Source organism: Halopelagius longus, from assembly GCF_900100875.1.
GTDB classification, from domain to species: domain Archaea; phylum Halobacteriota; class Halobacteria; order Halobacteriales; family Haloferacaceae; genus Halopelagius; species Halopelagius longus.
This window is the reverse complement of the sequence record NZ_FNKQ01000001.1, coordinates 887,464-995,713: the sequence shown is the minus strand read 5'-3', so window position 1 is coordinate 995,713 and position 108,250 is coordinate 887,464. Positions and strand designations below refer to the sequence as shown.

The following is a 108,250-nucleotide window of genomic DNA, read 5'->3' as shown; positions in this document are numbered from 1 at the left end:
GCTCTTTATCGGCCCCGCACCGATTTCAGCAGCCAGCGACGTGTCGATGCTCGTCCGGGTCGCGCCGGTGTCGGACTTCGCCATCGTCTGCTTCGAACCGCTCGTCCCCGAGACGATCACCTCCTCGATGTAGCCTATCGTCGGCGTCTCCTCGTCGGTGGAGGGGTCCACCCGGGGCATGCTGGCGGGGCGCGAGTCGTCGAGGGTGGCGGTGAGTTCCTCGACGCGTTCGTCGTCGACTTCGCCGCCCACCCGTTCGATCGCGGTCTTTGCGATGTACGGGGCGGGACTCCTCCCGGTCGCCTTGTGGAGTCCCTTGAATCCGGCCGTCGGGTTCACTTCGAGGACGAACCACCCCTCCTCGCCCTCGACGAGGTCGACGCCCACGTAGTCGAGGTCCATCACCTCCGCGGCGTACAGGGCGGTGTCGCGGGCCTCCTTCGGCATCTCGTCGGTCGCGTCGAGGACGTCGCCGCCGAGGGCGACGTTCGTCCGCCAGTCGCCGTCGGGGGCGTAGCGGTACATCGCGCCGATTATCCGCCCGTCGACGATGTAGACGCGCAGGTCGCGGTGCTTGTCCGCGTCGCGTTCGATGAGGTCCTGCAGGAACGCCTGCCTGTTGCCCACCTTCGGGTTGACCGTCTCGGTGAGGTCCACCTTCCACGTGCCGCCGCCGTGGGTGCCGATTGCGCTCTTGTAGACGCCGACGTCGCCGAACCGTTCGCGGCCGGCGTTCAACCTCTCGTTCGAGAGCGCCAGCAAGGCGTCGGGCACCTTGATGTTCCAGTTCGCCAGCGTCGCCGCCGTCGCGAACTTGTGAATCGCCGTCAGCACGTTCGCCGGTTCGTTCAGCATCGGACGGATCCGCTCGAACGTCGTCGCGAGGCCGAGAAGTTCCGCGGGTTCCTCCGTGTTCGAGAGGAGGAGGCGGTTCGCGATGATGTCCACGTCGGGCTCGATAGTCACCTCGCCGTCCTCGATGCTTATCGCCGTGTTCTCCTGCCTGAGCCACAACCCCTCGTGGCCGAGGTCGTCGACCGCGTTGAGTATCGCCTTCGTCTCCTTGCTGTTGTGCAGAGAGAGTACACCCACTCGGACTTCGTCGCCGTCCGTAGACATACTCGCCAGTAACATTCCGCTGTTTCAAAGGCATGCCGGCTGGGTGGACCGTCGGCGAGAGAGACGCACGTCGTCGGACCGCGAACTCGGAGGGGCGCGACGCCGACGCTCGGTGCGGGAGCGTTATGTACCGTCCACCCGGAGACCGGGTATGAGCGACGATGTGACCTTCACGTACAACGGCGGGAAGGTCGCGCCGGGCGAAACTCAGAACATCCGGTACGGTATCAGCGAGACGTATCTCGGTGACCCCGTCCGCATCCCGGTTACAATCATCAACGGCGAACGGCCCGGACCCACGGTGTTCCTCTCGGCCGCCGCCCACGGCGACGAACTGAACGGCATCGAAGTGGTCCGCGAAGTCGCCTTCGAGTGGGACCTCTCGGACCTCGCGGGGACGCTCGTCTGCCTCCCCGTGATGAACGTTCCCGGCTTCCTCGCACAGCAACGGTACCTCCCCATCTACGACCGCGACCTGAACCGGTCGTTCCCCGGGAAGTACGACTCCACCAGCGCGAAGCGCATGGCCGCCAGAATCTTCGACAACTTCATCGCGCCCTGCGACTTCGGCCTCGACTTCCACACCTCGACGCGGGGCCGGACGAACATGCTCCACGTCCGCGCCGACATGTCCGACGCCGGCGTCGAACGACTCGCGCGGGCGTTCGGGTCGAACGTCATCATCGACAGCACCGGAAGCGACGGCGTCCTCCGGACGGAGGCGACGCGCGTCGGCATCCCCACCATCACCATCGAGATGGGCGAGGCCCACCGGTTCCAACGCGAACTCATCGACGACGCCCTCGCGGGCGTCGAGTCGGTGTTCTCGGAGTACGGCCTGCGAGACACCACCGTCGTCCGGTGGCCGGGGTGGCAGACGGTCATCAACGACGACAACGAGAAGACGTGGATTCGCGCCGACGCGGGCGGCATCGTGGACATGCACCACGACCGGGGCTCTCTCGTCCACGAGGGCGACCGCATCTGCACCATCACCAACCCGTTCAAGGACGACAACGTCACCATCGACGCGCCCTTCACGGGACTTCTCGTCGGCGTCCTCGAGAACCCGGTCGTCTACCCGGGGAACCCGCTCTGTCACCTCGTGGAACTCGAAGAACCGGTTCGTCGCGTCGTCGAACGAGAGCAGTCCCCGCACGGGGCCGACGCCCGGTCGTGACGGCGGTTCGGCGTCGCCGTCGGCGCGCGTCGAGTACTTAAACGACGGTGCGGGGCGGGGCGAGGTGGACGGCCCCGTCCACCGATTCGCGCTCGCTTCCGTGCGTCCGTACACGTAAGTTCTATACGATACCGGTACCCAGACTCACGAGAGCATGAGTCAGTCTTACAATCGGGGCCTCATCGAGGACTTCGGCCGGTGGCGGGAGTTCTCCGCTGGCATGTGGGCCTGGGTTTTCCACAAGTTCACGGGCTGGGTGTTAGTGGGCTACCTGTTCACCCACATCGCCGTCCTCTCGACGGCGCTTCAGAGTCCGGATGCGTACACGACCACCATCCGGACGCTGGAGAGCCTGTTGGTGGTCCGCATCATGGAAGTGGGACTCCTCGCAGTGGCGGTGTTCCACATCCTCAACGGGCTTCGTCTCCTGTTCGTGGACCTCGGAGTCGGGCTGGAATCGCAGGACAAGAGCTTCTACGCGTCGCTGATGCTGACGGGGGCGATAGTCGTCGCCAGCGTCCCGACGTTCGTCGCGGGGGTGTTCTGAGATGGCGGAACGCTACTCCTCGTTCGAACGCGGCGGACGCCGGTGGCTCTGGCAGCGAATCACGGCCGCGTTCCTCGTGGTCGTCCTCGCGTTCCACTTCTTCCTGCTTCACTTCGTCCACCACGCGGACGAGGTGACGTTCGCCATGTCGGCGGCGCGGATGGAGACGTGGACGTACTACTCGCTTATGGTGCTGTTCCTCGTGACGGCGACGTTCCACGGGGTCAACGGCGTCTTCAACGCCCTCGTCAATCAGGGGCTCACCGGGTCGCGCAAGACGGCGGTCAAGTGGACGCTCGTCGCGGCGAGTCTCGTCCTGATAGTGCAGGGCATCCGAACCGCGAACGCATGGGCCGGTATCACCATCCTTCCGTTCTAACATGAGCACGCAAGTTCCCGAACAGTCCGAGCAAGAATCGTCCGCGGCGGAGTCGGAGACTCCCGTCGCGCAAGAAGAGCGCATGCGGCAGAAGCGCGACCGGGCTCAAGCCCGGGAGCGTCAGCGGCAGAAAGAGGAGTCCGAGATATCCCCGGACGACGAGGACACCTACCAGCTGAAGGTGTTCCGGTACGACCCCGAAGTCGCCGGGAAGCAGGAGCCTCGCTTCGACGACTTCTACGTCCCCTACCACAAGGGGATGACCGTCCTCGACGCGCTGATGTACGCGCGGGACAACTACGACTCCAGTCTCACCTTCCGACACTCCTGTCGGCAGGCCATCTGCGGGTCCGACGCCCTGTTCATCAACGGGTCGCAGCGACTCGGCTGTAAGACTCAGCTGTCGGAACTCGAAGAGCCGGTTCGCGTCGAACCGCTCCCCCACGCCGAAGTCGTGAAGGACCTCGTCGTGGACATGGAGCACTTCTACGACCAGATGGAAGCCGTCGAGCCGTACTTCCAGACGAACGAACTTCCGGAGGGCGAACTCGAAGAGCAGACCCAATCGCGGGCGAACCGCGAGAAGATCAAGATGTCCACGCGGTGCATCTGGTGCGGCGCCTGCATGTCCTCGTGTAACATCGCCGCGGGCGACAACGAGTACCTCGGCCCGGCGGCCATCAACAAGGCGTACCGCTTCACGATGGACGAACGCGAGGGCGAGGACATCAAGCAGCACCGGATGGAGATTCTCGAACAGGAACACGGCGTCTGGCGCTGTCAGACCCAGTTCTCCTGCAGCAACGTCTGTCCGAAGGACATCCCGCTGACGGAGCACATCCAGGAGCTGAAGCGTGAAGCCGTCAAGAGCAACCTGAAGTTCTGGTGAGATAGTCGAGTCGAACCAGCCTCAACAACGAAACACAAACTCACACCATGTACGAACACGACGTTATCGTGGTCGGCGCGGGCGGCGCGGGCCTCCGCGCGGCCATCGCGGCGCAGGAAGCAGGAGCGGACGTGGCCATCGTCTCGAAGCTCCACCCGGTCCGAAGCCACACCGGTGCCGCCGAGGGCGGCATCAACGCGGCCATCCGGGACGGCGACTCGTGGGAGGACCACGCGTACGACACGATGAAAGGCTCGGACTACCTCGGAGACGCCCCCGCGGTGGAGGCGCTCTGTAAGGAGAGTCCGAAGGAGACGATGCAGCTCGAACACTGGGGGATGGCGTTCTCCCGCGAGGAGGACGGAACCGTCTCTCAGCGGCCGTTCGGCGGTCTCTCGTTCCCGCGGACGACGTACGCGGGCGCGGAGACGGGCCACCAGCTGCTCCACACGATGTACGAACAGCTGGTCAAACGGGGCATTCAGGTGTACGACGAGTGGTACGTCACGCGACTCGCCGTCACCGACGAGGCAGAACCCGAAGAGCGGACGTGTCACGGCGTCGTCGCCTACGACATCCAGTCCGGCGAAGTGTCGGGCTTCCACGCCCGCGACGGGGTCATCCTCGCGACGGGCGGCCTCGGGCAGGTGTACGACCACACGACGAACGCCGTCTCCAACACCGGCGACGGCGTCGCCATGGCGTACCGCGCCGGCGTCCCCATCGAGGACATGGAGTTCATCCAGTTCCACCCGACGACGCTCCCCTCGACGGGCGTTCTCATCTCCGAGGGCGTCCGCGGCGAAGGCGGCATCCTCTACAACGAGGACGGCGAGCGGTTCATGTTCGAGTACGGGTACGCGAACAACGCCGGCGAACTCGCCTCCCGCGACGTGGTGTCGCGCGCCGAACTGACGGAGGTCAACGAGGGCCGCGGCATCGAGGACGAGTACGTCCACCTCGACATGCGCCACCTCGGCGAGGAGCGCATCCTCGACCGTCTGGAGAACATCCTCCACCTCGCGGAGGACTTCGAGGGCGTCGACGGCCTCGAAGAACCGATGCCGGTCAAGCCCGGCCAGCACTACGCGATGGGCGGCATCGAGACGGACGAGAACGGGAAGACGTGCATCGACGGCCTGTACGCCGCGGGCGAGTGCGCCTGCGCGTCCGTCCACGGGTCGAACCGACTGGGCGGCAACGCCCTCCCCGAACTCATCGTCTTCGGCAAGCGCGCCGGCTACCACGCCGCGGGCCGAGAGATGGAAGAGCCGGAGATACAGACCGGTCAGCGCGGCGAGTGGGAACGCGGCGACGTCGACACGCCCGTCGAACCGGGCGCGATCGCGTCGTCCGGCGACGCGGCCGTCACCGACGGCGGCGCGACGGCGTCCGGCGGGTCCTCCTCGCTCACGCCCGAGGGCTACGTCGAACGCGCACTCGAAGCCGAGAAGGAGCGCATCGACTACCTCCTCGGAAAGGACGACGGCGTCCAACAGGCGGAGATTCGCGCGGACGTCCAGAAGTCGATGACGGAGAACGTCAACGTCTTCCGCGAGGAGGAGGGCCTCAAGCAGGCGCTCCGCGACATCCGCGAGGCGCGCGAACGCTACGAGGACGTGTACGTCGCCGACAAGTCCCGGACGTTCAACACCGACCTCGTCCAGACCATCGAGATGCAGAACATCCTCGACGTCGCCGAGGCCATCACGCTCGGCGCACTCGCCCGCAAGGAGTTCCGCGGCGCGCACTGGCGCAAGGAGGCCCAAGAGCGACGCGACGAGGAGTGGCTGAAGCACACGATGCTCTCGTGGAACGACGGGACGCCGGAACTGTGGTACCGTCCGGTCCTCCTCGAAGGCGAGAGCAAGACGTACGAGCCGAAGGTCCGGAGCTACTGAACTCCGTTTTTCCCATCCGGGGGCCGTTTCGCCCTTCGACCGACCGAACGTCGAACACCCCGCGCGACCCACCGAGGATATTTGTGCCGTTCTCTCCTACCCCGAGACAGGAAGGGTAGCTCAGTGGTAGAGCGTCTCCGACGGCGACCGCTCCGCGGCCGCCCGGAGTACGGCTTCGCGTGGTTCGACTCCCGCCCCTTCCACTTCCGCCGATTCGGTTCGGACGCGCTCCGTCTGCCCCCGAACGACTTCCCACTCGTAGCGCTCGCGGCCCCCGTCGAACCGACTCTCGTCGGTAGTCGAAAATTCGACGGGGAAACGACGGCGGTACGGCCGTGAATATCCCTGACAGTTTCCGAGTTCCCCTCCGAGACGGACGCTCCCTCCCGTTCCCCGATCCCACCACTTCGACAATCGTCGTGGATTGGTTTTATTATCGTCGAACCCAATCGGTCGGTAACAACTATGCAACGGTCCATGTCCAACTCGTCCTCCGGCACAGGTCTTCCGACGGTCCCCGCGGAACTGGAGTCGCCCCGAGCGAAACTCGTCTACCTCTATCTCTCCACGCAGGGCGACGCCTCGATAACGGACTTACAGAATGGATTGGAGATGAAGAAGCTCTCCCTGTACAGCATTCTCAGCACCCTATGCGAGCGAGGACTCGTCGATCAGGACGCCGAGCGGTACAGAATCGCCTGACGCGGTACGTCAGGAGTTTCGCGGAGAACGGGCCTTTCTCACGTCCGCACCGTCTCTAACCATATCTTCGCAGTACGGACAGACGCGGGGGTCGTCCATGTTCGTCGGGGCAAAAACGCGCGCGTAAGCGGGCGTCACGAACGAACCGCAGTTCTGACACTCGGGCATGGGGCGTCTAATCTCTTATACCTGTTTGCTATAAACCTTCGCCCCAGTTTCAGCAGCCGACGGCGAGTATCAGCCGAGAGCGCCGCTGGACGGTTCTGCGGGCGCGTCAGACGGACGCGAGACGGCGCAGACGCCCGTTCGATTCGTCGGACGTCCTGTGAACCGAATGACACCATCGGCGCGGTGCGTCCGCCAGTCGCTCCGTTGCGGAAGTGGTTTGTGCCCCCCCGTTCGATTTCCGCCGAAATGACTCGTCTCGAATCACGAACGACGCGCGCTCTCGTCGTTCTCCTCGCCGTCGCACTCGTCTTCGGCGGCGTCCCGAACCCCGCGTCCGCCCAATCGACGGCGACCATCGCGGGGACGCAGATCGCCCCCGACGACGTCTCCCTCCGCGTCGCCCTCCAACCCGACGGCACCGCGGAGTGGGAAGTCGAGTACCGCGTCCGACTGGACGAGGAGAACAAGACGGAGGCGTTCGAGTCGGTCCGAAGCGACATCGAGGCCAACGAGTCGTCCTACGTCTCCGACTTCCGGTCGCGGATGAACGCGACGGCGTCGACGGCCGAGAACGCCACCGGGCGGTCGATGACCGTCCAGAACGTCAGCGTCTCCACCTCCCGACAGCAACTGCCGCAGGAGTACGGCATCATCACGTACTCGTTCACGTGGACGAACTTCGCCGCGGTGGAGGACGGACGGATTCGGGCGGGCGACGCCCTCGCGGGCTTCTTCCTCGACGGCGAAACCTCGCTCCTCATGACGTGGCCCGAGGGGTACGAAGTCGAGTCGGTGTCGCCCGGCCCGGACGACCGACGGGCGCGAAGCGTCGTCTGGAACGGCCCCCTCGACTTCGGCCCGGGCGAACCGACGCTTCTCCTCGCGGAGTCGTCGCCGGCCGGTTCACCGTCGCCGTCCGAGACGCCGACGACCGGCGGCGACGGCGCGTCCTCCCAGAACGACTTCGCCCTCCTCGGCGCACTCGGACTTCTCGTCGTCGGCGTCGTCTCCGGGGGCGGGTGGATGCTGTACCGCCGGTACGACGACGGAGACGAGGCGGGTCCGAACACGCGCGCGGCGGAGGCGGCCGGCGGCGGAAGGGACGACGGGGCCGTCGGCGGCGGTGCACCCGCCGACGCCACCGACGTATCCCCCTCGACGGACGGTTCGGCCGCCGAGGACGACGCGGACGGCGACGAGAGCGGTGGCGACGACGCCGGCGGCGAGAGCGGAGACGGCGCCTCCGAGGCCGAAGACGGAACCGACGAGGACCAGATGCCCTGGGAGGACGAACTGCTGAGCAACGAGGAGTGCGTGTTGGCCCTCATCGAACACGAGGGCGGCCGGTTGAAACAACAGGAGGTCGCCGGGACGTTGGACTGGACCGACGCCAAGACGAGCCAGGTCGTCCGGAGGATGCGGGACGAAGGGACGCTCGACGCGTTCCGACTCGGCCGCGAGAACGTCCTCGTGTTGCCCGACGACGACGAGGACGGGGAGGGCGACGAGGACGACGGACTCGACTCCGAATAAGAACCTTTCGACCGTTTACGTCAGCTATCTGATTTTAATAGCCACTAACCGCACGACGGCGGCGACCTTCAAATCCGATTGATTGGGGCTAAACCCGGACGAAGATAGTCGGTGTATATGTCCGTCCGGCTAGTACGGAGAGACGAGATGAGGCGACTGACTGCGCTCCTCGTGGCCGTACTCGTCGTCGTCGCAACCGTTCCGGCCGGCGTCGCCGCCGGAACCCAAGCGACTTCGACGCAGACGAGTGCGACGACGACGGAGACGACGGAGACGGGGAACGCGACGACAGACACCGGGGCGAACGAGACGACGGCGAACGACTCGACGGGCGAAAACGGGTCCGACGGCATCGCACCGGGCGAGCAACTCGCCGGCGTCGTGGCCGTTCAACAGGCCGAAATCGACGGCGAACTCGACTCCCGGTCGTTCGAGCAGCGCGTGTCGAACGCGGCGAGCAACGACTCGAAGGCGCGCGTCGTCGCCGACCAACTGAACGAGAGCAGAGAGCGACTCGAAACGCTCCGGGAACGCCGGAGCGAACTCCGTAACGCCCACGAGGCGGGGAACCTCTCCCGAGGGCGGTATCAGGCGCAGGCGGCCCGACTGACGGCGGAGATACGGTCGCTCCAACGGCTCCTGAACCGGTCGTCCGACGTGGCGCGTGAACTGCCCGCCGACGCAAAGCGAGCGAACGGCATCGACTCCGAGGAGGTCGAACGACTGCGAAGCGACGCGCGCAACCTCTCCGGCGACGAGGTGTCCGACATCGCGCGGCGCATCGCCGGACCGAACGTCGGGAACGGACTCGCGGACGACGACGAGGACGACAAGAAGGGACGAGGGAACGGCCGAGAACGCGCCCCGGGCCAGACGGGCGAACGCGGTCCGCCCTCGGCGAACGACTCCGAGCGCGGCCCACCCTCGGCGAAGCACCCCGAACGCGGTCCGAACGCCGGGGACGCCCCCGGCCGGAGCGACGCCGACTGGAACGTCACCGGCACCCTCACCGGGAACCTCACGGTGAGGGACCTCCCCGGTCGGTCCGCTGACGCTCCGGGTCACCGCGGCGCGAACGGCACCGGCCCCGGAGAGAAGGACGTCGCCCGAGGGAACGAGACGACCACTACCGAAGGCGACGAGGCCGACGACGGGAACGGCGAGAACGGGCGAGGAAACGGCCCCGCCGAACCGAACGGACCGGCGGCCGGAGACGCCGACCGGTAGCCCGTACGCGTGGGAATCAGTTCTGATAGCAGAAGGGAAATACTATATCCTGTCGGATAGTCCGACACTGTGAGAATGGAGTACGTGTATCCAATCGTAGGCCTCGTCGCCGGCGCTTGTCTCGTAGGGCTCAGCGTCGCGACGGCGTTCGTCTACACCCCGTACACGACTTCACTCGTCGATAGCACGGTGACCGCCTTCACCGGCGTCAGCCTCCAAATCGGCGACTTCATCGCCGTCTCCTCGGTCACCGCGATACTGTTCGACGTGCTGGCCATCCACCTCGGCGTACGCTACCCCATCATCGTCCCGTGCGTCTTCGCGTACGTCATCACGCACGTGGTCGTCTACTACTCGTGTCTCCGCATCACGGACCTACAGAGCGAACCGCTCGACCCGGACTTCGACATCCGACAGAACCCGATGAAGCTGATGGCGCTTTCGATTCCGGGTGCGCTCATCCTGCTCGCTCCCCGCGACAGGGACCACTCGAACCGCTGACCCGCAAGAGGGCGGCGTCGCCGCGTTTCCGTCGCGTTCTGAGTGCCGTGGGGGCCACGGAGGAAGTAGACGGCGTCTATCGCTCGGACAGGAGAGCCAGGGCGGGGATTTGAACCCCGGAAGTCTCGATTACAAGTCGAGTGCATGAACCGCCCATGCTCCCCTGGCGCGATTCGGAGTAGTCAGTCCTCCTTTGAGTGTGTATCGCTTTCGACCCGTTTCTCGATTTCGACGCGGTGCGGGCTGTATCCGTGTCGTTCGTAGAAGCGTCGCGCCGCCTCGTTTCCGGCCATCACGTCGAGCGTTATCACCTCAGCGTCGGCGTCGCGGAGTTCGCGCTCGGCGGTCGAGAGCAGTTCCGACCCGATGCCGCGGTTCCGCGCCGCCGGTTCGACGTAGATGTTGCGGACGACGCCGCGGGTCACGTCCTGGACGTACTCGCCGCGTTCGAGGCCGAACATGACGAACCCGACGATCTCGTCGTCCATCCGGGCGACCCGCAGGCCGTCGGTGACGACGTGCCGCGCCAACGCGTCCCGAATCGTCTCCCTGTTCTCCGGGCCGCGGATGTGCGATCGGTACGTCCGTTGACTCGCGGCCAGATCCACCCACATGTCGGCGACGGCGTCTACCTCGTCCATCGACGGCCGGTCGACGACTGCGGTGTTCGGCGCGGACCCCTCGTCGGCTTCCCTCATCGGTCCCCGTTTCGGACGCGGGTGCGATAGAACTACTCCTCGGCGACGTTCGAAACCGACCGATTTCCCGGTTCCTCGCACGGTACTGTCACATTTTACCGCGAATTCCCAACGTGTGAAGAAAGACTTATCACTCAATCACGTTCGCACATAGCGTGAGGATAGTTATCAATGGGGATTGCTGAAACATACTCGCGCGGACGCCGGTTCGCGGTGGACCGTCCGTTCGCCCTCGCAGTGGGGTTCATCGCCGTCCTGTTGGCGGTGGATCTACTCGTCGGGTTGGCGACCGGCCGAACCGCGTTCAGCGACGTGGGGTCTCTCGTCTGGGACGGGGTCATGCGCGGGCTGGTTATCGGTCTGGCGAGTATCGGACTGTCGATGACGTACAGCATCCTGAACTTCGCGAACTTCGCTCACGGCGACTACATCACCGCCGGGGCGTTCTCCGGGTGGGCGACGACGTACCTCGTCGCCGGACTCGGGCGGGCCGACATCGGCGCACTCCTCCTCGTCGGGGCCGGAGGGTCGGTGTACGGCGGGACGCTCGATATCGGCATCACGTCGACGCCGCTCGCTATCGTCCTCGGTCTGTTCGCGGCGGGCGTCTGCACCGTCGCGCTCTCGTTGGTCGTCGACCGAACCGTCTTCCGTCCGATTCGGGACGAGGACGGAATCACCCTTCTCATCACCAGCATCGGCATCGCCTTCGCGCTCCGGTACCTGATGCAGTTCGTCTTCGGGTCCGACGTGCGAGGGACGACCGCGCAACCGCCGTCGTTCTCGCTGTACTTCGTCGACGGCGCGGTCCGAATCAACATGCACGACCTGACGCTGGCCGTCGTCGCGGGCGGCCTGATGCTCGGCGTCCACCTGCTCCTTCAGCGGACGAAACTCGGGAAGGCGATGCGGGCGATGTCCGACAACGAGGACCTCGCGCGCGTCACCGGCATCCCGACGGAACGGGTCGTCCGGTCGGTGTGGATCATCGGCGGCGGCCTCACCGGCGTCGCGGGCTACACGTTCATCCTCTGGAAGGGGACGCTCGGCTTCAACGACGGATGGCTCCTGTTGCTTCTCATCTTCGCGGCGGTCATCCTCGGCGGCATCGGCTCCGTCTACGGAGCCATCGCGGGCGGACTCGTCATCGGTCTCACGGCGTCGCTGTCCGTCATCTGGATACCTTCTGCGTTCGCCCGCGCGGCGGCGTTCGTCGTGATGATACTCATCCTGCTCGTGAAACCTGAAGGGCTCTTCAGCGGGAGGTCGACGGCATGAGCGTCGCAGAAGACTTCACGGACCGAGTGCCCGGCGGCGACGCGGGACTCATCCTCGCGTCACTCGCCGTCGTCTACGCCGCGTACGTCGCGGTAGGCCTCGCCCTCGGCTACTCGCTCCGCGGCCAACTCAACACCATCGCGGTGCTGACGTTCTACATCGGCGTCTTCGCGATGCTCAGTCTCGCGTTGAACCTCCACTGGGGGTACACCGGGCTGTTCAACATCGGCATCGTCGGCTTCATGGCCGTCGGCGTCTACGTGATGGCGCTCGTCTCGAAACCGGTGTACGAGGCCGGCGGCGCGGCGCAGGTGGGCGGACTCGGCCTCCCCCTCGTCGTCGGCATCGTCGCCGGCATGCTCGCCGCCGCCCTCCTCGGGTTGGTGGTCGCCTTACCGGCGCTTCGGTTGCGCGCGGACTACCTCGCCATCGTCACCATCGCGATGTCGGAAATCGTCCGCTTCTCGTTCCTCTCGAGCGAGTTCCAGCAGTTCCAGTTGTTCGGCAACCGCGTCGGCTTCGGCGGCGGGTCGGGACTCATCCTGAACTACACCGGGCCGATTCGGGCGTTTTTCTCGCTGTTCGGCCTCTGGGACGCCTACCTCGGCTTCGTCGGCGCGTTCGGGAGCTCCTTGGAGATGAACAATCCGAAACCCGTCGTCGACGGCCTCGTCTACGGCGCGGTGCTTCTGGTGATGGTCGCGGGCTACTACTGGCTCCTGAAGCGGACCGGCGAGTCGCCGTTCGGACGCGTCCTCAAGGCGATTCGTGAGGACGAGGACGTGGCGAACTCCCTCGGGAAGGACACGAACGAGTTCAAGATAAAGTCGTTCATGCTCGGGTGCGCCCTGATGGGGCTGGCCGGCATCTTCTGGCTGATGACGCAGGGCGCGGTGACGCCGAACTTCTTCCGCCCGCGCGTGACGTTCTTCGTCTGGATAGCGCTCATCATCGGCGGCGCGGGGTCGAACACCGGCAGCGTCCTCGGCGGCGCGATATTCGCGGCCGTCCTCTATCAGGGGCCGCGCTACTTCAAGAACCTCGTCGATACGGTCCTCCCGAACGCGAACGCGCCGAACGGATTCGGACCGGCGGTGGCACCGCTCGTCTCGAATTTGGACCCGCTTCCGTTCGTCCTCTACACCATCGACAGCATCCGACAGCTCCAACTCGTCATCATGGGACTCGTCCTCATCTGGCTTATGCACAACCGGCCCGAAGGCCTGCTGGGCCACCGCAAGGAGACGGCCGCGAGCATCTCGCTGTCCCGGCCGGAGACGTCTCGAACGGCCGTATCAGACGGAGGTGTCGCCGACGAGGGGACAGCACGCCGAACGGAGTTCGACGGAGGTGAGAGCGATGAGTGAGACCGAACGCGGGCGCGGACCCGACGCCGACGACGCCGCGGAGGCGGCCGGTTCGCCGTCCCTCGACTTGGGAACCGGCCCGAACGTTACCGCCGAGTACCCGCTGAAAGTCGAGGGTCTGCACAAGTCCTTCGGCGGCATCACCGCCGTCGACGGCGCGTCCTTCGAAGTCGAACGCGGCAGCCTCACCGGCCTCATCGGCCCGAACGGCGCGGGCAAGTCCACGACGTTCAACCTCATCACGGGCATGCTGAAACCCGACTCGGGGACGGTGACGTTCAACGGCGAGGACGTGACGGGGATGAAACCGCACCGGATAGCGAACCGCGGGATGGTCCGGACGTTCCAAATCGCCCGCGAACTCGGCGATATGACCGTCTTGGAGAACATGATGCTCGCGCCGCAGGCCCAACAGGGCGAAGCGCTCTGGCGGTCGGTGACGCCCGGCGTGCGCGACGACGTAATCCGACAGGAGGAGGAACTCCTCGAACGCGTCTGGGAGGTGCTGGACTTCTTCGACATCGACCACATCGCCGAGGAGTACGCGGGCAACCTCTCGGGCGGACAGCGAAAACTGCTGGAGATGGCGCGCGCCCTCCTCACGGACCCGGACATGCTCCTGTTGGACGAACCGTTCGCGGGGGTGAACCCGACGCTGGAGAAGCGACTCCTCGACCACATCCACGAACTCCGCGGACAGGGCTACACGTTCCTCTTAGTCGAACACGACATGGACCTCATCATGGAGAACTGCGAGCACGTCATCGTCCTCCATCAGGGGCGCGTCCTCACGGAGGGCGCCCCCGAGGAGGTCAAAGCGAACGAAGACGTCATCGAGGCGTACCTCGGAGGGAACGTATGAGTACCGACGACGCCGCCGTGGAGACGGAGGCGACGCCGCGGGAGGAGGAGTCGCTCCTGGAAGTGCGGAACTTGGACGCCGGCTACGGCGACTTACAGATTCTCACCGACGTGGACATGGACGTCTACGACGGCGAGTACGTCACCATCGTCGGCCCGAACGGGGCGGGCAAATCGACCCTGATGAAGTCCGTCTTCGGACTCACCGCCCACATGGGCGGGACGGTGACGTTCGACGGCGAGGACGTGACGGGCCTCGCGCCGGAGGACATCATCCACAAAGGAATCGGCTACGTCCCGCAGAACGACAACGTGTTCGCCTCCCTGACCGTCGAGGAGAACTTGGAGATGGGCGCGTACATCCTCGACGAGGTGCCGCAGGACGCCATGCGGGCGGTGTACGACCGCTTCCCCATCCTCGAAGAACGGAGCGAGCAGAAGGCCGGCACGATGTCCGGGGGGCAACAGCAGATGCTGGCGATGGGTCGGGCGCTGATGTTGCAACCGGACCTGCTCCTGTTGGACGAACCCTCCGCGGGCCTCGCACCCGACTTGGTGGACGACATGTTCGACCGCATCGACGCCATCAACGACGACGGCACGGCCGTCCTGATGGTCGAACAGAACGCCAAGGAGGCGCTTCGACGCTGTGACCGCGGCTACGTCCTCGCGAACGGGAAGAACCGCTACGTCGACACCGGCGACGCGTTGCTCGGCGACGAACAGGTCCGAAGGGACTTCCTCGGCGGGTAAGGGCGTCCGCCGTCCTCGATTCTCGCCTCGCCTCCCCGCTCCGCCACTGTTGTCATCTCGAAATCATTTTCACGACAGCGATCGACCGTCGGAGTCGTGAGCGAACGGACGACGGTACGACTGGCGGAACGAACGTGGCCGGAGGTCGAATCGGCGCTCGAATCCGGGACGCGAACGGCGGTCGTCGCCGTCGGGTCGGTCGAGCAACACGGTCCGCACCTCCCGCTTCTGATGGACACGCTCGCGGGCGACGAACTCTCCCGGCGCATCGCCGAGAAACTCGGGGACGCGCTGGCCGCGCCGACGATTCGACCGGGGTGCTCGGGTCACCACATGGAGTTCCCCGGGACCATCACGGTGCCGCCGGAGACGCTCATGGACCTCGTCCGGTCGTACTGCGAGTCGCTGGACGAACACGGCTTCGAGTTCGTCGTCCTCGTGCCGACCCACGGCGGCAACTTCGCGCCCGTCAACACGGTCGCTCCGGAGGTGGCCAGAGATATCGACGCGAACGTAATCGCCCTCGCCGACCTCGACGAGAACATGCGCCTGATGAACGAGGGACTGCGCTCGGCGGGCGTCGAGTACGAGGAGCCGGTGATTCACGCGGGGGCCGCGGAGACGGCAATCGTCCTCGCGGTGAACGAAGGACTCGTCGATACGGACGAACTCGCCGTCGGGACGGAGGGGGAGATATCCGTGGCGCGACTGCTCAGTGAGGGGTTCAAGTCCATCACGGAGAACGGCGTCCTCGGCGACCCGCGGGAGGCGACGGTCGAGGCGGGCGAGGAGATTCTGGAGACGATAGCGACGGCGTACGCCGATCGAATCGAGGCCGAACGCGACGCGGCGTGACTCGACGCCCCACGTCCGTCCGCCCCCGTCGGCGTTCCACGGCGGCGTCGCTCGCCGGTCGGCGTCGAAAGAAAAACCGGATTCGGTTCGCCGCTCAGTTGTCCGGCGGCGACAGGGCGGACTCGATGACCGACGAGTAGGAGGACTCGCCCTTGTTGAACGCGACTTGGTGGTAGACGTCGCCGTCGAACTCGTCTTGGAAGACTTCGGCGAAGCGCTCCGACAGTTGCTGGCCGTAGTCGTTGTTGACGAACAGCGTCGAGACGGAACTCGCTCCGAGGCGTTCGGACATGACCTGCGCCATGACGCGGCCCTGCAGGAAGTCGGACGGCGCCGTCCGGAAGATGTAGTCGTTGTCTTCGAGGTTCGACACCGACAGCGCCGTCGAGGACGGCGAACAGCCGACGACTTCGTTCGGGATGAACGCCTGCTGGGAGACGGGGACGTTCACGCCGGAGGACGCCGACCCGCAGACGGCGGGGACGCCAGCGCTGACGAGCGACTGCGCCGCCGAGACGCCGGCGTCGGGCGACGTTTGGGTGTCCTCGATTTGGGCGTTCACGGTGAGGCCCGCCGGGTTCGCGTCGTTGACCTGCTTGACCGGCAACTGCGCGGCCTGAATCATCGGCTGGCCGACGGACGCGAGGTCACCCGTCTCCGGCAGGAGGATGCCGACGGAGAGTTCGCGGTCCGACCCGCCGGGTGCGCTGTCCGCGGCGGGGCCCGCACCTTCGGGGTTCTCCCCCTTGAAGTTCTGCGTCTCCACCTCGGTGGTCGTCTCCTCGTCGGGCGCGAACTCCCAGATGGAGTACGCCGCGGAGGCCGGGTCGCCGTTCTTGTCGAAGTTGGTCGCCGAGGACGCGCCCTGATAGTTGATGTCGTCGCCGTTCGCGGCCGCCTCCATCCCCTCGACGAAGTTGTCCGGGCTGACCTCCATCCCGCCGGGGTTGGCGATGCGCCGCATCTGCTCTTTCAGCGCCGACCCGCTGTTCTCGCCCGCGGCGGCGTTCGCCAGCAACAGGAGCGCGACCGAGTCGTACGACTGCGCGGTGAAGACGCCCGGCGAACTGCTGTACTCCGATTCGAACATCGAGGTGAACGCCTCCTGATTCGGACCGCCCGCGGCGGGTGCGGTGCCGGTGACGTTCTCCATGTCGTTTCCGACCTGTCCGGGCATCGCGCCGTCGCGCAGGCCGTCGGGGACCAGAATCTTCTCCTCCCCGTCGCTCGCGCTGTAGTAGTCGCGGAACAACTGGATACCGCTCTCGGGGTAGCCGATGACGACGAGTCCCTCCGGCCCGTCTCCGCCGCCACCGCCACCGCCGGTGCCAGTGCCTGTGCCCCCTTCTCCCGGGCTTCCGATACAGCCCGATAGCCCCGCTGCTCCGACGGCGCCCGCGGCGCCGATGCGTTTCAGGAAGTCCCGACGTACGATATCACGTGCCATATGGCAGGCAAAGGCATACCCATTTATAAAATTATCTCTTGGTACATCTCCATCGGACGATTCCGCCCTTCTCGGGCGAATTGAGGACCGTCGGCCAAAATGACTATACGCCGTCACTTTCCCTGCGGGTCGCGTGTCCGCACGCCTCGGACGGGCGGCGAACCACCACGTTCAAACCGCTCGCCGCGCGTTCTCCACCGATGACCATCCCCTCGTTCGTCATCGGTATCGCCGGCGGGACCGGTGCGGGGAAGACGACGGTGGCGCGACTCATCACCGAGAACGTCGGTGAGTCGGTCACGCGGATACCGCTCGACAACTACTACGAGGACCAGAGCCACCTCGACGTGCACGAACGGGAGTCGGTCAACTACGACCACCCCTCGGCGTTCGAGTGGGACCTGCTCCGCGAGCAACTGTCGACGCTCCTCGAAGGCAGACCGATAGAGATGCCGCAGTACGACTTCGAGGTCCACAACCGGAAAGACGAGACGGTCCACGTCGAACCGACGGACGTCGTCATCCTCGAAGGCATCCTCTCGCTGTACGACGAGGAGATAAACGAGATGCTCGACCTGCGCCTCTACGTCGAGACGGACGCCGACGTCCGCATCCTCCGGCGCATCCAACGCGACGTCATCGACAGGGGCCGCGACTTGGAGGGCGTCATCGACCAGTACCTCTCGACGGTCAAACCGATGCACGAACAGTTCATCGAACCTTCGAAGAAACACGCCGACCTCATCATCCCCGAGGGGGCAAACAGCGTCGCGGTCAACATCTTAGAGGAGAAGGTGCAGGCCGAAGTCGGCGGCGACGCCCCCCGGAACTGGGAGCGCACGTCGCCGGAGACGGAAATCGCGGACCGAGTCTCCCTCGACGAAGAGTAATCGCTCGCACGCGCAGGCGCGAACGCCGTCCGCCGACACCCGTCGCTCGCGGCGATTTGTGAGAAAACCGACGGCCGCCCGTCGCGCCTCAGACGAACGCCTCGGACCCTTCGTAGAACCAGTACCCCTCGCGCCGCATCGCGCGGCCGAGGGCCTGATGGAACTCCACGAAGTCGTCGAACTCCTCTTCCTCGACGTGGTCGAAGATTTCGCGCATCGGGACGACTCGTTCGTAGTCGATGCGAATCGGGTCGTCGCCGTACTCGGCGACGAATTCGTCACGCGAGAGGGGGAAGTCCTCCTCTTCGTCTATCTTCTTCGCGATTATCGCGTGGCCGAACTTCCGCATTCCCTCTGACCCCGCTTCGCCGTCCGGGTCGTGTGGCCAGTCCATATCTCCCTGTTGGAAGGCCAACTCAAAGCCGTTACGCATCTGCGGGAGACTGTCACGCGAGGCGCGTCTCGCCTGCTTGTGGTCGATTTCTCCCCGTAACGCCGGTCAGACGCTCACGAGAAGGCGAGCACACGAGGTGCTCGCCGGGTAGTTCGCCTCAGAATGCGGTGGGACTGGGATTTGAACCTCACTCGCTCCGCTCGCGTCGCTCCCTGCTTCAAATCCCCCTCGTACACGCGGCACCTCGCTCTCGGTTCGAGACAGACGGGACTGTCTCGAACGGAATCGCTCGGAGAATGCGGTGGGACTGGGATTTGAACCCAGGAGGCCAAAGGCCACCTGCTTTCAAGGCAGGCGCGTTAGTCCACTCCGCCATCCCACCCAGAGGGTGTCAACCCCGACGAAGCCATGCGATTTCGCGGTCCAAGCCGCGGAAACCGACGACGACCGCTTAGACCATCGAGGTGTGTACTCACGTCAAACCCCGAAAAAGTTGAAGGTGTCGTTCTTACTCCCGGTCCGACGCGGGACTACCGTCTTCACCGACTGCGAGCATCACGGCGGTGGAGGGGGAGGTCACAGATGGCAGAGCGACCGAATCACCGCGGGCACCGTTCCGACGGTCTCCCACTCGTCGCCGCGTTCTCCGATAACCCGTCCTTCGTTCGTCCCGGCGATGAGCCGACCGTCTGCGGTCGTCCAAGCGACTATCACCTCCTGTGGCGCGCCCGGGTAGGACACCGACGCGAACGTCTCACCGCCGTCCTCGGAGACGAACAACCCCCCGGCCGCGCCGGACTCCCCCTCCCACGTTCCCGGCGGCGACCGGGCCGCAGCGGTGTAGAGTCGCCCGTCGTGAATCGTCGCCTCGCGGAAGTACCGATGCGAGAGCTCTTCGTCCAACCGCGTCCAAGAGCGACCGGCGTCCGTCGTCCGATAGAGTCCGTCACCGCACGAGGCGATGTACTCCTTGGAGTCGCGGATCAACACGTGGTGAACGTCGTCCTGAACGCCGTCACGCCGTTCGGTCCACGTTTCACCGCGGTCTCCGCTGACGTGGACGCCGCCGACCTCGACGCCCGCGATGACCCGGTCCGGCACGTCGGGGTGGGCACCGAGACTGCGGATGTGAGCCTCGTTGCGGTGCCGAGGGGTGTACCACTCCTCTCGCGAGGGCAACGCTTGGAACCCTTCGAGCTCGTTCCACGAATCACCACCGTCCTCGCTGACGTAGAGGTGGGCGGGGTGCGTTCCCGCGTAGATACGCTCGCCGTCCGGACCGACGAGCACCGAATAAACCTCTGTCTCCGGTACGCCCTGTTGAGACCACGTTTCGCCTCCGTCCGTCGAGTGATACAGCCCCGTGTTCGAGCACGCGAAGACGCCGTCGGCCCACTCGAACCGTCGAACTCGCATCACTCGACCGGCATCTAGCACCCGGTTCGCATCGTCACGGTGAGCGTCCGATGCGCGATAGACCCCATCCTCCGTTCCGAGTAAGAGAGTCATAGACTGACGTAGGATACGCCTTCCTGTCAACCTATTGGTGGATGCTCCCTCGGGAGGGCTCGTGCCGGTCGGCGATTCTCAGTCGTCGGCGGGCGCGGGCGTTCGCTCCCGGTCCGACCCGTCTGCCGGACTCCGCCAACGGAACGCGACGGACCACTCCTCCTCGTCGCCGTCGCGCTTCGACTGTTCTATCACCGTCACCTCGCCGCGGGGGCGCGGGCGCCTCTCGTCTCCGTCTTCGCCGATCATCGGACGCATCTCCTCGTAGCGGCCGGTGACGTCCTCCCGGAGTTCGGAGAGGTACCGGGCGAACTCGTCGGCGTCGAGTTCCTCTTCGCGGCGCGTCTCGTACCCGGACGCGCCCATGCCGACGCCGCCCGCGCGCCCCGACGACTCCCCCGCGAGGACGGAGTTTATCACCGCGCCGAGGAGCAGGACCATCCCGGAGAAGTACAGCCACGTCACGACGACGATGACGCCGCCGAAGAAGCCCTCCGACCCGCCGCCCTTAAAGGAGAGGTACACCTGAAACAGCGCCTGCAACGCCGCCCATCCGACCGCCGCGAACGCCGCGCCGGGGAGGGCGTCCTTCCACCCGAGGTCCGCGTCCGGAAAGCGGACGTACATCGGGAGAAAGGCGATGAGCAGTCCGCCGACGAGGACGAGCGGCGTCAGGACGCCGATGTACGGAATCTGGTCCGAGAGCCACGCGAAGACGATGCTGGCTCCGGCCGTCGCGACGACTGCGACGACGAGGGCGAGGAGGACGACCAGCCCGTCTTTCACTTGGTCGACGAGGGAGTTCTGCCCCACCGTCTCGTATATCTCCGAGAAGGCGGTGTCGAGGCCGCGGAATATCTTCAGCGTCCCCCACACGAGCACGACGAGTCCGACCGCCGACGCGCCGGCGGCGCTCTCACCGCCGAATATGCTGGTGACGACGTCCGCGATAGGCCCCGGGAGGGACCCCTCCGCGAGCGTGACGAGTCGGGCCTCCAGGCCGCCGCCGAACGTCGAGACGACCAAAAGCAGGAGGAGCAGCATCGGGACGAGCGAGACGAACGCGTTGTAGGCGATGCCCGCCGCCATGAACGTCACGTTCTTGTTCGAGAAGTCCGACGCGATGTGTTTCCCCGTCCGTTTTGCGCCGCCGAAGCTGACCATACGGGTCGTTCGGGAGCGGCGCGGAAAGTCGATATGGCCCGTAAACGGACGCGTTACTCGGACTAGAGGATTGACCGACGCTCTCGGCGCGCGGCGTCGCGCCCCGAATCAGTCCGCGACGAGCGTCGGGGTTCCGTCCTCGCTGACGACGCGGAGGCCCCGTTCGACGACGAACTCCGCGGTGTGGGCGGGGACGATGCGACTCGCCTGCCACCGGGCGCGGACCATCGGGACGACCGACTGGAGGTCCTCGCCGCGTTCGACCGACGGTTGCATCTCCATGAACCCGGTATCCAAGCCGGCGTCGTTCGCGCGGGTGACCAACGTCTCCAGTTCGGGCGTCCGGAACGCCTCGGCGTAGTCCACGGGCTCGGAGAACCCCGCGTAGTACGTCCGACCCCGCGACGACGGGCCGAGGACGACCGAGTTGCTCCGCAGTTTCATCGCCGCGGAGTCGACGGTCGAACGGAAGAGGAACGGGGCGGTGCCGCGGACGACGGCGACGGACTGGACGCCCTCCTCGCGGAGGAGGTGCGTCGCCGTGTTGCCCGCACGCGCCGAGAAGGACGAGCCGACCTGCACCTCGTACCGGACGGAACTGGGGTCTTCGAGCGCGTCGGCGGCGAGGGCGCGAACCTCCGCCTCGGCGGCCGACTCGCCCGTCTCCGCGTGCTCTTCGGGAAGGAGGTCCTCGGGTCGGTAGTTGACGAGGAGTTCGCCGCCGGAGCGTTCGACGGCGCTCATCGTGTCTTTCAGCAGCGCGGCGTAGAGTTCGGCGGCCTCGTCCTCGGTCAGCGGGCTCGTCTCGGCGAGTTCCGGCAGGACGAGACCCGGTCGCGGGGGGTCCGCGAGAACGGCGACGACTGTCATACCCCATCTCGGTGTGGCGCGCCCTTCAAGCCGCCGCTTCAAGTTTCCCCGGAGCCAAGGACCCGTATGCCCGAACGCGTCGCCGTCGACGGACTCGCCCTGCGACTCGTCGCCGTCGTCTCCGTGGCGGTAGTCGCCCTCCTCGGCGTCGGGGCCGTCGCCACGCTACTCGTCGGTGCGCCCGACCGTTCGACGCTCGCCGTCGCCGCCGTCGTCCTCGGGAGCGTCTGCGCTCTCGGACTGTACGCGGCGCGAACGGTCCGGCGGACGGAGACGCCGTACTGGCGGTCGTAGTCGGATGGGTGACCGCGCCGGAGGCCCGCCCGCCTGCCGAGAGGAATTTGGCGCGTCGGCCGGTACTTTCGAGCAGACACCAGCATGGACGACCATCCCGAACGCCGACGATACTATCCCGACGACGAGGATATCGCGCTCAGCGAAGTCGTACTCGAGGCCGTCCAAGCACACGAGAACGCGTCGTTCGAGGACGACGAGTTCCCCCTCTACGACCACATCCACCCCGACGCCATCGACATGCTGTTCAAAGACACGTCCGGCGTCGACGTGAGCGTCCGGATTCACCTCACGAACGTTACCGTGAGTCTCTGGAGCGACGGCGGCGTCGACATCCGCGTCACCGACAACATCGATTAGCGCCGACGGGCCTCTGTCGTGCGACCGTGCGGTGCGAGAGCGGTCGGTGCTACAGACAGTAGACTTCAGGCGGCAAACAGCCTCTTGCGTCCCACGGACGAAGCGTGAGTCATGCTCGGCGCGTACACGATAGGTAAGAAGGCGATCAAGTTCGGGTACAAACGGTACGGCATCCCCGGGGCCGTGGCGTCCGGCGGGGCGGCACTCGCCGGCTACGTCGCCGTACGGCGGGCGTTGAAGTCCTCCACGAACTCGAAGAACGAGAACGTCGCGTCGGCCATCGACGCGGAGAAGATAAAGAGCGCGGTAAACGAGAAGGGCCTCGGTGCGGTGACGGATAAAGGAACGCTCGACGACGCGATAGACCGAGAGCAGTTGGACGCCCCCGTCGACATGGACGAGGTCCAGTCGTCGGCGACGGAGGAGTCCGAGGAGATGACCGGTTCGTCGGGTGAGACGACCGATTCGTCTGGCGAGACGACCGATTCGTCGGGTGAGACGACCGACTCGCAGGACGAGGCGGGCGGCGAAAAGTAAGCGACGCTCGCGACTTACCGACCGCGGCGGCCCTTCGTCTGCCGGTAGTCCCGCGAGAAGACGTTCTCCACGAGGTGTTCGACGAACGCCTCCGTCTGGTCGTCGGTCTGTCTGTCGAGTCCGACCATCGGCACGAGTTCGAAGCCCCGGCCCCGGATGGTCGTCGCGTGTTCAGCCTCGACGTCGAAACTGTCCGGGCGGCGCGTCGTATAGTCGATAGCGAGTGCTTCGAGGGCGCGTTGCCCGACGGGGACGATAATCTCGGGGTTTATCATCCGCACCTCGGCGTTGAGGTACGGTTCACAGGTCCGTATCTCGTCGTCGGTCGGCGGGCGTTCGGGATGCCGACACCGAGTGAGATAGGTCAGAAAGACGTTCTGGAGGTCGGGTTCCTCGGCGTCGGGGTCGGAACGCGAGAAGCCCAACTCCCCGAGGATTCGCTGAAGCCTCTCGCCTTCCTCGTCGCCGGTGAAGGGGACGCCCGTGCGGTCCGCCCCTTCGCTCGGGTGTTCCCCGACGAAGAGGAACTCCGCGCCCACGTCGCCGTACCCGTGGGCGATAGACGTTCGCGTCTCGCAGAGTTCCGGGCAGTTCGTGCACTCGGCGTCCATGTTGAACGGATTTTCGAGCGTGTCCTGTTCTGCGTCCACGTTCGACCCTCGGGCGCGAGCGTGAAAAGGAGTCCCTTCTGCGCCGTCTCGTCGGCGGCCGGGGGCGTCATTCGAACGCCGCGAGCGTCGCGTCCCGGCCCGGCCGGAGGTAGCGCCGTATCCGCCCGCGGTCCCACCCGAACGGCGAGAGGACGCTCTCGGCGGCGCGGAGGAGGGCGTCGTCGTAGAACGCCGCGTCGTAGTCGCTCGGCGCCTCGAAGTCGAGACGCACCCGGTCGATACCGTCCCCGTCGGCGTCGGTGACGACGTAGCGGACGTCCTGTCCGGGCGCCCGCGACAGGCCGCGTCGTTCGGCGCGACGGACGGCCGCGGCGACGAGCGTATCCCGACGGTACTCCCCGGCGGGGCGCGAGACGCGCGCGGTGCGGGCGAGTTCCTCCGCGGAGACGTCGCCGCGGCGGAGGCGGGCGCGGTGGCGCGCCAGCCTGTCGCAGACGGGTTCGGGCGCGCGGTGCCGCCCAACGGCCTCTATCAGTTCTCGCTGGACCTCTTCGACGAACGCGGGGGTGCTCCGCTGGCGCGCCTCGATGCCGCGGACCTTGTACTCGTCTCTGTCCGCCACCTTCCCGAAGTAGCGCGTGAGTGCGCCGCGATTCGACCCGCGCTTGGGGACGAAACAGACCCACTCGTAGGCGTCTTCGACCTCCAAGGGAACGTCGGCCGCCTCGCTGACGCGCGCGGCAATCTCCTCCGGCGGGTCGGCGTCGGCGGCGTCGCGCGTCACCCACAGGCTGTCCACGATTCCGTGGACGACCCGCCACCCCGCCTCCTCGGCCGTCTCCTTCGCCCGCAGGAGGAGGTCGCGGGCGACGGCGTTGATGGCCTCGTGGCACTCGATTCGGCCGAACTTCGCGTTCCGGTAGCCCTGATAGCCGAAACAGGAGACGAGGACCCACTTGATGGCGCCCGCGCGGTGACGGGCCGCCGCCGCGCGTTCCTCGTCACCCGCCGCCTCCGCCGCGCGCGCCTCGTCTTTCAGGTCGCGCCGGTCTTCGAGCAACGGTTCGAGGACGTCCGCGAGGAATCCGCGCTCGTCGCAGACGTTGTACCCCAGTTCGGGTACGTCCGACCGACCGGCGTGGCAGTCGCAGAGGACCGTATCCGGGCTGACGTTGTACTCGCAGATGATGCGGGGGTACAGCGAGGCGAAGTCCACTTCGACGACGTTCTCGTGCAGGCCAACCTCGGGGTCGAAGGTGAACCCGCCGCGGTCGGCGGCGTGGAGCGTCTCGACAGACTTGAACGACTCCGGGCGGCGCTTGTTCCACGGGACGAGGACGTCTCGGGCGCGCGCCTCCCGCGTCTGCATCGACGTGAGGACGGTACCGATGCTGGCCCACGCCGCCTCGGAGAGCGGACGCCACGAACGCTCGACCAGATAGAGCAGGCCGTCGAGGCGGGACTCCGCCCAGAGGAAACTGCTCCCGACGTCGACGACGGCGCGCCCCGGAACCGCGTACCGCGCGGGCGAGTGGAGGACGCGCCCGTAACTCTCGACGGTGTTCTCCCCGGCGAGGCGTTCGAGGCCGGGTCGGCGGCCGAGGGGGACGTCGGCGCCGAAATCGACGGCGCGTTCGGCGAGGAGCGAAAGGACGCCGGCGTCGCTGACCACGAGGACGTCCGGGTCGCGTTCGTCGAGTCGCGCCGCGGCGACGTCGAGGGCGTCGCGCTCCGTCGCCGCCTCGGACCCGTCGACCGAGAGCGCCGAGAGGTCGCCGTCGGCGAGGGCCTTCTCGGGCAGGTCGAACCGGACGGTTTCGAGCGGTTCGGCGGGCGCGGGGGACGCTCCCGTGTCGAGGCAGTACCGGAATCCGGGCGCGAGGTCCACGTCGTACGCGCGCACTCGGCCCGGCGGTAGGTCGGCGAGGAGCGATTCTCGGACGCCGCCGGCGAGTGCGGGGACGCCGCGGGGGTCCTTCGCCTCGATTCGGAGGACGAGGGCGCGTTCGTCGGCGTCGAGGCCGGTGAACTTCCGGTCCCACGAGACGGCCGCCACGTCGCCGCGGGCGGCGACGGGCGATTCGAGCGATTCGAGCGCCTCCTCCGGACCGGCGAGGTACATCGCCGGCGCGTAGTCGGTCACCCGGCGGGACTCGACGCCGTCGGGCGTCTTCGACCACTCCACCACCGCCCCGTCGTCGAAGTCGAACGCGAACGGCACCGGCGGTCACCCCTCGTCGCCGCGGGCCGCCCCGCCCTCGTCTCGATCTCCGCTTTCCTCTCCGTTCGCCCGTTCGAGGGCGTCGACCCGTTCACGGAGGCGGCGGAGTTCGCGTTCCTGCGAGAGCAACACCGACAGGACGACGGTTCGGTGGGGGTCGGCGGGGTTCTGCTGGCCGGACGGGCCGGCGAACTCGTGCGCCCGGTCGAACAGGCGGTCGAAGTCGGCCGTCCGGTCGCGCCGAAGGGCGCGGCGGAAGGGTTCCCACGACGACTCGTATCGCTCCAAGGCGTCGCGGTACGTCGGGTTCGTCCGGCCCATCAGACGGGACCTCCCACCCACGCCGCGAGGGGGTCGGTCGCCGATTCGGCCGCGTCAGCGTCCGGACGGAACGTTCCCTCCGGCGCGACGCCGAGGAGGTCGACCCAGTAGGGGACCGTCGTCTGCCACCACCCGTCGCGCCAGTAGGCGTCCGTCGAGAACGTCTCGCTCTCGAAGGCGAGGCCCATTCGGGTCCGGCGGCACGTCACCTCGTCGGCGGCGACGTCGCGGACGCGGGCCGCGAGTGCGTCGTCCGGCCCGTCGGCCGTGACGAGGACGGACAGGTCGAGGGCGTCCGCGAGTTCAGCGAGGACGGCGAGCGTCGAGTCGAGGAGGCGCCGGGCTTCGGCGTCGGGCACGTCCGGGTCGCGGTAGAGTGAGGGAAGACGCGGGAGGACGACGATCGACGCCTCCGGGGAGACGCGTCCGGGAAGCGAGCGGACGAGTTCGTGGTGTTGGTGCGCCGTGAAGGCGCGGGCGATGCGAAGCGCCGACAGGACGCCGGCCGACCCGCCGCCGGCCGCCTCGTAGAGGACGCGCGTCGCCGCCTCGTTTCGGGCATCGACCCAGTAGGCCGCGCCGTCGGTCCGACGCAGTTCCGCGACGACGAGGCGGTGCAGGCCCGCGTCCCGCGGTTCCGGCCGGCGGAGGAGTGTCACCCCCGGGTCGAGCGTCGGAAGCGTGTCCGCCGTTCTCTCTGGCATAAAAGAGAGTTAGACCGGTTGTCAGGTAAACGCGAGCCATGGGTGCGCGGTGAAAGTGAAAGTGGTCCGTTCAGTCGCCGAGGACGGATATTCTGCGTCGAGAGGCGGAGATACGTCCGGCGGCGAACGTGCGACGAAGTGAAAGTGGACGGCGGCGGCGGGGGCGACGGGGCGGGGTTACTCCTTCCGGAGGCCGCCCTGTTCCTTGATGTCCATGATGTGGCGGACGTTGAGGTATATCTCCTCGGGCGAGGTGTCCTCGTCGGGGTCGTACAGGTCGCTGACGCGGTAGAGGATGGCCGCCACCTGCCTGCTCTCGGAACTGTCGCCGCGGACGTCCTCGGCCACCTCGCGGAGGAGTTCGCGGCGTTCGGCGTCCGGTTCGAACTCGGCGTCCGAGTCGGGGGCCATCTCCCAGTCGGGTTCCTCCTCGGCCACCTCGTCGGGGAGGGAAGCGTCCTCTTCTTCCATCGATTCGCCCGTCTCGCTCATCGTCGCATCGCCTCGCGCCGGCGGACGACGCCGGTCATGTCCGCGACGTTCTCGGTCATCCGGCGGAAGGCGTCCGCCGTGTCGCTGTTCTCGTCTAAGACGACGGGTTCGCCGCCGTCGCCGCCGGTTCGGACCGCCGGGTCGAGGGGCAGAGAGCCGAGGAACGGCATCTCGTTCTCGGCGGCGAACGCCTCGCCGCCGCCCGTCCCGAAGATGTCGTGTTCGCCCCCGCAGTCGGGGCAGACGAACGTGGACATGTTCTCGACGATGCCGAGGACGTTGGTGTCGTGTTTGCCGAACATGCGGAGTCCCTTCCGGGCGTCGTCCACCGCCACGTCCTGCGGCGTCGTGACGATGACCGCGCCGGTAAGCGGGAGCGTCTGGAGGATGGTCAACTGCGTGTCGCCCGTCCCCGGCGGTAAGTCGAGCACCATGTAGTCGAGTTCGCCCCATTCTACGTCCTCGACGAGTTGGGTCAGGATCTTGTGGACCATCGGGCCGCGCCAGATGACCGGGTCGTCCTCGCCGACGAGGAAGGCCATCGACATGAGTTTCACCCCGTACCGCTCCGGGGGGATGATGCTCTCCGATTCGGTGGCCTGCGGCGCCTCGTCGGCGGCGACCATCCGAGGGACGTTCGGTCCGTACACGTCGGCGTCGAACAGGCCGACCTTCGCGCCCAACTGCGAGAGTCCGGCCGCGAGGTTGACGGCGACGGTGGACTTGCCGACGCCGCCCTTCCCCGAGGCGACGGCGATGATGTTCTTCACGCCCGGCAACACCGTCTCGTCCGCCGAGAGGTCCGACGGGACGGCGGCCGTGAGTTCGACGTCGAGGCCGGTGTCCGCGAGGGCCTCCCGAACGTCCGCGGCGATGTCGCTCTCGGTCGGCGAGTACGGCGCGCCGAGGGCGAGGGAGATGCGGGCGACGCCCGCCTCCTCGTCCACCTCGACGGCGTTGACGAGTCCGAGCGAGACGATATCGTCGCCGAGGTCCGGGTCCTCGACGCCCCTGAGACGGTCGCGTACCGCTTCGTCGTCCATGCTCTTACGTCCGGGTGAAATCCCGATAAGGGTTTTGAAGGGGGAGGGTCGGACGCTCTCAGTTCAGCTCAGCCACCGTGAGGTACCCCTGTCGAACGAAAGTACGGGAGACTGCTCTCAGTGCTCCCAGTCGTGTTGCTCCACCCAGAGGCTCAAACACCTGAACGTCGGCTTGAGGGCAATCGATCTCTCGGTTGCACTGTATTCGACACGCGGCGGGATCTCGTCGTAGGACCGACGGTTCACGAGACCCGCGGCCGTCAACTCTCGGAGTCTGTCCGTCAGCGTCGTCGGCGGTACGTCGAGATGCTTGCGCAGTTCGTTGAACCGCCACGGCCCGGGGTCGACTGCGAAGAAGTGAAGAATCGATATCATATGTGCCCTCCCGAGGAAGTTGAAAAAATCGGCCTTCGCATCGACATCGACCGCTGGTGCTGGGAGTTCCTCGAATAGCGTTCTGAAGAACTCCGCTCGTTCGGTGTCGGTACGGTCCATGGGGGAGTATAGTGAGGATAGCCCATACAGATGTCGGCAGTGAGGATAGCCCGTACAGGTGCCGGTACGATTACCAGAGTAACACCGAACGTTCGGCCTTAATTTCCTGTTCCGGTCTTGACACCCCATATACACGGCGCCCCTTTGATCAACCGTGAGATCCGATTCAAACAACTCGGAACGATACGAGCGCGGGTGGCAGAAACTCCGGGAAATCGACGGGGAGGCGGGCGAACGGGTCATCGAGAGCCTCGACGAGATCGCTCCCGACTTGGGGCGGTATACGATCGAGTTCCCGTTCGGCGACATCTATTCGCGGTCCGGTCTCGACCTCCGTTCGCGCGAAATCGCGACGGTGGCATCCCTGACGACGCTCGGAAACGCGCAGAATCAGCTCAAGGTCCACATCCACGGGGCGCTGAACGTCGGATGCACGCGCGAGGAAATCGTCGAGGTCATCATCCAGATGGCAGTCTACGCGGGGTTCCCTGCGGCGCTCAACGGGATGGCTGCTGCGAAGGACGTTTTCGAGGAACGGGACGAAGGCGGCGTTGAGTGAGTCCGCGGTACAGCTTTCACGATTGCCGAGCGGTCGCCGATTCGGGGAGGTTCGTAACCGCGACCGGTTACGAACCCACCCGGAGCGACGGCGAATTTATCAACGACGCCGGCCAGACTCCGCATATGCTCGTGGACGACTTCGGACGAGAGGTTACGGGCGTCCGCATCTCCCTCACCGACCGGTGTAACTTCGACTGCGTCTACTGCCACAACGAGGGACTGGGGGACACGCGGGGACCGATGGAACCGAGCGACGACGAGATGGGGACCGACGACGTGGTTCGCTTTCTCGAAGTCGCCGAGGAGTTCGGCGTCGAGAAGGTGAAGTTCACCGGCGGGGAACCGATGCTCCGACAGGACCTCGAAGAGATCATCGAACGCACCCCCGACTCGATGGAGACGTCTTTGACGACGAACGGGACGTTCCTCCCCGGCCGCGCGGAGTCGTTGAAGGAGGCGGGCCTCTCGCGGGTGAACGTCTCCCAAGACGCACTCGACCCCGACGAGTTCGCGGAGATAACCAAATCCGGCGCGTACGACAAGGTCATCGAAGGCGTCGAGACGGCACTCGACGCCGGCCTCGACCCGGTGAAACTGAACATGGTCGTCTTCGAACACACCGCCGGCTACGTCGAGGGGATGGTCGACCACGTCGCCGAGAACTCCGGCCTCCAACTGCAACTCATCGAGTACATGCCCGAACTGACGGGCAAGCCGGAGTGGAACATCGACATCCAACGCGTCCACGACTGGTTGGAGGAGAAAGCCGACAGGGTCGAACGGCGGGAGATGCACCACCGACGCCGCTACTTCGTGGGAAGCGGGATGGTCGAAATCGTAGACCCCGTCGGTAACGCCGACTTCTGCGCGAACTGCCACCGCGTGCGCGTCACCCACGAGGGCTACCTGAAGGGCTGTCTGAACCGAAACGACGACCTGCGGGCGATGGGCGAGATGACGAAACCCGAGATTCGAGAGGCGTTCCGCGAGGTGGTGGCCAACCGCGTCCCGTACTACGGCGAGTACCTCGTCGAAGACGAGGAAGACGGGTGGGTCGTAAACGAGGAGTACATCGGCGCGTGAATCGTCTCTCCGTCCCCGTTACCGGTAGCTAGGCCGGTCGTCCGAATCCGTCCGCAAAAATCACGGCGGGTACGAGCGCAGAGGGCTCAATCCTCCACCCAGTAGAACAACTCCTCCTTCGCGGAGTCACACCCCGGACACCGTTCCGGGAGGGCGTCTCGAATCTTGCCCATCTCCCCGCACTCGGCGCACCGCCACATCGCGTCGTTCCGTGCCTCGATGCCCTGTACGTCGCCTATCGGGACCTCGGTCTCGTCCTTGTTACCGTCCGTCAGGTTGTCCAGATAGGACTGGTCGTTTTCGTAGCTCATCACGCTCTCTCTACGAACTGTGGCATGTTAAATCATGACATTAGTGGGGCGGCAGACCGACGTATCGGCGGACTTTCCGGACGTAGACGTCGAACGCTCCGACTCGCGCTGTCTCGAACGAAGAAACCGTATCGACTACCGCTCCGAGCGAGCGTCCTCGACGAAGTCCACGACGGCCTGCGCGCCTTGGAACCCCTCCGCGAGTCGTCCGACTTCCTCGCCCTCTTCGAACAGAACCAGCGTCGGGACGCTCCGAATCGAGAATCGCTCGACCAGCGACAGGTCCTCGCGGGGGTTGCACAACGCGACGACCAACTCCTCCTTCGCGCGCGCGACGTTCCCGAGGACGGGTTCGATGCTCTGACAGAGCGTACACCCCTTCGTGTAGAAGTCCACGAGGACGAGTTCGTGCTCCGAAACGAGGGCGTCCAGTTCGGCTTCGCTCTCGACGTGGACGGGTTTCGTCGGCGTCTCGGCGTTCGAGGGGGCGGTGTCCGTGCTCATCACGTTCACCTACGCCGACGGGCGGTAAAGCGGTTCTGCGGTCCGTCCGACTCGGCGCACGCCCGCCGCGAGGTAACGCGGCGCACGGCGGGGGCGATGAAGTCGGGCGGGCACCGCCGTCGCGTCGAACTCCGTGGCTCGCTGTCACCCCGGCGGGCTATCGTGATTCTTAAGTAGTCACCACGTTTTGTTCCGACTGCGATAGATACACTGTAGGGGCGGACGCCCCGAGTCCGTACGGGCGAAAGTGAATGACCGTGTTGCGGTAGCCAAGCCTGGCCCAAGGCGCTGGGTTGCTAACTCAGTGGCGTTATGCCTCCGGGGTTCGAATCCCCGCCGCAACGCTCATCGCGACTTTCCAGTCATGAGTGCAGAAGAACCACAGGACGACGCTCCCGACGAGGAGGAAGACCTCCGATACTTCGTCCGAATAGGTCAGACCGACCTTGACGGAACGAAATCGGTAGAGCGGAGTCTGACAGACATGAAGGGTATCGGCAAGCGCACGGCGCGTATCATTGTCGACGCCGCGGGTGTGGACCGAACGGCGACCTTCGGTCTTCTCGACGAAGAGGATATCGACTCGGTAGTCGATGCCGTCGAGAACTTCGATAACCACGCCCCCGAGTGGATGGTCAACCGCCGCGACGACTTCTACAGCGGAGAGACCAGCCACGAAACCGGGTCGGACCTCGAACAGGCACGCCGCCACGACATCAACCGCATGAAGATGATAAGCTCCTACAAGGGCGTCCGTCACAAGCGCGGACAGAAGGTCCGCGGACAGCGGACGAAGTCCACCGGACGCTCCGAGGGGACCATCGGCGTGAACGTCGAGGCTATCAAAGAAGAACAGGCAGAGGAAGCAGCGGGTGACGAGGAATAATGGCGACTGGTAACAACACCAAGTTCTACGAGACGCCGAACCATCCGTGGCAGGGCGAGCGTATCGCCCAGGAGTCGGACCTTCTCGGCCGCTACGGTCTCAAGAACAAAGAGGAACTCTGGCGCGCGCAGTCCGAACTGCGCGACTACCGCCGCGAGGCGCGACGCCTCATCGGCGACGCCCAGGGTGACTTAGACGCCGCCGAGGAGGAGGGTGAGGACTTCCTCAACCGCCTCCGCCGCCTCGGCATCCTCTCGGAGGACGACAACATCAACCGCGTCCTCCGACTGGACGTGACCGACATCCTCGAACGTCGCCTCCAGACCGTCGCGTACCGCAAGGGCCTCGCACAGACGCCCCAGCAGGCGCGACAGTTCATCACCCACGGTCACGTGGTCGTCGGCGACGCCCGGGTCACCGCGCCCTCGAAGAAGATCGAGGCCGTCGAGGAGGACCGAGTGGCGTTCGACGAGACGAGTCCGCTCTCGGACGACCTTCACCCCGCACGCGCGGAGGGACAGGAGTAACACATGAGCGATTCTGAGAACACCCAAGACAAGTGGGGCATCGCCCACGTCCACGCATCGTTCAACAACACGCTCATCACCATCACCGACCAGACGGGCGCCGAAACCATCGCGAAGTCGTCCGGCGGTACCGTGGTGAAGCAGAACCGAGACGAGGCGTCCCCGTACGCCGCGATGCAGATGGCCGAGACGGTGGCCGAGGAAGTCAAAGCCGCCGGCATCGAGGGCCTCCACGTTCGCGTGCGCGGCCCCGGCGGAAACGGTAACAAGAGCCCCGGCCCCGGCGCGCAGGCGACGATTCGCGCGCTGGCCCGCGCCGGACTCGAAATCGGCCGCATCGAGGACGTGACGCCCATCCCGCACGACGGGACTCGAGCGCCGAAAAACAGCCGACTCTAAGATAATCCATGGCAAACGACTTCGAGGTCGAGTTCATCGAACGCGACGAGCGAGCGGCCCGCTTCCTCGTTCGGGGTCTCACCCCGGCGGTCGCAAACGGCATCCGCCGAGCGATGATCGCGGACGTGCCGACGTTCAGCGTCGACACCGTCCGGTTCGTCGAGAACTCGTCGGTGATGTTCGACGAGATGATCGGGCTTCGACTCGGCCTTGTTCCGCTCACGACCCCCCTCGACGACTTCGAGGAGGGCGACACCGTGACGCTGTCCCTCGACGTCGAGGGGCCCGCCACGGCGTACTCCGGGGACATCCAGTCCTCGGACCCGATGGTGGTACCCGCGGACGACAACGTCCCCATCATCGAACTGAAGGAGGGCCAACGCCTCGAGCTCGAGGCCGACGCAGTCCTCGGGCGCGGCAAGGAACACGCCAAACACCAGGGCGGAGTCGCCGTCGGCTACCGACACCTCCAACGCGTGGAGGTCGTCGGCGACGCCGGCGAGTTCGAAGAACAGGAACCGAACATCCTCCGTGGCGTCATCGAGGAGCAGGCGGCGGAACACGCCGCAGACGACACCGCCGAAAACGGTGACCTCGTCGCCACGTCGGAGTTCGACAACGACCTCACGAAGCGGTACCCCGGCAAGGACGTCGAGGTACACGACGTAGACGGCGCGTTCGTCTTCCACGTGGAGACGGACGGGTCGTTCACGGTCGAGGAACTCGTCCGCCGCGCCGCCGAGAGTCTCGGCGCGCGCGCGGCCGAACTCGAAGAGAAGGTCGCAATTTAAGTATCGATGACTGTCCCTTCACCAACCCACCGCTCGTTCGCTTCGATTCGCGGAGCGAGAGCGCCGTCCAACGCGGACGTAGCCTGCGGACACCGTGGCCAGACCGAAACAGGTTTGAAGGGGCACGCAGTAACTCGGAGTGCGAGCAGGGATAGCCAAGTCTGGCCAACGGCGCAGCGTTCAGGGCGCTGTCTCGTAGGAGTCCGCAGGTTCAAATCCTGCTCCCTGCACTCCATTTTCTCTCAGGAGGTAGACAATGAGTAAGACCAACCCGAGACTCAACAGTCTCATCGCCGAGCTGAAGGCGGTCTCTCGTGAGTCCGGCGCCAACGTGTGGCAGGACGTCGCGGACCGTCTGGAAAAGCCCCGGCGCACCCACGCGGAGGTCAACCTTGGGCGCATCGAACGGTACGCCAAGGAAGACGAGACCGTCGTCGTTCCCGGCAAAGTGCTGGGTAGCGGTGTGCTGGAGAAGAACGTCACCGTCGCTGCGGTGGACTTCTCTTCGTCCGCGCGCAAGAAGATCGAACAGGTCGGAGACGCCGTGGCGCTGGAACAGATCGCGGAGAACAACCCGGAAGGGTCCAACGTGCGGGTGATTCGATGAATCTTGCCGAATTCGACGCGGACGTCGTCGTCGACGCCCGCAACTGCATCGTCGGTCGCGTCGCCAGCGAAGTCGCACAACGTGCGCTCGCGGGCGAGAAAGTGGCCGTCGTCAACGCGGAGGACGCCGTCATCACGGGGTCGGAAGACGACGTGATGGGCGTCTACCGCAAGCGCGTCGAAGTCGGGTCGGACCGAGGGCCGTACTACCCGAAGCGTCCGGACCGCATCTTCAAGCGCGCCATCCGCGGGATGCTCCCGTACAAGACGACTCGCGGACGCGAGGCGTTCGAGAACGTGCGCGTCTACGTCGACAACCCGTTCGACGAGGACGGCGACGTCCTCGAGGACACCTCGCTGGACCGCCTCTCGAACATCAAGTTCCTCTCGCTCGGAGAGATTTCCGAGAAGCTGGGTGCTAACGTCACATGGTAACGAACACGTCCGGTAAGAAGAAGACCGCCATCGCCCGCGCCACCGTGCGCGAGGGCGAAGGGCGCGTCCGAATCAACTCCCAACCCGTCGAGCTCGTCGAGCCGGAGATGGCCCGCCTGAAGATGCTGGAACCGTTCCGCATCGCCGGCGAGGACCTCCGCTCGCAGGTCGACATCGACGTCAGCATCTCCGGCGGCGGTTTCGCCGGACAGGCTGACGCCGCTCGCACGGCCATCGCCCGCGGGCTGGTGCAGTATCTCAACGACGCGGAGCTCCGCGACGCCTACATGGAGTTCGACCGGTCGCTCCTCGTCAACGACGTCCGGCAGTCCGAGCCCAAGAAGTGGGGCGGACCCGGCGCTCGCGCTCGCTACCAGAAATCCTACCGTTGAGGTGATCTACCCATGATGATACCTGTCCGGTGTTTCACCTGTGGAAACGTCGTGGGCGAACACTGGGAGGAGTTCAAAGCTCGCGCCCGCGAGGGCGACGAAAACCCGGCCGAGGTCCTCGACGAACTGGGCGTCGAGCGGCACTGCTGCCGCCGGATGCTCGTCTCGCACAAGGACCTCGTCGACGTCGTCGCACCGTACCAATAATGCAACAGCGCTACAATCGGTACGAGAAGGCACGCATCCTCGGCGCGAGAGCGCTGCAGGTGTCGTACGGGGCGCCGGTCCTCATCGAGACGGACCAGAGCGAACCCATCCTCATCGCGGCCGAGGAGTACGACGCCGGCGTCCTTCCGTTCACGGTACAACGAGAGGGTAAGTGAAATGACACTAATCTCCAACGTTTCGCTCCGACGCGTCCTCGACTCCCGCGGCAATCCGACGGTCGAGGCCGACGTGCTCACCGAATCCGGCGGCTTCGGCCGCGCGGCAGCGCCGAGCGGCGCGAGTACGGGCGAGTACGAAGCGATAGAACTGCCGCCCTCGGAGGCCATCGCATCGGCGCGGCGCCACGCGATTCCGCGCCTCGTCGGCGAGGTCCACGCGGGCAACCAACGAGAGGTAGACGCCGCACTCCGCGCCGCCGACGGCACGGACGACTTCTCGGAAATCGGCGCGAACAGCGCCGTCGCCATCTCGATGGCCGCCGCGAAGGCCGGCGCAGACGTGCTCGGTGCGCCCCTGTACCAGCACCTCGGCGGCACGTTCCGCGGCGAGAACTTCCCGATTCCGCTCGGGAACGTCGTCGGCGGCGGCGAACACGCGAAGGAGGCGACCCACATCCAGGAGTTCCTCGCCGCGCCGGTCGGCGCGCCGAGCGTCTCCGAAGCCGTCTTCGCCAACGCGGCCGTCCACGCCCGCGCCTCGGAGATTCTGGACGAACGCGGCACGCCCGCGGCGAAGGGCGACGAAGGCGCGTGGGCCCCGCCCATCTCGGACGCGGAAGCGTTCGAGGTGATGGACCAAGCGGTCTCCGACACCGAAGACGAACTCGGGTTCGAGATTCGCTTCGGCCTCGACATGGCCGCGGCGGAACTGTACGACGAGGAGGAGGACGGCTACGTCTACGGCGACGAGGTCAAATCGACCGACGAGCAGATCGAGTACGTCGCCGACTTGGTCGACGAGTACGAACTCGTCTACGTCGAGGACCCCCTCGACGAGAACGACTACGAAGGGTTCGCGGAACTCACCGACCGCGTCGGTGACCGCACCCTCATCTGCGGCGACGACCTGTTCGTCACGAACGTCGAACGGTTGCAGGACGGCATCGACGCCGACGCCGCAAACTCCATCCTCATCAAGCCGAACCAGATCGGGACGCTCTCGGACGCGTTCGACGCGATCGAACTCGCGAACCGGAACGGCTACGAGACGATCATCTCGCACCGCTCCGGCGAGACCGAGGACACGACCATCGCACACCTCGCCGTCGCAACCGACGCCGCGTTCATCAAGACCGGTACGGTGCAGGGCGAGCGAACCGCCAAACTCAACGAACTCATCCGCATCGCGGACGACGCAGTATGACAGACAACGATAACGACGCGGTCGAAGTCGTCGACGAAGACGCCCCGGAGGCCGAAGAAACGGCCGCCGAGGAGTCCGAAACGACCGAGACCGAAGCCGAGACGACGGAAGAAGTCGCCGAGGCCGCCGAGGACGAGGCCGCCGCCGACGAGGGCGCGGCCGAGGACGAGGCCGCCGAGGCCGAAGAAGAGGAGGCCGAACCGGTCTTCGACGAGGACGTCATGCCGGACGAGGAGGCGGACCTCCTCATCCCGGTCGAGGACTACCTCGGTGCCGGTGTCCACATCGGTACCCAACAGAAGACCAAGGACATGGAGCGGTTCATCCACCGCGTCCGTGACGACGGTCTGTACGTCCTCGACGTGAGTCAGACCGACTCGCGCATCCGGACGGCCGCGAACTTCCTGTCGGGGTACGACCCCGAGCAGATTCTGGTCACCAGTTCGCGCCAGTACGGCCGGTTCCCGGCCAAGAAGTTCGCCGACGCCGTCGGCGCACGCGCCCGCACGGGTCGCTTCATCCCGGGGACGCTGACGAACCCCGACTACGCCGGCTACATCGAACCCGACGTGGTCGTCGTCACCGACCCCATCGGCGACGCGCAGGCGGTCAAGGAGGCCATCACGGTCGGCATCCCCGTCATCGCCATGTGCGACTCGAACAACCAGACGAGCAACGTCGACCTCGTCGTTCCGACGAACAACAAGGGTCGACGAGCGCTGTCGGTCGTCTACTGGCTACTCGCCAACGAGACGCTCGACCGCCGCGGTTCCGAACCGACCTACGCCCTCGAAGACTTCGAGGCCGAGGTCTAACCCCGCCGGCAGTTTCGTTTCTTCCTTTCTCACCCCCGTGAGCGGCCGCGCTACCGGACGGTCGCGGGCGGCAAGAACGATTATGCGCGTCGTTCGCCTACCTCGGGGTATGTGCGCTCTCCTCCACCAGACGACAGTCGCGGAACTGGCCGACTCGATCGATTCGGGGGAGTCGGCCGCCGTCGTCGACACGCGCCAACCCGACAGTTTCGAGGCGTGGCACGTCGGCGGCGCGGTGAACGTTCCCTACAGTCCGGAAGACGGACTCGGCGACGAGTGGGACTGGGACCGGGTGGACGAACGGTTCGGCGAGGGGCCGGTCGTCGCGATATGCGGGAAGGGAATCTCCTCCACGTCGTTCGGACTCGAACTCGGAAAGCGAGGGTACGAGGACGTCAGCGTCGTCAAGGGCGGCATGCAGGAGTGGAGCAAGCTGTACGAGGTGGTCGAGGTGCCCACCGAGAACGACGACCTGTTTCTCGCGCAGGTGCAACGGCGGGCGAAGGGGTGTCTCGGCTACGTCGTCGGGTCGCGGTCGGCGGGCGAGGCGTTCGTCGTGGACGCGGCGCGACAGCACCACGAGTTCGAACTCGTCGCCGCGGACGAGGGGATGGCAGTTTCGCGCGTCTTCGACACGCACGTCCACGCCGACCACATCTCCGGCGGCCCGGAACTGGCCGAGAGACTGGGCGTCTCCTATCACCTCGGCGAACGCGCCGCCGAACGCGATGTCGAGTACGACTACCGGCCCCTCTCCGACGGGGAGACGTTCTCCGTCGGCGACGTCGAGATGGAGGTGCTCGCCGCCCCCGGCCACACGACGGAGATGGTGAACTACCTCGTGGACGGCGAGTACCTCCTCTCGGGGGACACCCTGTTCGTCGAGTCCGTCGGCCGGACGGAACTGCAGTTCGGCGACGAAGATTCGGCGACGGGCGCGGAACTCCTCTACGAGACGCTCCACGAGACGGTTCTCGAACTCCCCGAGGAGACGCGCGTCCTCCCCGGCCACGTCACCGTCGCCGCCGACGGCGAGTACGCAGTCGCCTCGCCGGGCGAACTCGTCTCGGCGACCCTCGGGGAGTTGCGCGACGAACTGGACCTCTTGGACCTCGACGAAGAGGAGTTCGTAGCGCGTCTCACCGACGACACACCGGAGAAACCCGCGAACTACGAGACGGTCATCGCCGTCAACACTGGCCGCGAGACGCCCGAGGACGAGGAGTCGGCGACGGAACTCGAAACCGGGCCGAACAACTGCGCGGCCTGACCCTCACCGCGAGACGACGCCGAGTCGCCCGCGGAACGCGTCGTCGTCGAACCACGCGAACGACCCCTCTCCGTCGGGGCCGAACGCCCCGGCGTCGGTCAACTCGAACCTGTCCGCGGCGGCGTCGAACTCGTCGGTTCCGAGGAGGAAGGCGCAGGGGCCCTCGCCGACGCGGCGGATTCGTTCCGCGAGTCGGTCGGCCGACCCCGATTCGTCCGCCTCCGCGAGTGCGACGGGAGACCCCGGCAGGACGGCGAATTCCTCGAACGGTCCCGCCGCCTCGACGGGCGTCGGGAGGCGGTGGCGGCGGGTCAGGAGGTCCGCCGTCTCCGCGCGGTCCGAGACGGCGAGGACGACGCACTCGACGCCGGTGAGAGGAGAATCGAGGAGTTCGGGGTGCGGGCGGACGCGGTACTCCCGCGGCGTCCGGTCCGCGATGACGAACGGGAGGCGTTCGTCCTCGCCTCGAAGCACATGTCCCACTCGACGAGGGTGCCGTCGGGGCGCGTCCGCGACGTCTGGTGCGGGCCGTCCACCGGAACCCCGGCGTCTATCGCTCGTTTCGCCTCCTCTGCGACGCGCGGAACGTCGAGACACCACCCCGCGGGGCCGGCGTCCGCCGCGAGGCGCGTCGGCCAGAATCCGGCGTCTTCGGGGTCGGTTCCGGGCGTCGGCGCGACCAGTTCGAGGTACGCGCCGTCGGGGAGACCGACGACGGCCATCTGCGTCGTGCCGGTGCCGTGTTCGCCGCCGTACTTCGTCGGAAGGCCGACGTTCGCCGCGGCGTCCCGGAGTGCGTCGAGACTGCGCCCGCCGAACGCGACGTGGTCGATGTCGAGCATCACCCGCCCGAACGCGCGCCCGGCGTATAAACGCCGACGCGCCGCCGCGGACGGTCCACGACCGCACGCGTCCGGGCCTGCGACGCGGAGCGAAGCGGCCCGCCCGTGCGAGACATCCGCTCCCTTGCGGCCGGAACAAGGGTTTTGTCCCCGCATCCCCCACGGATTCACATGAATATCTTCCGTAGCGTCCGCGCGGTCGCGGGCGCGGAAGGCGACGGCGACGGCACCGGGAGCATCGACTGGGCCGCCGTGGCCGACGCAGCGAAGAACGCGACGGACCCGGGTCCCCTCGACCTGACCGCCGAGGAACGCGACGGCTACGCGGCGGACGTACGAGACGCCCGGCGACGCCTCCGAGAGGTCGGCGAAGTGGAGTTCGAGGTGCCGGCGACGATAGAGGTGCAGAACCGCCACCACTGGATAGACGCGAACATCCGCACGTTCGAACGGGTGATGCGGCCCGTCGAGATGCGCGGGCAGGTCCCCCTCCCGGGCCTCACCCGCGTCGTCAACACCGGGACGATGGCGTTCATGCTCTCCTTTCTCGGGAAGAACGTCCTCGGGCAGTACGACCCCTTACTGTTGGCCGAACCGCCGATAGAGGGGGAGGAGGCGGAACACGGCCTCTACTTCGTCCACCCGAACATCGTCCGCGTCGCCGACATGCTCGACGTGGACTACCCCCGGTTCCGCCGGTGGATAGCGTTCCACGAGGTGTCGCACGCCGCCGAGTTCGGCGCGGCACCGTGGCTCTCTGACCACCTCGAACGTCGCATGGAGGACGGTCTGGAGGGCCTCGCCGAGGGGCAGTTCGACCGCGACGCGTTCAAGGACCTCGACACCGCGATGACGGCGGTGGAGGGGTACGCGGAACTGCTGATGGACCGCGCCTTCGACGACGACTACGAGGACCTGCGCGAGAAGTTAGACGAGAAGCGAAAGAGCGGCGGCCCCGTCGGCACCCTCGTGCGCCGACTCCTCGGGTTAGGTCTCAAGCGCCGGCAGTACGAACGCGGCGCGGCGTTCTTCGAGGCGGTCGCAGACGAACGCGGCGTCGCCGCCGCCTCCGCCGTCTGGGACGGCCCGGAGAACCTCCCGACGGACGAGGAACTCGACAACCCGTGGATGTGGATATCGCGCGTCGACCCCTGACCGGCGGCGACGCCGGACGCGACAGAACCGGACGTTCAGCGCGGCGGACGGCGGTTCACGTCGGGTTTGAACTCCCGAAGCCAGCGCATGAGAAACCACAGAAGGGCGAGGCCGGCGACCAGACCGCCGACGAACCCCGCCGCGACGAAGGTGAGGCCGCCGTCCGACTGGAAGGCGACGAGTGCGCCGGAGGCGGCGACGAGGAGGACGAACCCCACCTGCAGGCGTCGGTTGGCCTCGTCGCGTTCCTCGTCGGTCATGCTCGGTCCGACCATCCGTCAGTTCCCGACCTCCTCTGCGCGTTCGGCGGCATCACCGGAACGCTCTGCGTTCCGGTTGGCGGACGAGGCGCGACGCGTCTCGTCCACGTCGTCGTCGGTCCCTTCGGTCATACGAATCTCCACGGAGCGGAGGGATTTGAAAGCCCTGTTCGCCGGTTCCGGCGACTCACCCTCGCGTCTCGCGGTCGGAGTCGCGCCGGGCGACGAAGGCGCCGTAGCCCGCCGCGAGGAGGCCGACGGCGACCCAGACGGCCGCCCACGCGTCATCCACCCGGAGATACCGGACGACGCTGAACGCGGCTATTACTCCGCCGCCGACGAAGAGGTACGCCCACGAACGGACGAACCCCTCTACGAACGCTCCGATGGTAAACAGGACGAGTATCGAGACGGCGAACGCCGTTTCGAGCGCCGTCGGCGGGTTCCCGCGGACGAGAGCGTGGTACGCGTAGATGAAGAGGATGGTCAGCACCCCGATTACATCGCCGCCGTCCGGGCGTTTGAACTCGACCACGCGCACACTACCCCGCATCGGACGATAAAACGCCCTTTGCTGTCGAGTTACGTACCACGCCGGGCCGAAGAAAGAGACGCTCCTCGACTCTACTGGAACCCGCGGCCGACGCCGTCTTCCTCCACCAAGTCGTCTAAGTCCTCCGTCAGCAGTTCGTCGGCGTCGGCGAACTCGTCGGTCAACTCGTCTAAGGAGTCGGGTCGGCCGTCGAACTCGTACTCCATCGGGCCGAACGCCGGACTCTCCAAGGCGTCCATCACGTCCTCGAAGAAGTCGTCCGGCGTCGTCGGCGCCTCGGCGTGGACTTTGACCGTCTCTTCGAGTCGCTTCGCCATCTCGGAGGCGTGTTCTTCGTCCTCCGGGCCGTTTCGGACGGCGAACAGGCCCGACGGTTCCGCCTCGCGGCCGGGGAGAAGCGGTTCGATGTCCTCGTCGATGCGCCGGGCGACGCGCCCCCCGACGCCGCGAACCTCGTAGGGGTTCTTCGTGTACGTCTTCAGTTCGTAGACGCCGACGTCGGGGTGTCCGAGGAAGAGGTCCTCGCCGACTCCGCGGCGGCGGTCACCGGCGACGGCCCGCCACCCCTCCGGGTCGGCGTCCGACTCCACGACGTCTTCGAGGATGTCCTGCCAGTCCCTGACGCGCATGTTCGTCGTTCTCGTGCGAGAGAGAAAGAGCGTGACGGTCCCTCGTCGGCGTCGGCGGCGGTGGAGATGGAGGGGGGTCCCGGACCGACAGCGTTTTTCGCGCCGACCCGCACCGTTCTGTCGTGAACGTCCGCGGCCGCATCGTCGAGGTGGGCGAAGAGCGAGAAGTGGAGACGTCGTACGGGTCGCGCTCTCTCGCCGAGTTGTCGGTGGTCCGAACCGACGACACCGACGGAGACGGAGATGGAGACGCGGCCGGGGACACGGACGGAGACGCGGACCCGATACGGGTGACGCTCTGGGGGAAGTGGACGCAGAGCGCCGAACTCGCCGAACCGGGGATGGACGTGCTGGTGACCGACGTCGAGGAGTCGGAGTACCGCGGCGAGACGACGTACGGCACCTCGAAGGAGTCGTACGTCGTCCTCGAACCGGGCTTTCTCGTTGACGTGACGAACATCCGGTCGTGGGTGCAGTGCCCGCGGATGTACTACCTGAACAAACTGTCGGGCATCCCGCTGAACTACCCGGTGGTGAAGGGGACCATCGTCCACGAGGTGTTCGGCGACTTGCTCCGCGGGCGGGAGTTAGACGAGTCCATCGACGAACGCGTCCGCGAGGCGGGCCTCCAACTCGGTCTGTTGGGCTACGAGGCCGACGAGGTGCGCGACGAGGTGCGGCGCAACGCCGCCGCGATCGAGGGGTGGTTGGCGCAGGGCACCCTCACCGAGGAGGACGGGTGGCGCTCGGAGTACACGCTCATCTCGCCGACGTTCGGCGTGAAGGGCCGCGCCGACGCCCTCCGCCGCGGGATGCCGGTCGAACTGAAGACGGGGAAGAACACGAACCGCGAACCCCGGTTCCAGGACAAGATTCAGGCCGCGGCGTACGCCCTCATGCTCGACGAACGCGGCGTCCCCGCGAACACGGGCACCCTGCTGTACACGAAGAACACCGCCCTCGAACGGAACGAGGAGACGGGCGACCTCTCGCCCGCAAAGGAGTTCTCCATCGGGAAGGGACTGCTCGATTTCGTCGTCCGCACGCGCAACCAAATCGCGGCCATGGAGTTCGACATGTCCGTCCCGACGGGGTTCGAGGCCGACGCGAAGTGCGAGTACTGCTTCGAGAAGGACACCTGCATGGTCGTCTCCGGCCGCCTCGACCAGGAGTCGAAGGCGGGACAGATAGGCAAACCGCTCCCCGAGGCGGAACGGGAGTACTTCGACCGGCTCTACCGCGCGATAGAGGAGGAACGCCGCGAGACCCACGCGGAGTACCGGAAACTGTGGGAACAAACCGCCGAGGAACGCGCCGACGACGACAGGGCGCTCATCGACTTGGAACCGTACCCCGAACCCGACGACCGGCGTGAAATCGAAGGCGGCCGCTGGGAACTCCGCGCGCGGAAACCGGACGACGCGGTGTCGAAACTCCGCGAGGGCGACGTCGCACTCGCAAGCGACGGCGACCCGGTGTCCGGCCACGCGGAACTCGTCCGCATCGAACGACTCGACGACGAGGTGGTCGTCACCGCCGACGAACCAGTGACGCTCCGCCGCCTCGACGTCTACCCCTCGGAACTCTCCGTCGACCGGATGCTCACCGCCGTCCACGACGCCCTGCTAAAGGGCGACCCTGACCGCAAGGACGTGCTGTTCGGCCGACGCGACCCCGAATTCTCGAATCGGAGCGAGGAGACGTACATCGACAACAACGACGCGCAGGACGAGGCGGTGAAACTCGCGGTGGACGCCGACGACTTCGCCCTCGTCCACGGACCGCCGGGGACGGGCAAGACGTACACCATCGCCCAAATCATCCGCGCCCTCGTCGCCGACGGCAACCGCGTCCTCCTGTCCGCGTTCACCAACCGCGCGGTGGACAACGCCTTGGAAGCCCTCCGCGAGCAGGGGTTCCCGACCGACGAAATCGTCCGCGTCGGCACCGAAAACGGCGTCCGCGAGGACATGCTCGACGTGCGTCTCGAACGCTCCGGCGACCCGAACGACCGCGCGGCGGCGTTGCGGGACGCGTCCGTCGTCGCGGCGACGACGGCCACCTGCGGGTCGCGCGTCGTCCGCGAACAGGCGTTCGACGTGGCACTCGTCGACGAGGCGTCGCAACTCACCGAACCCGGGACGCTCGCGGCGGTGAACCTCGCCGAGACGTTCGTCCTCGTCGGCGACCACGAGCAACTCCCGCCGGTCGTCCGCGCCGAGAACGACCTGCAGACCTCCCTGTTCGAGCGTCTCGTCACCGACCACCCCGAGGCGTCGGTGATGCTCGACCGCCAGTACCGCATGTCCCAGCGGATACAGGCGTTCTCCTCGGCGGAGTTCTACGACGGCGAACTGAGACCGGCGACGGGCGAGGTGGCCGCCCAGCGACTCTCTCAGTTGCCCGGAGTCGACGAGAACGCCCTCCCGTCGGAACTGCGAGACCCCGTCTCGTTCGTCGACCCAGACGGCCGACGCGTCGGCAACACGAACCCGACGGAGGCCGGCAGAATCGCCGAGTTGGTCGACGCCTACGAGGCGGCGGGCGTCGCCCCCGACGACATCGGCGTCATCGCGCCGTTCCGCGCGCAGGTGGCCGAGATATCCCGCCGGACGGACGTGACCGTAGACACCGTAGACCGGTTCCAAGGCTCCTCGAAGGAGGTCGTTATCGTCTCGTTCGTCGCAAGCGGGTCGTTGGACGGTCCCATCTTCGAGGACCACCGGCGCATCAACGTCGCCCTCACGCGGGCGAAGAAGGCGCTGACGCTCGTCGGCGACGCCGACGCCCTCGCCTCGGACCCGTTCTACCGCCGGATACTCGATTGGGCCAGACGGTAGTTCGGCCCCGAACGCGGGACCTGCCCGTCACCGCACTCGCTATCGCCCGCTACCGCGCGGCGGCGACGCCTTCTTATCGACCGGCGGAGAATCGCCTGCGATGGAACTCAGAGAGCGCCTCTCGGAGGACGACAGGCTCCGTCGCGGCGTCATCGGCGCCGTCTCTGGCGCAGTCGCCGGACTCACCGCCGTGTCGCTCGAATCGGGAGGGTCCGCGGAGCGGTTCTTGGTCGCCTTGTTCGTCGGCGCAGTCGTCTTCATCGCCCTCTGGCTTCTGACGAGCTAGCCTCAGTCGTCGTCCGTCGAGACGGCGGGATGCTCGGCCGCCTCCTCGTCGTCGATTTCGTCGAGGACGCGCGCGTGGAAGTCCCGGAGCACCGCGTTCTCGTCCTCCGCGAGGACCACGTCGCTCGCCATCAACGTGGCGAGGCCGAACGACCGGGGCGTCGGCGACTCGACGCGCGTGGACGCCACCTCGACGTCGCCCGCCCGCACGTCGCCGAACACCTCCTTCAGGCCCGCCACGTCGAGTTTGTCTTCGAGTATCTCGCGGTACGTCTCCTCCATCACGGCGAACGACTCCAACTCCTGTGCGAAGGAGAGGAGCATCTCCGAGGACACCTGCTGTTGGGCGGCGGACTTCTCGTACCCCTTGTAGCGCTTCAGAATCATCAAAGAGCGCGTCGCGTTGATGCGGAAGTAGCGCTTCAGGAGGTCCGTTCCGTCCAATGCGGCGCGTAAGTCCGACTCCACGTCCTCGGGGTCGATGTCCTCGACGATGGCCTCGATGTCCACCTTCCGGTTCAGCGGCATCGAGACGGTGAAGCCGTTGTCCGCGACGGCGACTTGGACGTTCGTGTTGGCCCGCCGCGAGCAGTGGTACGCCACGAGGCGGGAGAAGCCGTCGTTGAACTTCCGGCCGTAGTTCGAGTGCACGTAGAACTTCCGTCTGTACTCCTCGCGGTCCATCTGCTCTTCGATGGCGATGCGCTCGTCCGTCGAGACGCTCTCGAACCCGGCGTAGCGCACCTGCTCGTCGAACATCCGCGCGATGGCGCGGACGCTGTTCTCGTCGGCGGGGAACTCGCGCAACCACTCGCGGGCCGCCGGCCGTCCGCCCCGTTCGAGGCGGTCCAACAGGGCGCGCTGGAACGCCGTAATCTCCCGGCCGAGGTCGTACGACAGGGGGAGACGCTCCGAGAACCACGACGGAACCGTGGGACTCGCGCTCGTCCGATCGACGTACACCTTCGACCCGCGGCGGTAGCGGTACTCGAAGTGGTCGCCGCCGAGGACGAACACGTCGCCCTTCTCTAAGGTGTCGAGGTAGTTCTCGTCTAAGTTGCCGACCCACTCGCCGGACCCCCGCGTCTTCACGTCGCAGGTGAACGAGTCCGGGATGGTCCCGATGTTCGTCATGTAGATGACCCGCGCGAGTCGCCCGCGCTTGCCGATCAACCGTTCGCCCACGTCGAACTCCTCGTAGTGGTGGTCGCCGTCCGGCGCGTCGTTCGTGTCGCGCCACACTTTCGCGTAGACGTTCTTGTCCTCCAGTCCCTCGTAGTCGGCGGTGAGGTAGCGGAACAACCGCTCGAACGCCTCGTCGCCGAAGTCCCGGTACGGGTACGCCCGGCGGAGCGTCCGCCGCACGTCCGCCTCCCGCATCGGGCCGTTGATGGCCATCCCGTAGACGTGCTGGGCGGCCACGTCGTAGGCGTTCTCGGGGACGAACACCCGGTCTACGAACCCCTCTTCTGCCTTCTTCAGCATCACCGCGCACTCGACGAGTTCGTCCCTGTCGAGGGCGATGACCCGCCCCTCGACGGTCTGGCCGAGTCTGTGACCCGCCCGGCCGACGCGTTGGAGGAGGGAGGCGACGGACTTCGGCGACCCGACCTGCACCACCAAGTCGATGTGCGGCATGTCGATGCCGAGTTCGAGGCTGGTGGAGGTGGTCACCACGTCCAACTCGCCGTCCTTCAACTGTCCCTCTATCTCCTGTCTGCGCTCCTTCGAGAGACTGCCGTGGTGACAGCCGGAGTTGCCCTCGTCGTACTCGTCGTAGTACTCCCGGAGGTTGTGCAGGACGCGTTCGGCCCCCGACCGGGTGTTCGTGAACACGAGCGTGTTCGTGTGGGACTGCACGAGTTCGTGCACTCGGTCGTAGAATCGCGATTGGACCACGTCGTACGGCGTGTCTATCAGGTCGTCCGTGGGACACTCTAATCGCAGGTCGAAGTCGCGCACGAACCGGGTGTCCACCAGTTCGTACTCGCGCGTCTCGCCCGAGTCGTCCCGCCCGACGAGGAACTCCGCCATCGTCGAGAGGGGCTCTACGGTCGCAGAACAGCCGATTCTGGTGGGCGACTCCTCGGCGATGTTCTCCAGTCGCTCGAGCGACACCGACAGGTGCGTCCCCCGTTTGTTCTCCGCGAGGCTGTGTATCTCGTCGACGACGACGTACTCGACGGTGCGGAGTTTCTCCCTGAACTTCGGGGAGTTGAGCAGGATGGCCAGCGTCTCGGGCGTCGTGTTGAGGATGTGCGGCGTCTCCGAGAGCATCTTCTGGCGGGCGGCGTCGTCGGTGTCGCCGTGACGGATGGCGTGGCGGATATCCACCGCGTCGCCGCGTTCGTCCATCAGGTCGGTGATGCCGTCCAACGGTTCCTCCAGGTTGCGGTGGATGTCGTTCGCGAGCGATTTCAGCGGCGAGACGTAGAGACAGTAGACGGAGTTTTCGAGGCCGTCCGCTGACTCGCGGTCCCGACGGAACAGTTCGTTTATGATGGCCGTGAAGGAAGCGAGCGTCTTGCCGGATCCGGTGGGGGCGCAGATGAGCGCGTTCTCCCCCTCGTCTATCAGGGGAATCGCCTCGCGTTGCGGCGGCGTGAAGAATCCGCCGTTGCCGCCGACGTACCGTCCGAACTCCGACACCCACCACTCCCGGACCGACGGTTCCAGTCGGTCCAAGACGGCCTCGTCTTCGAGTTCGACCGTCTCGGGGTCGAACTCGTAGGGGTCGTCGGCGTTCGCCGCGGTTTCGACGAGAAGGTCCCGTCCGCGCCCACTCATTACCCGTTCGGAAGTACCCGAGGGGTAAGTGGGTTGTGCCGTCGGCCCCGGTCGAAACGCGGAAATCGCGCCGGAGACGCAGTCGACGCTCGCGTCTCGGGGTCCGCAAGACGCCCTCCTCGGCGACGGGACGGCGTCCGTCGGCGTAACCCCGAACGCCTAACCGCGCGGTGGGAGTAGACGGCCGTATGCGCGTCACGTTTCTCGGAACCGGGAGCGCGATGCCCCTGCCGGACCGCGCCCAGACGGGCCTCCTTCTGGAATCGGACGGCCGGACGCTGCTGGTGGACTGCGGAAGCGGCGTCCTCGGCCGCCTCAGCGCCACCGACGCGGGCTACGAGGGCGTCGGGACGGTCCTCCTGACCCACCACCACCTCGACCACGTGGCGGACCTGATTCCCCTGCTGAAGGCCAGATGGCTGGCCGGCGAGGAACACCTCGAAGTCGTCGGCCCCGAGGGGACGAAGTCGCTCGTGGACGACCTCTTGGACGTCTACGACTACCTGCAGGACCGCGTGGACCTGCAAGTCCGGGAGGTGACCGCGGGGGCCGGGTCGTTCGAGGTGGCCGGCTTCGAAATCGAGGCGACGGAGACGCGGCACTCGATTCAGTGTCTCGCCTACCGGTTCGAGGGCGAGGAGGGAGATTTCGTCTTCTCCGGCGACTCGGAGGCGTTCGAGGGACTGGCGAACTTCGCCGACGGCGCGGTCGCCCTCGCGCACGACTGCTCGTTCCCCGACGACGTGGACGTCTCGAACCACCCGACGCCGTCGCAGTTGGGCGAGGTACTGGCGGGCCGGGATATCGGGCGAGTGTACCTCACCCACCTCTACCCCCACACCGAGGGACGACACGAGGAGATGCTGGACTCCATCGGGTCGGCGTACGACGGCGACGTGCGGTTCGCCCGCGACGGCCTGCGAGTGGACATCTGAACGGGGTTTGGACCGACACCGGAGAATGCGCTCGTCCCTCCGCTCTCAGCGGGAATTGATACGGTGACTCCGTTATGCAGAGCCGAGTGCGAAACTGAACCGCTCGAAATGCTCCGTCCGGGGTGCGAACGCAGTGAGCCACCTCGGACTGATAGCGAAAACCACGGTCTCACACGTCTTTCCGCTGTTCTCCGGAAGACAGACGTTCTAAGCGCAGTGAGAGTTATCGCGGCCGCATTCCGGGTACTCTACTTCCGCGGCGTTTGCAATCGAGTCGGTACATCTACTCTGCCTCGCTCTTCGCGACGAGTACTTCTCTGTTCTCCGTGACCCAGATGTCACATCCGCTGTACCTGAAGGCGACTTTTCTGTTCGACATCCGTCGGTTGCCGTTCGTCTGTGATGCGAACAGCGTATCGAGAGCGTCAGTTTCGATGACCGAGTAGAGCGGTTCCATCTCCAGCGGGTGGCGTTCTTTCTCTGCACTAACGGCTCGGACGACAGCTTCGGTGACCGATTCAGTTTCCCGAATAGAGTACGTCGCTCCGGCGTTTTTCTCGGCAGTGTGCGACTTCGCCGATGCAGTTTCAGTAGGCTCAGTCATTTGAGAGTAGCTACTGCTCCATAGGCGTCCTATTCGGTTGACTCTCGAGGCAGTATATGCAGCGGGTTTAAAAGGAAGACAGGTAGTTACGCCACGTCGAGCGTTTCTTCGATAAGGTTGTGTACTCCTCGTCGAAGTCGGTCAGAGAACGACTGATGGGTAATCCCGAGTTCCTCCGCCAGTTCACCGAGATTCGTTTCCGGCGGTGTCGTATAGTAGCCGTTCTCGTAGGCGAGCAGTACGGCTTCTCGCTGTTCCGTCGTGAGACCGTACGCTCCTTCGTCGGTTGGCGCTCCGACCGAGTGAATGTGTCCTAACGTAACGTCGATGCCGTGGTCGGCGCAGTACTGTTGGAACTCCGCGATTGGAGCGGTGTCCTCGTCTCGAAATTCGAACGTCCATTCGTCCTCGGTGCCCGTCGCGGAGATTACTGTCAGTTCTGCGTCTATGATCCCGGTGAGTATCCCTTCGACATCCGGATTCCACTCGGCGCGGAACAGACCTTGGTCGCCGAGGTTGTCGATGAGCGTGTACGATTCGAGCGCTCCTCTCTCTTCGAGGGCCTTTCGGACGTGTTCGACAGGCTCTCCGCGTACCCAAAAATAGGGGAGGATAGAATCGTTTACCGGTACGACTTGTTCGATTTCGATGGTGATCTCGGGAAACGATTCGAAGATGTGTCCGAGCGGAAAGGCGCCAGCAGGAACGGTAAACGTGGCTATCGTGGACATAGATACAACTGGTATACGAAAAGTATAACTGCGTCGCCCGAACCGGGAACCGTCTAGCGACCGTCTCTCGCGCGTTTTCGCGCCGTCCTCCTCATCCCGGCAGATGCACTCGTCCCCAACGTGGCCGATAAACGTCTAAAAGTCGTCGTCCTCGGTCCCGGCGTCGTCGGCGCGGCACTCTGCGCCTCGGTGAGGGGAGAGAAGAGTCGAAAATCGAGTTCGTAGTCGGGCGCGCTACCCGCGAATCACGGTGCCGGCGTCCTCGCCCGCGAGGAACGCAGATAAGGAGTCGGGGCCGAACACGTGCGCCGGCGCGCCGAGTTCCAGCAGTGCGTGCACCTTCGCGGCCATCCCGCCGGTCACGTCCGTCGCGTCGGACTCGCCGAGGGCGTCGGCGGCGTCCGAGAACGCCGTTATCTCGGGGATGACCTCCTCGTTCTCGTCGTAGACGCCCGGAACCGTCGAGCAGAGGCCGACTCTATCGGCGGAGAGGCCGCGGGCGAGTCGCGTCACGAGTTCGTCGCCGCTTACGACCGTCGCGCCCTCGCCCGCGTGAGCGAGAACGTCGCCGTGGAGGACCGGAACGAACCCTTCGCCGAGCATCGCCGCCGTCGAATCGAGGGGGAACGAGAGGGCGGCGTCGCCGTCCCGCGCGCCGACGGAGAGGGGGTGGACCGGGAGGGCGGGGACGCCGGCGTCCTGCAGGCGGCCGACGACGGCGTCGTTGAGGCGGCGCATGGCGTCGTGAATCTCGTAGATTCCGCGGGCGTCGCGCGTCCCCGCGGCGGAACTGACGCCGTGTTTCTCCGCGTTGTGGTGGCCGAAACTGCCGCCGCCGTGGACGACGACGAGGCTCTCCACCTCGGCGTCCGCGACGGCCGCGACGGCGGCGTCGAGTGCGTCCTCGTCCAACGTCTCCGGGGACTCTTTCTCCGTGACGACGCTCCCGCCGAGTTTGAGGACGACCGGAGAGGGCGTCGCGTCGGGCGAGTCAGACGGGTCGGACCGCCCCATCTACGCCTCCTCCACGCGGACGCCCGCTCTGTCGAGTTCCGCGCGGAACTCGTCCTCGCACTCTGCGGTGTATCGAAGCGCCGTCTGCGTCTCCCGCGTCTCGTCGAGGGCGACGATGCATCCGCCGCCGCCCGCGCCGGTGAGTTTCGCGCCGTGCGCGCCCGCCTCGCGGGCGGCCCACACCATGTTGTCCAGCGTCCGCGAGGAGACGCCGAGGGCCTCCAAGAGGCCGTGGTCGAAGTTCATCAGGCGGCCGAGTTCCGTCAGCAGGTCGGCCGTCGGGTCCGATTCGGGGTCCGCCTCCGCGAGGATGGCCTCGCCGCGGCGGACGATGTCGCCGATGCTCTCGACGGTGTCGGCGGCGAAGTCGTACTCCTCGCGGAGGGCGCGGACGCCCGCGACGAGTTCGCCAGTGTCGCCCGCCCCGCCGTCGAATCCGACGACGAACGGCAGGTTCGGAGCGTCGATGCGGCGGCAGTCGTCGCCCTCGACGCGGACGGCCCCGCCCATCGTCGAGCAGAACGTATCGGCGCGGGACGCTTCGCCGTCTTGCACCTCGTACTCGGCGCGGTACGCCCTGTCCGCGAGTTCCTCCCTGTCGAGGGGGACGCCCAGTTCCCGCGTCGCGGCGTCGATGCCGGCGACGACGACGGCGGCCGAGGATCCGAGGCCAGCCCCGAGGGGGATGTCGCTCTCGATTATCACGTCGAATCCGGCGTCGGGCGCGTCGGCGGCGTCGCGCGCCTGTTCGACCGCCGCGTCGATGTACCCCGTCGCGGCGTCGAGAAGCGACGCGGGCACGTCCACGTCCGGCCTCCCGTCGGACGTGCCGCCGTACTCGACGGTGAACCCGTCGAGACTCAGGTCGCTGGCTTCGACTCGGATGCGGTCGTCCTCGCGCGCCTCCACGCTGACGGTTGCCCGTCGCTCGACGGCGCAGGGGACCGCGGGTTCTCCGTAGACGACTGCGTGCTCCCCGAACAGGTACACCTTCCCGGGAGCGCTGGAGACGGTCATGTTCGTGGGATTTCTCGGCCGCCGCTTAAGGCTATCCGACCGCGTTCGGTGGGGGTCGGCGCTGAATCGTCAGTACGTCGAAAAAAGCCCGGATGTCGGCGTCGCGCGAGCGGCTTACTCGCCCGCCTCGACGTCCATCTCCGAGAGGTCGTCGAGTTCCTCTAACTCCTCGACGTCCTCGTCGCCGCCGCCCATCATGGTCCGCGCGGCCACCGCGAGGGCCGCAAGCAGGAGCAACCCGAGGAGGGGCGCGGCCTTTCCGCGGCCGCCGGACGAGTCGGACCCGGCGTCGCCGCCGGACTGGGACTCCGAGTCGCCGGACAGCGACTTCACTTCGGGCCCGGAGTCGGCGTCCGACTCCGACTCGGAGTCGGACTTGCTGATTCCGCCGATTTCGAGGCCGGACGACGTCTCGTCGTCGGACTTCTCGCCCTCGTCTTTTCCGCGGCCGCCGATGAGCGGTGCCATGTTACTCGCGCTGAACGAAGTGCCCTCTGGGAGATTAATCTCGAAGAGTGTGATGTCTACCATAGCGATATCACTACGCCGACAAGTGTATTAGAGGTTGTGCCCGATCGGTGCGTTAATCCGCTGTTTCTTCGAACCGTCGCGCATGGACGACGAGCGACGAACCTTCCTCGAGGACCTGTTGACGACGCCGAGTCCCTCCGGGTTCGAGACCCGCGGGCAACGCGTCTGGGTGGACTACGTCGAACAGTTCGCGGACGAGGTGCGGGTAGACGCCTACGGCAACGCCGTCGCGGTCCACGAGGGGGCCGACGATGCCCCGGAGATAGCCGTCACCGGCCACGCCGACGAAATCGGCTACATCGTCCGCGACGTGACCGACGACGGCTTCCTCCGCATCGGCCCCATCGGCGGAGCGGACCGAACCGTCTCGCAGGGCCAACACGTGACGGTCCACACCGCGGGCGACGGCGACGCGGCGGCGGAAAACGAGGGCGTCCCGGGCGTCGTCGGCCAGACGGCGATTCACCTCCGGGACGGGAGCGAGGAGTCCTACGAGGACATCGAAGAACAGTTCGTAGATATCGGCGCGGAGAGCGAAGCGGAGGCGTCGGACCTCGTGGAAGTCGGCGACCCGGTGACCGTCGAGACGCGGGTCCGCGACCTGCACGGGACGCGCGTCGCCGCCCGCGGGATGGACAACCGCGTCGGGACGTGGGCCGCCGCGGCGGGCCTCCGTCACGCCGTCGAGTCCGACGCCGAGGCGACGGTGTACGCCGTCAGCACCGTCCAAGAGGAGGTCGGCGTACAGGGCGCGAAGATGGTCGGCTACGACCTCCACCCGGACGCCGTCGTCGCGGTGGACGTGACGCACGCGACGGACAACCCCGACGTGCCGGGCAAGCGCACCGGCCCCGTCGAACTCGGCGGCGGACCGGTCGTCTGCCGCGGGAGCGCGAACCATCCGTCCGTCGTGGCCCTCGCGCGGAACGCCGCCGAGGAGGCTGGCGTCTCTGTCCAACTGGAGGCGACGGGCGTCCGCACCGGGACGGACGCCGACGCGTTCTACACCTCCCGAGGCGGCATCCCCTCGTTGAACGTCGGTGTCCCGAACCGCTACATGCACACGCCCGTCGAAGTCGTCGATACGGAGGACTTAGACGGCGTGGCGACGCTTCTCGGCGCGATGGCGGACTCCGCCGCCGACGCCGCGCCGTTCACAGTCGAACTCTGAGGCGTCGGCGTCGGACGCGTCGTCCGTCGAAGCGTCGAACGGCACGCGTCGGCCGTTCGGACCGCGCTCTTCCGCCGCCGCTCGACACCCTGTGTCGGCGTGACAGGCCCTTCGACCGAAAGAAAACCGTTAAAAGTCGCGGATTGGTCCTTTGAGGTATGGCTGGAACTATCGAAGTGCTCGTTCCCGGCGGGCAGGCCAATCCCGGTCCGCCGCTCGGTCCCGAGCTCGGGCCGACGCCCGTGAACGTGCAAGACGTCGTGCAGGAGATAAACGACGAGACCGCTGCCTTCGACGGCATGGAGGTCCCCGTCACCGTCGAATACGACGACGACGGCTCCTTCAGCATCGAAGTCGGCGTCCCCCCGACGGCGGAGCTCATCAAGGACGAGGCCGGATTCGAAACCGGCTCCGGCGAGCCCCAGAAGGACTTCGTCGCCGACCTGAGCGCCGACCAGGTGAAGAAGATCGCCGACCAGAAGTCGACGGACCTCCTCGCGTACGACTCGCTCAACGCGGCGAAGGAAGTCGTCGGGACGTGTACGTCCCTCGGCGTCACCATCGAAGGCAACAACCCGCGCGAGTTCAAGAAGCGCATCGACGACGGCGAGTACGACGACGTATTCGCCGACGAGTAACGCTCTCTGCTCGCTCGGGACTACGAGCGGTTCTTCTCTTCGGAACGACGCCCCGATAGCGACGGGTCCGTCCGCCGTCTGCGATTCCGTCCGCCGTCTGCGATTCCGTCCGCCGTCTCCCGCCCGCCGTCGTCGTTCGTCCACCGCCGTTTCGACGTGCGGGACGTTCACACGGAAACGGGCGTTTCCGCCGCAAAAGCCGCCGTTCGGGGGCGATTGCTTCGACGGACTTAAGGCCGAAACTCTCCTCGCGTCGTACGAGGCAGGCAGTAGCCTGTTTCACTGACCCGTAGGAGCAATCCTGCGTACTACGGAGGTGAATAATGGCAGATACGATAGTTGACGCAGTCTCTCGCGCACTTGAGGAGGCCCCCCCGCGGAACTTCCGTGAGACGGTGGACCTCGCAATCAACCTGCGCGATTTAGACCTTAACGACCCGTCGCAGCGTGTCGACGAAAGCGTCGTTCTTCCATCCGGTACCGGCCAGGACACACAGATCGTCGTGTTCGCTACCGGAGAAACCGCGCTCCGCGCGGAGGACGCCGCTGACCAAGTACTGGACGGTAACGACCTCGAGGACCTCGGTGACGACACCGACGCCGCCAAGGACCTCGCGGACGAGACCGACTTCTTCGTGGCCGAAGCCAGCATGATGCAGGACATCGGTCGGTACCTCGGTACCGTCCTCGGTCCTCGCGGTAAGATGCCGACGCCACTCCAGCCCGACGACGACGTCGTCGAGACCGTAAACCGCATGAAGAACACGGTCCAGCTCCGCAGTCGCGACCGTCGGACGTTCCACACCCGAGTGGGTGCGGAGGACATGTCCTCGGACGAAATCGCGGAGAACATCGACGTCATCATCCGCCGTCTCGAAGCGGACCTCGAAAAGGGCCCGCTCAACATCGACGGCATCTACGTGAAGACCACCATGGGTCCGTCCGTGGAGGTGCCCGCATGAGCGAGTCCGAGTCCGTCCGCAAGACGGAGACCATCCCCGAGTGGAAGCGCATCGAGGTCGGTGAACTCACCGACTTCCTCGAACGCTACTCCTCGGTCGGCGTCGTCGACGTCGCCGGCATCCCGAGCCGCCAGCTGCAGTCGATGCGGCGGGAGCTCCACGGCAGCGCCGAAGTCCGGATGAGCCGGAACACGCTGACCGTCCGCGCTCTCGAAGAGGTCGACGACGGTCTGGAGGACCTCGTCGACTACGTGGAGGGGCAGGTCGCACTCATCGGGACGAACGACAACCCGTTCGCCCTGTACAAGGAACTCGAAGCGTCGAAGACGCCCGCCCCCATCAACGCGGGCGAAGTCGCGCCGAACGACATCGTCATCCCCGAAGGCGACACGGGCGTAGACCCGGGTCCCTTCGTCGGCGAACTCCAGCAGGTCGGCGCGAACGCCCGCATCATGGAAGGGTCGATCAAGGTCACCGAAGACTCCCACGTCCTCGACGAGGGCGAGGTCGTCTCCGAGGACCTTGCGAACGTGCTGAGCGAACTCGGTATCGAGCCGAAGGAGGTCGGTCTCGACCTCCGCGGCGTCTTCTCCGAGGGCGTTCTGTTCGAGCCGGACGAACTCGCCATCGACGTCGAGGAGTACCGCGCGGACATCCAGTCCGCCGCGGCCGGCGCACGTAACCTCTCTATCAACGCGGTCTACCCGACGGACCAGACCGCGTCCGCGCTGCTCGCCAAGGCGACCGGCGAAGCCAAGGCCCTCGGCCTGTTCGCCGCCATCGAGGACCCGGACCTCATGCCGGACCTCGTCGCCAAGGCCGACGCGCAGCTCCGTTCGCTCGCGGCTCAGATCGACGACGAGGAGGCCCTCCCCGAGGAACTCCGCGGCGTCGAGGCCCCCGCGGCCCAGCCCGAGACGGACGAAGAAGAGGAATCGGCAGACGAAGAAGAAGAAGCCGAGGCTGACGCCGAAGCCGACGACGACGACGACGAAGACGGCGGCGACGGCGGCGAGGGTCTCGGAGCGATGTTCGGATAACAACGGAGGAATTCAACAATGGAATACGTTTACGCAGCTCTCATCCTGAACGAGTCGGGCGAAGAGATCAACGAAGACAACGTCACCGCGGTGCTCGATGCCGCCGGTGTGGACGTCGAGGAATCCCGCGTCAAGGCGCTCGTCGCCGCGCTGGAGGACATCGACATCGAGGAGGCCGTCGAGACGGCCGCCGCCGCTCCCGCGCCCGCGTCGGGCGGTAGCGCCGGTGGCGAAGTCGAGACCGCCGACGAAGACGAGGACGAGGCCGGTGCCGACGAGGACGAGGCCGAAGCCGAAGACGACGACGAAGAGGAAGAGTCCGGCGAGGGCCTCGGCGAGCTCTTCGGGTAACTCCGGCGCTCCCGAGCGTTCTCACCGACGCCTCGAATCGTCTCAGAATCCGCATTTCTTTCGACCCTATCCCGCCAGCGACGGCCACCGCGCCGTCCGCGGCGACGCGCCAGCCACGCTAGCCGCGCGGCGCTCGCTATCTGCGTTACTCCCGCCGCGAACGTTCAAATACGATAGGGCGGCCACTCCGCCGAGATGCCCGCGTCGACGCTCGAACCGGCGGCGACCGCACTCGCGTCAGCGACCGCTTCCGCCGCGCCCGCGGCGACGACGCTGGCGTTCGCCCTCTGCGGCGTCGCCCTCGGGTCGGTGAGCGGACTCGTCCCCGGCCTGCACGCCAACGCGTTCGCCCTCGCCCTCGCCGCCGCCGCGCCGTCGCTCCCGGGGCCGCCGACGGCCGTCGCCGCCGCGATTCTCGCCGCGGGCGTCGTCCACACGTTCCTCGACGTGGTGCCGGGACTCGTCCTCGGCGTCCCCGACGCGGCGACGGCCCCGGCGTCGCTTCCGGGGCACCGACTCGTCCTCGCGGGCTGCGGGACGGAGGCGCTCCGGCTGTCGGCGCTGGGGAGCATCGCGGCCCTCTGCGTCGCCGTTCCGCTCTCCGTCCCCCTCTCGCATCTCGTCTCGGAGTGGTCGCACCTGCTCCGCGCGTGGCTTCCGGTCCTGCTCGCTGCCGTCGTCTGTCTCCTCGTGTGGGCCGAACCCACCCGTCGGGCGCGCGTCGCGGGCGTCGGCTGTTTCCTCCTCGCCGCCGCCCTCGGGTTTCTGACGCTCGACCTCCCGGCGGGCGGTCCGTTGGCCCCCGCGGGCGCGGCGTCGATGCTCGCACCGCTCTTCGCCGGGCTGTTCGGCGCACCGGTCGTCCTCGATTCGGTGGACGCGTCCGGGCCGATTCCCCCGCAGGCGGCCGCGAGCGTCGGCCTCTCGCCGGGCGTCGTCGCTCGCTCCGCGCTCTCCGGCGTCGGCGGCGGCGTCCTCGTCGGCTACCTGCCGGGCGTCTCCGCGGGCGTCGCGGCGGTGCTGGCACTCGGCGGAAGCGGCGGCGCGACACCGAACGCCGGGGAAGCGACGGACCGGGCGTACCTCGTCGCGACCAGCGGAGCCGACACCGCGACGGCCGTCTTCGCCGTCGGGTCACTCGCCGTCGTCGGCGCGCCGCGAAACGGCGTCACCGTCGCCCTCTCATCCGCCGCGTCCGGCGGCGTTCCGCTGGGACTGTCCGGCCTGCTTTCGGTGGTCGTCCTCGCGGGCGGTGCGGGCGCGGTCCTCGTCCCCTTCCTCGGCGACCGGTACCTCCGCCTCGCCCGGTCGTTCTCCCACCGGCGGCTCTCGCTTTCGGTGCTCGCGCTCCTGTGGGCGCTTTCGTTCCTGTTCGCCGGACTCCTCGGCGCGTGCGCGTTCGCCGTCGCCGCCGTCGTCGGCCTCCTGCCGCCGCGGTTCGGCGCGCGGCGCGTCCACCTGATGGGCGTCCTCGTCGGTCCGGTTCTCGTCGGGTGACCGGGAAAGACAACCGTTAAAAGTCGCGGACGGCTTTATCGACTACATGAGCGAGTCCGAACAGCGACACGCCCACCAGTGCGTGTCCTGTGGCATCAACATCTCCGGCATGTCCGCCGCGACGTTCGACTGCCCGGAGTGCGGCCACGAAATTTCGCGTTGTTCCAAGTGCCGCAAGCAGAGTAACCTCTACGAGTGCCCCGACTGCGGCTTCATGGGACCCTAGAACGATGGGAAAGGTCGCTGCGAAACTCAAGGTCATGCCGAGTAGCCCGGAAATCGACCTCGACGAACTCCAAGAGCGTCTGGAGGAGTCCCTCCCCGAGGGCGCGAAGATAAACGGCTTCGAGCGCGACAACGTCGCGTTCGGTCTCATCGCGCTTCTCCCGACGGTCATCGTCCCGGACGACGCGGGCGGCACGGAAGCCGTCGAAGAGGCGTTCAACGGCGTCGACGACGTCGAGAGCGTCTCCGTCGAGAACGTCGGCCGTATCTAAGGGCGCGAGGACGGCGTTCGCGCGCCGACCTATTCTCCGCGTTCCGTAACTGCGATACCCGCCAGCGGAGCGAGTATCAGGCCGATACCCGAGGCGATGACGAGTGCCGCCCCGGCGGACGTGCCGAGGACGGCCATCGCGGCGACGCCGGCGAGAGCGCCGACGAGTACCGCGATCGAGGCACCCGCGCCGAACTGCTCGGCGATGTGGGTCACGTCGGGGTGCGTCGCGTCGGAGTGTGACTCCCCGTGCGGAACGTCCACCTCGGCGTGCGTCGTCTCGCTTTCTTTCGGAAGCGCTTCGGTCCCCGTCGCGTACTCTTGTGCCATAGCCGGACGTACACGCGCCGAAAGAATATCTTTTTCCGTGTTTCTCGGAGGCTTAAGTGTTCGGCGTGCTCCGAAGAACACCCGCGAGAGCCTACAGCGCCGCCTCGAACGCCCGTTCGAGGTCGGCCTTGAGGTCGTCGACGTGTTCGACGCCGACGCTGACGCGGACGAGTCCGTCCGACAGTCCGGCGGCGACGCGTTCCTCTCGGGGGATGGCGGCGTGCGTCATCGCCGCTGGTTGCTCGATGAGGCTCTCGACGCCGCCGAGACTCTCCGCGAGCGTGAACACCTCCGTCTCGGAGACGAGCGTGGAGGCTTCTTCGAGCGTCCCGTCGAGTTCGAAAGAGAGCATGCCGCCGAAGTCGTCCATCTGTTTCTCCGCGACGTCGTGTTGGGGGTGCGACTCCAGTCCCGGGTAGTACACCCTGTCTACGGCGTCGTGGTCCTCCAACCACTGCGCGAGTTCGCGGGCGTTGTCGCAGTGGCGGTCCATCCGCACGGGGAGCGTCTTCGTCCCGCGGAGGACGAGAAAGCAGTCGAACGGCGAGGGCGTCGCGCCGACGGAGTTCTGATAGAAGCCGAGTCGTTCGTCCAACTCCTCGTCGTTCGTGACGAGTGCGCCGCCCACCACGTCGGAGTGGCCGCCGAGGTACTTCGTCAGCGAATGTGAGACGATGTCCGCGCCGAGGTCGAGCGGTCGTTGGAGGTACGGCGTCGCGAACGTGTTGTCCACCGCACAGAGGGCGTCGTACTCGTGGGCGACGTCGGCGAGCGCCTCGATGTCGTTGACGCGCATGAGCGGGTTCGTCGGCGTCTCGACCCACAGCAGTTCCGTCTCCTCGCCCATCGCCTCCTCGACGGCGTCGTGGTCGGTCGTGTCCACGAAGTCGAACTCCAAGTCGTAGTCCTCGTACACCTGCGTGAAGATGCGGTGGGTCCCGCCGTACACGTCGTCGCCGGTGACGACGTGGTCGCCCGCCTCCAGCAGGTTCAACACCGTGTTGATGGAACCCATCCCCGAGGAGAACGCCCGGCCGTACTCGCCGCCCTCGAGCGACGCGATGTTCGCTTCGAGGTCGGTCCGCGTCGGGTTGCCCGTTCGGGAGTACTCGTACCCGCGGTGGTCGCCGGGGCCGTCCTGTACGTACGTCGAGTTGGCGAAGATGGGCGTCATGAGCGCACCCGTCTCCTCGTCGGGGTCTTGGCCGGCGTGGATGGCGCGCGTCTCGATTCGCTCCTCGCTGTCGTCGGTCATACCTCCCCTTCGACGGACGACGCCCTAATTCCTTCCCGTCCGGACGGAGACGCCCCGCCGAGGGCGTGCGCCCACGTGGGTTCGACACACGCTCCGAACGGGAACGTGTCTTTTATAACTTCGACCACTGTATTCGTCTTCACAACTATGCCGAGTTCCAACGGTCCGCTCAAGGGCACGCGAGGAAAGCTTTCGAACAGCGCACGCGAGCGCGGCACCTCCCCGCCGCAGCGCGCGATTCAGGAGTACGAGGAGGGCGAGAAGGTCCACCTCAAAATCGACCCCAGCGTCCGAGGCGGTCGCTTCCACCCGCGCTTCAACGGCCACACGGGCGAAGTGATCGGTAAGCAGGGCCGCGCGTTCAAGGTCCGGATCAACGACGGTGGGAAGGACAAGACCATCATCGCCAAGGCCGCCCACCTCCGCGCACAGCAGTAAGCCCCACGCCGATGACCATCTTCAAACAGAAGGTAGACGAGGAGTACCTCACCGTCTCCGAGGTCAAGTCGCTCCTACAGGATGTCGAGGCGGAACGCGCCGCGGACGAAGAGCGCGACATCCGCTACGAACTCGCACGCGCCATCGAACACGTCAACCGATTCGCCGTCCTCGACCCCGAGGAGTCGCGCGAACTCGTCGAGGAACTCCTCGAACTGGAGAAGGTGGACGAAGAGACGGCGTTCAAAATCGCGGACCTGCTGCCGCAGAGTCGAGACGAACTTCGTTCGCTGTACGCGCAGCAGCGGTACGCCCTGAGCGGCGACGAACTCGACGAGATTCTGAACGTGGTCGCGAAGTACGCCTGAGACGGCCAACTTTTTAAATACGCCGTCGGCGTATCTACTGACATGACGCCCCCTGACAGCGGAGACGCCGACGCCGGCGAGCACGGCCCGTCGGGCCACGATTCGTCTCACGACGCCGACTCGGAGGCGACCGGCGACGCCGACGTCCGCTACGCGGTCATCTTGGACTACCTCGCTCACGGCAAGGCGGATAGCCGCAGTTACGACGAGTCCCCCTTAGCGTACGCCCTCGGCATCGACAACTTCCGCCTGTTCGAGCTCCGCCTCGACGAGGAGGCGGGCCTCGGTATCGGGGACCGAGTCGCCGTCGGCCCGCCGGGCGAACGCGACGCGGTGGAGGAGCTGTACGAGATCGAGTACGACGACCTCTCGAACACCGCCAACGCCGAACTGGAGTACGTGGTCGAGGAGATAGTCGAGGACGACGAACGCCGGTTCGTCGACTTCTACAACGACGCCCAGCCCATCACCCTCAGGCTCCACCAGTTGAACCTGCTTCCGGGCATCGGGAAGAAGCTCCGAAACAACATCCTCGACGAACGGAAGCGCGGGCCCTTCGAGAGCTTCGAGGACTTAGAGGAACGCGTCTCCGGTCTCCACCACCCGAAGGACGTGCTGGTCGAGCGAATCATGGAGGAACTGCGGGACGACGACCTGAAGTACAAGACGTTCGTCGGACGCAACGAGTAGCGCCGGGCTGTTTCTTCCGAGCCGAGTCGTCGCTACGTGGCGACCCGAGACGTTTACACCCGCGCGGACGAAACGGCGAACGATGACAGAGCAGCAGCCGGACGCCGAGACGGGCGTCCCTCGGCGAGACCCCGACGAACTCCTCCGGCGGGCGGGCGTCCGGGGGGACCCCGAGCAGGACCAACACTTTCTGGTCGACGACCGGGTTCTCGACCGGGTCCCCGGCTACCTCCCCGACGACGCGGACACCTCGCACGTCCTCGAAGTCGGCGGCGGGACCGGTGCGCTCACGGACCGGTTGCTCCGCGTCGCAGACCGGGTGACCGTCGTCGAACGGGACCGCCGGCTGGCGGCGTTCCTGCGCGAGGAGTTCGCGGCGGACGTAGAGAGCGGCCGGCTGACCGTGCTGGAGGGCGACGCCCTCTCGGTCGAGTTGCCGGAGTTCACCGCCTGCGTCTCGAACCTCCCGTACGGCATCTCCTCCGAGATAGCGTTCCGGTTGCTCCCGCGGGGGCGACCGCTGGTGTTGATGTTCCAAAAGGAGTTCGCCGAACGGATGGCCGCCGACGCCGGAACCGACGACTACGGCCGCCTCTCGGTGAGCGCACAGCACTACGGCGACGTGGAGGTGGTCGAAACCGTCCCGCGGGAGGCGTTCTCCCCGAAACCGGCGGTACAGAGCGCAATCGTCCGCGTGACGCCTCGCGCGCCCGACTACGAGGTCGAAGACGAGTCGTTCTTCCTCGACTTCGTGAAGGCGCTTTTCACCCAACGGCGCAAGACCATCCGAAACGGCATCCGCAACACGGCGCACATCTCCGGCCTCTCGGACCCCGAGGCGGTCGTCGAGGCGGCCGACGAGGACGTGCTCCGCAAGCGCGCCGGCAACATGGCTCCGAAAGAGTTCGCCGCGTTGGCGACGCTCGCGGACGAACACGGCCGGTAGCGAACTACACTCACCGCTCTCGATGCAGACGCACACACTCACGACGGCGGCGACAGAGGCCGCGGAGAGCGGACTCCTCGCCCTGCCGCGGACGTTCGTCCCCTCGCTGACGGGGCGGGTCGCCGTGACCGTCGCCGTCGTCGCCGTCGTCACGTTCGTACTGGGCCGGACGAACAGGTTCCACGACTTGGTGCCGCCGTGGATCCCCGCCACCGTCTGGCACGTCGGCGTCACGCTGGCGACGATGGCGGTCACCGTCGGCGGCGCGCTACTCCTCGTCGGCGTCTGGGGCTTCTCGGCCCAACTCGTCGAGGTGTACGAACAGTACCGGTTCGGCAGGCGGGTGGTCGTCCAACTCGCCCTCTCGGGGCTGCTCCTCGTGAGTGCGTACGCGGTAACCGGCCTCGTCCACCAACTCACGGACGAGGTGGCCCAGAGCCAACCGAACGTCAGCGACCACCAACGGGAGGTCATCTACCGCCTCGCTCAGTTGACGGTGTACTTCGTCACCGCGGTGGTCGTCCTCGGCGTCTGGAACGCCGACCTCGGCGGGTTGCTCGTCGGGGCCGGGTTCCTCGGCATCGTCGTCGGGATGGCGGCGAGACAGACGCTCGGCGCACTCATCGCCGGGTTCGTCCTCATGTTCTCCCGACCGTTCGAGATAGGCGACTGGATAGAGGTCGGCGAACACGAGGGCATCGTCACCGACATCACCGTCGTGAACACGCGCATCCAGTCGTTCGACGGCGAGTACGTGATGGTCCCCAACGACGTTATCTCGGGCGAGACGCTCGTCAACCGGAGTCGGAAGGGGAGACTCCGCATCGAAGTCGAAGTCGGCGTGGACTACGACGTCGACCCGAACCACGCCGCAGAGGTGGCCCAAGCGGCCGTCGACGAACTCGAAGACGTGCTCTCGGTCCCGTCGCCGCAGGTGGTCCTCAAGGAGTTCGGCGACTCGGCGGTGCTTCTCGGCGTCCGCGCGTGGATAGACCGACCCAGCGCCCGCCGCAAGTGGCGGACGCAGACGGCCATCGTCGGCGCGGTCAAGGAGGCGTTCGACCGCGAGGGAATCAAGATACCCTACCCGCAACAGGAACTCATGGCGCGCGAAGAGAAAGAGGGGTTCGTCCTCGCGGGCGGCGAGGGTCCGGCCCCCGACGCCGACGAAGACGCCCCACGCGACCAATCGCACACCCGCGCGGCCGACGGACGGGGTGAGGAGTCGTGACGGGCGAGGACTTGGCCGAGAAACGAGGGATGGAGACGGACGTCTATCAACCCGCCGAGGACTCCGGACTGCTGGCGGAGGCCGTCGTCGAACGGGGCTGCGGGCGGTTCTTGGAGGTCGGAACCGGGTCCGGGTGGGTCGCAGAGCAGGCGGCGAGGGAGGCGGCGGACGTAGAGAGCGTCGTCGCCACCGACGTGAACCCCCACGCGTGTCGAAGCGCCCGCGAACGCGGCCGGGCGGCGGCCTCGGAGGGACACGGCGAAATCGAGGTGGTCCGCGCGAACCTGCTCGACCCGTTCGCAGACGGCGCGTTCGACACCGTGGCGTTCAACCCGCCGTACCTCCCGACGGACCCCGACAACGAGTGGTCCGACTGGATGGAACGCGCCCTCTCGGGCGGCGAGACGGGCCGGGAACTCATCGACCCGTTCGTCGACGACGTCGGGCGGGTGCTCGCGCCCGACGGCGTCGTCCTACTGTTGGTGAGTTCGCTCACCGGCTACGACGAGGTGGTCGAACGGGCCGAACGGCGGGGCTTCGACCACGACGTGGTCGTCCGCGAGTCGTACCCCTTCGAGACGCTGAGCGTCCTCGCGCTCTCGGAAAAATAACTGGGAAGCATTAGACGCATTAGCAAATATTAAGCAGCGGCATTTCCAACGGGGAGACGATGACAGAGTTCGTCGCCACGACGCCCGGGTTGTATCCCCTCCCCGACTGGGCGAAGACAGACCTCTCGGACCTGAAAGGCCACCAGAAACACGACCTCATCTCGGGCGACGAATCCGACGACATCGTCGCCGTCTACGAGGACGCCCGCGCCGAGGTCGTAGACGACCAACTCGACGCCGGTCTGGACCGCATCGTCGAGGGGCAACTCCGCTGGGACGACATGCTCGCACACCCCCTCACCGTCCACGAGAACGTCGAGACGGGCGGCATCGTGCGCTACTACGACAACAACAACTTCTATCGTGACCCCCGCGTCGTCGGCGACCTGACGTTCTCCGGCGACGTGGCCGAGGAACTGGAGTCGGCCGCCGACCGACTCGACGGCGAACCGCTTCAGGCGGTCCTCCCCGGCCCGTACTCGCTTGCGGAACTAGCCTCCGACGAACACTACGGCGACGAGGCGGAGTTCCTCGACGCCGTCGCCGAGTTCCTCGGCGGCGAAGTCGAGGCGTTCCCCGACCACGAGACGCTGTACCTTCTGGAACCCTCCCTGGTCACCGACGCGCCCGACGACGACGTCGCCGAACGCGTCCCCGACGCCGTCGACGCCGTCGCCGACGCGACGGACGCCGACGTGGTCGTCCACACCTACTGGGAGGCGTTCGACGAGAAGACGTACGCCCACCTGATGGACGCCGACGTCGAGGCCATCGGCTTCGACTTCGTCGAGGCCGACAGAGAGCAGACGCTGTACAACATCAACGAGTACGGGACGAAAGACTCGATTTCGCTCGGCCTCGTGGACGGACAGAACACGCTGGTCGAAGACCCCGAGACGGTGCGCGAACGCGTCGAGTGGGTCCTCGACCAAGTGCAGATGGCGACGTTCGAGACGACGTACCTGACGACGAACACCGAACCGTTCTACCTACCCGTGAACAAGCACCAAGAGAAACTCGCCGTCCTCGCTGAGGCGGCCGACCTCCAGACGGAGGTGGAGGCGTAATGGCACGAAACGCGGACAACCGCGAGCAGTTCCGACCGAACGGCCACGAGAACGACCACTTCCTCCTGACCACGGTGGTCGGGAGTTACCCCAAGCCGAAGTGGCTGAACCGCTCGAAGGAACTCGCCGACGACGAGGAGTCGAAGTTCGACGACGACGACTTGGCGGAGGCGTACGACGACGCCGCGCGCGTCATCACCCACGAACACGAGAACGCGGGCCTCGACACCGTCGTCGACGGCGAGATGCGCCGCGAGGAGATGGTCGAGTACTTCGCCCACCGCATCCCCGGCTACGAGTTCAACGGCCCGGTGAAGGTGTGGGGGCACAACTACTTCGACAAACCCTCCGTCGCGAGCGAAGTCGAGTACGACGAACCGTGGTTGGTCGACGAGTTCGAGTTCACCTCCGACGTGGCCGAGAAGCCCGTGAAGGTGCCCATCACCGGCCCGTACACCCTCGCTCGCTGGTCGTTCAACGAGGCGTACAACACCGAGGAGGACCTCGCCTACGACCTCGCGGACCTCGTGAACACGGAAGTCGAGAAACTCGTCGAGGCGGGCGCGCGCTACATCCAGATAGACGAACCCGCCCTCGCGACGACGCCCGACGACCACGCCATCGTCGGCGAGTGTCTCGAACGCATCGTCGACGGCATCGACGACGAGGTTCGCATCGGCCTCCACGTCTGTTACGGCGACTACTCCCGCATCTACCCCGAACTCAACGACTTCCCCATCGACGAGTTCGACGTGGAACTGTGCAACGGCGGCTACGAGCAGATAGACGTGTTCACCGACCCCGAGTTCGAACCGGACCTCGCACTCGGCGTCGTGGACGTCCACACCGCCGAGGTGGAGTCCGTCGAGGAGATAAAGGAGAACATCAAGCAGGGTCTGAAGGTCGTCCCGCCGGAGAAACTCACCGTCTCGCCCGACTGCGGCGTGAAACTCCTCCCCCGCGAAGTCGCCTACCGGAAGATGGAGAACATGGTGAAAGCCGCCCGCGAAGTCGAAGCGGAACTCGACGAAGGCGAAATCGACGTCGCGGCGACGCCGAAGGCCGACTAACCCGAACCGCACGCCCGTCGCTTTCTTTCTGCGCTCTCGTCTCCGCGCCGCCTCCCCGACGGTACGACTCGGCGAGAATGTCATCCAGTTGGTAGCATGCGTACGGTTATGTGATTCAAAAATCATGTTCGGCGTGGGATGCCACCTCAGAGAGACGAACGCGGTACGGCGGACGACGCACGGGAATGCTCGGAAAAGAGACAATTTCCGCGGCGGACGGTGCTTCGCGTCGCCGGCGCATCGACGGCGCTTTCGCTCGGTGCGGGGACGGCGGCGGGAGGCGACGGACACGGCGACGGCGGCGACGATTCGAAGGGGTCGGACGGACCCGTCGCGCCGCAGAACCCGAAGGACATCGACCCCGTCTTCGGGTACCCCTCCGCGGCGGAGAGTCCCTGCCTCGGCGAGGCGTCGGAGGACTGCTTCGAGGCGTTCGCGAAGTCGGTCCGCCCCTCCCACGAAGTCGAGATGTACACGGACCTCCCGCAGTTGTTGCTCGCCGTCGGCGGACAGGGAGCGCTCTCGGAGACGACGCTCCAAAACGTCAACGAGGCAGTGGCAGACGGGTCCGTAGACGAGGGCGAACTGTCGAATCCGGACTCTGACGTGGAGGTGCAACTGCCCGACGGGTCCTCGGAGTCGGTGACCGTCCGCGAAATCGCGGAACTGCTGGCCGAGACTGTCGGCTTCCACTTCGAACCGGCCGGACTGCGGGTGAGTCCGGGCGACGTGGTGCTGTACAGCGCGGAATCGCCCGACCACGGCGTGACGGCCTACCACGAACGCCACGGCCGACAACACCGCGTCCCCGACGGGGCCGAACCCCTCTCTTCGCCCATCGTGCCCGTCGGCGGGTACTGGCTCTACCGCTTCGAGGAGGAGGGCGTCTACGACCTCTACTGCCCGCCGCACGAACCGTTCGGCATGGTGCACCGCGTCGTGGTCACAGACGAGGAGGGCGACGCGCCGGAACAGACCGTCGAGGACACCGGCCGACCGCCGGAGGAGACGAACAACCTCGCGTCCGTCCTCGGGGGCTTGGACCCGAACGTCCCGAGTGCGCTTTCGGCCCTCGAAAGCGACGCGCTTCACCCGGAGCGAATCGCTTCACGCGGCACCGTCTCGTGGGAAGACGTGGTCGAAGAACACCGGACGGGTTGACGGCGAGAGGCGGGGCGACACCCCGACTCAGGCGAGTTCGGCCTCGGGAGTCCCGGCGGCGGCGGCGTTCGACGGCGACCGAATCACCCACTGTCCGTCGCCGGCGTACGTCAACGGGAGTTCCCGGCCGACGGCGTCGGAGAGGCGGGACGGTTCGACGCCGCAGGCGGCGGCGACGCGTTCGAGTTCCGTCTCGCCGGTGAGGCGGTCCGGCGTCGGCACCCACACCGAAGCGACCGGGTCGTCGGGCGATTCGAGGGGGAGGGCGACGTCGAACCGGACGCCCGGCCTGCGCCCGAACCACGAATCGCTCGCTCCGCGTCGCTCCTCCGGGACCACTCGGCGAACCACGCCGCTGTCGATTCGCGGCGCGTTCCGGAGGTCCGCGAGGTGCGTCTCGACGTCGCGTATCGCGGCGGGGTCCGCCGTCGACGTCGGCGCGAGCATCGCACTCACCGCCTTCGTCAGGCGCGCCGCGGCGACGGCGAAGACGGACGCGACGAGGAGGACGGCGACGCCGCCGGCGAGGAGAGCGCTCGCGAAGAACCACAAGAGCAGTTCGAGTTCCGTCATCGAACCCCGTTTTGCGCCCGAAACGAATACGGTTTTTCTGCCCCGAGAGAGACCGTCAGCGCGGCGGAACGGTCGCTTCGACGAGAGGGTTACCGGCGGCTCCGAGCGATGCGACGGTCGGACCGGACGAAAGAGAAAACTGCGTCGGGGCGGGTTAGTGGTCGCCGGCGTCTTCGTAGAGCCACGTCTCGTCGACGCGGTCGTAGTCGACGAGTTCGTCGTCGTCGAAGAACAGCGAGATTTCCCGCTCGTTCGCGCCCTCGTCCTCGTGGTCCGAGGCGTGGATGACGTTGCGGCCGAGGTCCAGCCCGTAGTCGCCGCGGATGGTGCCCGGGGCGGACTCGGCGGGGTCGGTCTCGCCGACCATCGAACGGACCTGTCGGGTCGCGTCCGCGCCTTCCCAGACCATCGCGAAGACGGGACCGGACGTGATGAATCCGACGAGGTCATCGAAGAACGGCTTGTCCTCGTGCTCGCCGTAGTGTTCCTGCGCCAACTCGTCGTCTATCTGCATGAACTTCCCGGCGACGAGCTTCAGACCGCGGTCCTCGAATCGGGAGACGATGTCGCCCACGAGTCCGCGCTGGACGCCGTCGGGCTTGACCATCACGAAGGTGCGTTCGTCGTGGTGGCTCATTCTTCAGCGTTCTCCTGCGAGGGGCCGCCGGCGGCCTGTCCTTCGGCGGTCCACTCCACGTCGCGGGCCTCGCGGCCGAGGAAGTAGTTCTTCTCGGCCTTCGAGTCCTTGAAGTGGAGGATGGTACCGTCGTTCTTCACGTACATCGTGCCCGTACCGGGCTCGATCTCTTCGCCGCTGAAGTCGCACGTGCGCTTTTCGACCATTGTTACTGACCTCCGATGGAGTCGGCGTCGCGCTGGGTCTCACGAAGCTGGAGGATGTCGCCCTCGCGGACGGGTCCCAGCACGTTGCGCGTGATGATCCGGCCCTGATTCGAGCCTTCGCGGATGCGGCACTTGACCTGCATGGCCTCGCCGTGCATCCCGGTCTTGCCAACGATCTCGATGACCTCGGCGGACGTCGAGTCGCTGGCAGTCTCTTCTGCGCTCATGGTGGATTACCGGAGTTCCTCGACCTTCGCGCCGATGTCCTCGACCTGCTCTTGGGCCTCGCCGGCGTTGACGATGGCGGCGGCGGCGGAGCCGACTTCGAGGCCGGCGGCCTGACCGACTTCGTCCTGCGTCTCGATGAAGATGTACGGGATACCCTTCTCGTCGGCGAGTTCGGGCAGGTGCATGACGATCTCCTCGGGGGAGACGTCTTCCGCGATGAGGACGAGCTCGGCGTTGCCGCGCTCGATGGACTTGGTCGTCTCGTTGGTTCCTTTCTTCACTGTACCGGTGTCTCGGGCGACCTCGAGCGCCTCGAGGGCGTTCTCTGCGAGGTCGGCTGGGACGTCAAATTCTACGTAGACTGGCATGGGTTGTTCACCTATCCTGCTCGCGGGCTCGACTGCCCCGCCGGCCGACCACATTGGTCGCGGTCTTCCCTGACGGCGGGGAGAATCATCAACCCCGGGCAGGCTGTACACCTCGATAGCGTCGGACCCCATAAAAGCGCTTTCAATGCTCGCCTGCCGTGTTATTCGGCCGCATGCGCTATTTCGGTCGATACCGTCCGTCGCGTCGCCGCGATTTCACACGAGCGATGACGTGTCCGAGGCTCCCGTAAAGAGGGGGCGGTTGGCGACCCGACCGCCGGACGCGGACGTCGAGACGCCCGACGGGAGAGAACGGAACGGCCTTACGTGGTCACAGACAACCGCGGGGCATGGATATCGCCGCCCTCGCCGCCGAGGTACGGGCGGCGGCGACGCGGGCGAACCACCGACGACTGGTCGTCCTCGCGGGCGACAGGGACGCCTGCATCGACGCCGCCTTCGACGTTCTCGACGGGGCCGACGTTCCGGACGACGAGACGACTATCGTCACCGCCCGAGAGGGGTTTCGCTTCGAGCGTCTACACCCCAAGCGCGCGGGCGAACTCCTCGGTTCGACGCGAACCGCCGTCGTCTGCGACGCCCACGAGGAGTTCTCGCCGAACGTCGTCGGCCGACTCGTCGGCGCGGTGGACGGCGGCGGCCTGTTCGTCCTCCTGACGCCGCCCCTCGACGAGTGGCCCGCCCGAACGGGGTCGTTCGACGAATCGCTCGCCGTCCCGCCGTTCTCCGTCTCGGACGTGACCGGCCGGTTCCGCGAACGCCTCGTCTCGACGCTCCGAGACCACCCCGGCGTGGCGATAGCGAACGTAGACGAGGGCGTCGTCGAACGCGACGGGTCGGCCCCGTCGCCGCCCGACGTTGGCGACCGGTCGCCGTCGGTTCCGCGCGAACGCGAGCGTCGCTTCCCCCGCCTCGCCTACGAGTCCTGCCTGACCGGGGACCAATCGCGGACGCTCCGCTCCTTGGAACGCCTCGCCGACCCGGGCGAGGCGGTGGTCGTCGAGGCGGACCGCGGGCGGGGGAAGTCCGCCGCCGCCGGGTTAGCCGCCGCCTCCCTCGCCGCCGAGGGGCGCGACGTGCTGGTGACCGCGCCGTCGTACCGGAGCGCCGAGGAGGTGTTCGTCCGCGCGGAGACGCTCCTGTCGGACCTCGGCGCACTCGCCGACTCCGCCGAGAGAACCTCGGCGGGCCGCCAGACGCAGTCCGGCGATCACGACGAGGAGCGTCACGTCCTGCGGGCGAACGCGGAGGCGGGCGCGGAGGGCGGGCGCGTCCGCTTTTCGGACCCCCCGACGGCGGCGACGCTCCCGGACGACCCGGACGCCGTCCTCGTGGACGAGGCGGCGGCGCTCCCCGTGCGCCTCCTCTCGTCGTTCCTCGACGCGCCCGCGGCGGGCTTTTTCACCACCGTGCACGGCTACGAGGGCGCGGGGCGGGGCTTCTCGGTTCGCTTCCGCGACAGACTGGCCGAGAGCGACTTCACCGTCACCGACGCCGCCTTGGACGAGCCGATTCGCTACGCCCGGGGCGACCCGGTGGAGACGTGGGCGTTCCGCGCGCTCCTCCTCGACGCGCGCCCGCCGGTGGACCCACTCGTCGAGGACGCGACGCCAGAAACAGTCGAGTACCGCGCCGTCTCCCCCGAAGAACTCCTCGCGGACGACCACCTGCTGTCGGAGGCGTTCGGCCTCCTCGTGTTCGCGCACTACCGGACGGAGCCGAACGACTTGGCGCGCCTGTTGGACGCGCCGAACCTCGAACTCCGCGCACTCTGCCACGAGGGCCACGTCGTCAGCGTCGCCCTCCTCGCCCGCGAGGGCGGGTTGGACGCGGAGACGCGCCGAGCGATGTACGAGGGCGCTCGCGTCCGCGGGAACATGCTCCCGGACGTGTTCACCAGCCAACTCCGCGACGAGGAGGCGGGCGTGCCCGTCGGCTACCGCGTGATGCGCATCGCCACCCACCACGCCGTTCGCTCCCGCGGACTCGGCTCGCGACTGCTGACGGCGGTGCGGCGGGAGTTCGCGGGGCGGGCGGACTACCTCGGCGTCGGCTACGGCGCGACGCCGGAACTGCTCTCCTTTTGGGCGGCGAACGGCTACTCGACGGTCCACCTCTCGACGACGAGAAACGACACCAGCGGCGAGTACTCCGCGCTCATGCTCCTTCCCCTCTCGGAGGCGGGTGAAGCCCTCCGCGACAGGCACGCCTCGTACTTCATCGACCGAATCGTCGCCGTCCTCTCGGACCCCCTGCGGGACGTAGAGCCCGACGTGGCGCGGGCGGCGCTTCGCGCCTGCGAGGCGGACGTCTCCCCGTCGCTGTCGGACCGCGAGTGGCGCGTCGTCGTCGGGGCGTCGTACGGTCCCGGCATCTACAGCGCCGCGCCCGAGGCGTTCCGGCGACTCGCACTCGCGCACCTCCTCTCTCCGGACCGGGTCGAACTCGACGCCCGCGAGGAGCGACTGCTCGTCCGGAAGGTCCTGCAGGGCCGCCCGTGGACGCCCGTCTCCGAGGAACTCGGCTACGTCTCGCAGGGGCAGTGCATGCGAGCGCTCGGCGACGCGTACAAACCGCTCGTGGACGAGTACGGCCCCGAGAGCGCCCGCGAGGAGCGCGCGCGGTTCACCGACTGAGCCGATTTCGTCGGGTCGGACGGTACACCGAAGCGTCTCGGCGTCGTAGTCGCCTCCATGGCGACGTGCAGCGAACCCGGCTGCGAGAACGAGGCGTCCGTCAGGTTGTACGTCCCGTGGGACGAGGACAGGGACGTTTGTGCGGCCCACGGGCGGGCGTTAGTCCAACGCGACGGCGTGGTCGCCGAACCGTTGGACGGCGCGGAGGAGACGTGGCGGTAGGGTCTCAGCGCAGTTCGACCGCCATCATCACCTCGTCGACGTACTCGCCGTCTATCTTGTAGTGGCCCTCCCGCACAGCCTCCGTCTCCCAGTCGTGGGACGCGAGGAAGTCGATGGCCTCCTCGTTCGTCGCGGGAACGCTGTTGTACAGTTTCTCGAACTCGTGTTCTCGCGCCCAGCGGATGCCGCGTTCGAGGAGGGCCGAGCCGATACCGGACCCGCGGTGCTCCGAGCGCACGCCGACGGTGAGGACGGCGGTGTGGCTGAGTTTGGTCGTCTCCGGTAAGTCCAGGTGGACCCACCCGACGAGTTCGTCGCCCACGGTGGCGACGAAGAACATCCGCGAGCGCACGTCGTTGTGGCGGATGATGACCTCCTCGTGGTCCACCACGTCGGCCACCGTCTCCGCTTCGATGTACGTCCCCTCCTCGGCCACCTCGCGGATCGCGTCCACGAGACTGTCTAAGTCCACCTCTTGGGCCATCCGGATGGTGTACTCCGTGCCGTCGTCGGCCTCGTGGGTTTCGGCGTCGTCTCGCTGGTAGGCGACTTCGAGTTTGTCGTCTACCTTCCGGACGTAGCCGTCGCGCCGGAGGACGGTCAGGTGCGCGCCCAACGCACCCGGTTCGAAGTTGAGGCTCCGCCGCAGGTCCTCCTCGCGGACGATTCCGTGGCTTTCGATGTACTCGTAGATGTCTTTGCGGTCCCCGTGGTCGAAGTTCAGCGCCTCCGTTACTTCCATGCCATCAAATACCACACAGCGAACCATAACATTTATTCGTTAAGGTGTGAATTTCGCCCGGAGCGGACGGCTCGCTACCGCTCCGGGACGCGCGTGAGTAGTCGGGCGGTGTCCCGCGCGTCGCGCGTCTCGACGAGCAGTTCCGCCGCCGCCCGCACGGAGAAGTCGGCGTCGAGTTCGACGCCGTGACACCGCGCGTAGAGGCCGAGCCAGTCGTTCAGCGCTCGGCGGAGCAGTCGGTGCTCCTCGGCGGAGAACGCGACGGGCCGCGCCGCCGTCCGCGCCTCGACGTAGACGGCGACGACCGGTCCGACGCCGTCTCTGGCGCACTCGAGCGCCCGTTCGGACCGCTGACCGTCTCCGGGCGGGTCGAACGCCTCCCGTGCGCGTCGGGCTTCCGCGGCGAGTTCGCGGATTCGCCCGGCGAACGGCGACGCCTCGGGCGACTCCGCCGCCCCCGACGCGTCGGGTCCGTCGTCCGTCGGCATCGGCTCAGCCCTCCTCGAACAGGACGCCCTTGCCGCCGGCGGGGTGCGTCCACTCCGTGTCGGCGACGACGGCGCAGGTGCCGCACTCGACGCAGGGTTGGGTGTCGAGGCTGACGACGCGTTCCTCGTCGCCGTTCGTCCGAATCACCTCCTCGCGGTAACAGCCGCCGCCGAAGTCCTCGGCGCTGACCGGACAGGCCGTCACGGCGTCTCCGCTGGCCTCGTAGGAGTTATCGCGGAGTTCGATGTGAGGGTTCCCCACGTCGGTGTCGTACGTCAGTTCCCCGATTCGCTCTTCGAGGCTCGGCGGGGCGATTCGGTTCCTGTCCGTGACGCGCGTCCCCAACTCCTCGGCGATGACCGTCGGGAGGGTGACGTACGGCGTCCGGGTGTCCGGAATGAGCGTCGAGAGCGTCGGCGACGCGTACAGTCCTTCGAGTCGCCCGGACAACGCCCGCACGCCCAACCGACCGACGGACGAGGTGAGCACGCCGTCCAGCAGTTCGGTCGCGCGTTCGCGTTCGCCGATGCGTCGGACGGCGTCGTACCCTCGGGGGCGGAGTTTCGCCATCACGCCCTCGTCGCGGAGTTTCTTCGCGTACAGCTTCCCGGCGAGTTCGGGCTTCCCGCCGGCCTTCGCCTTCCCGAACGCCTCGCCCGCGAGTGCGCCGGCGGTGACGGCGTGGTTCATCCCTTTGATGATGGGCCCCTGCGCCTGCATCTGCCCCGCCGCGTCGCCGACGAGGAGGAGTCTCCCCCGGTGGGGTTCCCGCAGGGCCACCTTCTTCGAGTCGGGGACGAGTTTCGCGCTGTACTCGCGTTCGCGGTAGTCACCGCCCAACCACTTCGCCAGCAAGGGGTGCGTCAGCAGGGAATCGAGGAGTTCGTGCGGTTCCGCCTCGCGGGCGACGAGGCTGTCGAGGTGAAACACCGTCCCGACGGAGAGGCTATCGCGGTTCGTATAGAGGAACCCGCCGCCGCGGACGCCGTCGAACAGGTCACCCGAGAACAGGTGCGCCACGCCGGTGTCCCGCTTGACGGCGAAGCGGTCCTCGACGGCGTCTTCGGGCATATCGACGACGGCCTTGACGCCTTGGTACCACTCTTCGGGCTCCTCCCAGTCCATCAACCCGGCGTCGCGGGCGAGTTCGGAGTTCACCCCGTCGGCGGCGATGACCACGTCGGCGCGTATCGGGTCGAGTTCGTCGCAGGTGACGCCGACTATCTCGCCGTCCTCCCGGAGCAGTCCGTTCACGCGCACGTCGGTCAACAGGCCGCCGCCCGTCTCCCGGGTCATCTCGTGGACCCGGTCTTCGAGCCACGAGTCCATCTTCCGCCGGAGGACGGAGTCGCACCACTCGGTGTCGTGGTCGTGAAGCGAGGTGATGTCGAACGTCTCCACCGTCTCGCCGGCGACGTTGTGGATGTAGTAGCGCGTGACGGGGCGTTCGGTCGCCTCCTCGCGGAACCCCTCGAACAGGTCGTCTATCGTGTACGGCGCGGACTCCTCGGCGTAGATGAGGCCGCCGGAGACGTTCTTCGACCCCGCCTCGACGCCGCGTTCGAGCACCAACGTCTCGACGCCGTAGTTCGCGAGTGCCGCGGCGGCGGCGGCCCCGCCCGGCCCCGCGCCGACGACGACGGCTTCGTAGTGTTCGCTCGGCGTCTCACTCATCGGCCTCACCTCCCGTCGGCCGCGCGTCCGCGTGTGAATCGGGCCGTCGGCCGCCGTCGGTGGCGGCGGCGTCGCCCGCGGCGGCGACGGACGCGAAGTCCGCGCGCCCCTCCTTCAACGCCGCCGTCAGTCGGGGGAGCACCTCGAACAGGTCGCCCCCGACGAAGTAATCGGAGAAGTCGCGGATGCGCGCCTCCGGGTCGGTGTTGACGGCGACGATGGTCTCGGACTCGTCCATGCCGACTTTGTGCTGGACGGCCCCCGAGATGCCCGCCGCGATGTAGAGGTCCGGGGCGACGACCTGTCCCGTCTCGCCGATTTGGCGGTCCTCGGTCGTGTACTGCTCGACGTGGCCCTCGAACTGGTAGGATCCGGTGACGATGCCGCGGGAGACGCCCACGTCGGCGTTCTCGAACTGGTCTGCGAGTTCGACGGCGAGTTCCATCCCGCGGGTCGGCGCCTCGCCGATGCCCCGCCCGACGGCGACGACGACGTCGTTTCCGGTCAGGTCCACGCCCTCGTCTAACCGGTCGTAGTCGGTGACGGAGACGCGGAACCACTCGTCGTCGAGTGAGATGTCGTGCTCGATGACCTCGCCCTCGCGTTCGGCGTCGGGTTCGGGTACGTCGAAACTGCCGGGGATGACGGACGCCCCCTGCGGGTGGAACTCCCTCTCGGGGTTGTCCAGACAGAGGATAGTCGAGTACTCGAACCCCGAGAAGTCCGGCCGCTTCATGTGCAGGACGCGTTCGAACTGCTTCTTGTCGCCCGCCGCGCCGGTCTTGACGGGGTTCGATATCACCTCGTCTTCGATGTAGAGGCCCGAACAGTCGCTGGCGAGACCCGAATCCAACTCGGCCTGCACCAACGCCGAGAGGTCCCGGCCGTTGTTCGTCGCCGGGAAGAGGACGTACCGCGGTTTGTCGTAGTCGCGCCACGCCTCGTCTCTCCCGCCGCGGGCCTCGCCGTCCTCGTGCGTCGCGCCCGCGCGGGCCATATCGCAGAATATCTCCGTGTACGGCTTGTGCTGGAAGCGCGACAGTCGCGGGTCCTCGTGGTAGACGACGACGTCCGCGCCGTAGGCTATCACGTCCTCGGTGTGCGTCTCCACGTGGTCGCCGACGAGGACGGCCACGACGCGTTCGCTCTCCCCGTACGCCTCGTTGTAGTCGTCCATCAGTTCGCGGGCCTTCCCGAGCATCTCCTTCGAGACGTCCACGAGTTCGCCCGCCTGCGTCTCGCAGTACACCCACATGTCGCGGTAGACGCCGCCCTCCAACGCCCGGACGTGCCGTTTGTCGTTCGTCGGGTGGTCGAGTTCGGGGTGTCGCTCCTCGGGCGGTTTCCGCGCCTCACGTTCGCCCTCCTCGCTTCCCTGCACGGAGTCGAGACGGTTCTCCACGAGGCGCTTGACGCCGTCTCTGTCCTCGCCGGCCTCCTCGCGTTCGAGGATGGACTCCAGTTCCGCCGGGTCGTCGATGTCGGTGATGGCGTTGCCGACTTCCGCGGTGCTCATCTCCGTCAGATCGAGGGCGTCGGCGTCCGTCTCCTCGTCGTCGCCCTGGAACTTCTCGATTCGGCTCTCTATCAGCGAAATCACGGCGTCGCGGTCCTTCCCGTCGCGTTCGGCCGCGAGTATCTCCCGCAGTTCCTCGGCGTCCTCTATCTCCCGGAGTTCGGGGCCGAGCGCGGATATCTCGTACTCGCCGGGGTCGATTGCGGGCACGGTCAGTCACCCCCCGCGGCCGCCGCGTCGGTGTCGGCCAACGGTTGCATCGTTTCGAGAACCTCCGTCATCGCCTCGGCGTCCTCGGGGTCCACCATCGTCGCCTCGCGTTCGGCGGGCGGTTTGGGGATGGGATCAACCGAGGAGACGATGGTCGGGGACCCGTCGAGTCCGATGTAGTCGGGGTCGAGATTCAGGTCGGCGTGGTCCCACACCGTCAGGTACTCCTCGTACTCCTCGATGCGGGACTTCGCCTCGGCGCGTTTGTCCTTCAGCGTGAGTCTGTGCGCCGCCGTGCGGTAGGTCGGTTCGAACTCGGGGTCGGCGACGACGAACGCCGGAAGCGACAGTTCGACCGTCTCCACCTCCGCGATGTCGCCCTCGACGAGGCGTTCCGCCCGGAGGGTGCCCGCCTCCTCGTCGACGTCCATCGAAACGACGTGCGTCACGAGGGGCATGTCGAGGCACCACGACGTCTGCGGGCCGGTGTGGCCCGTCTCCCCGTCGGCGGTTTTGAACCCCGCGAACACGACGTCGGGGTCGCCGAGCCTCTCGATGCCGGTGCTGAGCGTGATTGCCGTCGCCCACGTGTCCGCCGCGGCCATCTCCCGGTCGGAGACCAAAAGCAAGTCGTCGGCGTACGCCGTCTCCATCGCCTCCCGAAGCACCTCCTTGTACCCCGGCGGTCCCATGCTCACGACGCTCATCCGCCCCCCGTGGCGGACGTGCGTCTGCAGGGCGGCGTCGAGGGCGTGCGCGTCGTTCGGGTTCATCACCGTCGGTGTCTTCCCGCGTTCGAGGTGGCCGTCTTCGTCGAACGACACCTGCCCCTCTCGGAAGTCGGGGACGCCTTTGGTCAGGGTGACTACGTGCATTGTTAATTCCTCACACGATAATTGCCACCACGTATTTCTAATAGTCTTTTGTGAGGTATTCGAAACAGTCACCGTCGGGAGGACGAGGGGAACGCGTCGGCGGACGGAAAACGGGCGAGATGCGGCGTCAGGTTCGCCCGGCGCGTCCGGGGTCCACGTCGATGGCGTCCACCGGACAGACGTCCACGCAGAGCATGCAGTCGATGCACTGGTCCTCGTGCGTCGGTTCGACCTTTATCTCGGATTCGGGGTGGCCGGGCGAGTCCACCCACGTGAACACGTCCACCGGGCAGTCCTCCAGACAGGCCCCGTCCGCGATGCAGATGTCGTAATCGACGGCGACGTGCGTGCCGTGGATGCCGAGCTGTTCCGGCGGGTCTACGGGCCCCCACACGGTGACTCCGTTCTCCTCGCCCACTCTCTCGCGGTTCGTCTCGAAGTTCGGGTCGATAGGCATGATATACCATAACAAACTATCGTGACGGTCTTAAATCATGCTCCGAATCGCTTCGTCCGCGCGGACGGGCACCGGCGTTATGCCGCAGGCGGCCCACCTCCGACTATGGCAGTCACACCCATCGCGTTGCTCGCGTTGGCTCTCCTCGTCCTCGGCGTCGTCGGAACCGTCGCCCCCCTCGTTCCGGGCGCACTGCTCTCGCTGTCCGGGGTACTGCTCTACTGGTGGTCCACTGGGTTCACGGACCCGAGCCTCCCCGTCTTCGTCGCGTTGGTTCTGGTGGGTATCGTCACCGTCATCGTCGACTACGCGGGCGGCGCAGTCGCCGCCAAGGCGGCGGGCGCGTCGACGCTGACGACGGGTATCGCCGTCGTCGTCGGGTTCGTCCTCCTGTTCGTGACCGGACCGGTCGGGTTCCTCGTCGGCATCGCCGTCACCGTGTTCGTCGCCGAGTTCGTCCGGAACCAGAACGCCGAACAGAGCGGGAAGGCCGCCCTCTACGCGACGGTGGGCGTCCTCGCCTCCACCGCGGTGCAGATTCTCCTCACGGCGTCGATGCTCGTCGCGTTCCTCTTCGTCCTCTTCTTCTAAACCCGCGCGACGGCGCGAACCGGCGCGCCGTCCGCGTCGACGCGCACCGGCAACGCCAGCAACTCGAACGCCTCCGGCGCGGCGTCGAGGTTGCGGAGGTTCTCTACGACGAGGAGTCCCGCCCCGAGTATCGCGCGGTGGGCGGGCACGCCCTCGCCGCCCGTCGGGTCCGGGCTCAACGCGTCCGTCGCCACCGCGTACCCCCGTTCGGCGCAGAGGCGCGCCGTCTCGGGCGCGAGGGCCGGGTGGTCGGTCATCCGGTCGGTCCCCCACTCCGCCTCCCACCCGGTACGGAAGACGACCATCTCCGCGTCCGGGTCGTCCGGCACCGCGTCGGGGCCTATCGTCCCGTTTTCGCCCGCGTCGCGGCAGTCGACGAGTCGCGCGTCGAACCGAAAATCCTCGGCGTCGAACGCGTCCAGAGAGTCGCCGTCGGGTTCGGTGTGCGAGGGGGCGTCCACGTGCGTTCCGGCGTGCGTCCCGAGTTCGAGTCGGGAGACGCGGTAGCCGTCCGTCTCGAAGTCGGCGTGCGGTTCGACGGTCACGGCGGGGTCGCCGGGGTAGACGGGCATCCCGGATTCGACTCGACGGGTGAGGTCTACGAGGGTCACGTGCGACGGTACGCGCCGCGGAGAAAAGAAAAGGGCTGTCGCCTACTTGTGCGCCCAGTAGACGACCGATTCGTCGCCCTCCGCGTTACCGGAACGCTCCGCGTTCCGGTTGGCTGACGAGACGCCCTGCGTCTCGTCAACGTCGCGGGAGTCGCCGTCGTGGCCGTCCACGCGGACGAATCCGAGACGCTCGAACTGGATGACTTCGTCTTCCGCCGTCTCGGCGAAGTCGGGTTCGGCGACGCCCACCACGTCGCCGTCGGGCGTCCGCATGCGGACGGGGACGTTCTCCGTGGCGGGGGCCCAGTGAATCACGTCCACCTCGCCGGAGCGAACCGCCTCGATGCTGTCGTCGGTGTGGACGAAGGTGTCGCCCTCGCGGCGGACGCACCCGTAGCCTTTCAGCCAGACGCGTTCGCCCTCCGCGGGCGCGTCCTCCGACTCGACGGCGACGCCGCCCTCGGCCGGAACGGTCCGGTCGCCGCGTTCCTCGTGGTCGGGGTGGAGTGCGGGGTGGCCCGCGTCCGGACCGCCGTCGAGTGCGAACACCTCGCCCTCGCGGACGAAGAAGTAGCGGTCCGCCTCGTCGTCCACGATGTCGCGGTTGTTCGCGTAGACGGCCGACATCGAGAGGTCGACGTTGGAGGTGGACGTGCCGAGGCCGACCATCGCCTCGACGATGGCCTCCCCGCGGATGCCGCGGCGGCGGAGACTCTTCAGGGTCGGCGCGCGCGGGTCGTCCCACCCGTCGAGTTTCCCCTCCTCGACGAGTTCCTTGATGGTCGAGGTGGAGAGTTTCACGTCGTACTCGTCGACTTGGACGTGCCCCCAGTGGATGACCTCGGGGTACTCCCAGTCGAAGTAGTCGTAGACGAACTGCTGGCGCTTCGCCGAATCCTGCAGGTCGATGCCGCGGATGATGTGGGTGACGCCCGTGAGGTGGTCGTCCACGCCGGACTGGAAGTCGAGCATCGGCCACGCGCGGTACTCTGCGGCCTCCTCGCGCGGGTGCGGCGTATCGACAATGCGGAACGCCACCCAGTCGCGGAGGGCGGGGTTCTTGTGCTCGATGTCCGTCTTCACCCGGAGGACCATCTCCCCGGAGTCGTACTCGCCCGCGACCATCTCCTCGAACTCCGCCATCGTCGTCTCGGGGTCTTTGTCCCGGTGAGGGCAGGCCTCGCCGTCGTTCTTCAGTTCCGAGAACGTCTCGCCCGAGCACGAACAGGTGTACGCGCCGCCCGACTCGATGAGTTCGCGGGCGTAGTCGTAGTAGGTTTCCACCCGGTCGGAGGCGAGGATTACGTCGTCCGGTTCGAAGCCGAGGTACTCGACGTCGTCGAGGATGGCGTAGTAGGCGTCCAAGTCGGGGCGCTTCGTCTCGGGGTCGGTGTCGTCGAAGCGGACGATAAAGGACCCGTCGTAGCGGTCTTTGTACGTCCCGATGACCGCGGGCATCCGCGCGTGGCCGATGTGCCACGGGCCGTTCGGGTTCGGGGCCGCGCGCATCCGCACTTCGTCGTACTCGTCGGCGTTCGGCAGGTCCGGAAGCACCGTCTCGTCTTCCTCCTCTTCGGCTTCGAGTTCCGCGAGTTCCTCGGGCGCGAGTTCCGCCAGTCGGTCGCGCTTCTCCGCCGTCGAGAGGTCGTTGACTCGCCCGACGACGCCGCCGATGATTCCCGGAATCTCGTCACCGTGGGGGCGGAACTCCGGGTTCTCGCCCATGAGCGGACCCATCACCGCGCCCACGTCGGCGTCGCTCTCGTACTTGACCGCGTTGAGCAGGGCGTGCTTCTCGGCCGCTCGCTCGACGCGTTCGCGTAACTCGTCGTCCATTGGCGTTCGATTCTTCGCCGCGGGTAAAAACAGGCCCGGATTGGGGACACACGGGCAGGGGTACGGTACGCAATAGCACGCTGAGACGCTTATGGGTTTCGCGCTCGCTCACTCGGTGAACTCCGAAAGCGGCACGCCCGCCTCGAACCGTTCGGCGAACCGCGCCTCGGCCCACTCGACGGCGTCGGGGCGGTCGTTTTCGACCTGCGCGATGAACGACCCCGCCTCGTCGTGGACGAGGAGGTGCGCCACCGTTCGGTCCTCGACGTCGAAGAGGAACATCCCGAACGGGAGCGACTCGCAGACGCGGACCCGGTAGTCGTCGGCGGCGAAGTACTCCGCGGCCCTGTCGTCGTACCGGTCGAGGGCGTACTTCGCCATCGGGCGGGTGATGGCGACGTCCACGGACAACGACCCCTCGGTGGCCCGTTCGTGGAGCGTCTGCGTCCACCGCGGGTCGTTGTCGGCGACGCCGAACCCGCGGGCGCGGTCAGCGCGCCGCAGTCTGTCGAACGCGTCGTCGATGCCGGAGTACGGCGCGGCCGAATCGCCGGTGACGACGTCCGCGCCGACGAGAAACCGGTGGGAGACGCACGATTCCAGCGGGATGTTCGAGAGCACGTCGCTGGACTCGCGTATCGTCCGCATCGTCTCCGACGTCTCCGTCACCACGTCCAAGGAGAGTCGGCCGGGCGTCGTCGTCCGAAAGCCGCCGTCGACCCGTTCGACCAGACCGAGCGAGGAGAGTTCCGAGATGGCGCGGTTCACCGTCGAACGCGAGGAGTCCGTCGTCGCCACGATGTCGCGTTTCGGTGCCGCACCTTCGCAGAGGTACTCGAGGATGCGCCGTCGCCGCCGGACGACGGTCAGTGCGTCGGCCATACGCGGTAGTCACGTGGCTTCGGTATATAGCTTCGATGTGCCGCCGGCGCCGCATCCAGCGGCGAAAAACCGACCCGTGCCGCCGGGTCAGTAGCCGCGCGTGATGAGGTAGTCCGCGATGTCGCGCAGGAGCGACCGCGCCTCGTTGTCCGGGAGGACTTCGAGGTGGTTCTTCGCCCGGTCGGTCAGTTCGTGGGCCTTCTCGCGGGCGAAGTCGATGGAGCCGGCGTCGTCGAGTTCGGCGACGGCCTCCTCGACCGCCTCCTCGGTCACGTCCTCGACGCCCGAGACGTCGAGAAGCGAGTCCACGTCGACGCCCTGCTGGCGGGCGTGGAGCGTGATGATCGTCTCCTTGTTCTCGACGAGGTCCGACCCGCGCTGTTTGCCGAGTTTCTCCGAGGGCACCGTCAGATCGAGCACGTCGTCCTGTATCTGGAACGCGCAGCCGGAGTCGATGCCGTACCGGTAGAGCGCTTCGACCACGTCGTCGCTCGCGCCCATGAGGACGCCAGCCGTCGCCGCCGCCGCGCCGTAGAGGACGGCGGTCTTCAGCTCTATCATCTCCAGATACTCGTCGGGCAACACCTCGCTGCGTCGCTCGAACTCGACGTCGAGCGCCTGTCCCTCGCAGATTTGGGTGCAGGTCGTCGCGAGCATCCGGACGGCTTCGAGCCCGTTCTCGGGGTCGGCCCCCGTGTGGGTCATCAGCTCGAACGCCTTCGCGTAGAGCGTGTCGCCCGCGAGGATTGCCGTCTCGGTGTCGTACTCTTTGTGAACTGCGGGGACGCCGCGACGGAGGTCGTCGTCGTCCATGATGTCGTCGTGGATGAGCGTGAACGACTGGATGACCTCGATGCTCGCGGCGGCCGTCATCACGTCGATCTCGCGGGAGTCGAGCGTCGGAAACGCGCGGTAGTCCGTCGAGAGCGGCTCGACGTCCGCGAGCGCTTCGGCAGTGAGGAGCGTCACGGTCGGCCGGAGGCGCTTGCCGCCCGCCTGAAGCAGGTAGCGGGTCGCCTCGTAGAGCCGTTCGGGCTCCTCCAGCGGGATGTCCTCGTCCAGCGCCTCGTTGACGAGTTCGCGTCGCTGTCGGACCGCTTCGAGCACCCGTTCCTCCGTCGCTTCCGAGTTCATCTTACTCCACCAGCTGAATCATGTTCCCGTTGCGCGTGACGTGAAGGTCACGGCCCAGCGCGTACCCCTGCGACTCCGCGAGGTCGACGTACGGCGCGAAGCCCTTGAGGTTCTGGTGGGCGGGGATGACGTGCTGGGGTTGGAGCGCGTCGAGCATCTGGTAGTGGCCCTCCTCGCGAAGGTGCCCCGAGACGTGTATCTCGTCGTAGATGCGGGCGCCCTGCATCTTCAGGAGGCGTTCGGACTGGTAGCGCTGCCCCTCGTTGGTCGGCTCCGGGATGACCCGCGCCGAGAAGATGACCTTGTCGCCCTCGTCCAGTTCGTACGGCGTCTCGCCGCGGCCCATCCGGGTGAGCATCGCGCGCGGTTCGCCCTGATGGCCCGTGACGATGGGCAGGTAGTTCTCCTTGCCCTCCTTCATGATGCGCTTGAACGTCCGGTCGACGGACTTGCGGTGGCCGTACATGCCCACGTCGTCCGGGATGTCCACGAATCCGAGGCGCTCTGCGGTGCCGGAGTACTTCTCCATCGACCGGCCGAGCAGGACGGGTTGCCGCCCGATGTCCTTGGCGAACTCGATGAGCGAGGAGACGCGGGAGATGTGCGACGAGAACGTCGTCGCCACGATGCCGCCGTCGTAATCCTCGATGCTCGTCATCACGTCCTTGAGGTGACGGCGCGCGACGGACTCGGAGGGCGTCCGGCCCTTCCGGCCCGCGTTGGTGCAGTCCTCGATGTAACAGAGGACACCCTCACCCTCGCGACCGATCTCGCGGAAGCGCTTCATGTCGATGGGGTCTTCGAGGACCGGCGAGTGGTCCATCCGCTTGTCGAGACCGTAGACGACCGCTCCCTCCGGCGTGTGGAGGACGGGGTTGATGGCGTCGATGATGGAGTGAGTGACGTGGACGAACTCCAACTCGACCTGTCCCGAGTCTCCGATGGACATCGTCTCGCCGGCGCTCATCTTCACGAGGTCGTTGCCGACGTTGAACTTGCTCTCGCCTTCGACCTGCTGTTTCACCAGTTCGATGGTGAACGGCGTGGCCACGACGGGCGCGTCGTAGCGGTGCGCCAGTTTCGAGATGGCGCCGATGTGGTCGAGGTGGCCGTGCGTCGGCACGATGGCCTTCACGTCGCCCTCTAAGTCCGACATGATGCGGTCGTCCGGAATCGCACCCATGTCGATGAGGTCGAGGCTGTGCATCTTTTCGGTCTCCACGTTGTCGTGGATCAGGACCTGAGACAGGTTCAGGCCCATGTCGAAGACGACGACGTCGTCGCCCGCGCGAACGGCCGTCATCTGTCGACCGACTTCTTCGTATCCGCCGATTGTCGCAATTTCGATTTCCATGGTTGGTCCGAGCATTGAAAGCCACAGGCGTGGCGCGGTTGCTCACGTAAAGTCCCGCCGGCGGACGCCGCGCCGCCGCAAATCGGCGGCGCGGACCCGTCGGGACCGAACGGCCCCGGCGTCTTACAGCGCGTCGGTCGTCGGTCCCGCGTGCGGCGGTCGCAACCGCCGCACTTACCCGCGGGAATCTCGGTATGTGGGGCTACACACTGGGGTATTAAAAACTACGTGGGTTGTCCCGTGGGCGCCGCCCCCGAGTTCCGCCGCGCGCTCCGAAACTCGACTTTGATACTCGTCGGAAAGATTAATCGTGTGACAGGCAGATTCCGGAACAGTACGGTGGTACCCGTGGACGAGAATCCCCACTCACGCCGGGCCGAGGACCTGTTCGACCACCTCCCGGTGATGTTCGTCGTCACTCGCCCCGGCCCCTCGAACGGACGAGAGCCGGTTATCGAGGACTGCAACGAACGGTTCGCCTCCAGACTCGGCCACGAGAGGGAGGACGTCCTCGGACGACCCCTCGGGGAGTTCTACGCGCCCGACTCCGCCGAGAGTCTCTACGGCGGGTACGAACGCGCGCTTCGCGGGGAGTTCGACCGCGCGGAACGCGAACTCCTCGCCCGCGACGGCACCGTCGTCCACACGGTGGTTCACGCGGTTCCCCGCCGCGACGACACCGAGGGCGTGGCCGCCCTCTACGTGGACGTGACGGAGCGAAAGCGGCGGGAGGAACACGTACAGATCCTCAACCGGGTGATGCGGCACAACATCAGAAACGACCTGAACGTGCTGTACGGGCACACGGAGATGTTACTCCGCTCGGACGACGCAGACGTTCGGGAGTCTGCGCGGGTCATCGGCCGGACGGTCGAACGCTGGTTAGACCTCACGGAGAAGGCAAAGGAGATAGAGCACCTGTTCGAGGAGGCGCCCGCCGGAACCCGTCCGGTCGGCGAGATAATCCACGAGACGCAGACGAACGTCGAGTTGGCGTACCTCTCGGCCACGGTGGAGACGGAGATAGACGTCGACCCCGACCTGCCCGTCTCGGACCGACTGCACGCCGCCGTCGAAGAACTCTGCGAGAACGGCGTCAAACACGACGACGACGACGAACCGAGGGTTCTCCTCCGGGCGCGTCGCTCCGACTCCGGGGAGTTCCTCGAACTCTCCGTCGCCGACCGAGGGCCGGGCGTCCCCGAACACGAACGGGCCATCCTCCGCGAGGGCGAGGAGACTCCCCTCGTGCACGGGAGCGGACTCGGTTTTTGGCTCGTCAGAACCGTCGCTCGGCGCGCCGGCGGCTGCGTCACCGTCGACGACAGAGCGGGGGGCGGAAGCGTCGTCACGCTTCGAGTGCCGGTCCGAGGCGCGCTAACGGGGACAGAGTGACCGAGCGTCGTCCATCGGATGGTTCGGCACATTTAATACCGAAACGGGATGCGGTTCTGTCATGAGCGGACGACCCCTCGACGTGCTTGAGGCTTCCCTGCAGGAGCCCGTCACGGTCAACCTGAAGGACGGGAGCGCATACTACGGCACACTCGCCGGGTACGACCAACACATGAACGTCGTTCTCGAACCACCCGCGGCGGACGAGGAGGAGGAGGACGTTCTCGGCGAAATTGAGGTCACGCCGGTTGAAGACACAACCATTATACGCGGCGATAACGTCGTCACGATCAAAGCATGACGGGCGCAGGAACCCCCAGTCAAGGAAAGAAGAACAAGACGACGCACGTGAAATGCCGCCGGTGCGGCGAGAAATCGTACCACGTCAAGAAGAAGGTCTGCTCGTCTTGCGGCTTCGGCAAGTCGGCGAAGCGCCGCGACTACGAGTGGCAGTCCAAAGCGGGCGACAACTGAACCGTCGGTCCGGACTCTCACTCTCCTTTACTCTCGATTCTCCGCCGTCGTAGCCGCCGCTCCGTCCGTCGTCTCGTCATCTCCGCCCGTTTCTCTCCGTCACAGTCCGTCGACTCTCCACCGCCGAGTCCCGTCTCCGCGTTCGGTGAGTTCAATCTCCGCGTTCGGCGAATCACGTCTCCACGTTTCGCAAGCCTCGTCTCGCCGTCGCGGTGAACCCGCTCTCCGTCGCTCGGTGACCGTTTCCGCCGGCCCGGTTTCGGCTTTCTCTTCCGGCCCGGAGACCGCACGACGACGCCCGTCCGGCTCGCTTTGATATCCACGATTATGTATATTTGTCCCCCGAGAATGCGACGGAGAGTGCACAAGGACGGGTTTTTTACCCCCTGAACCCCCTACCATCGACTATGCCTGACGGGCGGGACTCTCCGAATCCCACATCCGGACGCGGCGACGGCGCGGACCGACCGACTGCGGCGGACCTCTCGGGGCCGACCGAGAAGTGCGGCGTCGTCGGCGTCTCCCTCTCGGACCGCGCGGCGTCGCGGCCGTTGTACTACTCCCTGTACGCACTCCAACACCGCGGGCAGGAGTCGGCGGGTATCGTCACCCACGACGGGTTCCAACAGCACAGTCACGTCGAGATGGGACTCGTCGGCGACGTGTTCGAGGAGTCGGACCTCGACTCTCTGGCGGGGACGGGCGGCATCGGTCACGTCCGCTACCCCACCTCCGGCGGCGTCAACTCCTGTTGCGCCCAACCGTTCTCCGTCTCCTTCAAGTCGGGGTCGCTCGGACTCGCGCACAACGGCAACCTCGTCAACGCCGACGAGATACGCGACGAACTGGAGGCTCTCGGCCACGCGTTCACCTCGACGGGCGACACGGAGGTCATCGCCCACGACTTGGCGCGCAACCTCCTGAACGAGGACCTCGTGCGGGCGGTCAAGCGCACGATGCAACGCATCCACGGGTCGTACTCGCTGACCATCATGCACGACGAGACGGTCCTCGGCGTGCGCGACCCGCAGGGGAACCGACCACTCTGCATCGGAACGGTCGACGGCGGGTACGTCCTCGCCTCCGAATCCGCCGCCATCGACACCCTCGACGGCGAACTCGTCCGCGACGTCCGACCGGGCGAACTCGTCGTCCTCGAACCCGACGGCTCCGGGTTCGACTCCTACCAACTCGTCGAGGAGGAGAACACCGCCCACTGCTTCTTCGAACACGTCTACTTCGCCCGACCCGACTCCATCATCGACGGTACTCTCGTCTACGAGGCGCGCCGCAACCTCGGCCGGAAACTGTGGGAGGAGTCCGGCATCGAGACGGACGTGGTGATGCCCGTCCCAGACTCCGGCCGCGCCTTCGCCTCGGGGTACGCCGAGGCGGCTAACGAGACGACGGCCGACGGCGAGGAACGCCCGGAGGGCGCGGCCGCCGTGGAGTTCGCCGAGGGCCTGATGAAGAACCGCTACGTCGGCCGGACGTTCATCATGCCGACGCAGGACGAACGCGAACGCGCGGTCCGCCTGAAACTCAACCCGATAAAGAACACCATCGAGGGGCGGTCGGTCACCATCATCGACGACAGCATCGTCCGCGGCACCACCTCGCGCCAACTCGTCCAACTCGTCCGCGACGCGGGCGCGGAGGAGGTGCACGTCCGCATCGGCGCGCCGCCCATCGTCGCCCCCTGTTACATGGGCATCGACATGGCCACCCGCGAGGAACTCATCGCCTCGGACAAGTCCACCGAGGAGATACGCGAGGAAATCGGCGCCGACAGTCTCGCGTACCTCTCTATCGACGCCATCGCCGACGTCCTCGAACGGTCGCGCGCGGACCTCTGTCTCGGGTGCGTCACCGGCGAGTACCCCTACGACATCGACGGCGAGGAGTCCGACCGCGACGTCACCCGCCCCGACATCGACGGCGCGGACGCCGAAATCACGCCCGCCGACGACTGAGACCGCTCCCGTCGACCCTCGCCCCTGTTCGTCGCCGCTTCTCTCGACTCCCGGTGTCCTAACAGCAGAAGATGAACGGATTGACGAGAGCGACGCGGTCGCCGTCTTCGAGTTCGGTGTCGAAGCCCCGGCGGTTCTCGTTGAACCGCCCGTTGACGAGGATGCGAGCGTACGCCCGCGTCTGTTCGCCCTCGGGGTTCGTCCGCAACGACCCGCGGACGTCGTCGCCGTCGGCGGGTGCCCATCCGGGTGCGGTCGCCTCCGCCGTCGTCTCCGCGATGAGGAGGTCGCGGACGTCGTACTCCGCGAGGAACGCGTCGAGGAAGTCCCGCAGGGTGTCGCCCGCGAAGGCGAACTCCATCCGTGGCGTCCCGAGTGCGTCGCGGACGCGGCCGGTGGCGCGCACCTCCACCGTGGTCGTCGCTCGGGCGTCCGCCGCGTTCGGTCGAGTCTGAGACATAGCCGTCGGTACGGCGGCGGGACGAATCGTCGTCGCGGCGATTCCCGCGCGGTGACACGCGACCCGGACGCGTTCGGGCCGGCGTTGACGTATCGGACGGCCGGTTCCGCGCCCCGACGTTCGCCGTCGCGGAACTGACGGCTCCGGCGACAGGTCCTCTTCGGCGACGGTGCCGCCTCTATACCAGAGTCGGGCTGACAGTCAGTATCGCGGCCGAGGCCGTTTATCGGCTTCGCGCGACCACGTTCGGACGGTGACGTCAATGACTCTCGAAACATCCCGCGACCTGTTCGTCTACAACCTGAAGGAGATGTACTACATCGAGAACCAGCTCGTCGAGATGTTGGACGAACTGGCGTCCGACACACCGGACGAGAAACTGGCGAAGGGGTTCGCCGACCACCGCGACGAGACGCGACGGCAGGTCGAGCGTCTCGAAACGGTGTTCCGGGAGATTCACGAGACGCCGGAGACGATAGAGAGCGGCGTGCTCGACGGTCTGAAGCGGGACCACGAGGAGTTCAAGCGCGAGGTTACGTCGAACGACCTCAAGACGCCGTACCACCTCGCGGCGGGCATCAAGACCGAGCGGATGGAGATAACCGGCTATCAAGGCCTCATCATGCTCGCAAACGAGATAGACTTCGACGGCGACGTGAAGGGACCCCTCAAGGAGAACTTAGACGAAGAGGAGGACACGCTCCAGACGCTGACGACGATGCAGAAGGGCTCGAACATCAAGAAAGCGATTCAGAATCTGCTGTAAGCGGTCCGGTATCGCCTCGTCGGACGCGTTCTTTTCGCGCCGCGCCGAGTCCGTCCGCCTACTGACCGGAACTGGTCGAGTTCGCCTGCTGATTTCGCTTCGCGACCTGTTCTTCGACGTCCGATATCGACACGAACGCCCGGACGTCGTCGGACTCCAGTAGCCCCAGTATCGCTCCGGCCTCGCCCTCGACTGTCACCACGCCGAACGAGTCGTACGTCTTGCCGACGGTCACGCCGTCCGTCTCTTCGAGGGTCCCGGTGAGAGAATCGACGGCATCGCTCACGTACTTCGTTTGGAGGCTGGCCATCTCCTGTTGGGCCTCCGTCTGGTTCATCTCGCCGCTTTGGACCTTCTGCCGGATGGCGGCTTGCTCCTTCCGCATCGCCTGTTGGTCCACGGAAGCGACGGCCGCGACGCCGTTACTACCACTCTGGCCGGCGTCTCCCTGAACGTTTTCTTGGGCGTCGCCTCCGAACTGGCCCGAACATCCGGCCAAGAGTATTCCGCCGCCGACACTCACGCCTTCGAGAAACCGCCTGCGGTTCTGCAGAGTCGAGTCGTCCATTGACGCGTCGAGGTGACGGGCCCGGACGAATAACGATTGGCATTCATCACTCGACTTCACACGCTGGGAGTCGGTCCGCCTCCTCGGCCCCTCGCCGCTACGACTCCGGCACTGGGTCAGTACACCGCATACAGCAACGCGTACACGACGTTTCCGAGGAAGAACGATATCAGCCACAGCGACGCCGCGACTCGGCCCACCGTGCGGTGTCGCGTCTCGTAAATCTCGCTCACGGGGCGCGTGACGGCCAAGAGAAGGACGTAGTAGACGAGGGGGATGCAGACGATGGCAAGCAGGATGTGGACGGCCAGCGTCGGCAGGTAGACGTACTGATAGACCGCTTCCGGACCGGGGAACTCCGCGGTTCCTCGCACGACGATTCTGTAGAGGTAGAGGACGAGGAAGGCGCCGAACAGGCCGACGGACGCGACCATCAGCGCCCGGTGTCTGCGGACGTTTCCCCGTCGAATCGCGCGCACGCCGAGGAGAATCGTCGCGATGGCGACGGTGCTGACGGCGGCGTTGACGTGCGGGATGGCGTCTAAGACGCCGTCGGACGCCCGCGGGAGGACCGTCTCCGGAATCGCACCGAGCACCGCCCCGAAGACGAGGGCCAGAGAGGCGACGGTCAGAAGCGCCGTCAGGCTCGGGACGTGGTCTCGAACGCTCCGTTCCATACGTTATCGGTCGCCCGCGCGGACAAAACGGTTCCCCTCTCGCGGTGACACGAAACCGGGAAATGCCCACTGCGAACGCCCGACACCCCGTCGTGGAAAGGAAACTCATATAAATTACCCCGGACAACGTGCAGTTGCACACGACACAGCGAGCGTGGGTAGCCAAGCCAGGCCAACGGCGCAGCGTTGAGGGCGCTGTCTCGTAGGAGTCCGCCGGTTCAAATCCGGTCCCACGCATCGCACGGCGGCACACCCGCCACACCGATGCAGGTGATTCCCTTCCGGGACATCACCCACGCACAATCCTTCCGACGCTACACTTCGTAGCGTCGGCTCTCCGTATTTCGTGCGACTAACGCCCGAGAGTGACGGCGCTCAGCCGCGGTTTTAAAAGCGTAGAGACGATATGAGGTGGCATGCCCAAGTACTCCACCGGAGGGGGTGGCGGCGGAGGAGACGGCGACAGTTGCGAACTCTGCGGTCGCACGTCCGGGAAACTCCGGCGCGCGAACGTCGAGGGTGCGAACTTACTCGTCTGCTCTAACTGCGCGCCGCACGACGACAACCGTCACAAGGACCAGAAGAAGTCGAGTTCGACGTCCCAAAGCGACGATAGTCCGCGGAACCGGCGCAAGCGGGCGGCCCAACGAACGGCGAAACTGTACGACCAATCGAAAGGCGACTCCTCCCACTGGGAAGAGGGGGGGACGAACTACGAGAAGGACCGCCTCCCGTACCTCGTCTCGGGGTACGGCGGCGTCGTGGAGTCGGCGCGGCAGGACGCCGGTCTGACCCCCGAGGAACTGGCCGAGGAACTCGGCGTCGAGGAGTCCGACGTCGTCGCCATCGAACAGGGTCGCGCGACGCGAACGGACGTGGGCGGGTCGGTCATCCGCGCACTCGAAGAGCGACTCGACGTGGACATCGTAGACGAGTGACCCGCCGCCGACCGCGGCCGTAACCGGGTCGTTTTTCTCCGCCGACCGTCTCACCGACACCCATGCTAACGCGTGCCCCGGCGGAACCCGGCGTCCGTCGGTTCGAAGCCGAAGTCACGAGCGTCGATGGACGGAACGTCACGCTCTCGGAGACGTACTTCTACGCCGAGAGCGGCGGCCAACCGGCCGACAGGGGAACGCTCGGCGGCGTCCCCGTGACGGACGTACAGAAGGACGAAACCGAAGAAGCGGTCGTCCACACCCTCGAAGCGGAACCCGACTTCGACGCGGGCGAGGAGGTGGCGGGCGTCGTGGACGACGACTTCCGAACGTACTGCATGCGCGCCCACACCGCCAGTCACGTCCTCTACGGCGCGGGCCGGAGACTCCTCGACGAGTTGGGGTACGGCGGGTTCGACATCGGCGAGGAGAAGGTGCGGGTGGACTTCGCCACCGCCACCGACATCGACGACGAGGTGTTGGTCGAACTCGAACGACTGACGAACCGCGCCGTCTGGGACTCCCGCGACGTGACGTGGGAGGAGGTGCCGGCCGAGGAGGCGACGGCCCGCGACGACGTGGCGTTCAACACGAAGACGGAGGAGGGCGTGATGGCCGACGCGGAAACGGTTCGACTCGTCGACGTAGACGGGTGGGACGTGGCCGCCTGCGGCGGGACCCACGTCTCGAACACGCGCGAAATCGGGCCCGTCACCGTCGTCGGCCGGTCGAACCCCGGCGAGGGACTCACCCGCGTCGAGTTCGCCGTCGGCCCCTCGGGCATCCGACGGCGCGCGAACGTCCACCGCGCCGCCCTCGACGCGGCGCGGGAACTGGGGACGGCCGTCGAGGACGTCGGTGAGGCCGCGGCCGAACTCCGCGCCGAGAAAGAGTCGGTGGAGAGCGACCTCAGGGAACTCGAATCGGACCTACTGGCCGGCCGACTCGCCGAGTTGGACGCCGTCGAACGCGACGGCGCGACGTGGCGCGTCGGCACTATCGGCGGGTTCGGACCGAACGACGTGGGCGAGGCCGCGAAAGACGCCGTGGCGGACGGCGAGGACGTGGTGGTGGCCGTCGGAGACGGAGACGCGCCCTTCGTCGTCGTCGCGGCGGCGGACGACGCCGACGCGAACGCCGGGGCCGTCGTCTCGGACCTCACGGACGAGTTCGGCGGCGGCGGGGGCGGCGGGGCCGCCTTCGCGCAGGGCGGCGGACTCGACGCCGACCCGGAGGACGTCGTCGCCCGCGTCCGCGACGGCGCATAGTCAATCATCTTTTTCCATGTGAGAAACGACCTCCGAGGCATGGCACTCGCAGACGCCGGTTCGGCGCTCACCGAGGAACAACGCGCGGTTCGCGACGTGGTTCGGGAGTTCGCAGAACGGGAGGTTCGACCCGCCGCCGCGGAGGCCGACGCCGAAGAACGGTTCCCCGAGGAGGTGTGGGACGGGCTCTCGGACCTCGACCTGACCGGGCTGACGGTCCCGGAGGCGTACGGCGGGGTCGGCGCGGACCGGACGACGTACGCCGTGGTCAACGAGGAGGTGGCGCACGGGCAACTCGCCGTCGCTACCGCCCTTTCGGTTCACTGCCTCGCCACCTCCTGCATCGCCGAGTTCGGATCCCACGACCAGAAGGAGCGGTGGCTTCCCGAGATGGCGGCCGGCCGACCGGTCGGGATGTTCGCCTTATCGGAACCGCACGCGGGGTCGAACCCCGCGGAGATGTCCACCGTCGCTCGACGGGAGGGCGACGAGTACGTCCTGAACGGCGAGAAACAGTGGATAACGAACGGCGAACGCGGCGAGGTGTGCATCGTCTTCGCGAAGACGGATCCCGACGACCCCGACTCGGTCACGCAGTTTCTCGTCCCGAAGGACGCCGGTATCGAGGTGGGGAAGAAGGAGCACAAACTCGGCCTCCGTGCGTCGGACACGACCGGACTGCTGTTCGACGACGTGCGCGTCCCCGCTGAGAACCGACTCACCGAGGAGGGTGCGGGCCTCTCCGCGGCGTTCCGCATCCTCACGGGCGGCCGAATCGGCATCGCGGCGCAGGCGGTCGGACTCGCGCAGGCGGCCCTCGACGAGGCGAAGTCGTACGCGACGGACCGAGAGCAGTTCGGCGACCCCATCGCGGAGATACAGACGATTCGGCACAAGATAGCCGACATGGCGACGGACGTCCACGCCGCGCGCCTGATGGTCCGTGAGGCGGCCAGACTCGAAGACGAAGGCGAGGACCCGCGCACCGCCGCCGCGATGGCGAAGTACGCCGCCAGCGAAACCGCCGTGGACGTGACGAACGAGGCGGTCCAGATTCACGGCGGGTACGGCTACACGACGGAGTTCGACGTAGAGCGGTTCTACCGCGACGCGAAGATAACGACCATCTACGAGGGCACCTCCGAGATACAGAAGGAGATCATCGCCCGCGGCGTCTTCGAGTGAGGCGTCGCCTCCGACGACCGCCGACCGGAGGACGCGGCATCGTCCCTCGATGATGCCCCTGCGACCGAAGCCGTCTTTCCGGTGGGGGCCCGACTCCCGTGCGTGAATCCGACGAAGACGGACCTCGACGCGTTCGACGCCGTCGTCTGGGACTTAGACGGAACGCTCGTCCACCTCGCGGTCGATTGGGACGAAGTGGCGGACGAGGTGATCGAGACGTTCGACGGTCACGGCGTGGACGCCGACGGGATGGACCTCTGGGCGATGCTCGATCTCGCCGACGAGGAGGGCATCCGCGACGAAGTCGAGGCGATAATCGCCGACCACGAACACGAGGGCGCGCGCGAGTCCGAACGACTCCCGCACGCCGACGCACTCGGCGCGAACGGCGCGGCCGAGGGCGTCTGCTCGCTCAACTGCGAGGACGCCTGCAACGTCGCACTCGACGCGCACGACCTGTCCGAACACGTCGACGCCGTCGTCGGCCGCGACTCGGTGGCGACCAGAAAACCGGACCCAAAGCCCCTGTTGGAGACGATAGACCGAATCGGCGCGGACAAGGAGTCGACCGTCTTCGTGGGCGACTCGCTCACCGACGAGAAGGCCGCCGACCGCGCGGGCGTGGAGTTCCGCTACGTCGGCGGCCGTCCGTCGTCGCTCGGGTAGTTGGCTTACAGTCGGCACGTCGTCCCCGCGCCGGCGGCGTCGTGCCGAGCAACCGCGTCTCGCCGCCGGGTCGAACTCAGCGCACGCGGCGTCTGGCCTCGCAATCGCTGATAAACGTTCGGCGCGGCGGGCGGATCGGAGACGCGCGCGGACGCGGGCGTTAAGTCTCTCTGTCTCCAATCCTCGACCGATGAGCTATCCGGTCAGTTACTACTGTCCGCACTGCGGCGCACTCGTCGAAATCGAACGCGAGGGGTACCTCGCCGATAAGTCCGTCACGCCGTACCCCCTCGTCGGGTGGGAGTACGCCGCGCCCGACGAGGAGTTCGAGGAGGCGGACGGCGTCCACTTCGTCTGCGGCGAGAGCGACGCCCCCGACTTAACGTGGACCGGAGAGCGGAGCGAAGCGGACGACGTGGAGAATCCCCACGGGGAGTCGCCGTGCGGCCGCGACTTCTACCTCTCGTTCGTCCGGTACGAGGACGGCGAGGCGGTGGAATCGGTGCCCGAGAGCGAGTACGTCGATATCGGCCTCTGATTCCTCTCGCGCCATCGGCCACTACCTGTCACGGCAGAGATATCTCCTCAGAGCGCGTATAGGTGGGTATGAGCCTCTTACAGATCGGTCTCGCAATGGACGACGCAATGTTCCTCCTCCCGTTCTTCACCCTCGTGTTCGCGGTGGTGGTACTGGCCGGCGGGATGACCTACCTCGAACACAGAAAGGAGATGGCCCTCATCGAGGCGGGCATGTACGACCCCGAGGCGGCCGACCCGCGGGCGTGGGTTCTCGGCGGCGGCCTCGTCGCCCTCGCTCTCGGCCTCGCGGACGTGACGACGACGCTGATGGCCGGCGGCGTTCCGCAGGAGGGTATCGCGGCGACGTTCCTCGGCCTCGCGGCGCTCGCGTACTACTTCTACAAGCGCCGCGCGAGCGAACGACACGCGCCCGACGCGGCGACTCGGTCCTGAGTCGTCCGTCCCCGTGTCGCTCGCCCGCGCTCAGCCCTTGATGTTGCAGACGGGGAACGTCCGAACCACCTTGTCGCCGATGCCGAGTTCGTCGGAGACGCGCACGACTTCGTCGACGTCCTTGTAGACGCCCGGCGCTTCCTCGGCCACCGTCGCGCCCGACTGGGCCTTCACGTATATCTTCTCTTGGTCGCGCAGTTCGTTCTGCACCGTCTCGCCCCAGTACTCCTGTTTCGCCTGCGTCCGACTCATCGTCCGGCCCGCGCCGTGGGCGGTAGAGCCGAACGTGAGGTTCAAGGAGTTCTCGCCGCCGCGGAGGACGTACGACCCCGCGCCCATGCTACCGGGGATGATGATGGGTTGGCCCACGTCGCGGTACGCCGAGGGGAGTTCCGGACGCCCGGCGGGGAACGCCCGCGTCGCGCCCTTCCGGTGGACGTACAGTTCCCTCTCTTCACCGTCGACGTCGTGAACCTCCTTCTTGGCGATGTTGTGCGCCACGTCGTACAGCAGGTGCATCTCCATCTCCTCCCAGTCGCGTTCGAAGACGCGTTCGAACACCTGCCGCGTGCGGTGCATGATGAGTTGGCGGTTCACCCACGCGAAGTTGATTGCGGCACACATCGCACCGTAGTACTCCTCGGCCAGTTCGGACCCGGCGGGCGCGGCGGCGAGTTCCTTGTCCGGCAGGTCCGCGAGCAAGTCGCCGTGTTCCTTCTCTATCCGCCGCAGGTAGTCCGAGCAGACCTGATGACCGAGTCCGCGCGACCCGCAGTGTACGAGGACCACTATCTGGTCGTCGAACAGACCGAAGGAGTCGGCCACCTCCTCGCGGAACACGTCTGTCACCCGCTGAACTTCGAGGAAGTGGTTTCCGGAACCGAGACTGCCGAGTTGGTTTTTGCCCCTGTCTTTCGCCTTCTGGGACACCGCACTCGGGTCGGCGTCGGGGCGCATCCCTTCGTCCTCGCAGTGGGCTAAGTCCTCCTCGACGGCCCACCCTTCTTCGAGGGCCCAGTCCATCCCGCGGGCGAGGACGCCCTCGACGGCGTCTCTATCCCCTTGGACGACGCCGCCGCCGCCCAGTCCGGAGGGGACGTTCGCAAAGAGGGCCTCGACGAGTTCCTCCTCGCGGCCCTGCACGTCGTCGTACGTGAGGTTCGTCGTCATCATCCGCACGCCGCAGTTGATGTCGTAGCCGACGCTTCCGGGCGAGATACAGCCGTTCTCGACGTCCGTCGCGCCGACGCCGCCGACGGGGAAGCCGTACCCTTGGTGGCCGTCGGGCATGCAGATGGCGTGTTTCGCGATGCCCGGGAGGTGCGTCGCGTTCCGCAGTTGCTGGAGCGTCTTGTCGCCTCCTATCTGTTCGAGGAGTTTCTCGCTCGCGAGCACCCGCGCCGGAACGCGCATGTCGCCCTCGCGGGGAATCTCCCACACGTAGTCGCGAACGCGTTCGAGGCGGATGCCGTCGAACTCTCGCACGTCGGCGTCGTCTGTCATACTCGGCTAGTCGGCCGGGCGCCACGAAAGGATTCCGTCACGTGGTTCGCCCCGAGACAGTCTGTCACGCGTCAGTTCGCCGCCCTCGCGTCGACGGACCGGTCGCGCCGCGCGGCCCAGTACTGCAACCACTCGTCCACCGAGAACGGTCCGGCCCCCGTCACGAGGAGCGCCGAGACGAGGCCGAAGAGCGAGACGTGCGCCAACACGGGGTCGTCCGGGAGGCCGAACAGCGTCGTCGTAAAGAGGAGGAAGGCGGTCAGAGACGCCGCGCGGGTGAACGCGCCGACGATGAGGAGCACGCCGACGAGCGCTTCGGTCAGTCCCGCGCCGACGACCCACAGTTCGGCCGAGACGGGGACGACGGCGGTGAGGTTGTACTTCGCGACGACCGAGAGCGCCTCGCCGGGGTTCATCAGTTTCTGTGCGACGCCGAGGTAGACGAACGAGATTCCGACGCCGACGCGGAGGGCGAGGGGGACGAGCGACGCGAACGGTTGCACGCGCTCGACGAACGGCACCGCGATTGCGCGGTAGAACGGGTCAACCTTCGAGTACAGCGTCCGGTCGTCCGCTGCCATCCGCGAGACGACGTGGTCGGCGCTCGGACGCCCGCCGCCCAACAGGGCGATGGCGATGAACCCCGGCACGTACTCGAACGCGAGCATCAGCGCCGGTTCGAATGCGAACCCGACGAGGTAGAACCCGAGGCCGACGGTGGCGACGATGCGCGTGCCGAACCCGAACAGAAGCAGGAATCCGACGGTGATGCCGAACAGGCGCACGAACGTCGGGTCCGCGGGGTGGACGACGGGCGAGAAGAAGTACCCCGAAAAGCCCGCGCCGACGAGCGGAATCCCGACGCTCAGGCGGAGGAGCCACGGCAACAGGTCCCGGTAGCTCTCTATCGTCTCGCGGAACACCGCCACGTCCCGTCGCGCCGGGCGGACGGCGAGGTAGCCGCCGATGAGGGCGACGACGAACGCCGCGCCGCCGAGGAGGACGGCGACGTTGAACGGGTCCGAGAGCGCCTCGGCGAGGAATTCGACGACGGCCACGGGGTCGCTGCCGGGCGTAACGTACTTGACGTGCGCACTCGCGCGCCCGGCGAACGCGACGAGAGCGAGCGAACAGACGAGGGCGACGGCCCCCGCGCGACCAACGGCCGGTCGGAGTCTCATACGAGATAGTTACGGCCCGGCTGTCGTAAAGGCTCTCGAATGAGACGCCGCTTCGTCGTTCGGTCGGACGACGCGTCCATCTCGTCGGGTCGTCGTCCCGCCGGTCGTCACGCTCGAAGCGGCGAGTCTCCCCGGAACCGGCGCGGTCACACGTCGAAGACGACGTACGCGCGCCATCCGTCGGCCGTCTCTTCGAGGGACATCTCGGAGTAGGTGACGGCTTTTATCTCTCTGGCGTCCACCGCCGAGAGCGGGACGCCCCGCGCCGACCCGTCGAGAACCCACTCGCCGTCGCCCTCCTCGGGGGCGCGAACCTCGGCGTCGTTGTCCACGGGGAGGACGCCGCGCACGTCACGTTCGTAGATGAGTTGGTCGAGGTAGTCGAAGAGAAGCGCCTCCGCACCCTCCGCGCGCACCTCGATTCCGAACCGCTCGCCGCCGGTCGGGGGGACGGCGTCGCACCCGGCGGCGGCGAGTCCGTCGGCGACGGCGGCGAACGCCCCGGAGAGGTCCGACGCCGTCGCCTCGACGGCCACGTCGGCCGTGTGTTCCCGGAGTTCGAAGCTCATGCGGAGGACTCTCCGCCGCCGCCGCCCTGTGTCTTCCGGTCCGCCTCGACTCCCGGCGTCGTGGCCCCGCGTCGTCACCCTGAACCCGCCGTCGGACCCGTCGGCACCGGTGTCGCCGCGGGTTCGACGAAGCGGTACAAAACGCTCGCGGCCGCGAACCGTCCGGAACGACGGTGGAGTTATATTTGTGACCCCACTACCCGTGGGCGTGAGTGTCAACGTCGAAAAGCGGGTAGACGGGCCGGGGTCCGACGAGTACGCCGAGCAGGCGTGGGAGTTGAAAGAGCGGATTCGCAGCGACGAGGGCGTCCTCAAGCAGCGACGGCGGTTCTTCGTGGACGCCTACCGTCGCTCGAAGACGCACCTCCTCTTTCTCGACGAAGACCTCATCGCGTTCGCCTCCGCGCGGCGAGACGGCTACATCCTCTTTCTCGCCGTCGCACCCGAGGCGCGCGGCGAGGGACTCGGAAAGCGCCTCGTCGCCGAGGTGGCCAACGACCACGGGTCCGTCTCCTGTCACGCCCGAGCGACGAACGAGGAAGCGCTGGCGTTCTACGAACACATCGGATTCGAAATCGAACGCCGGATAGAGAACTACTACGAGGACGGCGGCGACGCCTACTACCTCCGCCTCGGGGAGAAATCGGGGCTCCGAGAGAAGTTTTCGGACTTGTTCCGGCGCTGAACGACCTCCCACGCTCGACCCCGACCCCCGATTCAACCGCTCGAACGCCCGTCTACCCACTCACCCTCTCTCTTCGGCCGCCCTCTCCGAACATCTAATACTTGCTACTAGTCTCCTGCACTTTTATTCAAACGCTCCCTGTACGTCGGAGTATGTACGTCGGCGTACTCACCGTTCCGCTCGGTGGCGAATCGCTCTCCGACGCCCTGTCGTATCTGGACGACATCGGCGTCGACGGCGTCGAACTCGGCGTCGGAGGACACCCAGGACAGGCCCACGTCGACCGGCAGGAGATGCTGGACGACGAGGACGCGCAGGACGAACTGCACGAGACGCTCTCGGAACACGACATGCAGGTCAGCGCCCTCGCGACGCACAACAACCCGCTTCACCCCGACGACGACACCGCGGAGGAGGCGGACACGGAACTGCGCGAGGCGGTCGAACTCGCCGCGCAGTTGGACGTAAACACCGTCACCTGCTTCTCCGGCCTCCCGGCGGGCGGCCCGAACGACGAGGTGCCGAACTGGATTACGGCCCCGTGGCCGACCGAACACGCCGACGCCCACGAGTACCAGTGGGAGGTGGCCGTCGAGTACTGGTCCGAACTCGCGGAGTTCGCCGACGAACGGGGCGTCGATATCGCCATCGAGATGCACCCGAACATGCTCGTCTACGAACCGACGGGGATGCTCGAACTGCGGGAGGCGACCAACGAGCGAATCGGCGCGAACTTCGACCCCTCGCACCTCTACTGGCAGGGAATCAGCGTCACGGACGCCATCCGGTTCCTCGGCGAACGCGACGCCATCCACCACTTCCACGCGAAGGACACGAAGGTGTACGAGCCGAAGTCCCGCATCAAGGGCGTCCTCGACACCACCGAATACACGGACGAACCCGAGCGCTCGTGGCTGTTCCGCTCCATCGGCTACGGCCACGACGAGGGTCACTGGAAGGACGTGGTGTCCACCCTCCGGATGGTCGGCTACGAAGGCGCCCTCTCTATCGAACACGAGGACTCGCTTACCTCCTCGACGGAGGGCTTAGAGAAGGCCGTGGACGTGCTCGACCGCGCCGTCTTCGAGACGCAACCGGGCGACGCCTACTGGGCGGAGTGAGGAGGTTCCAAAGATGACACTCGACATCGGAATGCTGGGGTACCGCTTCATGGGACAGGCGCACTCGAACGCGCTGGCGCGACTGCCGATGTTCTTCCCGGACGCGCCGGAGGTGAACCGACACACCCTCGTCGGGCGCGACGAGGAGGCACTCGCCGACGCCGCCGACCGGTTCGGCTTCGAACACACCGCGACGGACTGGGAGGACGTAATCGACGATGTGGACGTGTTCTACAACCTCGGCCCGAACCACCTCCACGCCGAACCCTCGATAGCCGCCCTCGAAGCGGACGTGCCGGTGCTCTGCGAGAAACCGCTCGCGCCGACGCTCGACGAGGCGGAACCGATGCGCGACGCCGCGGCGGACGCGGACGTGCCCGCCGGATGCGCGTTCAACTATCGGTTCGTCCCCGCCATCCAGTACGCGAAGGGTCTCGTCGAGGACGGCGAACTCGGCGATATTCACCACGTCCGCGGGCGCTACCTGCAGGACTGGCTCGTCGACCCCGAGGCCCCGTGGGCGTGGCGGATGGACAAGGATCTGGCCGGAAGCGGCGCGCTGGGCGACTTGGGCGCGCACACGGTGGACCTCGTGCGCTTCCTCGTCGGCGACGCCGCGGGCGACATCGAACGCGTCAGCGGCCACCTCCAGACGTTCGTCGAGGAACGCCCCGTTCCCGACTCCGACGAGACGAAACCCGTCACCGTCGACGACGCCTACACCGCCCAAGCGGAGTTCGAGAACGGCGCGATAGGCACCTTGGAGGCTTCGCGGTTCGCAAACGGGCACAAGAACGACCACACGATAGAGATTCAGGGCTCCGAGGGGAGCCTGAAGTTCTCCTTGGAACGCCTGAACGAACTGGAGTACAAGAGCGCCGACTCCCGCGGGTACGAGACGATTCTGGTCACCGACGAGTCCGACCCCTACGTCGAGCACTGGTGGCCGCCGGGTCACGTCATCGGGTGGGAGCACACGTTCGTCCACGAGAACTACGAGTTCCTCTCTGCGGTCGCGGAGGGCGGCGAGTTCCACCCGTCGTTCGAGGACGCCTACGAGGTCCAAGAAGTCCTCGACGCCATAGAGCGGTCGGACGAAACCGGCGAGTGGATCGCTCTCGACTGAGTTCGAGAGCGACGTTCACGAGACAGTTTCCAGAAACTGGCGAGTGGGTCACGCTCGGCTGAGGCCGAGTAACAGTCCGTAAAGCCGTTTTTTCTGCGACGAGGAGTCGGAGAGCGGCGTCAGTTCGGTTCGACGGCGGAGTCGGTGACGACTTCGTCGACGAGTTCCATCGGCGTGGCGTCGTAGGCGGGGTTCTCGATGACGACGTCTTCGAGGGGTTCCAGCGACACCTCGGACGGCGAGCGGTGTTCGTTCTCGAAGGCGAACCCGTCGTCGACTATCTTCGCGCCGGACCCGACGACGACGACGGGGATGCCGAGTCGGTTCGCCGTCGCGGCGATGGGGAACGTGCCGACGCGGTTGTACAGCGTCTCGTCGACGATGCAGTCCATCCCGATGACGACGCGGTCGCACTCCTCTAAGACCATCCCGACGGCGCTGTCGACGAGCAGGTGCGTTTCGACCCGATCGATGGCGGCGAGCGTTCGGGCGGTCTTCCGGCCGAGGAACCGCGGGCGCGCCTCGCTCACGTACGCGGTCAGATGCTTGCCGTCGGCGGCCGCGAGTTCGATGGCCTCCAGCACCGTCGAGGAGTAGTCGTGCGTGAGGAACACGTCGCCGTCCTCGAACATCTCGACGGCGTTCTCGGCGGCGCGGGACTTCCCGTGGTCGACGTCCTCGACGACGCGTTCGATTATCTCCTCCGTGAGCGACTTCGACTCCTCGACGGAGTCGGCGCGACCGACGACGTTCCGGAGGATGCCCTGTATCGCGTTGTACAGCGAGGCGTGGGAGGGGTTCGCCCGCCGGAGTGCGCTGGCGTTTCGCTCCAAGTCGCGTTCGAAGTCTTCGACCGTCGCGTGGTCGCGGTCGAGAAGTTCCCGCAACGACCGGGCGGCCTTGATGGCGACGACCGAGGAACTGTGCGTCTGCATCTCCTTGATTTCCTCTATCGTCTCGTCTATCATTACGTAGACCTCACCGAGACGCGTCAAAGTCCTTCCGGGAAGGAGGAGTCGTCGCTCGGCGGACGCCGTCGCGCCGCCGGAACTCGCGGTCGGTACCGCCCTCGCTCAGTCGCCGTCCGCGCCTAACTCGACCTCGTCGGGGTCGGCGCCGCCGTCGCCCGCGTCCGTTCGCTTCGCGTACGCGAAGACGCCGACGGCGGTGAGGAACCAGACGATAGCCCCCACTCTGACGGCGAAACTGACGCGCGCCTCCCACGTCGGAAGCGTCACGCCAGTCGAGAGAACCGCGACGATGGGCGCGCCGACGAGGATGGTGACGACGAACGTCGTCTGCATCACCCACCCGTAGTCGACCCCCTCGGGGTTCGACCGTTCGACCGGTTGCACGGTCGATGGTTAGACGGCGGAGGCTAATGCGTGCCGGTTCGTCGCGAAGAGTCGAACCGCGGGGCGGTCAACACTCGGGACTCCTGGACGTGGGGGCGTGCGGAATCGTCACCTCGCGGAGAATCGCCGACGTGTCGTCCGGGTGTTCGACGACGACGTAGTACGTCTGGCCGGCCTCGCAGATGGCGTCGAGGACGCCGTCGCTCCCGCGCCCGTCGATGTGGACGTGGCCGCCGGGCGAGACGGTCGATTCGCCCGTCCAGATGCTCTCCCAGGCGATTTCGTTCCCCGACTCGTCGCGGACGTAGACGATGGACCCGTCCGCCACGTCGCCGGCGACGTGGGAGATGTTGACGTACGCGCCGTTACCGCCGTTTCCCGCGCCGTCGGCGACGTACTCCGTCTCGAAGGCGACTTGCGGCGTCGGTTCTCGGAGGGCGTCGGCTAACTCGTACGCCATCATCGCGAAGGTGACCGCGAGGAGGGCGGCGACGACGAACAGCAACGCCGCGCCGACGACGGGCGAGACGCCGCGGTTCCGACGGAAGGGAGGAGTGGAGGGACCAATCGAAGGCATCGTGTCCTCCGTACTCTGTCAGCGAAAGTAAAACTACTGTATTCGAGACTGTATGGTTATTTGAACTTTGGGTCGACGGCCGCGGCCGCCCGAACGGCCGACAACGAGCGATTTAACGCGGTGCCGACACACGAAGCGGGTATGACGACGGTACGTGACGTCCGCGAGAAGGCGGGGACAGAGCCGATAACGATGCTGACCGCGTACGACGCGACGACGGCGGAGATCGTGGACGAGGCGGGCATCGACGTCGTCCTCGTGGGAGACAGCATGGGGAACACCGCACTGGGGTACGACACGACGCTCCCCGTGACCGTCGAAGAAGTCGCATCGCGGACGGCGGCCGTCGCGCGGGCGACGACGGACGCCCTCGTCGTCGCCGACATGCCGTTTCTCTCCGTCGGCGTCGACGAAGCAGAGAGCATCGAGCACTGCGGACGGATGCTCAAGGAGGCGCGCGCCGACGCGGTGAAACTGGAGTCCGGCCCCCACACCGTCGAGTTGACCGAACGACTCGTCGAACTCGGCATCCCGGTGATGGCCCACCTCGGCCTGACGCCCCAACGGATGAAGGAGACGGGGTACGGCCGGCAGGGGACGAACCGCGACGAGGCGCACGAGATTCTCGACTTGGCGCGGCAACACGAACAGGCCGGCGCGTTCTCCCTCGTCCTGGAACACGTCCCGTCGAACCTCGCCGAACAGGTGACCCAAGCGCTCTCGATTTCGACCGTCGGCATCGGCGCGGGCGCGGAGTGCGACGGGCAGGTGCTGGTCGTGGACGACGTACTCGGCCTCAGCGACCGATCGCCGCCGTTCGCAAAGCAGTTCGGAAACGTGCGCGAGGAGATGGCTGACGCCGTCTCGTCGTACCGCGAGGCGGTCGAAGCCGGCGAATTCCCCGCGGAGGAACACGGCCACGTGCAGGAGGAGTTGGAGGACCTGTACTAGGCCCTCACCTTTTTCGAGAGGGTCTTCGCTTCGCTCGTTCGCGGTGAGTGCGCTCGCTACCGTCTCAGCACGGAGATACGTCGTCTCCGTCGAGACGCCGAGTCCCTTCAGCGGTGACGAGGTAGCGGGCGTTCGACCTCGCGTCCGCTTCGACCTGCTCCGTCGAGTACCAGAACGGATGCGTAACCTCGACGACGACGCCCTCGGCGGTTCGGTCGGTGACCGTCGCGTCTTTCTCTTGGCCGACGTACGAGGTGAGTCCCCACCCTTCGACGCAGGACGCGTTCTCGAACGCTTCGGTGATGTGGGTCTCTTCGGCGGTGAGAGCGCGTTCCCTCGCTTCCTCGTTCGAGAGAACGGACGGCGATACCGTCGTCAGCTCCGAGGTAGCGGATGGTGAGTGCGTCGTACTCGTAGTGGTGTTTAGGGCGTCGGAATCTCCTGCGCTGTCGTCGGTGGACGACGTACCGAGACAACCGCCCGTTCCGAAGGCGACGGCGATACCGGCGAGGCGGAGAACGTCTCTTCGAGAGCGAGTGGGGGACACGGCTCGGAGTGTCTCGTCGCGCGGTAAACCCTTTCTGCTACTCTCTCTCGCGCTCCCGCCACACTCGGTTAGCCCGCTTCGCTACCAGCTGCACCGCTCCGTAATCGCCTCACTACCGTTCCCACGACGAACCCGCCCGTCCCGACGATGCAGGCGGCGACGGCGGCGAACGCGATGCTCAAGACGACCAACTCCGCCATCGGGCCGGCGAATCCCATCGGACGGGAGAGCGGAACGAGGTACACTACCACGACGACGAAACTCACGCCGACGCAGTTCAACAACCCGAACCCGTAGTATCTCATCAGTGCGACGGCCGATATCGCGACGAAGAGTACCACCCACAAGTACCGAGGGAGGAGTCCGAACGGAGACGCCGTTCCAATTTCGAGGACGAGTTCGGTTATCGGTCGCTGAGCGAGTCGGAAGAGGACAGCGACGACAATCGTGATTCCCACGAGTCGGTGGACGTACTTCTCGTTGACCTCGTACAGCCACTCGGGGACGCGGCGTCTCACCACGATGAGAGACTCGAACAGGTACTTGTAGTTCTTTTGAGGAGTGCAGATTCGCGTACCGCCGCTCGGGCGAGACACCGTTTCTCTCGACCGATTCCGCTCCGTCAGTCCACCCGCCGGTCCAAAAACTCCGTCAGGGCGGCGTTGAACGCGGTGGGTTCTTCGAGCATCGCCAGATGGGCGGCGTCCTCGACGACGGCGAGTTCGCAGTCCGGCAGTTCGCGGACGAAGTACTCGTGGTACGACCGGGGGGTGAGTTTGTCGTGTTCGCCGACGAGGGCCAGCGTCGGAACCTCGACGTCGTCCAGTTTCCCGCGCACGTCGAACCCGTGGCACGTCAGGAAGTCCCGTTCGGTGACCGCCTGTCCCACCCCGAACATCGCCTCGCGGGACTGTTCGACGTACTTCTCGGAGGCGTCGTGGAACAGCCGGTCGGGTTCGTGGAGGAACTCGACCGCACGCTCGAAGTCGTCGCCGAGCCACGCGAGTAGGTCGTCCAACACCGATAGTTTCGCGCCCGCGCCCGCG

The 108,250-nt window shown here is 66.7% G+C and carries 127 protein-coding genes, 6 tRNA genes and 1 pseudogene (2 of these 134 running past the window's edge); 75 read left to right on the top strand and 59 right to left on the bottom strand.

The annotated features are described in order from the left end of the window. Positions 1-1,119, bottom strand: the 5' portion of a protein-coding gene (locus tag BLS11_RS05245; protein ID WP_092533951.1) for a putative ATP-dependent zinc protease. The gene continues 240 nt to the left of window position 1, outside the view; only the first 1,119 of its 1,359 coding nucleotides appear in the window; the start codon lies at positions 1,117-1,119; the stop codon falls past the left edge of the window. Positions 1,120-1,270: 151 nt separating this feature from the next. Here BLS11_RS05245 and BLS11_RS05240 point away from each other — a divergent pair, with 151 nt between their 5' ends. The 7 genes from BLS11_RS05240 to BLS11_RS05210 all read left to right on the top strand — a co-directional run bounded on the left by BLS11_RS05240 (position 1,271) and on the right by BLS11_RS05210 (position 6,717). After that, on the top strand, positions 1,271-2,299 hold the full coding sequence (locus BLS11_RS05240; protein ID WP_092533948.1) for a succinylglutamate desuccinylase/aspartoacylase family protein: 1,029 nt from the start codon (positions 1,271-1,273) through the stop codon (positions 2,297-2,299). A 154-nt stretch (positions 2,300-2,453) separates the two neighbouring features. Next, on the top strand, positions 2,454-2,846 hold the full coding sequence (gene sdhC, locus BLS11_RS05235) for a succinate dehydrogenase, cytochrome b556 subunit (RefSeq protein ID WP_092533945.1): 393 nt from the start codon (positions 2,454-2,456) through the stop codon (positions 2,844-2,846). 1 nt (position 2,847) lies between these two features. Next, entirely contained in the window at positions 2,848-3,225 is a 378-nt protein-coding gene (locus BLS11_RS05230) for a succinate dehydrogenase/fumarate reductase transmembrane subunit (RefSeq protein WP_092533941.1), read from the top strand. A 1-nt stretch (position 3,226) separates the two neighbouring features. Next, the gene (locus BLS11_RS05225; protein WP_092533937.1) at positions 3,227-4,114 is read left to right on the top strand and encodes a succinate dehydrogenase/fumarate reductase iron-sulfur subunit; all 888 of its coding nucleotides are present in this window, start codon (positions 3,227-3,229) and stop codon (positions 4,112-4,114) included. A 47-nt stretch (positions 4,115-4,161) separates the two neighbouring features. Continuing rightward, entirely contained in the window at positions 4,162-6,015 is a 1,854-nt protein-coding gene (locus tag BLS11_RS05220) for an FAD-binding protein (protein ID WP_092533934.1), read from the top strand. Between the two features lie 109 nt (positions 6,016-6,124). Beyond that, positions 6,125-6,218, top strand: a tRNA-OTHER gene (locus BLS11_RS05215). Positions 6,219-6,492: 274 nt separating this feature from the next. Continuing rightward, complete coding sequence (locus BLS11_RS05210; RefSeq protein WP_245698688.1) at positions 6,493-6,717, top strand: TrmB family transcriptional regulator; 225 nt, start codon at positions 6,493-6,495, stop codon at positions 6,715-6,717. Between the two features lie 9 nt (positions 6,718-6,726). Here BLS11_RS05210 and BLS11_RS20075 read toward each other — a convergent pair whose 3' ends face one another. After that, complete coding sequence (locus BLS11_RS20075; RefSeq protein ID WP_449404955.1) at positions 6,727-6,885, bottom strand: DUF7563 family protein; 159 nt, start codon at positions 6,883-6,885, stop codon at positions 6,727-6,729. A gap of 246 nt (positions 6,886-7,131) precedes the next feature. On the opposite strand from BLS11_RS20075, the gene BLS11_RS05205 reads away from it, so the two are divergent. From BLS11_RS05205 to BLS11_RS05195, 3 genes are all read left to right on the top strand, one after another. Next, positions 7,132-8,418: a DUF7345 domain-containing protein gene (locus tag BLS11_RS05205; protein ID WP_092533928.1), complete on the top strand. Its 1,287-nt coding sequence runs from the start codon at positions 7,132-7,134 to the stop codon at positions 8,416-8,418. A gap of 147 nt (positions 8,419-8,565) precedes the next feature. After that, entirely contained in the window at positions 8,566-9,645 is a 1,080-nt protein-coding gene (locus BLS11_RS05200; protein ID WP_092533925.1) for a DUF7096 domain-containing protein, read from the top strand. Between the two features lie 75 nt (positions 9,646-9,720). Continuing rightward, a complete protein-coding gene (locus BLS11_RS05195; RefSeq protein WP_092533922.1) occupies positions 9,721-10,146 on the top strand; it encodes a DUF8133 family membrane protein in 426 nt (141 codons plus the stop codon). A gap of 94 nt (positions 10,147-10,240) precedes the next feature. Here the strand turns inward: BLS11_RS05195 and BLS11_RS05190 are convergent. Together BLS11_RS05190 and BLS11_RS05185 are read right to left on the bottom strand one after the other, a co-directional pair. After that, positions 10,241-10,314: transfer RNA gene (locus BLS11_RS05190), tRNA-Thr, on the bottom strand. 14 nt (positions 10,315-10,328) lie between these two features. After that, the gene (locus BLS11_RS05185; protein ID WP_394327378.1) at positions 10,329-10,844 is read right to left on the bottom strand and encodes a GNAT family N-acetyltransferase; all 516 of its coding nucleotides are present in this window, start codon (positions 10,842-10,844) and stop codon (positions 10,329-10,331) included. Positions 10,845-11,183: 339 nt separating this feature from the next. On the opposite strand from BLS11_RS05185, the gene BLS11_RS05180 reads away from it, so the two are divergent. The 5 genes from BLS11_RS05180 to BLS11_RS05160 all read left to right on the top strand — a co-directional run bounded on the left by BLS11_RS05180 (position 11,184) and on the right by BLS11_RS05160 (position 15,958). Next, entirely contained in the window at positions 11,184-12,122 is a 939-nt protein-coding gene (locus BLS11_RS05180; protein WP_245698743.1) for a branched-chain amino acid ABC transporter permease, read from the top strand. Next, a complete protein-coding gene (locus BLS11_RS05175) occupies positions 12,119-13,489 on the top strand; it encodes a branched-chain amino acid ABC transporter permease (protein WP_092533916.1) in 1,371 nt (456 codons plus the stop codon). The genes BLS11_RS05180 and BLS11_RS05175 overlap by 4 nt, the downstream gene beginning before the upstream one ends. After that, positions 13,482-14,351, top strand: coding sequence for an ABC transporter ATP-binding protein (locus BLS11_RS05170; protein WP_092533913.1), 870 nt, complete (start codon positions 13,482-13,484; stop codon positions 14,349-14,351). Before BLS11_RS05175 ends, BLS11_RS05170 begins: the two co-directional genes overlap by 8 nt. Beyond that, positions 14,348-15,103: an ABC transporter ATP-binding protein gene (locus tag BLS11_RS05165; protein WP_092533910.1), complete on the top strand. Its 756-nt coding sequence runs from the start codon at positions 14,348-14,350 to the stop codon at positions 15,101-15,103. Before BLS11_RS05170 ends, BLS11_RS05165 begins: the two co-directional genes overlap by 4 nt. A gap of 96 nt (positions 15,104-15,199) precedes the next feature. After that, positions 15,200-15,958: a creatininase family protein gene (locus BLS11_RS05160; protein ID WP_092533907.1), complete on the top strand. Its 759-nt coding sequence runs from the start codon at positions 15,200-15,202 to the stop codon at positions 15,956-15,958. A 94-nt stretch (positions 15,959-16,052) separates the two neighbouring features. On the opposite strand, the gene BLS11_RS05155 is transcribed toward BLS11_RS05160, so the two are convergent. Beyond that, positions 16,053-17,405: an ABC transporter substrate-binding protein gene (locus BLS11_RS05155; protein ID WP_092533904.1), complete on the bottom strand. Its 1,353-nt coding sequence runs from the start codon at positions 17,403-17,405 to the stop codon at positions 16,053-16,055. Positions 17,406-17,605: 200 nt separating this feature from the next. Between BLS11_RS05155 and udk the strand changes: the two genes are divergently transcribed. Further along, a complete protein-coding gene (gene udk / locus BLS11_RS05150) occupies positions 17,606-18,295 on the top strand; it encodes a uridine kinase (RefSeq protein WP_092533901.1) in 690 nt (229 codons plus the stop codon). 88 nt (positions 18,296-18,383) lie between these two features. Here the strand turns inward: udk and BLS11_RS05145 are convergent, their stop codons facing one another. The 5 genes from BLS11_RS05145 to BLS11_RS05125 form a co-directional block, all read right to left on the bottom strand. Next, positions 18,384-18,689, bottom strand: coding sequence for a DUF5785 family protein (locus tag BLS11_RS05145; RefSeq protein WP_092533898.1), 306 nt, complete (start codon positions 18,687-18,689; stop codon positions 18,384-18,386). Positions 18,690-18,988: 299 nt separating this feature from the next. Continuing rightward, positions 18,989-19,071, bottom strand: a tRNA-Ser gene (locus BLS11_RS05140). A 194-nt stretch (positions 19,072-19,265) separates the two neighbouring features. After that, positions 19,266-20,198 (bottom strand): WD40/YVTN/BNR-like repeat-containing protein, encoded by a 933-nt coding sequence (locus tag BLS11_RS05135; protein WP_092533894.1) that lies wholly within the window; start codon positions 20,196-20,198, stop codon positions 19,266-19,268. Positions 20,199-20,276: 78 nt separating this feature from the next. Next, positions 20,277-21,362: a YihY/virulence factor BrkB family protein gene (locus tag BLS11_RS05130; RefSeq protein WP_092533892.1), complete on the bottom strand. Its 1,086-nt coding sequence runs from the start codon at positions 21,360-21,362 to the stop codon at positions 20,277-20,279. Positions 21,363-21,470: 108 nt separating this feature from the next. After that, positions 21,471-22,232, bottom strand: coding sequence for a TIGR04282 family arsenosugar biosynthesis glycosyltransferase (locus BLS11_RS05125; protein ID WP_092533889.1), 762 nt, complete (start codon positions 22,230-22,232; stop codon positions 21,471-21,473). A 66-nt stretch (positions 22,233-22,298) separates the two neighbouring features. Here BLS11_RS05125 and BLS11_RS05120 point away from each other — a divergent pair, with 66 nt between their 5' ends. The 3 genes from BLS11_RS05120 to BLS11_RS05110 all read left to right on the top strand — a co-directional run bounded on the left by BLS11_RS05120 (position 22,299) and on the right by BLS11_RS05110 (position 23,423). Then, the gene (locus BLS11_RS05120; RefSeq protein ID WP_092533886.1) at positions 22,299-22,526 is read left to right on the top strand and encodes a hypothetical protein; all 228 of its coding nucleotides are present in this window, start codon (positions 22,299-22,301) and stop codon (positions 22,524-22,526) included. Positions 22,527-22,610: 84 nt separating this feature from the next. Then, complete coding sequence (locus BLS11_RS05115; RefSeq protein WP_092533883.1) at positions 22,611-22,886, top strand: HalOD1 output domain-containing protein; 276 nt, start codon at positions 22,611-22,613, stop codon at positions 22,884-22,886. 111 nt (positions 22,887-22,997) lie between these two features. Continuing rightward, positions 22,998-23,423, top strand: a complete 426-nt coding sequence (locus BLS11_RS05110) for a hypothetical protein (RefSeq protein ID WP_092533879.1) — start codon at positions 22,998-23,000, stop codon at positions 23,421-23,423. 14 nt (positions 23,424-23,437) lie between these two features. On the opposite strand, the gene BLS11_RS05105 is transcribed toward BLS11_RS05110, so the two are convergent. The 7 genes from BLS11_RS05105 to BLS11_RS05075 all read right to left on the bottom strand — a co-directional run bounded on the left by BLS11_RS05105 (position 23,438) and on the right by BLS11_RS05075 (position 29,310). Next, the gene (locus BLS11_RS05105) at positions 23,438-24,034 is read right to left on the bottom strand and encodes a uracil-DNA glycosylase (RefSeq protein WP_092534519.1); all 597 of its coding nucleotides are present in this window, start codon (positions 24,032-24,034) and stop codon (positions 23,438-23,440) included. 106 nt (positions 24,035-24,140) lie between these two features. Continuing rightward, positions 24,141-26,255: a type B DNA-directed DNA polymerase gene (locus tag BLS11_RS05100; RefSeq protein ID WP_092533876.1), complete on the bottom strand. Its 2,115-nt coding sequence runs from the start codon at positions 26,253-26,255 to the stop codon at positions 24,141-24,143. 6 nt (positions 26,256-26,261) lie between these two features. Further along, complete coding sequence (locus tag BLS11_RS05095) at positions 26,262-26,576, bottom strand: DUF8156 family protein (protein WP_092533873.1); 315 nt, start codon at positions 26,574-26,576, stop codon at positions 26,262-26,264. Continuing rightward, positions 26,576-27,280 carry a hypothetical protein gene (locus BLS11_RS05090; RefSeq protein ID WP_092533870.1) on the bottom strand — a complete coding sequence of 235 codons (705 nt, stop codon included), beginning with the start codon at positions 27,278-27,280 and terminating at the stop codon, positions 26,576-26,578. Before BLS11_RS05090 ends, BLS11_RS05095 begins: the two co-directional genes overlap by 1 nt. 177 nt (positions 27,281-27,457) lie before the next feature. Further along, a complete protein-coding gene (locus BLS11_RS05085; protein ID WP_092534516.1) occupies positions 27,458-27,751 on the bottom strand; it encodes a DUF7976 family protein in 294 nt (97 codons plus the stop codon). A 17-nt stretch (positions 27,752-27,768) separates the two neighbouring features. Next, on the bottom strand, positions 27,769-28,815 hold the full coding sequence (locus tag BLS11_RS05080; protein WP_092533867.1) for an Mrp/NBP35 family ATP-binding protein: 1,047 nt from the start codon (positions 28,813-28,815) through the stop codon (positions 27,769-27,771). A gap of 117 nt (positions 28,816-28,932) precedes the next feature. Next, positions 28,933-29,310: a winged helix-turn-helix transcriptional regulator gene (locus tag BLS11_RS05075; protein WP_092533864.1), complete on the bottom strand. Its 378-nt coding sequence runs from the start codon at positions 29,308-29,310 to the stop codon at positions 28,933-28,935. A gap of 154 nt (positions 29,311-29,464) precedes the next feature. On the opposite strand from BLS11_RS05075, the gene BLS11_RS05070 reads away from it, so the two are divergent. Then, the gene (locus BLS11_RS05070) at positions 29,465-29,869 is read left to right on the top strand and encodes a carboxymuconolactone decarboxylase family protein (protein ID WP_092533861.1); all 405 of its coding nucleotides are present in this window, start codon (positions 29,465-29,467) and stop codon (positions 29,867-29,869) included. Positions 29,870-29,994: 125 nt separating this feature from the next. Continuing rightward, on the top strand, positions 29,995-30,954 hold the full coding sequence (gene moaA, locus BLS11_RS05065) for a GTP 3',8-cyclase MoaA (protein WP_092533858.1): 960 nt from the start codon (positions 29,995-29,997) through the stop codon (positions 30,952-30,954). A gap of 86 nt (positions 30,955-31,040) precedes the next feature. Here moaA and BLS11_RS05060 read toward each other — a convergent pair whose 3' ends face one another. Both BLS11_RS05060 and BLS11_RS05055 read right to left on the bottom strand, forming a co-directional pair. Continuing rightward, positions 31,041-31,265 (bottom strand): DUF7130 family rubredoxin-like protein, encoded by a 225-nt coding sequence (locus BLS11_RS05060; RefSeq protein ID WP_092533855.1) that lies wholly within the window; start codon positions 31,263-31,265, stop codon positions 31,041-31,043. A 135-nt stretch (positions 31,266-31,400) separates the two neighbouring features. Then, entirely contained in the window at positions 31,401-31,769 is a 369-nt protein-coding gene (locus BLS11_RS05055) for a thioredoxin family protein (protein ID WP_092533852.1), read from the bottom strand. Positions 31,770-32,028: 259 nt separating this feature from the next. Here BLS11_RS05055 and BLS11_RS05050 point away from each other — a divergent pair. The 14 genes from BLS11_RS05050 (at position 32,029) to BLS11_RS04985 (ending at position 39,480) form a co-directional block, all read left to right on the top strand. Beyond that, positions 32,029-32,113 (top strand) — tRNA-Ser (locus BLS11_RS05050). 20 nt (positions 32,114-32,133) lie between these two features. Next, positions 32,134-32,655 carry a 30S ribosomal protein S13 gene (locus tag BLS11_RS05045; RefSeq protein WP_092533849.1) on the top strand — a complete coding sequence of 174 codons (522 nt, stop codon included), beginning with the start codon at positions 32,134-32,136 and terminating at the stop codon, positions 32,653-32,655. Continuing rightward, positions 32,655-33,182 (top strand): 30S ribosomal protein S4, encoded by a 528-nt coding sequence (locus BLS11_RS05040; RefSeq protein ID WP_092533846.1) that lies wholly within the window; start codon positions 32,655-32,657, stop codon positions 33,180-33,182. Before BLS11_RS05045 ends, BLS11_RS05040 begins: the two co-directional genes overlap by 1 nt. A gap of 3 nt (positions 33,183-33,185) precedes the next feature. Continuing rightward, entirely contained in the window at positions 33,186-33,581 is a 396-nt protein-coding gene (locus BLS11_RS05035; RefSeq protein ID WP_092533843.1) for a 30S ribosomal protein S11, read from the top strand. 8 nt (positions 33,582-33,589) lie between these two features. Continuing rightward, complete coding sequence (locus BLS11_RS05030; protein ID WP_092533840.1) at positions 33,590-34,372, top strand: DNA-directed RNA polymerase subunit D; 783 nt, start codon at positions 33,590-33,592, stop codon at positions 34,370-34,372. A gap of 145 nt (positions 34,373-34,517) precedes the next feature. Continuing rightward, positions 34,518-34,602, top strand: a tRNA-Leu gene (locus tag BLS11_RS05025). Between the two features lie 26 nt (positions 34,603-34,628). Next, positions 34,629-34,979: a 50S ribosomal protein L18e gene (locus tag BLS11_RS05020; RefSeq protein WP_092533837.1), complete on the top strand. Its 351-nt coding sequence runs from the start codon at positions 34,629-34,631 to the stop codon at positions 34,977-34,979. Then, positions 34,976-35,413 carry a 50S ribosomal protein L13 gene (locus BLS11_RS05015; RefSeq protein WP_092533834.1) on the top strand — a complete coding sequence of 146 codons (438 nt, stop codon included), beginning with the start codon at positions 34,976-34,978 and terminating at the stop codon, positions 35,411-35,413. Before BLS11_RS05020 ends, BLS11_RS05015 begins: the two co-directional genes overlap by 4 nt. After that, positions 35,407-35,805, top strand: a complete 399-nt coding sequence (locus BLS11_RS05010; RefSeq protein WP_092533831.1) for a 30S ribosomal protein S9 — start codon at positions 35,407-35,409, stop codon at positions 35,803-35,805. Before BLS11_RS05015 ends, BLS11_RS05010 begins: the two co-directional genes overlap by 7 nt. A gap of 12 nt (positions 35,806-35,817) precedes the next feature. Next, a complete protein-coding gene (locus BLS11_RS05005) occupies positions 35,818-36,012 on the top strand; it encodes a DNA-directed RNA polymerase subunit N (protein WP_092533828.1) in 195 nt (64 codons plus the stop codon). Beyond that, positions 36,012-36,188, top strand: coding sequence for a DNA-directed RNA polymerase subunit K (locus BLS11_RS05000; protein ID WP_092533825.1), 177 nt, complete (start codon positions 36,012-36,014; stop codon positions 36,186-36,188). Before BLS11_RS05005 ends, BLS11_RS05000 begins: the two co-directional genes overlap by 1 nt. Before the next feature lies 1 nt (position 36,189). After that, positions 36,190-37,395, top strand: coding sequence for a phosphopyruvate hydratase (gene eno, locus BLS11_RS04995; protein ID WP_092533822.1), 1,206 nt, complete (start codon positions 36,190-36,192; stop codon positions 37,393-37,395). Continuing rightward, a complete protein-coding gene (gene rpsB / locus BLS11_RS04990; RefSeq protein ID WP_092533819.1) occupies positions 37,392-38,210 on the top strand; it encodes a 30S ribosomal protein S2 in 819 nt (272 codons plus the stop codon). The genes eno and rpsB overlap by 4 nt, the downstream gene beginning before the upstream one ends. A gap of 109 nt (positions 38,211-38,319) precedes the next feature. Further along, positions 38,320-39,480, top strand: a complete 1,161-nt coding sequence (locus BLS11_RS04985; RefSeq protein ID WP_092533816.1) for an MBL fold metallo-hydrolase — start codon at positions 38,320-38,322, stop codon at positions 39,478-39,480. Positions 39,481-39,483: 3 nt separating this feature from the next. On the opposite strand, the pseudogene BLS11_RS04980 reads toward BLS11_RS04985, so the two are convergent. Next, positions 39,484-40,322, bottom strand: a pseudogene (locus BLS11_RS04980) (VOC family protein). A gap of 171 nt (positions 40,323-40,493) precedes the next feature. On the opposite strand from BLS11_RS04980, the gene BLS11_RS04975 reads away from it, so the two are divergent. Then, positions 40,494-41,477 (top strand): zinc-dependent metalloprotease, encoded by a 984-nt coding sequence (locus tag BLS11_RS04975; RefSeq protein ID WP_092533813.1) that lies wholly within the window; start codon positions 40,494-40,496, stop codon positions 41,475-41,477. Positions 41,478-41,512: 35 nt separating this feature from the next. Here the strand turns inward: BLS11_RS04975 and BLS11_RS04970 are convergent, their stop codons facing one another. The 3 genes from BLS11_RS04970 to BLS11_RS04960 all read right to left on the bottom strand — a co-directional run bounded on the left by BLS11_RS04970 (position 41,513) and on the right by BLS11_RS04960 (position 42,919). Next, positions 41,513-41,752 carry a hypothetical protein gene (locus tag BLS11_RS04970; RefSeq protein ID WP_092533810.1) on the bottom strand — a complete coding sequence of 80 codons (240 nt, stop codon included), beginning with the start codon at positions 41,750-41,752 and terminating at the stop codon, positions 41,513-41,515. Positions 41,753-41,924: 172 nt separating this feature from the next. Beyond that, a complete protein-coding gene (locus BLS11_RS04965; protein WP_092533807.1) occupies positions 41,925-42,272 on the bottom strand; it encodes a hypothetical protein in 348 nt (115 codons plus the stop codon). 89 nt (positions 42,273-42,361) lie between these two features. Then, entirely contained in the window at positions 42,362-42,919 is a 558-nt protein-coding gene (locus BLS11_RS04960; RefSeq protein ID WP_092533804.1) for a hypothetical protein, read from the bottom strand. A gap of 122 nt (positions 42,920-43,041) precedes the next feature. On the opposite strand from BLS11_RS04960, the gene BLS11_RS04955 reads away from it, so the two are divergent. After that, positions 43,042-45,759: an AAA domain-containing protein gene (locus BLS11_RS04955; protein WP_092533801.1), complete on the top strand. Its 2,718-nt coding sequence runs from the start codon at positions 43,042-43,044 to the stop codon at positions 45,757-45,759. Between the two features lie 100 nt (positions 45,760-45,859). Next, positions 45,860-46,045, top strand: coding sequence for a hypothetical protein (locus BLS11_RS04950; RefSeq protein WP_092533798.1), 186 nt, complete (start codon positions 45,860-45,862; stop codon positions 46,043-46,045). A gap of 2 nt (positions 46,046-46,047) precedes the next feature. Here BLS11_RS04950 and BLS11_RS04945 read toward each other — a convergent pair whose 3' ends face one another. After that, a complete protein-coding gene (locus tag BLS11_RS04945) occupies positions 46,048-48,831 on the bottom strand; it encodes an ATP-dependent helicase (RefSeq protein WP_092533795.1) in 2,784 nt (927 codons plus the stop codon). A gap of 188 nt (positions 48,832-49,019) precedes the next feature. On the opposite strand from BLS11_RS04945, the gene BLS11_RS04940 reads away from it, so the two are divergent. Beyond that, on the top strand, positions 49,020-49,766 hold the full coding sequence (locus tag BLS11_RS04940) for an MBL fold metallo-hydrolase (protein WP_092533792.1): 747 nt from the start codon (positions 49,020-49,022) through the stop codon (positions 49,764-49,766). Positions 49,767-50,049: 283 nt separating this feature from the next. Here BLS11_RS04940 and BLS11_RS04935 read toward each other — a convergent pair whose 3' ends face one another. From BLS11_RS04935 to BLS11_RS04915, 5 genes are all read right to left on the bottom strand, one after another. Continuing rightward, positions 50,050-50,370, bottom strand: a complete 321-nt coding sequence (locus BLS11_RS04935) for a DdfA family disk-determining factor (protein ID WP_175454374.1) — start codon at positions 50,368-50,370, stop codon at positions 50,050-50,052. An 86-nt stretch (positions 50,371-50,456) separates the two neighbouring features. Then, positions 50,457-51,101 (bottom strand): helix-turn-helix domain-containing protein, encoded by a 645-nt coding sequence (locus tag BLS11_RS04930; RefSeq protein ID WP_092533789.1) that lies wholly within the window; start codon positions 51,099-51,101, stop codon positions 50,457-50,459. A gap of 234 nt (positions 51,102-51,335) precedes the next feature. Next, a complete protein-coding gene (locus BLS11_RS04925) occupies positions 51,336-52,115 on the bottom strand; it encodes an isopentenyl phosphate kinase (protein ID WP_092533785.1) in 780 nt (259 codons plus the stop codon). Then, positions 52,116-53,132, bottom strand: coding sequence for a mevalonate kinase (gene mvk, locus BLS11_RS04920; RefSeq protein ID WP_092533782.1), 1,017 nt, complete (start codon positions 53,130-53,132; stop codon positions 52,116-52,118). It abuts the gene before it with no gap. Between the two features lie 114 nt (positions 53,133-53,246). Then, a complete protein-coding gene (locus BLS11_RS04915; RefSeq protein ID WP_092533779.1) occupies positions 53,247-53,663 on the bottom strand; it encodes a hypothetical protein in 417 nt (138 codons plus the stop codon). Between the two features lie 82 nt (positions 53,664-53,745). Between BLS11_RS04915 and BLS11_RS04910 the strand changes: the two genes are divergently transcribed. From BLS11_RS04910 to BLS11_RS04875, 8 genes are all read left to right on the top strand, one after another. Continuing rightward, positions 53,746-54,834 (top strand): M20/M25/M40 family metallo-hydrolase, encoded by a 1,089-nt coding sequence (locus BLS11_RS04910; RefSeq protein ID WP_092533776.1) that lies wholly within the window; start codon positions 53,746-53,748, stop codon positions 54,832-54,834. Positions 54,835-54,992: 158 nt separating this feature from the next. Next, the gene (locus BLS11_RS04905; protein ID WP_092533773.1) at positions 54,993-55,472 is read left to right on the top strand and encodes a 50S ribosomal protein L11; all 480 of its coding nucleotides are present in this window, start codon (positions 54,993-54,995) and stop codon (positions 55,470-55,472) included. 323 nt (positions 55,473-55,795) lie between these two features. Further along, on the top strand, positions 55,796-56,434 hold the full coding sequence (locus BLS11_RS04900) for a 50S ribosomal protein L1 (protein ID WP_092533770.1): 639 nt from the start codon (positions 55,796-55,798) through the stop codon (positions 56,432-56,434). Continuing rightward, positions 56,431-57,474, top strand: coding sequence for a 50S ribosomal protein L10 (locus tag BLS11_RS04895; RefSeq protein ID WP_092533767.1), 1,044 nt, complete (start codon positions 56,431-56,433; stop codon positions 57,472-57,474). Before BLS11_RS04900 ends, BLS11_RS04895 begins: the two co-directional genes overlap by 4 nt. 18 nt (positions 57,475-57,492) lie before the next feature. Further along, positions 57,493-57,825, top strand: a complete 333-nt coding sequence (gene rpl12p / locus BLS11_RS04890; protein ID WP_092533764.1) for a 50S ribosomal protein P1 — start codon at positions 57,493-57,495, stop codon at positions 57,823-57,825. 195 nt (positions 57,826-58,020) lie between these two features. Then, on the top strand, positions 58,021-59,322 hold the full coding sequence (locus tag BLS11_RS04885) for a tripartite tricarboxylate transporter permease (RefSeq protein ID WP_092533761.1): 1,302 nt from the start codon (positions 58,021-58,023) through the stop codon (positions 59,320-59,322). A 46-nt stretch (positions 59,323-59,368) separates the two neighbouring features. Further along, on the top strand, positions 59,369-59,548 hold the full coding sequence (locus BLS11_RS04880) for an HVO_2753 family zinc finger protein (protein ID WP_092533758.1): 180 nt from the start codon (positions 59,369-59,371) through the stop codon (positions 59,546-59,548). 4 nt (positions 59,549-59,552) lie between these two features. Continuing rightward, the gene (locus BLS11_RS04875) at positions 59,553-59,819 is read left to right on the top strand and encodes an elongation factor 1-beta (RefSeq protein ID WP_092533755.1); all 267 of its coding nucleotides are present in this window, start codon (positions 59,553-59,555) and stop codon (positions 59,817-59,819) included. A 29-nt stretch (positions 59,820-59,848) separates the two neighbouring features. Here BLS11_RS04875 and BLS11_RS04870 read toward each other — a convergent pair whose 3' ends face one another. After that, on the bottom strand, positions 59,849-60,148 hold the full coding sequence (locus BLS11_RS04870) for a glycine zipper domain-containing protein (RefSeq protein ID WP_092533752.1): 300 nt from the start codon (positions 60,146-60,148) through the stop codon (positions 59,849-59,851). A 91-nt stretch (positions 60,149-60,239) separates the two neighbouring features. Then, positions 60,240-61,403 (bottom strand): cystathionine gamma-synthase, encoded by a 1,164-nt coding sequence (locus BLS11_RS04865; RefSeq protein ID WP_092533749.1) that lies wholly within the window; start codon positions 61,401-61,403, stop codon positions 60,240-60,242. A 147-nt stretch (positions 61,404-61,550) separates the two neighbouring features. Here BLS11_RS04865 and BLS11_RS04860 point away from each other — a divergent pair, with 147 nt between their 5' ends. The 9 genes from BLS11_RS04860 to BLS11_RS04820 all read left to right on the top strand — a co-directional run bounded on the left by BLS11_RS04860 (position 61,551) and on the right by BLS11_RS04820 (position 68,985). Continuing rightward, positions 61,551-61,841, top strand: coding sequence for a 50S ribosomal protein L21e (locus BLS11_RS04860; protein WP_092533746.1), 291 nt, complete (start codon positions 61,551-61,553; stop codon positions 61,839-61,841). Positions 61,842-61,852: 11 nt separating this feature from the next. Further along, on the top strand, positions 61,853-62,209 hold the full coding sequence (locus tag BLS11_RS04855; protein ID WP_092533742.1) for an RNA polymerase Rpb4 family protein: 357 nt from the start codon (positions 61,853-61,855) through the stop codon (positions 62,207-62,209). A 42-nt stretch (positions 62,210-62,251) separates the two neighbouring features. Further along, on the top strand, positions 62,252-62,899 hold the full coding sequence (locus BLS11_RS04850; protein ID WP_092533739.1) for a DUF655 domain-containing protein: 648 nt from the start codon (positions 62,252-62,254) through the stop codon (positions 62,897-62,899). 82 nt (positions 62,900-62,981) lie between these two features. Then, positions 62,982-63,845 (top strand): 16S ribosomal RNA methyltransferase A, encoded by an 864-nt coding sequence (locus BLS11_RS04845; RefSeq protein WP_092533736.1) that lies wholly within the window; start codon positions 62,982-62,984, stop codon positions 63,843-63,845. A gap of 22 nt (positions 63,846-63,867) precedes the next feature. Next, on the top strand, positions 63,868-65,076 hold the full coding sequence (locus BLS11_RS04840) for a mechanosensitive ion channel family protein (protein ID WP_092533733.1): 1,209 nt from the start codon (positions 63,868-63,870) through the stop codon (positions 65,074-65,076). Beyond that, complete coding sequence (locus BLS11_RS04835; RefSeq protein ID WP_092533730.1) at positions 65,073-65,687, top strand: HemK2/MTQ2 family protein methyltransferase; 615 nt, start codon at positions 65,073-65,075, stop codon at positions 65,685-65,687. Before BLS11_RS04840 ends, BLS11_RS04835 begins: the two co-directional genes overlap by 4 nt. 59 nt (positions 65,688-65,746) lie before the next feature. After that, on the top strand, positions 65,747-66,754 hold the full coding sequence (locus BLS11_RS04830) for a 5-methyltetrahydropteroyltriglutamate--homocysteine methyltransferase (RefSeq protein WP_092533727.1): 1,008 nt from the start codon (positions 65,747-65,749) through the stop codon (positions 66,752-66,754). After that, a complete protein-coding gene (locus BLS11_RS04825) occupies positions 66,754-67,824 on the top strand; it encodes a methionine synthase (RefSeq protein ID WP_092533724.1) in 1,071 nt (356 codons plus the stop codon). Before BLS11_RS04830 ends, BLS11_RS04825 begins: the two co-directional genes overlap by 1 nt. A 219-nt stretch (positions 67,825-68,043) precedes the next feature. After that, positions 68,044-68,985: a plastocyanin/azurin family copper-binding protein gene (locus tag BLS11_RS04820; protein WP_092533721.1), complete on the top strand. Its 942-nt coding sequence runs from the start codon at positions 68,044-68,046 to the stop codon at positions 68,983-68,985. A 27-nt stretch (positions 68,986-69,012) separates the two neighbouring features. Here the strand turns inward: BLS11_RS04820 and BLS11_RS04815 are convergent, their stop codons facing one another. The 5 genes from BLS11_RS04815 to rpl7ae form a co-directional block, all read right to left on the bottom strand. After that, positions 69,013-69,558, bottom strand: coding sequence for a hypothetical protein (locus BLS11_RS04815; RefSeq protein WP_092533718.1), 546 nt, complete (start codon positions 69,556-69,558; stop codon positions 69,013-69,015). A gap of 154 nt (positions 69,559-69,712) precedes the next feature. Further along, positions 69,713-70,195: a nucleoside-diphosphate kinase gene (ndk, locus tag BLS11_RS04810; RefSeq protein WP_092533716.1), complete on the bottom strand. Its 483-nt coding sequence runs from the start codon at positions 70,193-70,195 to the stop codon at positions 69,713-69,715. After that, on the bottom strand, positions 70,192-70,401 hold the full coding sequence (locus BLS11_RS04805) for a 50S ribosomal protein L24e (RefSeq protein ID WP_092533714.1): 210 nt from the start codon (positions 70,399-70,401) through the stop codon (positions 70,192-70,194). The genes ndk and BLS11_RS04805 overlap by 4 nt, the downstream gene beginning before the upstream one ends. 2 nt (positions 70,402-70,403) lie before the next feature. Continuing rightward, on the bottom strand, positions 70,404-70,628 hold the full coding sequence (locus tag BLS11_RS04800; RefSeq protein ID WP_006054022.1) for a 30S ribosomal protein S28e: 225 nt from the start codon (positions 70,626-70,628) through the stop codon (positions 70,404-70,406). A 6-nt stretch (positions 70,629-70,634) separates the two neighbouring features. Continuing rightward, positions 70,635-70,997: a 50S ribosomal protein L7Ae gene (rpl7ae, locus tag BLS11_RS04795; protein ID WP_092534510.1), complete on the bottom strand. Its 363-nt coding sequence runs from the start codon at positions 70,995-70,997 to the stop codon at positions 70,635-70,637. A gap of 350 nt (positions 70,998-71,347) precedes the next feature. On the opposite strand from rpl7ae, the gene tmcA reads away from it, so the two are divergent. Both tmcA and BLS11_RS19285 read left to right on the top strand, forming a co-directional pair. Further along, positions 71,348-73,654, top strand: a complete 2,307-nt coding sequence (gene tmcA, locus BLS11_RS04790) for a tRNA(Met) cytidine acetyltransferase TmcA (protein WP_092533712.1) — start codon at positions 71,348-71,350, stop codon at positions 73,652-73,654. A 57-nt stretch (positions 73,655-73,711) separates the two neighbouring features. Next, the gene (locus tag BLS11_RS19285; protein ID WP_175454373.1) at positions 73,712-73,876 is read left to right on the top strand and encodes a DUF8014 family protein; all 165 of its coding nucleotides are present in this window, start codon (positions 73,712-73,714) and stop codon (positions 73,874-73,876) included. Positions 73,877-73,880: 4 nt separating this feature from the next. Here the strand turns inward: BLS11_RS19285 and BLS11_RS04785 are convergent, their stop codons facing one another. From BLS11_RS04785 to BLS11_RS04760, 6 genes are all read right to left on the bottom strand, one after another. Further along, the gene (locus BLS11_RS04785) at positions 73,881-74,618 is read right to left on the bottom strand and encodes a GNAT family N-acetyltransferase (protein ID WP_092533709.1); all 738 of its coding nucleotides are present in this window, start codon (positions 74,616-74,618) and stop codon (positions 73,881-73,883) included. Between the two features lie 74 nt (positions 74,619-74,692). After that, positions 74,693-75,106 carry a DUF8055 family protein gene (locus BLS11_RS04780; RefSeq protein WP_092533706.1) on the bottom strand — a complete coding sequence of 138 codons (414 nt, stop codon included), beginning with the start codon at positions 75,104-75,106 and terminating at the stop codon, positions 74,693-74,695. 4 nt (positions 75,107-75,110) lie between these two features. Continuing rightward, on the bottom strand, positions 75,111-76,781 hold the full coding sequence (locus tag BLS11_RS04775; RefSeq protein WP_092533703.1) for an FAD-dependent monooxygenase: 1,671 nt from the start codon (positions 76,779-76,781) through the stop codon (positions 75,111-75,113). Beyond that, positions 76,774-78,507, bottom strand: a complete 1,734-nt coding sequence (locus BLS11_RS04770) for an electron transfer flavoprotein subunit alpha/FixB family protein (protein ID WP_092533700.1) — start codon at positions 78,505-78,507, stop codon at positions 76,774-76,776. The genes BLS11_RS04775 and BLS11_RS04770 overlap by 8 nt, the downstream gene beginning before the upstream one ends. 2 nt (positions 78,508-78,509) lie before the next feature. Beyond that, positions 78,510-79,382 carry an electron transfer flavoprotein subunit beta/FixA family protein gene (locus tag BLS11_RS04765; RefSeq protein ID WP_092533697.1) on the bottom strand — a complete coding sequence of 291 codons (873 nt, stop codon included), beginning with the start codon at positions 79,380-79,382 and terminating at the stop codon, positions 78,510-78,512. A 127-nt stretch (positions 79,383-79,509) separates the two neighbouring features. After that, positions 79,510-79,839: a 4Fe-4S dicluster domain-containing protein gene (locus BLS11_RS04760; RefSeq protein WP_092533694.1), complete on the bottom strand. Its 330-nt coding sequence runs from the start codon at positions 79,837-79,839 to the stop codon at positions 79,510-79,512. A gap of 105 nt (positions 79,840-79,944) precedes the next feature. On the opposite strand from BLS11_RS04760, the gene BLS11_RS04755 reads away from it, so the two are divergent. Continuing rightward, entirely contained in the window at positions 79,945-80,430 is a 486-nt protein-coding gene (locus BLS11_RS04755; RefSeq protein WP_092533691.1) for a DUF456 family protein, read from the top strand. On the opposite strand, the gene BLS11_RS04750 is transcribed toward BLS11_RS04755, so the two are convergent. The 5 genes from BLS11_RS04750 to BLS11_RS04730 form a co-directional block, all read right to left on the bottom strand. Next, positions 80,427-81,041: a cyclase family protein gene (locus BLS11_RS04750; RefSeq protein ID WP_092533688.1), complete on the bottom strand. Its 615-nt coding sequence runs from the start codon at positions 81,039-81,041 to the stop codon at positions 80,427-80,429. The genes BLS11_RS04755 and BLS11_RS04750 overlap by 4 nt on opposite strands. Positions 81,042-81,083: 42 nt before the next feature. Then, a complete protein-coding gene (locus tag BLS11_RS04745; protein WP_092533685.1) occupies positions 81,084-82,877 on the bottom strand; it encodes a glutamate--tRNA ligase in 1,794 nt (597 codons plus the stop codon). Positions 82,878-82,985: 108 nt separating this feature from the next. After that, positions 82,986-83,759: a helix-turn-helix transcriptional regulator gene (locus BLS11_RS04740; RefSeq protein WP_092533682.1), complete on the bottom strand. Its 774-nt coding sequence runs from the start codon at positions 83,757-83,759 to the stop codon at positions 82,986-82,988. 87 nt (positions 83,760-83,846) lie between these two features. Beyond that, positions 83,847-84,893, bottom strand: coding sequence for a geranylfarnesyl diphosphate synthase (gene idsA3 / locus BLS11_RS04735; protein WP_092533679.1), 1,047 nt, complete (start codon positions 84,891-84,893; stop codon positions 83,847-83,849). A gap of 1 nt (position 84,894) precedes the next feature. Then, on the bottom strand, positions 84,895-86,247 hold the full coding sequence (locus BLS11_RS04730) for a ribonuclease J (protein ID WP_092533676.1): 1,353 nt from the start codon (positions 86,245-86,247) through the stop codon (positions 84,895-84,897). A 339-nt stretch (positions 86,248-86,586) separates the two neighbouring features. Between BLS11_RS04730 and BLS11_RS04725 the strand changes: the two genes are divergently transcribed. The 4 genes from BLS11_RS04725 (at position 86,587) to purF (ending at position 90,089) form a co-directional block, all read left to right on the top strand. Continuing rightward, a complete protein-coding gene (locus BLS11_RS04725) occupies positions 86,587-87,642 on the top strand; it encodes an ATP-binding protein (RefSeq protein ID WP_245698682.1) in 1,056 nt (351 codons plus the stop codon). A gap of 61 nt (positions 87,643-87,703) precedes the next feature. After that, a complete protein-coding gene (locus tag BLS11_RS04720; RefSeq protein ID WP_092533673.1) occupies positions 87,704-87,943 on the top strand; it encodes an LSM domain-containing protein in 240 nt (79 codons plus the stop codon). Then, on the top strand, positions 87,940-88,116 hold the full coding sequence (locus BLS11_RS04715; RefSeq protein WP_089766274.1) for a 50S ribosomal protein L37e: 177 nt from the start codon (positions 87,940-87,942) through the stop codon (positions 88,114-88,116). Before BLS11_RS04720 ends, BLS11_RS04715 begins: the two co-directional genes overlap by 4 nt. A 407-nt stretch (positions 88,117-88,523) precedes the next feature. Then, a complete protein-coding gene (gene purF, locus BLS11_RS04710; RefSeq protein ID WP_092533670.1) occupies positions 88,524-90,089 on the top strand; it encodes an amidophosphoribosyltransferase in 1,566 nt (521 codons plus the stop codon). 58 nt (positions 90,090-90,147) lie between these two features. On the opposite strand, the gene BLS11_RS04705 is transcribed toward purF, so the two are convergent. Next, a complete protein-coding gene (locus BLS11_RS04705; RefSeq protein ID WP_092533667.1) occupies positions 90,148-90,549 on the bottom strand; it encodes a MoaD/ThiS family protein in 402 nt (133 codons plus the stop codon). Positions 90,550-90,811: 262 nt separating this feature from the next. Here BLS11_RS04705 and BLS11_RS04700 point away from each other — a divergent pair, with 262 nt between their 5' ends. Continuing rightward, the gene (locus BLS11_RS04700) at positions 90,812-91,315 is read left to right on the top strand and encodes a YciE/YciF ferroxidase family protein (protein ID WP_092533664.1); all 504 of its coding nucleotides are present in this window, start codon (positions 90,812-90,814) and stop codon (positions 91,313-91,315) included. A 58-nt stretch (positions 91,316-91,373) separates the two neighbouring features. On the opposite strand, the gene BLS11_RS04695 is transcribed toward BLS11_RS04700, so the two are convergent. Together BLS11_RS04695 and BLS11_RS04690 are read right to left on the bottom strand one after the other, a co-directional pair. Then, entirely contained in the window at positions 91,374-91,883 is a 510-nt protein-coding gene (locus tag BLS11_RS04695; protein ID WP_092533661.1) for a hypothetical protein, read from the bottom strand. 116 nt (positions 91,884-91,999) lie between these two features. Continuing rightward, positions 92,000-92,560, bottom strand: a complete 561-nt coding sequence (locus BLS11_RS04690; RefSeq protein WP_092533658.1) for a DUF420 domain-containing protein — start codon at positions 92,558-92,560, stop codon at positions 92,000-92,002. 152 nt (positions 92,561-92,712) lie between these two features. Here BLS11_RS04690 and BLS11_RS04685 point away from each other — a divergent pair. The 7 genes from BLS11_RS04685 (at position 92,713) to BLS11_RS04655 (ending at position 97,589) form a co-directional block, all read left to right on the top strand. After that, positions 92,713-92,797 (top strand) — tRNA-Leu (locus tag BLS11_RS04685). 179 nt (positions 92,798-92,976) lie between these two features. Then, positions 92,977-93,498: a helix-turn-helix domain-containing protein gene (locus BLS11_RS04680; protein WP_092533655.1), complete on the top strand. Its 522-nt coding sequence runs from the start codon at positions 92,977-92,979 to the stop codon at positions 93,496-93,498. 62 nt (positions 93,499-93,560) lie between these two features. Beyond that, a complete protein-coding gene (locus BLS11_RS04675; RefSeq protein ID WP_092533653.1) occupies positions 93,561-94,766 on the top strand; it encodes an alanyl-tRNA editing protein in 1,206 nt (401 codons plus the stop codon). A 39-nt stretch (positions 94,767-94,805) separates the two neighbouring features. Then, positions 94,806-95,951 carry an acyl-CoA dehydrogenase family protein gene (locus tag BLS11_RS04670; protein ID WP_092533651.1) on the top strand — a complete coding sequence of 382 codons (1,146 nt, stop codon included), beginning with the start codon at positions 94,806-94,808 and terminating at the stop codon, positions 95,949-95,951. A 102-nt stretch (positions 95,952-96,053) separates the two neighbouring features. After that, positions 96,054-96,617 (top strand): HAD family hydrolase, encoded by a 564-nt coding sequence (locus BLS11_RS04665; RefSeq protein WP_092533649.1) that lies wholly within the window; start codon positions 96,054-96,056, stop codon positions 96,615-96,617. 190 nt (positions 96,618-96,807) lie between these two features. Continuing rightward, on the top strand, positions 96,808-97,155 hold the full coding sequence (locus BLS11_RS04660; protein WP_092533646.1) for a DUF7969 family protein: 348 nt from the start codon (positions 96,808-96,810) through the stop codon (positions 97,153-97,155). Positions 97,156-97,223: 68 nt separating this feature from the next. Then, positions 97,224-97,589, top strand: a complete 366-nt coding sequence (locus BLS11_RS04655; RefSeq protein ID WP_092533643.1) for a hypothetical protein — start codon at positions 97,224-97,226, stop codon at positions 97,587-97,589. 30 nt (positions 97,590-97,619) lie between these two features. Here the strand turns inward: BLS11_RS04655 and BLS11_RS04650 are convergent, their stop codons facing one another. The 3 genes from BLS11_RS04650 to BLS11_RS04640 all read right to left on the bottom strand — a co-directional run bounded on the left by BLS11_RS04650 (position 97,620) and on the right by BLS11_RS04640 (position 100,842). Then, a complete protein-coding gene (locus BLS11_RS04650; RefSeq protein ID WP_092533640.1) occupies positions 97,620-99,092 on the bottom strand; it encodes an RtcB family protein in 1,473 nt (490 codons plus the stop codon). A gap of 71 nt (positions 99,093-99,163) precedes the next feature. Further along, positions 99,164-100,273 carry a DoxX family protein gene (locus BLS11_RS04645; protein ID WP_092533637.1) on the bottom strand — a complete coding sequence of 370 codons (1,110 nt, stop codon included), beginning with the start codon at positions 100,271-100,273 and terminating at the stop codon, positions 99,164-99,166. A gap of 146 nt (positions 100,274-100,419) precedes the next feature. Then, complete coding sequence (locus tag BLS11_RS04640; protein ID WP_092533634.1) at positions 100,420-100,842, bottom strand: archease; 423 nt, start codon at positions 100,840-100,842, stop codon at positions 100,420-100,422. Positions 100,843-101,050: 208 nt separating this feature from the next. Here BLS11_RS04640 and BLS11_RS04635 point away from each other — a divergent pair, with 208 nt between their 5' ends. The 3 genes from BLS11_RS04635 (at position 101,051) to BLS11_RS04625 (ending at position 103,774) form a co-directional block, all read left to right on the top strand. Beyond that, positions 101,051-101,527 (top strand): GNAT family N-acetyltransferase, encoded by a 477-nt coding sequence (locus BLS11_RS04635; protein ID WP_092533632.1) that lies wholly within the window; start codon positions 101,051-101,053, stop codon positions 101,525-101,527. A gap of 152 nt (positions 101,528-101,679) precedes the next feature. Beyond that, on the top strand, positions 101,680-102,648 hold the full coding sequence (locus BLS11_RS04630; RefSeq protein WP_092533629.1) for a sugar phosphate isomerase/epimerase family protein: 969 nt from the start codon (positions 101,680-101,682) through the stop codon (positions 102,646-102,648). A 13-nt stretch (positions 102,649-102,661) separates the two neighbouring features. After that, positions 102,662-103,774 (top strand): Gfo/Idh/MocA family protein, encoded by a 1,113-nt coding sequence (locus BLS11_RS04625; protein ID WP_092533626.1) that lies wholly within the window; start codon positions 102,662-102,664, stop codon positions 103,772-103,774. Positions 103,775-103,893: 119 nt separating this feature from the next. Here BLS11_RS04625 and BLS11_RS04620 read toward each other — a convergent pair whose 3' ends face one another. The 3 genes from BLS11_RS04620 to BLS11_RS04610 form a co-directional block, all read right to left on the bottom strand. After that, the gene (locus tag BLS11_RS04620; protein ID WP_092533623.1) at positions 103,894-104,742 is read right to left on the bottom strand and encodes an eIF2B alpha/beta/delta subunit family protein; all 849 of its coding nucleotides are present in this window, start codon (positions 104,740-104,742) and stop codon (positions 103,894-103,896) included. A 105-nt stretch (positions 104,743-104,847) separates the two neighbouring features. Continuing rightward, positions 104,848-105,129, bottom strand: a complete 282-nt coding sequence (locus tag BLS11_RS04615) for a DUF5822 domain-containing protein (protein WP_092533620.1) — start codon at positions 105,127-105,129, stop codon at positions 104,848-104,850. 67 nt (positions 105,130-105,196) lie between these two features. Beyond that, positions 105,197-105,706 (bottom strand): type IV pilin domain-containing protein, encoded by a 510-nt coding sequence (locus BLS11_RS04610; protein ID WP_092533617.1) that lies wholly within the window; start codon positions 105,704-105,706, stop codon positions 105,197-105,199. A gap of 141 nt (positions 105,707-105,847) precedes the next feature. Here BLS11_RS04610 and panB point away from each other — a divergent pair, with 141 nt between their 5' ends. Continuing rightward, on the top strand, positions 105,848-106,657 hold the full coding sequence (gene panB / locus BLS11_RS04605) for a 3-methyl-2-oxobutanoate hydroxymethyltransferase (protein WP_092533614.1): 810 nt from the start codon (positions 105,848-105,850) through the stop codon (positions 106,655-106,657). Positions 106,658-106,721: 64 nt separating this feature from the next. On the opposite strand, the gene BLS11_RS04600 is transcribed toward panB, so the two are convergent. The 3 genes from BLS11_RS04600 to BLS11_RS04590 all read right to left on the bottom strand — a co-directional run. Beyond that, positions 106,722-107,204, bottom strand: a complete 483-nt coding sequence (locus BLS11_RS04600) for a hypothetical protein (RefSeq protein ID WP_092533611.1) — start codon at positions 107,202-107,204, stop codon at positions 106,722-106,724. Between the two features lie 68 nt (positions 107,205-107,272). Then, the gene (locus BLS11_RS04595; RefSeq protein ID WP_139172771.1) at positions 107,273-107,725 is read right to left on the bottom strand and encodes a hypothetical protein; all 453 of its coding nucleotides are present in this window, start codon (positions 107,723-107,725) and stop codon (positions 107,273-107,275) included. A gap of 101 nt (positions 107,726-107,826) precedes the next feature. Then, positions 107,827-108,250 carry the 3' portion of an alpha/beta fold hydrolase gene (locus tag BLS11_RS04590; RefSeq protein ID WP_092533605.1) on the bottom strand. Its footprint extends 353 nt past the window's final position, so only the last 424 of its 777 coding nucleotides appear in the window; its start codon lies off the right edge, out of view; its stop codon occupies positions 107,827-107,829.

Bases quoted from the DNA above. Each gene is read 5' to 3' on its own strand.
- BLS11_RS05240 (WP_092533948.1), top strand. From the start codon at position 1,271: ATGAGCGACGATGTGACCTTCACGTACAACGGCGGGAAGGTCGCGCCG.
- sdhC (WP_092533945.1), top strand. From the start codon at position 2,454: ATGAGTCAGTCTTACAATCGGGGCCTCATCGAGGACTTCGGCCGGTGG.
- BLS11_RS05230 (WP_092533941.1), top strand. From the start codon at position 2,848: ATGGCGGAACGCTACTCCTCGTTCGAACGCGGCGGACGCCGGTGGCTC.
- BLS11_RS05225 (WP_092533937.1), top strand. From the start codon at position 3,227: ATGAGCACGCAAGTTCCCGAACAGTCCGAGCAAGAATCGTCCGCGGCG.
- BLS11_RS05220 (WP_092533934.1), top strand. From the start codon at position 4,162: ATGTACGAACACGACGTTATCGTGGTCGGCGCGGGCGGCGCGGGCCTC.
- BLS11_RS05210 (WP_245698688.1), top strand. From the start codon at position 6,493: ATGTCCAACTCGTCCTCCGGCACAGGTCTTCCGACGGTCCCCGCGGAA.
- BLS11_RS20075 (WP_449404955.1), bottom strand. From the start codon at position 6,885: ATGCCCGAGTGTCAGAACTGCGGTTCGTTCGTGACGCCCGCTTACGCG.
- BLS11_RS05205 (WP_092533928.1), top strand. From the start codon at position 7,132: ATGACTCGTCTCGAATCACGAACGACGCGCGCTCTCGTCGTTCTCCTC.
- BLS11_RS05200 (WP_092533925.1), top strand. From the start codon at position 8,566: ATGAGGCGACTGACTGCGCTCCTCGTGGCCGTACTCGTCGTCGTCGCA.
- BLS11_RS05195 (WP_092533922.1), top strand. From the start codon at position 9,721: ATGGAGTACGTGTATCCAATCGTAGGCCTCGTCGCCGGCGCTTGTCTC.
- BLS11_RS05185 (WP_394327378.1), bottom strand. From the start codon at position 10,844: ATGAGGGAAGCCGACGAGGGGTCCGCGCCGAACACCGCAGTCGTCGAC.
- BLS11_RS05180 (WP_245698743.1), top strand. From the start codon at position 11,184: ATGCGCGGGCTGGTTATCGGTCTGGCGAGTATCGGACTGTCGATGACG.
- BLS11_RS05175 (WP_092533916.1), top strand. From the start codon at position 12,119: ATGAGCGTCGCAGAAGACTTCACGGACCGAGTGCCCGGCGGCGACGCG.
- BLS11_RS05170 (WP_092533913.1), top strand. From the start codon at position 13,482: ATGAGTGAGACCGAACGCGGGCGCGGACCCGACGCCGACGACGCCGCG.
- BLS11_RS05165 (WP_092533910.1), top strand. From the start codon at position 14,348: ATGAGTACCGACGACGCCGCCGTGGAGACGGAGGCGACGCCGCGGGAG.
- BLS11_RS05155 (WP_092533904.1), bottom strand. From the start codon at position 17,405: ATGGCACGTGATATCGTACGTCGGGACTTCCTGAAACGCATCGGCGCC.
- udk (WP_092533901.1), top strand. From the start codon at position 17,606: ATGACCATCCCCTCGTTCGTCATCGGTATCGCCGGCGGGACCGGTGCG.
- BLS11_RS05145 (WP_092533898.1), bottom strand. From the start codon at position 18,689: ATGGACTGGCCACACGACCCGGACGGCGAAGCGGGGTCAGAGGGAATG.
- BLS11_RS05135 (WP_092533894.1), bottom strand. From the start codon at position 20,198: ATGACTCTCTTACTCGGAACGGAGGATGGGGTCTATCGCGCATCGGAC.
- BLS11_RS05130 (WP_092533892.1), bottom strand. From the start codon at position 21,362: ATGGTCAGCTTCGGCGGCGCAAAACGGACGGGGAAACACATCGCGTCG.
- BLS11_RS05125 (WP_092533889.1), bottom strand. From the start codon at position 22,232: ATGACAGTCGTCGCCGTTCTCGCGGACCCCCCGCGACCGGGTCTCGTC.
- BLS11_RS05120 (WP_092533886.1), top strand. From the start codon at position 22,299: ATGCCCGAACGCGTCGCCGTCGACGGACTCGCCCTGCGACTCGTCGCC.
- BLS11_RS05115 (WP_092533883.1), top strand. From the start codon at position 22,611: ATGGACGACCATCCCGAACGCCGACGATACTATCCCGACGACGAGGAT.
- BLS11_RS05110 (WP_092533879.1), top strand. From the start codon at position 22,998: ATGCTCGGCGCGTACACGATAGGTAAGAAGGCGATCAAGTTCGGGTAC.
- BLS11_RS05105 (WP_092534519.1), bottom strand. From the start codon at position 24,034: ATGGACGCCGAGTGCACGAACTGCCCGGAACTCTGCGAGACGCGAACG.
- BLS11_RS05095 (WP_092533873.1), bottom strand. From the start codon at position 26,576: ATGGGCCGGACGAACCCGACGTACCGCGACGCCTTGGAGCGATACGAG.
- BLS11_RS05090 (WP_092533870.1), bottom strand. From the start codon at position 27,280: ATGCCAGAGAGAACGGCGGACACGCTTCCGACGCTCGACCCGGGGGTG.
- BLS11_RS05085 (WP_092534516.1), bottom strand. From the start codon at position 27,751: ATGGAAGAAGAGGACGCTTCCCTCCCCGACGAGGTGGCCGAGGAGGAA.
- BLS11_RS05080 (WP_092533867.1), bottom strand. From the start codon at position 28,815: ATGGACGACGAAGCGGTACGCGACCGTCTCAGGGGCGTCGAGGACCCG.
- BLS11_RS05075 (WP_092533864.1), bottom strand. From the start codon at position 29,310: ATGGACCGTACCGACACCGAACGAGCGGAGTTCTTCAGAACGCTATTC.
- moaA (WP_092533858.1), top strand. From the start codon at position 29,995: ATGCTCGTGGACGACTTCGGACGAGAGGTTACGGGCGTCCGCATCTCC.
- BLS11_RS05060 (WP_092533855.1), bottom strand. From the start codon at position 31,265: ATGAGCTACGAAAACGACCAGTCCTATCTGGACAACCTGACGGACGGT.
- BLS11_RS05055 (WP_092533852.1), bottom strand. From the start codon at position 31,769: ATGAGCACGGACACCGCCCCCTCGAACGCCGAGACGCCGACGAAACCC.
- BLS11_RS05045 (WP_092533849.1), top strand. From the start codon at position 32,134: ATGAGTGCAGAAGAACCACAGGACGACGCTCCCGACGAGGAGGAAGAC.
- BLS11_RS05040 (WP_092533846.1), top strand. From the start codon at position 32,655: ATGGCGACTGGTAACAACACCAAGTTCTACGAGACGCCGAACCATCCG.
- BLS11_RS05035 (WP_092533843.1), top strand. From the start codon at position 33,186: ATGAGCGATTCTGAGAACACCCAAGACAAGTGGGGCATCGCCCACGTC.
- BLS11_RS05030 (WP_092533840.1), top strand. From the start codon at position 33,590: ATGGCAAACGACTTCGAGGTCGAGTTCATCGAACGCGACGAGCGAGCG.
- BLS11_RS05020 (WP_092533837.1), top strand. From the start codon at position 34,629: ATGAGTAAGACCAACCCGAGACTCAACAGTCTCATCGCCGAGCTGAAG.
- BLS11_RS05015 (WP_092533834.1), top strand. From the start codon at position 34,976: ATGAATCTTGCCGAATTCGACGCGGACGTCGTCGTCGACGCCCGCAAC.
- BLS11_RS05010 (WP_092533831.1), top strand. From the start codon at position 35,407: ATGGTAACGAACACGTCCGGTAAGAAGAAGACCGCCATCGCCCGCGCC.
- BLS11_RS05005 (WP_092533828.1), top strand. From the start codon at position 35,818: ATGATGATACCTGTCCGGTGTTTCACCTGTGGAAACGTCGTGGGCGAA.
- BLS11_RS05000 (WP_092533825.1), top strand. From the start codon at position 36,012: ATGCAACAGCGCTACAATCGGTACGAGAAGGCACGCATCCTCGGCGCG.
- eno (WP_092533822.1), top strand. From the start codon at position 36,190: ATGACACTAATCTCCAACGTTTCGCTCCGACGCGTCCTCGACTCCCGC.
- rpsB (WP_092533819.1), top strand. From the start codon at position 37,392: ATGACAGACAACGATAACGACGCGGTCGAAGTCGTCGACGAAGACGCC.
- BLS11_RS04985 (WP_092533816.1), top strand. From the start codon at position 38,320: ATGTGCGCTCTCCTCCACCAGACGACAGTCGCGGAACTGGCCGACTCG.
- BLS11_RS04975 (WP_092533813.1), top strand. From the start codon at position 40,494: ATGAATATCTTCCGTAGCGTCCGCGCGGTCGCGGGCGCGGAAGGCGAC.
- BLS11_RS04970 (WP_092533810.1), bottom strand. From the start codon at position 41,752: ATGGTCGGACCGAGCATGACCGACGAGGAACGCGACGAGGCCAACCGA.
- BLS11_RS04960 (WP_092533804.1), bottom strand. From the start codon at position 42,919: ATGCGCGTCAGGGACTGGCAGGACATCCTCGAAGACGTCGTGGAGTCG.
- BLS11_RS04950 (WP_092533798.1), top strand. From the start codon at position 45,860: ATGGAACTCAGAGAGCGCCTCTCGGAGGACGACAGGCTCCGTCGCGGC.
- BLS11_RS04945 (WP_092533795.1), bottom strand. From the start codon at position 48,831: ATGAGTGGGCGCGGACGGGACCTTCTCGTCGAAACCGCGGCGAACGCC.
- BLS11_RS04940 (WP_092533792.1), top strand. From the start codon at position 49,020: ATGCGCGTCACGTTTCTCGGAACCGGGAGCGCGATGCCCCTGCCGGAC.
- BLS11_RS04935 (WP_175454374.1), bottom strand. From the start codon at position 50,370: ATGACTGAGCCTACTGAAACTGCATCGGCGAAGTCGCACACTGCCGAG.
- BLS11_RS04930 (WP_092533789.1), bottom strand. From the start codon at position 51,101: ATGTCCACGATAGCCACGTTTACCGTTCCTGCTGGCGCCTTTCCGCTC.
- BLS11_RS04925 (WP_092533785.1), bottom strand. From the start codon at position 52,115: ATGGGGCGGTCCGACCCGTCTGACTCGCCCGACGCGACGCCCTCTCCG.
- mvk (WP_092533782.1), bottom strand. From the start codon at position 53,132: ATGACCGTCTCCAGCGCTCCCGGGAAGGTGTACCTGTTCGGGGAGCAC.
- BLS11_RS04915 (WP_092533779.1), bottom strand. From the start codon at position 53,663: ATGGTAGACATCACACTCTTCGAGATTAATCTCCCAGAGGGCACTTCG.
- BLS11_RS04910 (WP_092533776.1), top strand. From the start codon at position 53,746: ATGGACGACGAGCGACGAACCTTCCTCGAGGACCTGTTGACGACGCCG.
- BLS11_RS04905 (WP_092533773.1), top strand. From the start codon at position 54,993: ATGGCTGGAACTATCGAAGTGCTCGTTCCCGGCGGGCAGGCCAATCCC.
- BLS11_RS04900 (WP_092533770.1), top strand. From the start codon at position 55,796: ATGGCAGATACGATAGTTGACGCAGTCTCTCGCGCACTTGAGGAGGCC.
- BLS11_RS04895 (WP_092533767.1), top strand. From the start codon at position 56,431: ATGAGCGAGTCCGAGTCCGTCCGCAAGACGGAGACCATCCCCGAGTGG.
- rpl12p (WP_092533764.1), top strand. From the start codon at position 57,493: ATGGAATACGTTTACGCAGCTCTCATCCTGAACGAGTCGGGCGAAGAG.
- BLS11_RS04885 (WP_092533761.1), top strand. From the start codon at position 58,021: ATGCCCGCGTCGACGCTCGAACCGGCGGCGACCGCACTCGCGTCAGCG.
- BLS11_RS04880 (WP_092533758.1), top strand. From the start codon at position 59,369: ATGAGCGAGTCCGAACAGCGACACGCCCACCAGTGCGTGTCCTGTGGC.
- BLS11_RS04875 (WP_092533755.1), top strand. From the start codon at position 59,553: ATGGGAAAGGTCGCTGCGAAACTCAAGGTCATGCCGAGTAGCCCGGAA.
- BLS11_RS04870 (WP_092533752.1), bottom strand. From the start codon at position 60,148: ATGGCACAAGAGTACGCGACGGGGACCGAAGCGCTTCCGAAAGAAAGC.
- BLS11_RS04865 (WP_092533749.1), bottom strand. From the start codon at position 61,403: ATGACCGACGACAGCGAGGAGCGAATCGAGACGCGCGCCATCCACGCC.
- BLS11_RS04860 (WP_092533746.1), top strand. From the start codon at position 61,551: ATGCCGAGTTCCAACGGTCCGCTCAAGGGCACGCGAGGAAAGCTTTCG.
- BLS11_RS04855 (WP_092533742.1), top strand. From the start codon at position 61,853: ATGACCATCTTCAAACAGAAGGTAGACGAGGAGTACCTCACCGTCTCC.
- BLS11_RS04850 (WP_092533739.1), top strand. From the start codon at position 62,252: ATGACGCCCCCTGACAGCGGAGACGCCGACGCCGGCGAGCACGGCCCG.
- BLS11_RS04845 (WP_092533736.1), top strand. From the start codon at position 62,982: ATGACAGAGCAGCAGCCGGACGCCGAGACGGGCGTCCCTCGGCGAGAC.
- BLS11_RS04840 (WP_092533733.1), top strand. From the start codon at position 63,868: ATGCAGACGCACACACTCACGACGGCGGCGACAGAGGCCGCGGAGAGC.
- BLS11_RS04830 (WP_092533727.1), top strand. From the start codon at position 65,747: ATGACAGAGTTCGTCGCCACGACGCCCGGGTTGTATCCCCTCCCCGAC.
- BLS11_RS04825 (WP_092533724.1), top strand. From the start codon at position 66,754: ATGGCACGAAACGCGGACAACCGCGAGCAGTTCCGACCGAACGGCCAC.
- BLS11_RS04815 (WP_092533718.1), bottom strand. From the start codon at position 69,558: ATGACGGAACTCGAACTGCTCTTGTGGTTCTTCGCGAGCGCTCTCCTC.
- ndk (WP_092533716.1), bottom strand. From the start codon at position 70,195: ATGAGCCACCACGACGAACGCACCTTCGTGATGGTCAAGCCCGACGGC.
- BLS11_RS04805 (WP_092533714.1), bottom strand. From the start codon at position 70,401: ATGGTCGAAAAGCGCACGTGCGACTTCAGCGGCGAAGAGATCGAGCCC.
- BLS11_RS04800 (WP_006054022.1), bottom strand. From the start codon at position 70,628: ATGAGCGCAGAAGAGACTGCCAGCGACTCGACGTCCGCCGAGGTCATC.
- rpl7ae (WP_092534510.1), bottom strand. From the start codon at position 70,997: ATGCCAGTCTACGTAGAATTTGACGTCCCAGCCGACCTCGCAGAGAAC.
- tmcA (WP_092533712.1), top strand. From the start codon at position 71,348: ATGGATATCGCCGCCCTCGCCGCCGAGGTACGGGCGGCGGCGACGCGG.
- BLS11_RS19285 (WP_175454373.1), top strand. From the start codon at position 73,712: ATGGCGACGTGCAGCGAACCCGGCTGCGAGAACGAGGCGTCCGTCAGG.
- BLS11_RS04785 (WP_092533709.1), bottom strand. From the start codon at position 74,618: ATGGAAGTAACGGAGGCGCTGAACTTCGACCACGGGGACCGCAAAGAC.
- BLS11_RS04780 (WP_092533706.1), bottom strand. From the start codon at position 75,106: ATGCCGACGGACGACGGACCCGACGCGTCGGGGGCGGCGGAGTCGCCC.
- BLS11_RS04775 (WP_092533703.1), bottom strand. From the start codon at position 76,781: ATGAGTGAGACGCCGAGCGAACACTACGAAGCCGTCGTCGTCGGCGCG.
- BLS11_RS04765 (WP_092533697.1), bottom strand. From the start codon at position 79,382: ATGCACGTAGTCACCCTGACCAAAGGCGTCCCCGACTTCCGAGAGGGG.
- BLS11_RS04760 (WP_092533694.1), bottom strand. From the start codon at position 79,839: ATGCCTATCGACCCGAACTTCGAGACGAACCGCGAGAGAGTGGGCGAG.
- BLS11_RS04755 (WP_092533691.1), top strand. From the start codon at position 79,945: ATGGCAGTCACACCCATCGCGTTGCTCGCGTTGGCTCTCCTCGTCCTC.
- BLS11_RS04745 (WP_092533685.1), bottom strand. From the start codon at position 82,877: ATGGACGACGAGTTACGCGAACGCGTCGAGCGAGCGGCCGAGAAGCAC.
- BLS11_RS04740 (WP_092533682.1), bottom strand. From the start codon at position 83,759: ATGGCCGACGCACTGACCGTCGTCCGGCGGCGACGGCGCATCCTCGAG.
- idsA3 (WP_092533679.1), bottom strand. From the start codon at position 84,893: ATGAACTCGGAAGCGACGGAGGAACGGGTGCTCGAAGCGGTCCGACAG.
- BLS11_RS04730 (WP_092533676.1), bottom strand. From the start codon at position 86,247: ATGGAAATCGAAATTGCGACAATCGGCGGATACGAAGAAGTCGGTCGA.
- BLS11_RS04720 (WP_092533673.1), top strand. From the start codon at position 87,704: ATGAGCGGACGACCCCTCGACGTGCTTGAGGCTTCCCTGCAGGAGCCC.
- BLS11_RS04715 (WP_089766274.1), top strand. From the start codon at position 87,940: ATGACGGGCGCAGGAACCCCCAGTCAAGGAAAGAAGAACAAGACGACG.
- purF (WP_092533670.1), top strand. From the start codon at position 88,524: ATGCCTGACGGGCGGGACTCTCCGAATCCCACATCCGGACGCGGCGAC.
- BLS11_RS04705 (WP_092533667.1), bottom strand. From the start codon at position 90,549: ATGTCTCAGACTCGACCGAACGCGGCGGACGCCCGAGCGACGACCACG.
- BLS11_RS04700 (WP_092533664.1), top strand. From the start codon at position 90,812: ATGACTCTCGAAACATCCCGCGACCTGTTCGTCTACAACCTGAAGGAG.
- BLS11_RS04695 (WP_092533661.1), bottom strand. From the start codon at position 91,883: ATGGACGACTCGACTCTGCAGAACCGCAGGCGGTTTCTCGAAGGCGTG.
- BLS11_RS04690 (WP_092533658.1), bottom strand. From the start codon at position 92,560: ATGGAACGGAGCGTTCGAGACCACGTCCCGAGCCTGACGGCGCTTCTG.
- BLS11_RS04680 (WP_092533655.1), top strand. From the start codon at position 92,977: ATGCCCAAGTACTCCACCGGAGGGGGTGGCGGCGGAGGAGACGGCGAC.
- BLS11_RS04675 (WP_092533653.1), top strand. From the start codon at position 93,561: ATGCTAACGCGTGCCCCGGCGGAACCCGGCGTCCGTCGGTTCGAAGCC.
- BLS11_RS04670 (WP_092533651.1), top strand. From the start codon at position 94,806: ATGGCACTCGCAGACGCCGGTTCGGCGCTCACCGAGGAACAACGCGCG.
- BLS11_RS04660 (WP_092533646.1), top strand. From the start codon at position 96,808: ATGAGCTATCCGGTCAGTTACTACTGTCCGCACTGCGGCGCACTCGTC.
- BLS11_RS04655 (WP_092533643.1), top strand. From the start codon at position 97,224: ATGAGCCTCTTACAGATCGGTCTCGCAATGGACGACGCAATGTTCCTC.
- BLS11_RS04650 (WP_092533640.1), bottom strand. From the start codon at position 99,092: ATGACAGACGACGCCGACGTGCGAGAGTTCGACGGCATCCGCCTCGAA.
- BLS11_RS04645 (WP_092533637.1), bottom strand. From the start codon at position 100,273: ATGAGACTCCGACCGGCCGTTGGTCGCGCGGGGGCCGTCGCCCTCGTC.
- BLS11_RS04640 (WP_092533634.1), bottom strand. From the start codon at position 100,842: ATGAGCTTCGAACTCCGGGAACACACGGCCGACGTGGCCGTCGAGGCG.
- BLS11_RS04630 (WP_092533629.1), top strand. From the start codon at position 101,680: ATGTACGTCGGCGTACTCACCGTTCCGCTCGGTGGCGAATCGCTCTCC.
- BLS11_RS04625 (WP_092533626.1), top strand. From the start codon at position 102,662: ATGACACTCGACATCGGAATGCTGGGGTACCGCTTCATGGGACAGGCG.
- BLS11_RS04620 (WP_092533623.1), bottom strand. From the start codon at position 104,742: ATGATAGACGAGACGATAGAGGAAATCAAGGAGATGCAGACGCACAGT.
- BLS11_RS04610 (WP_092533617.1), bottom strand. From the start codon at position 105,706: ATGCCTTCGATTGGTCCCTCCACTCCTCCCTTCCGTCGGAACCGCGGC.
- panB (WP_092533614.1), top strand. From the start codon at position 105,848: ATGACGACGGTACGTGACGTCCGCGAGAAGGCGGGGACAGAGCCGATA.